This window comes from Streptomyces sp. NBC_00075, from assembly GCF_045041225.1.
GTDB classification, from domain to species: domain Bacteria; phylum Actinomycetota; class Actinomycetes; order Streptomycetales; family Streptomycetaceae; genus Streptomyces; species Streptomyces adonidis.
Window position 1 is genome coordinate 1,378,269 of the sequence record NZ_CP108243.1, and the last position, 115,343, is coordinate 1,493,611.

A 115,343-nucleotide genomic window follows, 5' to 3' on the forward strand; every position below is an offset into this window, starting at 1 on the left:
GTTCCGGCGGCCAACTCGGCGTTCGCGGCGGCACAGCGCGTCCTGGCGGAGGAAGACAGTACGGAGGAGGACCGGACGGAAGGGTGACCCTGCCGGTCGTAGTCCCAGCAGCATCTCGTACGTGTCCGCCTCCCGTGCCTACCGTGGAGGCATGTCCACTGTTCTGATCACCGGCGCCACCTCGGGGCTCGGCCGGTACGTAGCCTTCGAGCTGGTCCGTTCCGGGCACGCCGTGCTCGCCCACGGGCGCGACCCCGACCGCACCGAGCGGCTCGTCACAGAGCTGCGGACCGAGGGCGCGGCCGAGGGGTTCGTCGCGGACCTCGCCTCGCTGGCCGCCGTACGGAAGCTGGGCGCCGAGGTCTCGGCCGCGCACCCGAGTCTCGACGTGCTCGTCAACAACGCGGGCGTCGGGGCCGGTCCGCGCGGCTCGGGGCGTGAACTGAGCGCCGACGGGCACGAATTGCGGCTCGCGGTGAACTACCTCGCGCCGGTCGTCCTCACCCGCGCCCTGCTGCCTGCGCTGCGCGCGGGCGCGCCCTCACGGATCGTGAACGTCGGCTCGGCCGGTCAGGCGCCCCTCGATTTCACCGATCCCGAACTCACCCGCGGCTACAGCGGGACCACGGCGTACGTCCGCAGCAAGTTCGCGCTCGCCGCCCATACCTTCACCCTGGCCGAGGAGTTGGCGGCCTGGGACATCTCCGTCAACGTGCTGCACCCGGCCACCTACATGGACACCACGATGGTTCGCGAGGCCGGTGTCACCCCCTGGTCGAGCGTCGCCGACGGCGCTGCGGGGGTTCTCGCACTGGTGACCCGGGAGTCGGGCAGCGGACGCTACTTCGACGGCACGAGCCCGGCGCGGGCGCACGAGGAGACGTACGACGAGGACGTGCGGAGGCGCCTGGAGAAGGTCACGGAGCAGTTGCTCCGGGTGTGACCCACGTGCCAGGCGCCTCGTCGGTCAGCGCAGGCCCCGGCCCGTCTCCAGGACGTCCCGTGCCTGGGCCACCAGGCCGTCCGCGCCGCACGACTTGGCCAGGGTCAGGCCGCGTTGGATCTCGGCGACGGAGCGGGCGAGGATGCCGTACTCGACGCGGGCCGCCGCGTGTTCGTACTGGCAGGGTGACGCCTCCAGGTAGGCGACCGCCTGGGCGGCCAGCCGGACCGCGCGCTGGCCGGTCTCCAGGCTCGCCGCGCAGCGGAGGGCCTCGCCGATGGCGGTGTCCGTGCCGAAGCGTTCGGCGTGCCGGCGGGCGTCGGAGGCCAGGGTGGCGGCGCGGAGCGGGTCCTCCGTCGCCAGGGCCCGGGCGAGGTCGACGGCCCAGGTGGCGAGCACCGGGTTGTGGAAGCCGCGCACGGTCGCCGCCTTCTCCGCGGCCTCCAGTTCGTTGATGCCCTCCTTGGTGCGGCCGACGGCGAGGAGCAACCGGCCGCGTACGGCGCGGGGTTCGGGCAGCACGATGGTGGACGGGTAGGGCGGGGCGAAGCCGTACTGCTCGGCGATGGACCAGGCCTCCTGGACATGGCCGCGGGCGAGCAGCGTGTCGACGAGGTTGCAGGTCGCCGACCAGTACAGGGGCAGCCCGCGCCCGACGCGTTCGGCGAGGCGCAGGGACTCGCGCAGAGAGGTCTCGGCCTCTCTGAGCCGGCCCCGCCTGCGGTGCCCGAGACCGACGTAGGCATGGGCGAGGGAGAGGTGGCCGCCGCTCCAGCCCGCCGCCTCGTAGGCGCGCAGGGCCTCGTTGTAGAGGGCCTCGGCGCGGTCGAGACGGTCGGTGTAGGCGTACGAGCAGGCCAGCATCAGCAGCAGTTCGATGCCCCACTCGGGGTCGGTCCAGCCGAGTCCCGGGGCGAGGCGGCCGTTGACGAGGGCGCGGTCGCACACCTCCACGACCTCCTCGGCGTTCTCACCGTGGGCCATGGCGTCGAAGCCGCGCAGCATGAGCAGCGCGCGCTCGGAGTTGTCCCGGCCGGTGCAGGGGCGGGCCAGCTCGGCGAGACGCTCGGAGCGGCCCGGCGCGGGCGCGTCGCCCCCGTGGAGGCACTCCAGCATGAACTGCGCGCCCTGCAAGCGCATACGGGCGGGGCCGGGCTGGTGCCGGGCGGCCTCCTCCTCGACCGTGCGGACCGCTTCCTCCATCTGGTTGTTGTGCAGCAGGGCCTGGGAGAGGCGGACGATCGCGTCGACGCGGAGGGTGCCCTCCAGGCCGGGCAGCGCGAGCGCCGTCTGGAGGTGTCCGATGGTGGTGGCGGGCGAGGTGAGGAGGGTGACGCAGCCCAGTTCGTAGAGCACGTGCGCGTGGCTCTCGGGGCGGGGCGGTTCCAGCAGGGCGCGCTCCAGACAGCTGCGGGCCGCGTCCGGGGCGCCGACCGCCTGGTGCTCGCGGGCCGCCTCGCGGAGCTGGTCGACGAGTTCCTCGTCGTCGTCCGGATAGACGTGCAGCAGGTGACGGGAGGCCGCTGCGGCACCCTTGCCGGACTCCGTGACGACCTGGGCGGCGATCCCGTGCATGGCGGTGCGCATGCCGTCCGGGATGGAGTCGTACACGGCGGTGGCGATCAGCGGGTGGACGAACTCCAGCTCACTGTCGGTGACTTGACCCGCCGTCAGATCGGGTTCGGTGAGGATGCGTTCCGTGCAGAGGAGGTTGGCGCAGCGGTAGGCCTCGTTGGGACCCAGGGTGGCCAGCCGGGCCACGAGGTCCACCCTGATGCCCGAGCCGAGAATGGCCGCGGCCTGGGCGAAGCGGGTGGCCGCGAGCCCCAGGTCCTGGAGGCGGGCGACGAGGCCGCCGCCGCGCGCCGAGTTGTTGAGTTCGCGCAGGCTTCCGCAGGACGCCTCGACGGGGGCCAGTCCGGCGTCCTGGACCTTGGCGAGGAGTTCGACGGTCTCGTACGGGTTGCCCGCGGTGACCGCCCACACCTCGCGGCAGAACGGGCCGTCGGCGTGCGGGCCGAGGGTGGCGCGGGTGAGGCCCGCGGCGGCTGCCGGGGTCAGCGCGTCGAGCGCGGCGACGGGGCCCACCGCCGTTCTGGCGATCGCCTCCAGGTGGTCGGCGCGGTCGCCGGTGGCCTCGTCGGGCCTGCGGGCGACCACGACCAGGACGGACAGGTCGTCGAGCCGCTCGGCGAACGCGGCCAGCCAGCGCAGGGTCTCCTGGTCGGCCCAGTGGGCGTCGTCGATGAGCAGGACGAGCGGCCAGTCACGCTTGGCGAGCCGTCGTACGGCCGCGACCAGGCCGTCGCACACGCCCTGCGGGTCGGCCATGCGGTCGCCGGGTTCCGCGATGCCGAGGGCGGGGCCGGCGATGTCGTACCAGTCGCCCAGGTATTCGCGGGCCTCCTCCGGCATCAGCGAGAGGAGCGCGGGCTGTAGCAGCTGTCGTACGACGTTGAAGGGGACCGACTTGAGGGTCTCGCCGCCGCGCGCCGACCACACCGTGCAGTTGCGCCGCTCGGCGATGCGCCGGGTTTCGGCCATCAGCGCGGTCTTGCCGAGGCCCGCCTCTCCGGTGAGGAGCAGCAGGCTGCCCGAGGAGGCGGCGTCGGCGCACAGGGCGTCGATCGCCCGCTCGGCGGCGGCGAGTTGTGTGTCGCGCTCCCACAGGGCGGCAGAGCCGGCCGTCCCGGGCCGTTCCTCCGTCATCCCGCTACCTCCCCGGTATCGCCTGAACGACGTACAGAACTTGAGACTAGCCGTCCGACTGCCGAAGTGGAGGCGGGTCCGCGCAGGTGTTGCCGGGACGAGTGACAGGGAGTACGGCAGGGCGACGCGGCGGGCCCGCCACCAGGCGTCGTGAAAGTTATTGACAGTCAACAACCCCTGAAATGAAGCTAATTTTCCGTCGCGGCGGGCGCACATCCGCCCCTTGACGCGCCCCCTCGACCGCCCTGCCCGCGCCCCCGGAAAGGATCTCCATGAGCGCGCCCGCGCCCGCCCCCGACCTGCGGCCCCCTCGGCCGGAGCACTCCCGCAGAGCCCTCTTCGCGGGCTCGGTGGGGAACTTCATCGAGTGGTACGAGTTCGGCGTCTACGGCTACTTCGCGACGGTGATCGCGGCCCGCTTCTTCACCCCGGAGGGCGGCGGCGAGGCCGAGGCGCTGGTGAAGACGTATGCGTCCTTCGCGCTGGCGTTCTTCTTCCGGCCGGTGGGCGCGGCCGTGTTCGGCCGGCTCGGCGACCGGATCGGCCGGCGGCCGGTGCTGATCCTGGTGATCGCGCTGATGACGGGCGCCACAACCCTGATCGGCGTGCTGCCGACGTACGACACGGTCGGCGCCCTCGCCCCCTGGCTGCTGACGCTGCTCCGGGTGGTCCAAGGGCTGTCGGCGGGCGGGGAGTTCGGAGGCGCGGTCTCCGTGATGACCGAGTTCGCGCCACCGGGGCGGCGCGGGCTGTACGGGTCGTGGCAGTCGTTCACGGTGGCGCTGGGGCTGCTGGCCGGGGCGGGCGCGGCGGCCCTGCTCGCCACACTGCTCACCGAGGCCCAACTGGCCGACTGGGGCTGGCGGTTGCCGTTCCTGATGACGCTGCCGCTGGGGCTGGGCGCGCTGTGGCTGAGACTGCGGCTGGACGAGACGCCCGCCTTCGCACGGGCGCCGGCCGCGCAGAGCCCGCCGGCCCGCGAGGTGGCCCGAGCCGTCGCGATCGGCGCCGGGCGGATCATGGGCTGGGCGGCGGCCGGTTACACCTTCCTCGTCGTACTCCCCTCCTATCTCCAGAGCACCCTGCACGCGAGCTTCCAACAGGCGCTGCTCGCCACGGTGTCGGCCAATCTGGGGTTCGCGTCGACGATCGTCCCGGCCGGGTGGTTCAGCGACCGGGTGGGGCGGCGGCCGGTGATGCTGGCCGGGGCGGTGCTGGTGGTGGTCCTGGCGGTGCCGTTGCTCAACCTCCTTCAGGACGCGGGTACTTCGAACGCGGTGAAGGGGGTGGCGGTGTTCGGGGCGGGTGCGGTGGTCGGGCTGATGGCGGGTCCTGGCCCGGCGATGCTCGCCGAACTGTTCCCGACGAGCGCGCGCTGGACGGGCCTCGGCCTCGCCTACGCCCTCTCCAACGCGGTGTTCTCCGGGTGCGCGGGCCTGATCATCACGGAGACGGTGAAGCGGACGGGGAACGTGGACATCCCCGCGTACTACGCGGCGACGGTGTGCGCGGTGAGCGTGCTGGCGCTCGCCGCCTCCCCCAAGGCCGGTACAGGAAAGGCGGGTTGAGGGCATGCGGGTGATCGGTCTGATGTCCGGGACGTCGTACGACGCCATCGACGCGGCGGCGGCCGAGCTGACCCTCGTCGGCGACAGCCTCGTACTGCGCCCGTTGGGCATGGTGAGCGAGCCGTACGACGCCGAACTGCGGGAGGCGCTGGCGGCGGCGCTGCCCCCGGCCGCCGCCTCCCTGTCCGAGGTGTGCCGCCTCGACACCAGGATCGGCCAGGCCTTCGCGAGGGCGGCCGTCCGCGCGAAGGACGAACTGTGCGGCGGGGAGGCGGAGTTGATCGCCTCGCACGGTCAGACGGTCTACCATTGGGCAGACGCCGGACGGGCCCACGGCACCCTCCAACTCGGCCAACCGGCCTGGATCGCCGAGGCGACGGGACTGCCCGTGGTCGCCGACTTCCGCCCGCGCGACATCGCCGCCGGCGGCCAGGGCGCCCCGCTGGTCAGCCTGGTCGACCTGCTGTGGCTGCGCGGCCGACCGGGCACCCCCGTCGCCCTGAACCTCGGCGGCATCGCCAACCTCACCGCCCCGGACGGCACCGCCTTCGACACCGGCCCGGGCTGCGCGCTGATCGACGCGGCGACGAAGGGCTTCAGCGGCGGCAGGCTCACGTACGACGCCGAGGGCGCCCTGGCCGCCCGGGGCACAGTCCACGGCCCTCTGCTGCGACGCCTGTTGGACGAGCCGTACTACGCACTGCCCGCACCCCGCACCACCGGCAAGGAGCTGTTCCACCTCGGCTACCTCCAGGACGCCCTGGCCGGCCTGGGCACCCTGGCCGCCGAGGACGTGATCGCCACGCTGACGATGCTCACGGCCCGTACGGTCGCCGACGCCGTCCGCGCGGTGGGCGCGACAGAGGTGATCGCCTCGGGCGGCGGCACCCGCAACCCCGTACTGATGACGATGCTCGAAGCCCGCCTCCCAGGCCTGCCACTACGCACCTCCGACGACCTGGGCCTGCCATCCACCGCCAAGGAGGCCTACGCCTTCGCGATCCTCGGCTTCCTGACGGCCCACGGCCTGCCAGGCACCCACCCGAACAGCACCGGCGCCCACCACCCGAGCATCCTCGGCTCGATCACCCCGGGCCGAGAGGGTCTACGGCTGCCCCCGGCGGCGGAGAAGGCCCCGGTGCGACTGGTGGTGGAAGGCGCCTGACCGCCCGTCGAGCCGGGGCCGCACTCCACCACGATACAGACGCACGCTTTCGCGACCTTCGGACCCCTGACCACCCACGGCCTCGCCGCGCACCCGCCCGGACAGGACAGGCGCCAGGCGTCCTTAGGTTCGCGCACCCCCGGTCGGGAGGGACTGCGGCTGCCGCCGACAGCGGAACAGCACCGGTACGGCTGGTGGTCGGGAGGGCCTGCCCCCTCCCCGTCCCGGGACCTCCGCCCACCTTCGCGGCCTCACGGACACTCGCCCGGAAGGCAACGGCGCCCGGCACCGAGCATCCCCGGCTCACTCATGTCCAGCCGGGACGGGCTGCGACGGCTCAAGAGGCGCCTGCGCGGCCGCTGGTCGAGGGCGCCTGCCCCTCGTCGTCCCGGCATCTCAGCCCGCCTCTATGGCCTCGCGGGCGCCTGCCCGGAAAGCACCAGCGCCCGACACCCGAGCATCCCCGGCTCGCTCCCCCAGCCGTTGTCCCCCGGCGGCCAAAGGCCCCGCTGCGGTTACTGGTCGACGGCCCCTGGCCTCCCGTATCCCGCTATCTCGGCATCTCGGACCGCCTTTCTGCGTCTTTCCCCGAGGAAAGGGGACTCCTCTCATCCGGCTTTCACCCTTGCCTCATACGGTGGGGGCATGACGCAGGAGACTCCTCCCGGCTGGTATCCCGACCCCGGGCAGACAAGTGACGGCCCCGCCACCGAGCGCTGGTGGGACGGTAAGGCATGGACGGAACAGACCCGTCTCGACGGCTCGGCCCCCGCCTGGGGTCCGCCGGTGCTGGCCGCCGGCGGGTCGTATCCGGCGTATCCGGACCACTCACCGACGGACACCGGCACCCGGCGCGGGCTGCGCACCGGTATAGCCGTCGCGGTGGCGATAGCCGTCCTCGCCGGTATAGGCGGCGGTGTGTACGCGCTGACCAAGGATGACGGCAGCAGCGGCAGCAATGTGGGCTCGCAGGTGCCCGGCGGGCAGGGCGGCACCGGTGGACAGGGCGGGCCGGGTGGCCAGAGCGGGGGCGGTCAGGGCGGGCCCGGTGGTGGCACCGGCGGCGGCTCGGGCGGGCAGACGCCCGATCCGCAGCAGTCCGAGCCCTCGGAGAGCCCGAAGATCGACAGCGGGTCCGTGCCCGACTCGGTCAACGGGATCAGCATCCCGATCCCCGACGGCTGGTACGGCCAGTCGATCAGCGTGGGCGGGCAGGTGACCTCGGACAGCTCGTACAAGTGCCCGGGCGATACGACGAAGTCCTGCACGAAGGGCGGGGCGTACTCGGCGCCCGCGCTGGCGCTCGGCACCGCGGGCAGCACCGCCGAGGCGGTCGCCAAGGCCGACATCGCGGCCAACGCCGAGGAGTCGTACGGCGGTACGACCTACGGGAAGATCACCTCGCACGAGGTGCTGGCCTCCAAGGCGGTGACCGTGGCCGGGCAGAAGGGCTATCTGGTCCGCTGGAAGGCGATCACGAGCAAGGGCGCCGACGGGTTCGTCGAGTCGCTCGCCTTCCCCGCGCCTGCCAACCCGCAGCAGATCGTCGTCGTCCGCTTCGGTGTCGACGCCGACCAGAAGGAGTCGGTGATCGACGAGATAACCGCCGGCATCAAGGTCTCGTCGGGGGACGGCAGCGGGCAGAACGTGTGATCACGTGGATCGGCCGGGTGGGGCGCCTCTCCGCTCAAGAGGAACCCCACCCGGCCGGGGGGTGCGCGCCGCCCCCGTCCCCACGGGTCGGCGCGAACAGGTCACCGTCCGGTCATGCCACGGGCGGCGGCCTGCGTCTCAGGTGAGTCCGAGTGCGGGCAGCACCGCGGCCTCCACGAACCTCACGAGATACTCCGGGTCGGCGTACTGCCCCTCCAGGACCGGGCGGACCCGCAGGACGCCCATCATCTGCGCCGGTACGTACTCCAGCGCCGGATGGTCGGCGGCGATCTCGCCGCGCTCGATCCCGCGCCGGATCATCTCGCGGAACGCGCACAGCTCCGGCTCGACGAGCGCCTCGCGCAGCGCCTCCTGGAGCTCCGGGTCCTGCATGACGGCATGGCCGAGGGCCTGCATCAGCCGGGTGTCGTGGCCCGACCACTCGCCCGCCGCCCGCGCCGCCTCGCGCAGGTCCCCGGCGAGGGTCCCCGTGTCGACGTCGGCGAAGCGGGCGCGCCGGTTGGCGCGCAGCGCGGCGGCCACGAACTGCGGCTTCGTCTTCCACTGCCGGTAGAGCGTCGACTTGCTGCAACGTGCGCTGGCGGCGACACCCTCCATGGTCAGCGCCTCGTACCCGCACTCGCGGATCTGATGGAGCACGGCGTCGAAGTACTCCTGCTCACGCTCCGGCGTGATCTTGGAGCGGCGGGAGGCGACGACCGGTTCCGGTCCCTCCGCGGCCTGCGACGTCATGCCTGCGCTCCTCATTCCTGTCGCTTCTGTCGTTCGTGTCGGGCTGCTCTGTGGCTTATTCCCGATTCCAGTGTGGCGTAAGTCCATCGATACGCCAGTGTACCGGAACGGATTCGTTTCGGTACACTCTCGTATCGGTACACCAACGTATCGATGAGCGGAGCACCCGTACAGACGAGTTCACGCCCATAAACGCACTACCGAAGGGGTCGGGGGATGGAAGCCCGCACCGCGCCTGCCAAGGCGGAACCCGCCGGTATACGACGGCCGCCGCTCGTCCGTGAACTCCTGCTGGTCGCGGGCCTGTTCCTCGTCTACAAACTCGGCAGGCAACTGGCGACGGGACACACCGCCGAGGCCTTCCACAACGCGACCCGCGTCTGGGACTGGGAGCGTGCCCTCCACCTCCCCGGCGAGGGCGCCGTGCAGTCTGCGCTGCTGCACAGCGACACCGCCGTCCACGTCGCGAACACCTACTACGCGACCGTGCACTTTCCGGCCACCGCCGCCTTCCTGGTCTGGCTCTACCTGCGGCGCCCCACCCACTACGTCTGGGCCCGCCGGGTCCTCGCCGTGGTCACCGGGGCCGCCCTGGTCATCCACCTCGCCTTCCCGCTGGCCCCGCCCCGGTTGCTGGGCGCGGCCGGCCTCATCGACACCGGCCAGGTGTACGGGCCGACGGTCTACGGCGCCTCCCCCGAGGCCGACACCCTGTCCAACCAGTTCGCGGCCATGCCGTCGCTGCACTTCGGCTGGGCCCTGATGGTGGCGATCGGCCTGATCGTCGCGACCCGCTCCCGCTGGCGCTGGCTGTGGCTGCTGCATCCGCTGGTGACGCTGCTGGTCATCGTCGGTACGGCGAACCACTACTGGCTCGACGCGATCGTGGCGTCGGTCCTGCTGGGCATCGCCCTCGCGGTGGTCCACCTGCCGCACCGCACCGAGTCGACAGCCGGGCAGGGGCAGGGCAGCAGGCTCGCCCCGGCCGACGAGCCCGCCCTCGTGGGAGCGGGACTGGGAACGGGACTGGGGGCCGGCAGATGAACACCGCCACCCTCGTCGCCGTCGCCCTCTCCCTCCTGTCCGCCGTCGCCTACGCCGCCGCGGCCGTCGCCCAGGAACGGCTCGCCTCCCGCAACGCCGACGCGGGCATACGGCGGCTGCTGGCGACCGGCGCCTGGTGGGGCTCGGTGCTGCTCAACGCGTCGGGCGCGCTGCTGCACGTGGTCGCCCTCAAGTACGGTCCGCTCACGGTGGTGCAGCCGCTGGGCGCGCTCACCCTGGTCGCCGCGGTACCGCTGGGGGCGCGGGTCGCCGGGCGGCGGGTCAGCGCGGTGGAGTGGCGCGGCACCGCCCTGACGCTGCTCGGTCTTGCGGCGATCCTGGTCACGGCGTCCGGTCCGGCGCCCGACGACGTGCTGAGTCTGCCGGAGGCCCTCGCGGTCGCCGGTACGACGATGGTCCTGATCGGGGTGCTGGCCCGTCCCGGCGCCAAGCCCGGGCTGCGGCACGCGAGCGCGTCCGGCATGGCGTCCGGAGTGGCCTCGGCCCTCACCCAGACGGTCACGGTCGCGGCGACGGCCGGCTCGGGTGCGCTGCCCGGCTGGCAGGTGATCGGGGTGGCGCTGCTGGTCTCGGCGTTCGCGGCGGGCGGCCTGATCCTGTCCCAGACCGCCTACCGGGGCGGCCTCGGCGGCCCACTGGCCCTGGTGACCCTGGCCAACCCGGTCGCGGCGGCGGTCATCGGCCTGACACTGCTCGGCGAACGGCTCCAGGGCGGAGCGGCGGGGCTACTGCTGGCGTTGGCGGGCGCGGGGCTCGCGGGGTGGGGCGTGGTGACGCTGTCACGGTCGACACCGGACCCCGTGTCGCTGCCCGCCTCGATCCCGGCCGCGGATCAGGTCTCGGTCCTGGACGACGAGGAGCACCCGGTGGCGTCGGTTCTCGCGCTGGAGGCCCACCCGGCCCATCCGGCGCCGTACGAACCGTCGTTGATGCCCCGGCAACCATCGGAGCCTGGACACCTCACATCGCTGTGAACCGACCGGTTCCTGTGAACCGACCGATTCCTGTGAACTGACCGATTCCCGTTAACCGGCCTCGGAGCCTGAGCCCCTCACGGCTCTGTGAACCGACCGGTCCTTGTGAACACGCCGCGGAGCCGGGGCACCACACCCCTCTGTGAACCGGCCGACACCTGTGAACCGACCGGCCTCTGTGAACCAGCGGCCGCCATCAACACGCCCGTGAACAGAGACGTCGGTCGGCCCCTGTGAACCGACCGAACAGCCCCGCCAGCCGTGAACAGCCCCGTCAGCCCAGACCCCGTGAATCCTGCTTCAGCGCCGTGTCGACCGTCAGCGCCGTCGCCACCACCAGGCTCAGCAGGGGCTCCGGCAGCTGGTAGTGGATCTGTAGGACGTAGTTGTCCGAGGTCGTGAACATCGTCTTCGCCAGACCTTCCCAGGTCTTGGTGATCCGGGCGACCTCGTTCTCCGCGTGGTCGACGATCGCGAAGTTCCAGGCCCGCCAGTTCTCGGCCTTGATCGCGCCGACCTGCTGACCGCCCGCGTTGATCGCGAAGTTGATCTTCCCGATCATGTTCTGCTGGACGATCTCACCGACCGGCGAACCGTCCGGGCGCTGCACGATCACCCGGGACTTCAGGAACTTCCGAGGCCGCGTCAGCAGCAGCACGGGCTGCCCGTAGGCGTCCCGGATCTCCAGCTTGTGCGTCATGAACTGGTCGAGGCTGGAGACGAACCGCAGGATCTTCTTCAGCGCGCTCTGCCCGACCTGGACGACCGAGCCGAGGTCCCGACCCTGCTGGTCCATGACCTTGTACTCGTTGGTCAGCTCGATCAGCTTGGCCTTCTGGTTCACGACCAGCACCGGCTCGCTGAACAGCGTGCCGCCACCCGCCCCGCCCGCCGCGACCCCGGCCTGCTGCTGCACCTGCCGCTGGACCCGCGGGTCGGCACCGGCGGCCGGCTGCGCCGACCCGAACCCCTTCTGCGGCTGGCCCTGGGGCTGGCTCTGTGGCTGGCCGAATCCCTGCTGGGGCTGCTGAACCGGCACCGCCTGCGCCTGCTGGGCCTGGGGCTGCTGCGCCTGCTGCTGGTCGGCATTGGTGTGGTCGGTCCACTGAGATCCGTCCCAGTAGCGGAGCGTCTGAGGGGCTCCGTGGGGATCCGGGTACCAACCTGCAGGTATGTTCGATTGCGTGGTCACCGGGGCACACTACCGTGGCGTGGCTGGATGACAACCATGTCCCGGTCAAGGCACCCCGGCGCACTCACCGACCCCCTCAGCAGGCCGCTATCGCCGGATCGCTCACGCCCGCCCGGCCGTTCTCCACGTGCCCGGCGAACCGGCGCAGGAACGACGCGTCCGCGCCCGAGGTGACCGTCAGGTCGTACCAGCGCCTGCTGGCGCCCAGGTCCACCCGGTGCCGTACGGTCGCCCCGGCCCGCACCCTGATCTTCCGGGACTGTCCCCCGTACCCGTTGCCCACCGTCAACTCCACTGTGCCGGAGCCCTTGTTGGTGAGCGTCAGCTCGACGTCGTCGCCGGTGTGCCGTGCGGTCACCTCGGGTCCTGCGGTGCCCTTGCCCCGGCCCTTGAAGACCCGCAGGAAGCCGTTCGGGCCGTGCACCGTCAGGTCGTACACGTCCTTCGAGTAGGCCGAGTTCCAGGTGTCCGAGACGGTCTTGCCGGCCTCGGTGGTGTAGTGCCAGGGGCCGTCGGTGCGGTTGCCGGACGTCACCACGAAGGCGGCGCCCGCGTGGCTGCCGGAGGCGAAGGCGAGCGTGAACTTCCCGGCCGCCGGGTCGGCCGAACCGTCCACGTACGGGGCGTACTTGAGCGGGCGGGCCGGGCGGGTGCCGCGCTCCTGGCGGGGCATGCGCGGGTCGGCCGGCGGGGTGGGCTTGTAGTCGGGGTGGCGGTCCCGGTCCTGCGGCTCGTAGCCGTCGGTCTCCGGCAGCGGGACCGGGTGCGCGTCCTTGCGGGAGAAGTCGAAGGCGGCGGTGAGGTCGCCGCAGATGGCCCGGCGCCAGGGCGAGATGTTGGGCTCGCGCACCCCGAAGCGCTCCTCCATGAACCGGAGGATCGACGTGTGGTCGAGGGTCTCGGAACAGACGTAACCGCCCTTGCTCCAGGGCGAGACGACCAGCATCGGCACGCGCGGGCCGAGACCGTACGGGCCGGCGACCCGGCTCGCGTCGCCCTTGTAGAGGTCCAGCGTCACGTCCACCGTGGACTTGCCCTGCGCGGCGGACTTCGGCGGCAGCGGCGGTACGAGGTGGTCGAAGAAGCCGTCGTTCTCGTCGTACGTGATGAACAGCGCCGTCTTCGCCCAGACCTCGGGGTTGGAGGTGAGCGCGTCCAGCACCTGCGAGATGTACCAGGCGCCGTAGTTCGAGGGCCAGTTGGAGTGCTCGGAGAACGCCTCGGGGGCGGCGATCCAGGAGATCTGCGGGAGCGTGCCCGCCTTGACGTCGGCCTTCAGGCGGTCGAAGTAGCCGTCGCCGTTCTTCACGTCGGTGCCGGTGCGGGCCTTGTCGTACCAGGGGTCGCCCGCCTTGGCGCCCCGGTACTTGTTGAAGTAGAGGAGGGAGTTGTCGCCGTAGTTGCCGCGGTAGGCGTCCTGGATCCAGCCCCAGGAACCTGCCGCGTCCAGACCGTCGCCGATGTCCTGGTAGATCTTCCAGGAGATCCCGGCCCCCTCCAGCCGCTCGGGGTAGGTCGTCCAGTCGTATCCGACCTCGTCGTTGCCGAGGACCGGGCCGCCCCCCTTGCCGTCGTTGCCGGTGTGACCCGTCCACATGTAGTAGCGGTTGGGGTCGGTGGAGCCGATGAACGAGCAGTGGTAGGCGTCGCAGACCGTGAACTTGTCGGCGAGGGCGTAGTGGAAGGGGATGTCCTCGCGGGTCAGGTACGCCATGGTCGTGGCGCCCTTCGCGGGCACCCACTTGTCGTACTTGCCACCGTTGTAGGCGGCGTGCCCGTCGGGCCAGGAGTGCGGGAGGCCCTCCAGGAACTGCATGCCGAGGTCGTCGGCCTCCGGGTGGAAGGGCAGCAGGTCCTTGGTGCCGTCCGACTGGTGCCAGACCGACTTGCCGTTGTCCAGGGTGACCGGGTGCGGGTCACCGAAGCCCCGCACTCCGCGCAGCGCACCGAAGTAGTGGTCGAAAGACCGGTTCTCCTGCATCAGGACGACGATGTGCTCGACGTCCTCGATCGTGCCGGTGCGGTGGTGCGCGGGAAGGGCGGCGGCACGCTCGATGCTGCTGGAGAGCGCGGTGAACGCCGTGGTCGCGCCCGCGAGTTGGAGGAAGCGGCGCCGGTTGACTTCGGGCATGGGTGAAGGGCCTCTCGTCCTGATGACGGCGATGAGCGTTACGTGACGGAATGGGGGCGCCTGGAGTTTCCCAGGGTTACCGAACGGCACGGAAGGGTCTGGTGGCCTCGGTGTGAAGGTCGTCGGTACACGAGATGAGGGGCGGGCCAAGACCGGCCGACGACGCCTTCAAGCCGACCCCAAGAGACCCCTACGCTTCTCCGGCACCGCCGGTCCGCCACTCGGCGGGCAGGTTCGGCAGGACGAGACGGAAGACGCAGCCGTGGCCCGGTGCCGTGTCGAGTTCGAGGCGGCCGTCGTGCCCCTCGGCGATGGTGGCGGCGATGGCGAGTCCGAGCCCGCTGCCGCCGTGGACGCGGGAGCGGGAGGGATCGGCCCGGTAGAAGCGTTCGAAGACGTGCGCGGCGTCGTGCCGACCGAGCCCCGGGCCCGAGTCGGCGACTTCGACCACCGCCACGGAAGGCCCCCTCGGGCAGGGCGGCCGAGGCGCCGACGCGGCCCTGGCGGTCCGTGCCCACGCGGATGTGCACGGCGGTGCCGGGAGCAAGCGGGGAATTGACGAGGAGTCAGGTCGGTGTGTGCGCCGGGCGCACCGGGAACAGCTCCGGGCCTTTTGTTGGGACGTCCTGACATACCCGTTGACATCACCGTTGGACGGATCCATAGTACGTGCCACTAGAGCGCGCTACTAAAGCGCGCCAGTGGCACCGGCGGGCGGCCCCGCCGATGGCCGTTTCCCATCCTGACCAGCACAGCGAGGTGCACGGGACATGCGCAGAATCCAGCGAGCCACCGGCCTGACCGCCACCGTTCTGGCCGGCGTGCTGTTCGCCGCCGGCTGCTCAAGCGGCTCCGGCGGCAAGAAGTCCGAGGAGGGCGCGGACGCCGCCTCGGCCGGGAAGGCGACCACGCCCCGGATGACGGTCGCGATGGTCACCCACGCCGCCCCCGGCGACACCTTCTGGGACCTGATCCGCAAGGGCGCCGAGGCCGCCGCGGCCAAGGACAACATCAAGCTGATCTACTCCAGCGACCCCAGCGCCGGGAACCAGGCCAACCTGGTGCAGAACGCGATCGACCAGAAGGTCGACGGCATCGCGCTCACCGCGGCCAAGCCGGACGCCATGAAGGACGCGGTGGCCAAGGCCGTGGCGGCCGGCATCCCGGTCGTCGGCTTCAACTCCGGCCTGGACAACTGGAAGCAGCTCGGCATGCTCGAGTACTTCGGCCAGGACGAGAACATCGCCGGACAGGCCTTCGGTGAGCGGCTGAACCAGCTGGGCGCCAAGCACGCCCTGTGTGTCGTCCAGGAGCAGGGCCAGGTCGCCCTGGAGGCCCGCTGCGCCGGCCTGAAGAAGGGCTTCAGCGGCAAGACGGACAACCTCTACGTCAACGGTACGGACATGCCGTCCGTGAAGTCGACGATCACCGCGAAGCTCCGGCAGGACCCCTCGATCGACGAGGTGGTCACGCTCGGCGCCCCCATCGCGCTGACCGCCGTCCAGTCGCTGACCGACGCCGGGAGCAAGGCCAAGCTCGCGACCTTCGACCTCAACAAGGACCTGGTCAAGGCCGTCCAGGACGGGACCGTGCAGTTCGCCGTCGACCAGCAGCCCTACCTCCAGGGCTACTTGGCCGTCGACGCCCTGTGGCTCTACAAGACGAACGGCAACTTCAGCGGCGGCGGGACGGCACCGGTCCTCACCGGGCCCGCCTTCATCACCAAGGAGAACGCGGACTCCGTCGCCGCGTTCGCCGCGAAGGGCACGCGCTGACCGGCTCAGGCCACCCCTTCCGGGGGTGGCCCGCTGGAGCCCCGTACCACCAACTTCGGTTCCAGCACCGCCTCCTGGGGCGCCAGCTCAGGGTGCTCCAGCCGCCGGACGGCGAAGTCCACCGCGTGCTCAGCCATGAGTACCGCGTCCTGGCGGACGGTGGTCAGGCCGATCGGCATCAGGTGGGAGAGGTGGCTGTCGTCGTATCCGACGACGGACAGATCGCGCGGGACCTCGACGCCGCCCCGGGTGAGGGCCATCAACAGGCCCATCGCGCTGCGGTCGTTGCCCGCGAGGACGGCGGTGGGCAGCGGCTGCCCCTGGTCGCGTTCCGCGAGGAGCAACTGCCCGGTCTCGATGCCCGACCGCTCCGTGTGATCGCCGGGAATCACCCGGATCTCGGGCTCCAGTCCGTGCCTGCGCATGGCCGCCCGGTAGGCGCGCCTGCGGTCGGCCGACCCGGGGCCGCGTCCGCCGTCGATGTGTGTGATCCGGCGGTGCCCGAGTTCGACGAGATGGTCCATGGCCTGCCGTACGCCCTTGCCCTCGGCGCTGTGCACGAAGTCCAGGGGGGCGCCGGGAACGCGGCGGCTGACCGAGACGACGACCGTGCGCCGGCCCAGTGCGTCCAGGTAGGCGGCATCGGCGAAGGAGCCCAGCACGATGAGCGCCTCGCAGCGGTGGCTGAGCAGGGCTTCGACGGCCTTGGCCTCGCTGCGGCCCTGGGCGGCGGCGGAGAGCAGCACGTCGTAGCCGAGGTGTTCGGCGGCCGGGTAGATGCCCTCGATCAGGTCCGTGTGGAAGGCCTGGTGGACGGTGAACATCACGCCGAGGGTGCGGCTGCGGCCCCGGGCGAGGAGCCGGGCCGCGTTGTCGGGGCGGTAGCCGATCTCGTCCGCGATCCGGAGCACCCGTTCCCGGGTCTCCTCACTGGCTCCCGGCTGGTTGCGGAAGACGATCGAGACGAGCGCCCGGGAGACGCCCGCCTTCTCGGCGACGTCCGCCATCGTGGGCCGCTGCCTGCCCGATGCATCCACCTGTGAACCAACCCTCCGAAGCCATTGACATGACATTTGAACAGGGGTCATCGTACTCGCAGCAGTGAACTAGCGCGCGCTAGTAGAGCGCGGCAGAGCGATATGGGAACCCTGCGTGTCCCCGCGGAAAGGAACACCACTCATGACTGTGCGTGTAGGCGTCATCGGCGCCGGCTGGATAGGCAAGGAGCACATCCGGCGCCTCACCGACGCCGTCACCGGCGCGCGCGTCACCGCGGTCACCGACATCGACGCGGCCCGCGCCGAGGAGGCGGCGGCGCCGGCCGGGGCCCGGGTGCTGCCCGACGGGGCGGCCCTGATCGCGGCGGACGACGTGGACGCGGTCCTCGTGACGTCCTGGGGTCCGACCCATGCCGAGCACGTGCTGAACGCGGTGGCCGCCGGGAAGCCGGTGTTCTGCGAGAAGCCCCTCGCCACCACCGTCGAGGACTGTCTGCGGATCGTCGAGGCCGAGACGACACTCGGCCGCCGCCTGGTCCAGGTCGGGTTCATGCGCCGCTACGACGCCGGTTACCGGAAGCTGAAGCAGGTCATCGACTCGGGCCGGATCGGCGAGCCGCTGATCGTGCACTGCGCCCACCGCAACCCGACCGTTCCCGAGTCGTACACGTCGGCGATGGCCGCCCTGGACACGGCCGTGCACGAGGTCGACGTACTGCGCTGGCTGCTCGACGACGAGATCGTCTCCGCCCAGGTGGTCGTCCCGCGCGCCACCGGCAAGCGGTTCGACCATCTCAGGGACCCGCAGATCATGCTCTTCGAGACCGCCAAGGGCGTCCGGATCGATCTGGAGGTCTTCGTCAACTGCCAGTACGGCTACGACATCCAGTGCGAGGCGGTCGGCGAGGAGGGCGTCGTGCGACTGCCCGACCCCGCCTCCGTCGGGCTGCGCAGCGCGGGGCGCCACAGCACGGAGATCCTCACGGACTGGGTGCACCGTTTCGCGGACGCCTTCGACACCGAGTTCCGTGAGTGGATCGCCGGTGTCGCGGCGGGCGCGCAGCCCACCGGCCCGTCCGCCTGGGACGGCTACGCCGCCACCGTCATCACCAGCGCGACCGTCGAGGCCCTGGAGTCGGGCACCGTCGTCGCCACCGACCTCAAGCCCCGGCCCGCGCTCTACGGAGGTGCCGCGTGAAGATCGCCCTCGACCCGTACATGTTCCGCGCCCTGCCGATCGACGACATGGTGCGCACGGTCGCCGAACTCGGCTACGAGTACATCGAGTTGTCGCCGCGCGACGACTTCATGCCGTTCTTCCTGCACCCGCGCGCGGACGACGAGCGGATCGCCGAGCTGAAGAACTCCCTGCGCACGCACGGCGTGCGGCTGTCGTCCGTGCTGCCGCTGTACAAGTGGTCCTCACCGGACGAGACCGAGCGGCAGGCCGCCGTCCGCTACTGGAAGCGGATGATCGAGATCACCGCCGACCTCGAATGCCCCCTGATGAACTCGGAGTTCAACGGCCGCCCCGAACACGCCGCCGAGAGTGAGGCCGCGTTCTGGCGCTCGCTGGAGGAACTGCTGCCCCTGTTCGAGCGGGAGGGCATCGCGCTGAACCTGGAGGCGCACCCGGACGACTTCTGCGAGGAGAACACCCCGGCCGTCGACCTGGTCCGGGCCGTCAACAAGCCCTGGGTGAACTACCTCTACTGCGCCCCGCACTCCTTCCATCTCTCCGGCGCGTCGGAGGTCGGAGCGGACATCGCGGCGATGATGCGGTACGCGGGCGACAAGCTCCAGCACGTCCACATCGCCGACTCCTTCAACCACAAGGGCTCCTCGGGCCTGCGCTACATCCTCAACCCGCCCGGCACCACCGCCCGTATCCACCAGCACCTCGACATCGGCCAGGGCGAGGTCGACTGGAACGCCTTCTTCGGCACCCTGCGCGAGCTGGACTTCGACGGCGTCGCCACCGCCTGCGTCTTCGCCTGGGAGGAACGCGCCCACGAGTCCTCGGCGTTCATGCTCGACCGCATCCGCAAGGAGCTGGGGGCGTGAACTGCCGCCCCACCGGCGGGAGTCGACGGTGGGGCGGCCCATGCGTCAGGTGTTCACGGAGTACGAGTGCGCTCCGGTGCCGGCGAGCGCGCCGCCGTCGACGATCAGATACTCGTCGCGGATCGGCCGCCCGCCGAACCACGACTCCAGGATCTCGCGGGTGCCCGCCGCGTAACGGGCCTGCGCGGAGAGCGAGGAGCCGGAGATGTGCGGGGTCATGCCGTGGTGCGGCATCGTGCGCCACGGGTGGTCGGCGGGGGCGGGTTGCGGGTACCAGACGTCGCCCGCGTAGCCCGCCAACTGCCCGCTGCGCAGGGCGCGTTCGACGGCGTCACGATCCACGATCCTCGCGCGGGCCGTGTTGATGAGATAAGCCCCGCGCTTCATCGCGGCCAGCATCTTGTCGCCGAAGAGGCCCTCCGTCTCCGGGTGCAGAGGCGCGTTGATCGTGATCACGTCGCAGTGCGGTGCCATGTCGACGGCGCTCTCGTGCCAGACCAGCCCCAGTTCGCCCTCGATGTCCTCCGACAGCCGGTGCCGGTCCGTGTAGTGCAACTTGACGTCGAAGGGGGCGAGGCGGCGCAGTACGGCGAGTCCGATACGTCCGGCGGCGACCGTACCGACGTGCATGCCCTCGACGTCGTACGAACGGGCCACGCAGTCCGCGATGTTCCAGCCACCGTCGAGCACCACCTGGTGAGAGGGCAGGTAGTTGCGGACCAGGGAGAGCGTCATCATCACCACGTGTTCGGCGACGCTGATGCTGTTGCAGTACGTCACCTCCGCCACCGTCACACCGTGCGCGATGGCCGCGTCCAGGTCGACGTGGTCGGAGCCGATGCCGGCGGTGACGGCCAGTTTGAGGTTCCGGGCGGCGGCGATCCGCTCGGGGGTCAGATAGGCGGGCCAGAACGGCTGCGAGATGACGATGTCGGCGTCCGGCAGCTCCCGGTCGAAGACGGAACCGTCGCCGTCCTTGTCGGAGGTGACGACCAGGGTGTGGCCGCGCTCCTCCAGGAAGCGGCGCAGCCCGAGTTCGCCGGAGACGCTGCCGAGCAGCTGTCCCGGGGTGAAGTCGACGGCCTCGGGGGTGGGGGCCGTCTGGCCGCCGGGATAGTGGTCGATGCGCGGGAGGTCGTCACGGGCGTACGAGGTCGGGTATCCGTCGGTCGGGTCGTCGTACAGGACGCAGAGCACCTTGGCCATGTCACGGCTCCTCAACTCCGTTGCGGGAACGTGCTCTTCACGATCGTCGGAGTCGATTGCGCAGGTCAAAGCGAACGTCGCTATGTCGGGATAGCCGCCGCCTATCAACTCCCGCCGACTGCTCGTCAACTCCCGTCGCCCAAATAGCTGTTGAGGAGTGCGTCCAGGGCGTCCCGTACGCCCGCCTCCCGCGCCACCTTCACCAGCGCCTCGGCGAGCACGGACTGCGGCTCGTCCCGTACGACGACGAGCCCGACCCTCGGCCCGTGCGCGGGCCCTTCCAACGGGACCACCCGCATGCCCTCCGGTACGCCGAACATGTGCAGCCAGGCGTGCGAGATCACGCTCGACCAGCGGCCGCCCGGCAGATGCGCGTACAGCCCGGCGACGCTGTCGGACTCGATGGCGGGCGCGGCCGTGGCGCCGTCGGCGGCGAAGCACTCGTCGATGATGCGGCGGTTGCGCATACGGGAGTTGAGCAGACACAGCGGGAGGTCGGCGGCCTGCGCCCAGCGGGCCTCGGAGGTACCGGCGAGGGGGCCGTCGACCGGCGTGAGCAGCACGTACCGCTCCTCGTAGAGGGGAAACCGGCGTACGTGGCGGAGGCTGTCGTCGTCGAGGTACGTCATCGCCGCGTCCAGCTCGAACTCGGCGAGCCCGTGGGTGATCTCGGCGGACGACAGCGACTCCAGGCTCACCCGGGCCCGGGGATGCCGGTCGCAGAACGGGGTGGTGAGGAGGGAGGCGGCGGGCAGCGCGGTGGGCACGACACCGAGCCGCAGAGTCCCGGTGAGGCCGCCGCGCATCGCGGCCAACTCCTGCCGCAGGGCGTCCTGTTCGGCGAGGATGCGATGCGCCCAGGCGAGGACGACTTCGCCCTCGGGGGTCAGTCCCTCGTACCGTCTCCCCCGCCGGACGATCGGCACGTCCAGTTCGTGTTCGAGCCGCCGGATCGCGGCGGACAGGGACGGCTGGGACACGAAGCAGGCGGCAGCGGCTCGGGCGAAGTGCCGCTCCCGGGCGAGCGCGACGAGGTACTCCAGCTGACGGAGCAGCATGTGCCACCTTCCGGGCGGGTCACCAGGGCAGGGTCCGCGTGACCCGTCGTACAGCATCGGGTGTCGCGCCCAGGACGGGTAGTCGGCGAGGGGACCCGTCGGCACGTCGAACCGTCGGGCTCCCAAGGCGACACAGAGCCACGCGGACTCCGCCTGACCCGGGCCCCGCGCCCGCCCCGGCTAGCGTGAGGTTCGCAAAAGCACCGAAGACCGACATTCCCCACCCACTTCCCATGTGAGGCGTTCCGCCATGAGCCTGAGCATTCGCAACCAGATCCCCGGTACCGTCACGGCCGTCACCACCGGGGAGGTCATGGCCACCGTCAAGGTCCGTCTCGACGGCGGTCAGGACATCACCGCGGCGATCACCCGGGAGTCCGTCACGGAACTCGGCCTCGCCGAGGGCACCGCCGTGCGCGCGCTGGTCAAGTCCACGGAGGTCTCGCTGGCGACGGCCGCCGTCGAGGGCGTCTCCATCCGCAACCAGCTCCCCGGCACGGTCGCCGGCATCACCACGGGCGCGGCCATGACCTCCGTCAAGGTCGCCGTCACGGGCGGTGAACTCACGGCCGCGATCACCACGGACGCCGTGAAGGACCTGGCCCTGGCCACCGGTTCCCCGGTCGTCGCCCTGATCAAGTCGACGGAGATCTCCCTCGCGACCGGGTGAGCGGGCGGCCGGGTGGCCGAGTGAGCGGGTGGCCGGGCGCGGGCCCATCGGCCGCTCCCGACCGTCGCGGCGCACACTAACCGGAGACTACAGTCCGGTTGCTAGGCTGGGCGTATGGCGGCGACGGAGAGCGCGAAGGCGGGCGAGCGGGGGCTGCGGGCCGACGCTCTGCGGAACAGACAGCGGATCGTGGCCGCCGCTCGCCGGATCTTCGAGGAGCAGGGGCTCGACGCACCGCTGGACGAGGTCGCGGAGCGCGCCGGGGTGGGCGCCGGCACGCTGTACCGGCGGTTCCCCACGCGCGGGGAGCTGGTCGAGGCGGCCTTCGAGGACGAGTTGCGGAGCGTGGCGGCCATCACCGAGGAGGCCCTGCGCTGCGCGGACCCCTGGGTCGGGTTCAGCACCTATGTCGAGCGGCTGTGCGAGGCCATGGCGACCGATCGCGGCCTCAGCGACCTGTTCACCCTCCGGCTGCCCGACTCGGAGGTCGCGACGATCCTGTGCGACCGGCAGTCCGAAGCCCTGACCAGGCTCGTGCGTCAGGCCCAGGAGGCCGGAGCCCTTCGGGACGACTTCGTTCCGGAGGACGTTCTCCTGTTCCTCCTGGCCAATGCGGGGGTCGTGAAGGTGACCCGGTGCGCCGCCCCGCACGCGTGGCGACGCCTGGTCGCGTTCCTGCTGACGGCGTGCAGGGCGGACCGCACGGACCCACTGCCGGCCGCGCCGACACCGCTTCAGGCGGAGCGGGCCCTGCTCAGCCACGCGGAGACGAAGGGCCTGGGCTCGAACCGGCCGTGACGGCCGTTCCGGGGACCCGACGCACCCGATTCGATGTCTCGCGCATCACACCCATCGCTCTCGTCGCAGCGGGAATAAGCGGAGAGTTCAGTCCAGTTACCTGATCCAAGAGCATCCAAGTACAGGGTGTCGACGCGTCCACCGAGGTGACGTGTCCTCGGCCGATCAGGAGGCTGTCGGACGATGAGCTGCATCACCGCGTGTGCCCCGCGCCGCCGCGCACACCGCGAGGAACCCCGGGGCCGGCTCGCGCCGCCGAAGGTGATCACGCGCAGGGGCCTGCGGCGCGGGGCGGCGGGTGTGGCGGTGACGGGACTGGTGTACGGCGGCCTCCTCGCCGTGACGGCGGACGACAACCCCCTCTTCGGCGTCGACTGGGCGGGGTCCGCCGCCGAGAACGCCCGCCCGTTCGGGACCGCCGTGACAGCCGGCTGGACGACGGCCACTGAGGCCACGACGTTGGCCCTGGGCCGCGTCGAGACCTTCGCCGCCTGGCCCTTGATGGCACTGACCCTGTTCTGGCTGGCGTCCCGGAACCAGCCGGTCTATCTGCGCGGCGCCCTCGCGTTGTTCGTGTCGAACGCGGCCGGCCTGGCAGTCTTCGCCTCCGTCCAGGGCTTCCCGGCGGACGAGGCGGCCCTCGTCGGCGGCTACTTGGCGTTGCCAGGCGTGCTGGCGGGCGGGTACGTGCTGATGGCGCTGGCGGTCGTCGCCCTCACGGCGAGGTGCCGGGTGCGGGCCGCGGCGACGGCCGTGGCGCTGTTCGCGGTCACGGCGGCGGTCCTGTCCCCGGACCACCACGCCCTCGGCACGCTGTCGGCCGCGGTCGCGCCGCTGCTGGCGTGGTACGGCATCGCGGCTCTCGAGTCCCGCCGGGCAGCCGGGCGCCGAAGTGTCGATGCGATCCCGCCCGTCACCGTGCCGGAGGCCGGCGTGGTCGCCCTCCGGCCGCGTGCCGAGGCCGCCCCGGAGGAAGGGGCCGGCTCCGATCCCGTACCGCTGCCGAGGGCGGGCTGACGGCAGGTCACTTCGAGCGCCGACACTCACCACTGGACCAGGGCGAGGATCCCACCCGCGAGGGCGTCTGGTCTCTCTCGCACGCTCCCCCGCAGCTGCGCTCCAGCGGCAGCTGCGGGGGTGTTTCGTCATGTCTACGGGCAGGTCTCCTCGAACTTGACCGCGGTGAACTCGACGGGCTGTCCGGTCAACGGCGTGGCTGCGGAAGGGGTCTGCGTGCACACCTTCCAGTTCGACTCGACCAGCACCCAACGGCCGTCCGGAAGGGCGTCCTTCACGGTGATGGACGTACCGGAGTCGAGCACGGCCCGAGCCGCCTTCACCGACTTGCCCGCCAGGTCCGGCATCTTGCCACCTGCCGCGGCCAGCGGCTTCTCCTCCTTCGCGGGGCATGCCTCTTCCAGTTTCACCGCGCCGAAGTCCAGGTCCGTGTCCGTGGACCTGGAGACGCCGGCCTTCACGTTCTGGGTGCACACCTTCCAGTTCCGGTCGAATGCCTGCATCCGGTCGCGGCCGAGCGCGTCATGCGAGGCGAGCCCGTGGAAGCCGGCCTCCTGCGCCTTGTCCTGGGCGGACTGAAGGCCCATCCCGACGAAGTTGGGGACGGTCGCCGTCTTGTCCTCGTCGGCCGCGGGCTTGTCGTCGCCCGTCTGCTTCCCGGCTTCGTCCTTGGCCGGCTTCGCCACGGCGGTCTTCGTGACAGTGACGGTGGGCTGCGGCCCGGCCTCACTGCTGGCAGCGGCCTTCTCCTCGTCACCGCCGCCGGAAGAACCGATGCCGACGCCGAAGAAGAAGATGAGCAGCGCGGCCGGGACAGCGATCCGTTTCCGCGCCCACGCCGGTCTGCCCTCCGGCTCACCGGCCGCTGGTGGGGTGAACGGAGGCTGGACAGGCGGCTGTTGGTTGTACGACATGTGTCCCCCAATAGGTCAGTTGGCGCCAGATGACCGTAGGCGGCGAAATACCCCAGCAGGCCGCTTCAGGGGGTAAGGGATGCGACTGTGACGCAAGTGCGAATAGTGAACGACGGCTGGACGCCCGCCCGCGGCACCGCCGTCGCGGCGCGGCGTCGCCGATTCGCCTTCCCGATACACGCACACAACAACAGGGCACTTCGCCCCAGCGGACTCGCGCTGGCCGGGAGTTTCACCTCGACGTCCCTGCTGCTCACCGTCACCGGTGTGGTGGCGACCGTGGGCTTCGACGGGATCACCATGGCGACCAGCATGTTCCTGTCGCTGGGCCTGCTTCTTCTCCTCGCGCGGCCCATCCGGCTCAGCGGCGCCTGCACCCTGGGCGATCTCTTCGTACTGCGGGCGTCCGGCACCGCTCCCCGGATGGCCGCGGCGGTGGCCACGCTCCTCGTGACCGGGCCGTTCCTGATCGTGCAGCTGATGGCCGCGGGGAGTGTGACCGCCGCCCTGCTCGGCTTCACAGGTGTCGGAATCCAGAAGGTCTGCACGGTACTGATCGGCGGTCTGGTCGTCACCTGCGGTGTACTCAGCGGCGCCAAAGGGCTCACCTCGGTGCAGACACTGGCCACGACGGTGGTCGGCGCGGCGATGCTCGTGGTCTGCGTGTGCACGATCCGGGCCTTCCACGGAGACATCGACGCCCTCATCGGCGACGGCAGCACGACGCGCCTCGGCTTCGCGGGCGGCCAGCTCTCACTGGTCCTGGGCGGCGCCTGCATGCCCCATGTCCTCAACCGGGTCTACGCGATGAGGGACACCGCCACCGCACGGCGCTCCATCCGATACGCGACCGGTGTCGTCGCCTTCCTGTGCGCCGCCGTGGTCCTGCTGGGTTTCGGGGCCGCGGCACGGATCGGCGCCCGCGAGATCACCGGCGGGCAGGGGAACGGTGACGACGCGCTGATGCTCCTGGCTCGTGACCTGGCGGAGGGCAAATGGAGAACGGACTCGGCGGCCTGCTTTTCACCGCGGTCGCCTGCGCCCTGTTCCTGTGCGTTCTGGCGGTCGTCGGCGGCACCACGTCGGCGGCGGCCGGCGCACTCGCCCGCGACGCCTACCGGCACAGCGCACGACGCGAACAGCCGAGCCGCGCGGGCGAGTTGACCACGGCCCGGGTCGCCGTGGCGCTCTTCGGCACCGTGGGCATCGTGCTCGCGGTGACTGCCCAGGGGCACTCCGCCGGCTTCCTGGCCCAACTCGCCACGACCGTGGCCGCGTCGACCGTGGCACCGGCCCTGCTCTACACCTTCTACTGGAGCCGGTACAACAGGACCGGGCTGTTGTGGACGGTCTACGGCGGAGCGTCCCTGTCGGTCGGCCTGTACCTGTTCTCCTCCGCCGTGTCGGGCAGCCCGACGGCACTCGTCCCGGCGGCCGACTTCGCGTGGTTCGGCCAGAGCAACCCCGCCGCGATCTCCGTGCCCGCCGCCTTCCTGTTGGGATGGGCGGGCAGCGTGGTGGGACGCCGCCGTGCCGGGGGAACTCCGGCCGCGGGAGAGGATCCGCCTGACACCGACATGCTGCTCCTGACCGGCCGGCTGCCCGCATCTGTCACCTATCGCCGCCGGTGAGCGAGCGCCCGGACGGGAGGATCAGCGAGGTTCCTGGCCGGCACCGGCCGTGGGGAACACCAGGCGGAAAGTGCAGCCCCGCCCCGGTGCGGTGTCGAGTTCGAGCCGGCCTCCGTGGCCCTCGGCGATGACCGTGACGATGGCCAGGCCGAGTCCGCTGCCGCCGTGGTGGCGTGAGCGGGCGAGGTCGGCCCGGTAGAAGCGCTCGAAGACGCGCTCGGCGTCCACGGGGTCGAGGCCCGGTCCCTCGTCCGCCACTTCGATCACGCCGATCGGGAGGCCCGTCGGCAGGGGCGGCGAGGCCGCGGTGCGCCCGGGGCGGTCGGTGCCGCCGGTGCCGGGACCGGCCTCGGCGGTGCCGACCCGGACGTGGACGCGGGTGCCCGGCGGGGTGTGGATTCGGGCGTTGGAGAGCAGGTTCTCCAGGATCTGGCGCAGGCGATGCGGGTCGCCGACGGTCTCCGCGAGGTCGAGTTCCTCGGCCCCGGTCGGATCGGCCGCGGTGTGGAGCGGGCCGAGGTCGACGGGGTGGGTGGCGCTGTGCAGGGCGGCCGCGCTGACCGCGTCGGCCGCGAGGGACAGCAGGTCGACCGGCTCCCTCCGGTAGGAGGGCTCCTTGTCCAGCGTGGCGAGGAGCTGGAGGTCGTCCACGAGCAGACTCATGCGTTCCGCGTTCTGGGCGATGAACCGGTTGGCCTCGTCGCGTTCGTGGTCCGAGCGCCGCTCCGGACGCAGGGCGAGTTCGGCGTAGCCCTGAATGGCGGTGAGCGGGGTGCGCAGTTCGTGCCCGGCGTCGGCGACGAACCGGCGCAGCCGGGCCTCCGAGGTCTCCCGGGCCAGCAGTGCCCTCTGTAGGCGGTCGAGCATGGAGTTGAGGACCCGGCCCAGGCGTCCGATCTCGGTGCGCGGATCGGTGTCCGACAACCGCACATCGAGCCGGCCCGCGGTGATGTCCTGTGCGGTCCGTTCCATTCGGGTCAGGGGGAGCAGGCCCAGCCGGATCACCCAGCGGCCCAGGGCGAGCAGGGTGACGATCGTGACGGCGAGCAGCACGGCGTTCAGCCAGAGGATCTTCGAGGTGGCGCCGTCGACGGTGTCGAGCGGCAGGGTGACCACCGCGCTCATGCCGTCCGGGCCGGGGTTCAGCAGCACCCGCCAGCGGCCGTCGCCGCTGACGGCGGGCACGGTCTCGGGGTGCCCGTCCCGCAGCCCGAGGTTCTGCGCGTCATCGGCCAGCTGGGGTCCTGGCTTGGTCTCGGAGCCCAGGGAGACGTTCAGACGGCGCCCGGAGGAGTCGTAGAAGTAGACATGGAAGTCCGAGGGCAGTGCGTCCAGGCGTTCCCCCGGACCCGGGAGCGTGCCGTCGTGCGCGTCCTGGAAGGCGGGAGCCGGTGGATGGAACTCGACGAGCTGCGCGTCGACACGGTCCAGGAGCCAGGAGCGAAGCACCACGAAGCCGACGGCCTGGGAGGCCAGGACGGCCGCGGTGGCGAGCAGCGTGACGCCGAGGACGAGGCGCCGGCGCAGCGACTTGGGCGGCGGGGGCAGGAGCCGGGTCACTGGTCGTGGATTCCTCCGTGGTCGCGAGGCAGGCGCAGGCAGTAGCCGACGCCGCGCACGGTGTGGATCAACGGAGGGTCGAAAGAGTCGATCTTCTTGCGCAGGTATCTGATGTACGTCTCGATGATGCGGGCGTCACCGGCGAAGTCGTAGCTCCAGACATGATCGAGGATCTGGGCCTTGCTCACCACCTGGCCGGCGTTGGCCAGCAGGTAGGCCAAGAGCTTGAACTCCGTCGGTGACAGCGGAACGTACTGCTCCGCGCGGTGCACCTCGTGGGCGCCCTCGTCGAGTTCCAGGTCGGCGAAGCGCAGGACGCTCTGCGCCACCGGCACCTCGGCGGCCGGGGTCGTGCGACGCAGGATGGCCTCGATGCGCAGCAGCACCTCCTCGATGCTGAACGGCTTGGCCACGTAGTCGTCCCCGCCGACGCCCAGTCCGTTGAGGCGGTCGTCGAGACCGGTGCGAGCGGTCAGGAACAGGACGGGACAGTCGTTGCCTGCCGCCCGCAGCCTGCGGGTCACCTCGAATCCGTCCAGATCGGGCAGCATCACGTCGAGCAGCACCAGATGCGGCGCCAGGCGTTCGACCTCCAGAAGGGCCGACCGCCCGGTCTCGGCGCTGCTCACCTCGTATCCGGTCAGACGAAGCGTTGCCTCCAGCAGGGTGCGGATGCTGGGCTCGTCCTCGACCACGAGGAGCCGGTGTCGCGGCCTCACCACTGCGGGCTGCTCGATCATGACTTCTGCTGGTCCGTTCTGCCGTCTGACGGCCGTCGCTCTGACGTCGGTTACTCCGCGGCGCAGTCGTAGAGCACGTTGCTTCCCCCGAATCCCATCGCACCGCCGGCGTCTTCCTGCGACGACGTGCCCGAAGTGCCGCCGTACGCCGACGCCGGAACCTTCGTGCAGTTGTCGGCGATCCAGTCGGAGCGCTGCTCGGTGTATCCGCCGGACAGGGCCCGAAGTCCGCCGCCGTTCGTGTCGGATCCCAGGATGTATCGCAGTTCGCCGTTCTTGGTCCACTCTTCCAGCTGAGCCACCGACGGTGCGTTGTCGCTGTTCGTGAAACCGCCCATGCCGATGACGGTCTCGTCCGTGCCCAGGATGAAGACACTGGCCGCGGTGGCCCCGCCCTCGACGGCGAGCTTGATCCGGGCGTCGGGTGCGTGCTCGACGGCGTACTGAAGGATCTTGCGCTGTTCGGTGGTGAGTTCCGCGTTTCCGCCGAAGCCGCCACGCCCGCTCGGGGCCGTTCCCGAGTCCGTACTCGGGAACGAGGGCGTGTCGCTGTCGTCGGAGCCCGAACCTCCGGGAGCGCCGGGCATGCCGGTCGCTCCACCCGTGGGTATGCCTGAGGGCATCCCGGACGGCATGCCCGACGGAAGGTCACCACTGTTCGAACCCTGTCGAGGCATGCCGCCGCCTCCACCGAATCCGAAGGTCAGGGGACCGGCCGTCGGGTTGGTGCCCCCCATGCCGGTGGTGCCGGGCACGGTCACGGCCCAGGCTCCCGGGGCCAGCAGGACCGATACGACGGCGGCGCCCGCGGCTGCCGTGAGCAGCCGACCACGGCGGCGGGAGAGCAGCAGCAGGACGACCGCGGCGCAACCTGCCAGCAGCACCGGCCACATCAGCCAGCCGTTCCAGTCGGGCTCACGGCGGATGAGCACCACGGCCCAGACCACGCTCACCGCGACCGCGACCACGCCGACCGAGGGCGCCCAGCGCAGGCCTGCGCGGTGAGCACGGACGAGGGCGGCCATCAGTCCGCCGCACAAGGCGGCGATCGCCGGGGCGAGTTGCGTGGTGTAGTACGGGTGGAAGATGCCTTTCTGGGTCGAGAACACGGCTGCGCAGACCACCAGCCAGGTCCCCCACAACAGCCAGCCGGAGGCCGGCAGCACGGCGGAGTCGGGCAGCCTGCCGCGTCGGCGCAGGACGACGCCGACGACGGCGGCAGCCAGAGCCAGCGCGCAGACCGGCAGCAACCAGCTGATCTGACCGCCCACCTGCGCGTTGAACAACCGGCCGAGGCCGGACCGGCCGCCGAATCCGCCGGCGAGTCCGCCCATCGTCTGGGACGTTCCGTCGCTGGAGCCGAAGACCCGGCCCAGCCCGTTGTAGCCGATCACGAGATCCCAGGCCGAGCCGTCCTCGCTGCCGCCGATGTACGGGCGGTCACCCGGCCACAGGGCCACCATCGCGACCCACCACAAGGAAGACGCCGCCAGGATGGCTCCCGCGCCCAGCAGACGCCGCACTCGCGGTATCCAGGCGCCGCTTCCTCCCACGAGCCAGGCGACGGCGAACGCGGGGGCGACCATCCAGGCGGCGAGCATTTTGGTGAGGAACCCGCACCCGATCAGGAAGCCGCTCGCGCACAGCCACCAGGTCGTGGCCCGCCCCTCGGTCCGGAGCGCCCGGGTGAGCGCGTACGCCGCCGACACCAGCAGCAGGACCAGGAGCGTGTCCGGGTTGTTGTCCCGGTTGATGGCCACGGTGATGGGCGTCAGGGTGAGCACCAGCGCGGCAAGCAGAGCCGCCCCCTCCCCCGCCCAGCGGCGCACGGTGCGGTGCAGCACCAGCACCCCGGCGACGCCTTCGAGGACCTGCGGCAGGATCAGCGCCCAGCCGTGCATCCCGAAGATCTTGCTGCTGATCACCTGGGGCCACAACGCGGCCGGTGGTTTGTCCACCGTGATCACGCCCGCTGGATCGAAGGAGCCGAAGAGGAAGTTGGTCCAGCTCTGCCCCATCGACTTCACGGCCGCCGAGTAGTAGCTGTTGCCCCACCCCAGGGAGCCCAGGGCCCATCCGTACAGGACGGCCGCGAGCACGAGGACGGCTCCGAGGGCCGCGGGTGCCGCCCAGGCGGGCAGCGAGCGGACGGACGTGTCCGCAGGCCTCCTGTCGTCAGCCGATGCCGCAGGTACGGGCATGATGTGCGCGGAATTGCTCATGTCGGGTTTCGCTCTCATCAACGGGTACGACGACGGGGGCTTGCGAAGACGGCCAGCCGCAGCACGGCGAAGCGCACACCGGTGACGACGACGGAAGCCGCGGCGAGGACCAGGGTCTCCGCGGCCGGTGAGGCTCCGGGATCGAGCCGCTTGAACCACAGCACCGCCCCCGAGGTGACCAGATAGCCGAGGACGAACAGGGCCCCGGCGCCGAGGTGCGCACGTGCGGGCGGGGCGGTGGAGTGCCGGAAGGTGAGCCGGCGGTTCGCCTCGGTGTTGAGGACGGTGAGCGCCAGCAGCGACACGAGGTTGGCCGTCGCGGGTGACCACCAGGAGCGCAACAGCCAGTACAGCAGGGCCTGTCCGAGGGTGGAGACGATCCCGATCGCGACGAAGCAGCCGACCTCCCACGACAGCGCGCCGCGTCGCGTGGCGGGTGCGAGGACGGCGTCGGGGTGCTCGGCGGCCGGTTCGGGACGGGACGGTACCTCGACCCGGGCGGCGCCGGAGGCCTTGAGGCGCGCCATGCGCCACAGGCCCCGCAGGTCGTCCGTGGCGGTGCTCACCACGTCCACCCGGGTGTCGACGTCCTCGACCCAGTCGACCGGTACCTCGTGGACGCGCAGTCCGTTGTGCTCGGCGAGCAGCAGGAGTTCGGTGTCGAAGAACCACGCGTCGTCGCGGGTCACTTCGAGCAGGGGCCGCAGTACGTCCGTACGGGCCGCCTTGAATCCGCACTGGGCGTCGGTGAAACGGACCCCGTGGGTGAGCCGGATGATGCCGTTGTAGCAGCGGGAGACGAACTCGCGGCGTGGGCCGCGCACCGTGCGCGCGCCGGGAGCCAGCCGGGAGCCGATCGCGATGTCCGAGTGGCCGCTGGCCAGCGGGGCGACGAGCGGGAGCAGCCCGTCCAGCCCGGTGGACAGGTCCACGTCCATGTACGCCACGATGTCCGCGTCGCTGGCACCCCAGACGGTGCGCAGGGCGAGCCCGCGGCCCTTGCGGTCCAGGTGGACGACGCCGACGCCGGGCAGTTCGTCCGCGAGGCGGCGGGCGGTGGCGAGGGTCTGGTCGGTGCTGGCGTTGTCGGCGACGGTGATCCGCCACGGGAAAGGGAAGCCCGCGCTCAGGCGGGCGTGGAGCGTGCGCAGGCAGCCGGGCAGGGCCCGTTCCTCGTTGTGGACCGGCACGACGATGTCCACCGTCGCGTTACCGGCGTGCGGGAGCACAGAGCGCTCGGCGGGCTGGAACTCGGCCGGACGCTCCGTGCGGACGGCGGATGCGGTGAGGTGGGGGGTGGGAGTCATGGCTTCCTCAGGCATGAGGGGACGGCAGACTGCGGCTCACAGGCCCTGGTCCAGGGCCGCGACCTCACTGTCGCCGCGTCGCCTGTGGGGGTGGGGGGAGAATGCAGGGAACTGACGGGGAGTCAGATCAATGGCCGGAATCGTTCCCGCGGTTCACTGTGACCACGACCGCATCACGGCGTTCCGGAGTTCACCGAGACCTCTGATCGAGGCGACCACCTTCATTCCCGGACGGAGGCACATTCCGGGTTCGCGGCCGGTGCGCGAGGCGGCCGGCGTTCCGGTCGTGATCAGGTCTCCGGGCAGCAGGGCGACGACGGTGCTGACGTGGGCGATGACCGTGGCGACGTCGAATATCAGCTCCGAGGTGTTCGCCTTCTGTCTGACACGTCCGTCGACGAGGCCGCTCATCGTCAGGCCACGACCACCCATCGGTGCGTCCTCGATGGTGACGAGGGCGGGCCCCACAGCGGTGGCGACGGCTGGAGACGGCCCGGAGTCGAGGACAGCGCCCTCGCGACTTCGTACGGTGACGTCGTTGACCACGGTGTAGCCGGCGACGTGGCTCAGGGCGGTTTCGGCCGTGACCCCACGGGCCCGGCGCCCGATCACCAGGCCCAGCGCCACACCCCAGTCCACGTCCTGTTCCTCGGACGGCAGGCAGATGTCGTCGTGGGCCCCGACGACACGGCGGCCGTCCCGCACGCGGAACTCCGGAACGGCCGAAAGGGGCCGCCCCGTCTCCCGGGCACGGGCCGCGTAACCGGGATCGACGCTGACGACCTTGCCCGGCCGGACGATCAGTGGCGCGTACGAGACTTCGTCCAGTCTGTGACGCTCTCCGGTCTCGGCGGCGGCCCGTTCCCGCCAGCCGTCGCCGGACGCGATCAGCGCTCCGACGTCCCGGTACGGCAGCACCACGCAGTGCTTCTTCTGCAGACGCGCGGCGGCCGTGCGGTCTCGTCCCAGTCGTACGGTGCTGAGCTTCACCGGTGGAGCTCCTTCGGTGGGGAGAACGGACAAGGGTCTGCGTCAGGTACTGGCGGCCGGAATGGGCAGCGGTCGGTCCGCCTGTTCCCCGGGGTGCCGGGTGAACTCGGTGACGGTCCGGTACGGCAGGAGCAGGCGGAAGGTACAGCCCTCGCCCGGCCGGGTGTCGAGCTCCAGACGCCCGCCGTTGGCCTCCGCGGCGCCGGCGGCGATCGCCAGTCCCAGACCGGATCCCGCCACGGCCCGCGCGGCGGAGTCGGCGCGGTAGAAGCGCTCGAAGACCCGCCGCGCGTCCGGCGCGGCGAGGCCGGCCCCTTCGTCGGCCACCTCGACGGCACAGACACGGATGCCTGGGGCCAGCGGCGGGTTGACGCTCGTACGGCCCGGCACATCCGTGCCCCGACCGTGCGGGCGGACGCGGAAGGTGCCGACGCGCACCTGGATCCGTGTCCCGGGCGGGGTGTGGAGGCAGGCGTTGGTCAGAAGGTTCGACAGGACCTGCGCCAGCTGATGAGGATCACCGACGGCATCCACGACGTCCAGCGCGGCCTCGTCACCGGAGTCGTCCCGGCTGTCCGCGAGGGCACCGAGGCCGATACCGCGATCGGGATGGCGTACGGCGACGGCTGCGATGCTGTCGGCGGCCAGCGAGAGCAGGTCGACGGACTGCCATCGCGTCGCGGGCACGTCCCCCAGCCTTGCCAACTGGGACAGGCTCTCGACGAGGCGGCTCATGCGCTCGGCGTTCCGCACGATCAGCTGCTGCGCCTCCTGGCGTCGCTCCGGACTCATCCCCGGTTCCTGTTCGAGCAGTTCGGCGAAGCCCTGCATCGAGGTGAGCGGCGTGCGCAGTTCGTGGCCGGCATCCCCCAGGAAGTGGCGCAGCCGCTGTTCGGACGCCTCGGCCCGGTGCAGGGCGGCCCGCAACCGGTCGAGCATGGTGTTCAACGCGCGGCTGAGGTGACCGACCTCGGTGGCCACGTGCCGGTCCGGAACACTCAACTGCAGTTCACCGTCGGCGATGCGTCGGGCGGTGCGCTCGACACCAGCCAGCGGCCGCAGCCCCAGTCGCACGACAAGATTGCCGAAGAGGATGACGCCGGCCGCGACGGCCGCTCCCACAACGAGGCTGAACCACAGCATCCTGGAGGTCGCGTCGTCCACCCCTTTCAGAGGCAGCGCCACCACGACCCTGGTGCCGTCCGTGCCGGTTCGGGCGATCACTCGCCAGGTACTGCCGCCATCGGTCGCGGCGACCGTGGTGGGCCGGCCGTTCTCCAGGCCGAGGGCCGACTCCGCTCGCGGCAGCCGTGGCCCGGCACTGCCCCCGCTACCGTTCAGCGACGTGGCCAACCTGTGACCGCCGCTGTCGTAGAAATACACCCGGTAGTCCGAGGGGAGCGCGTCCTTCCCGGCGGGCTCCCCTGCTGCTGTCCGACCGTCGGCCGCGTCCTGGTAGAGCTGGGGCACTGGCTGGAAACGGGTGAGCCTGCCGTCGACCTGGTCGGTCAGCCACGTGTGGAGCAGGGCGAGCCCCGCGGCCTGGCAGAGCAGCACCGCCGAGGTGGCCAGCAGTGTGGCCCCGAGAACAAGCCGGGCCCGGAGCGAACGCGGCTCCAGTCGCCGCAGCCAGGGCCTCACAGCGCCGCCGCTCCCCGGCCGTGGTGTTCGGCCCGCAGACAGTAACCGACGCCGCGGATCGTCTGGATGAGCTGAGGTTCGAACCGGTCTATCTTGCGCCGCAGATTGCGTACGTAGGTGTCGACGATTCGGGCGTCGCCCGCGAAGTCGTAGTGCCAGACCTGGGACAGGATCTCCTTCTTGCCCACCACGCGCTCCGGCTGGGTCAGCAGACAGACCAACAGCCGGAACTCGGTGGGTGACAGCTGGATGGGCAGACCGGCCCGCCGCACATCGTGGGTCTGCTCGTCCAACTCCAGATCCGCGTACCGCAGCGGCACCCGCTTGGTCCCGCCGCCCGGTGGCATGTCGCTGCGGCGCAGGATGGCGCGGATACGCAGCAGCACCTCCTGTACGTGGAACGGCTTCGTGACGTAGTCGTCGCCACCGGAGCTGAGGCCGATGATGCGGTCCTCGACGTCGGTACGGGCCGTCAGGAACAACACCGGTGTGTAGACGCCCTCCGCTCGAAGGTGCCGGGTCACCGCGAAGCCGTCGATGTCGGGGAGACCTACGTCCAGCACGATCAGATCAGGCTGGCCACGGCCCGCTTCGAACATGGCCCTCTGGCCGGTGTCGGCGGTGCTCACCGCGTATCCGGCGGCTTGGAGGGCCGAGGTGAGCAGGGTGCGGATGCTGGGGTCGTCCTCGACGACGAGCACGGTGTGCCTGGGCAGTGCGGGCCCTGACGGCGTGACGGGCATGGAAGTTCCTTCGCTGGTACGGGGTTCGAGGTGCACCGAGATCCCGGACGGCGTCCCACGGGGGACGCCGTCCGGGCCCCTGAGATCAGCCCGTCACCTCCTTGTCCTTCGCCAGTGCCTCGGTGCGCTCGGTGACCGTCTTGCGGAGCTTCTCGACAGCGGAGTTCAGTTCCTCGCCGTCGGCGCCGGCCTGCCGGGCCTGTTCGGCGATGCCGTCCAGCGACTTCAGGGCGGCTCCGGAGCCGTAGAACTTCTCGTACAGCTCCTTGTACGCCTTCTTGTAGACGGAATCGAAGGCGTCCGAGTCCAGGAAGCGATCCTTCAGAGGGTGGCTCATCATGCCGCCGAACCCACCGGCTTGGCCTTGATCGCCCTGGCCGTTCTGGTCGCCGCCTGCCGCGCCGCCCGGCATGCCCGACGGCATCCCTTCCGGCATCCCTGAAGGCATGCCCGATGGCATTCCGTCGGGCATCCCGGACGGCACTCCCTCCGGCAGGTTCTCGGGCATCCCTGACGGCGCCCCGGAGGGCGTGTTCTGCTCGTCCTGCCCATTGGCGGTGCCTCCGCCCCCACCGAAGGCGCCGCCGATGCTTGTCTCATCGTCGGGCCCCGACGTCGCGTCGCCGGTGAAGGTGAGGTTGTAGTCCCAGCCCAGGACCGAGAACTTCTTGGTGTCCAGGTCGTAATAGAGCAGGTAGTTCTTGCCGGGGCCTGCCATGTCGTCGAAGTTCATCAACAGGTTCTGCGCGGCCAGGTACGTGGCCAGGGCCTCCACGTCCACGTACTGGTCGAGCTCCTCCTCGAACTCCTTGTCCGATGCCTGGTCGGCCCACTTGATGAGCTTCATGACCGGCTCCAGGTCCTGGCTGCCGACCTTGTTGAGCTGCTCGAAGGACGTTTCGTAGTCGCTCGGGTCGTCTCCGCGGTACTCGAAACTGCCGCCTGCCCGGGCCTTGTAGAGCACCCCGTTGCCGTCCCCGACGGACTCGGCGTACTCGGTGTCGGGGCTCTCGACCATCAGGCGGCTGGTGACCGGGCGGTTGTTGACCTTCACCGAGGTGAAGGCGTACCGCTCGTTCTTCTGACCCGTGGTGTCCGTCAGGCTCAGCGCGAGCGCCTCGTTCACCGGCACCTGGCCGTCGCTGCCGGGCCGCAGCGAGATCTCCCGCTCGCCCTGATAGGCACGGCCTTCGACATACTCGTCGATCTTGATGAGCCAGGGCAGTTCCTCCGGCTTCTTCTCGGAGAGGTTGTACTGCGTGATCCCGCCCATGCCCCCGGCCATACCGCCGGCTCCTCCGCCGTTGCCCCGCCCCCCGGCCCCGTCGCTCTGCGACGGGGCCGGGTCGCCCTGCGCGACGCCTTCGGGCATGTCCCGGCCGCCACCGGGCATGGTCCCGCTGTCGCCGCGCAGGGACATCAGGGTGGAGTTCCCTTTGAGACGGATCCCGACGTCCTCGAGATACACGCCGTCGACGGTGAGGTCGGCCTCGATGTACTCCTTGGTGCCGTCCTCCCGGAACTCCTTCATCATCTTGTCGAACTCGGTCTGGTCGTACTCGAGTTGGACGGAGTGGGACACGGACGTGTCGTACAGGCCGACTGTGCCCCGCACGTCGTCCGTGATGACGTCCGCCTCCACGCTGGAGGAGGAGGTGACGTACGGCGATATGCGGGCGTCGCCGAAGAAATAGACCATCATCGCCAGGCCGGCGCACAGGGCCGCGGCCGGCTTCCAGTGGTGTCGCAGACGTACGGGGACGCGATCCCGTAGTCGCCTCGGCCTGCGTACCGTCTCGCCGCTGGACATCACAGGTCGGTCGTGTCGTAACCGGTCAGCACGGTCACCCGCTGGCCGGAGGTGCGTTCCTGCAACGAGGTCACCAGGTCGCCGGGTTCGGTCCCCTTCTTCATGCGCACCGTGTAGAACACCTCGTTCAGCGCGCCGCCGCGGATTGTCTCGGTGCTCACCAGCTCGAACTCGCTGGTGTAGCGGATGAGGACGTCGCGGATGGCCGCCGAGTAGTCCTCGCCCGCCGGGACCTGGACCTTGACGACCTGACGCTGGACGTTGAGCGCGAACCAGTTGAACTTGAACATCACGACGATGACGACGCAGATCACCACGGCGCCGACTGCGGCCAGCGTGTAGAAGCGGGCGCCGCAGGCCATGCCGATCGCCATCGCCAGGAAGATGAAACCGACATCCCTGGTTTCCTTGACGGCGTTGCGGAACCGGACCACGGACAGTGCTCCGACCAGTGAGAACGCCCGGGCGAGGTTGGACCCGACGACCAGCATGATCAGCGCGACGATCATGCCGACGATGACGAGGGTCTGGACGTAGGACTGGCTGTAGGAGACGTTGCGGTGCGTGTACCTGTACACGTAACCGATCACCGTGCTCAGGATGAACGACAGCGCCATGGCCGCGACCACGTCGGCGACGCTGAACGTACCGCTGAGTTCCTGCAGATCGAAGTTCACTGTGCTCCTGCTTTCAAGGGCGCGTCATGCGCCGACCGCTGCTGGGGCAGCGACTGCTCGGTGGGGGTGGGCGACGGGTAGTCCGTCTCGTCGACATGGAAGACGGATCGGGGTGCCAGGCCGAACGCCTCGACGGACTGCACGTACTTGGAGACCCGGATGAGGTTGAGGTTCCGGCGAGCGGCGAGGTCCGTGATCCAGTGCGGGGTGCGCTCGTTGACCTTGATCTCCATCACCGACATGTGGGACGGGATGGTGAACCGGTTCTCGGGCGTGGCGATGCCGAAGTGGAAGTCCCGGTCCCGGCCGCGGATGCGCCGGTCGAAGGTCACCCGCAGTCCGGTGTCCGCGTCACGGCCGACCAGTGCCTCGCGCTGGTAGCCGGTGATCGCGGTGGGCTGTAGGTTCAGCCGTACGACCAGTTCGAGCACCTCGTGGATGAAGGCCCGCTCATTGGGCGAGTGCTCCACCAGCTGCCGGCCGTCGCACAGTTGCCGGGCGGTGCCGTAGGGGAGAGTGATACGGCGCTTCTGCGTGACCCGGTTGACCCGTTGCTTGATCTCCACACAGACCGGGGACTCGTCGGTGACGCCGTCCAGGTTCCCGTAGTGGCGGATTCGCAACTTGCGCCGGAACTTCAGGCCCTCGATCTTCTCCCAGTAGAACCGCAGCTGCGGGGTGTCGTAGTACAGGCTCCACACGCCGTAGCCGCCCACAGGGCTGTTCAGATCGCGGTCCATCCGTTCGGCCAGCTCGTCCCGGATCTCGGCCGCCTCCTCGACCGGCACGAGGTACTTCAGCTCGAACCGGTTGAACGCGTGGAGCCTGCTGGCCACGTGCAACGGCTGCTCCCCCGCCGGGTCCTGGTCCTCCTCCTGGCTCGGGGACTTCCGCCATGTGGTCACCGGTAGCACCACCATGCGCCTCCTTCGTCGTACGGCCCGGTCGGGCGACGCAGCACACGAAACCGGCGGGACGTGAGAAGCCGCTGAGAATTGCGGGGTAATTACAGGGGTATCTGAAGTGACCACCAGGTGAACTGCGCGCGTTGACAGAAGCACCGGTGCGGCCAATTGCCGCATTCAGCTGATCTCTGACCGTCGGGCTACGGGATCCGGACCGTCAGAGGGGTGCCCGCGAGCAGCCGCGACTCTCTCGGGCACCTACCTGGCGCGTGACTCGCATGACCGGGCGGACGTGTCAGCGGGGAGCGGGGGGGAATCCGACGATCGCTCATCTCGGCTCCCCTTCTTCATTTCCGCCTCAGCGGCGCTGCCTCACCGGCACTTGGAGTCACCGGATCCGTTCCGGGGCCATGGCCGTCGGCCAGCCTCTTCTCCGGGAGGAGGAAGGCCAGCACGAGGCCGAAGGCGAACAGCGGGGTCATGTAACGGAACACCGGGGTCAAGGCCTGTTGGTAGGCGAGGATCACGGCTTCCTGGATCTTGTCCGGCAGGGCGTGGACGAGGGCCGGGGTCAGCGAGTCGGTCGACCCCACGACCTTGGCGTCGGCGGCCGAGAGCCGACTGGTGAGCTGATCGGTGAGGCGGTGCGTGAACACAGCGCCGACCGCGGCGGTGCCCAAGGTGGCGCCGATCTCACGGAAGAAGTTGTTGGCGGAGGTGGCGGTGCCGACGTCACTCGGCGGGAAGGCGTTCTGCACGGCCAGGACGAGGTTCTGCATGATCAGGCCGACGCCCGCGCCCAAGAGGAACAGGTATCCGCAGACGACCGCGATCGAACTGCCGGTGTCCAGGGTGGACATCAGCCACACGGTGACGCCGACGACCGCGGTGCCGAGGATCGGGTAGATCTTGTAGCGGCCGGTCCGGCTGATCAGCTGTCCGGACGGGAGGGCCGTGGCGATGATGCCGACGACCATGGGGATGAGCAGCAGTCCGGACTCGGTCGCGCTCTTGCCGTACACCATCTGCAGGTAGGTCGGCATATAGCCGATGACCGCGAACATCCCGACGCCGATCACGACCATGCCGAGCAGCGTGGCGATGTCGAAGATCCGGCTCCGGAACAGGCGCAGCGGGATGATCGGTTCGGCCGCGCGGCTCTGGGAGAACAGGAACAGGGCCCAGGCGGCGACGGCGCCTGAGGCGAGGCCGAGGACCAGCGGGTCGGTCCAGGCGTAATCGGTGCCGCCCCAGTCGGCGACGAGCACGGTGCAGGTGACGGCGACTGCCATCAGCGTGATGCCGAGGTAGTCGATCGCGACCTTGACGCTCCGGCGGGGCAGGCGCAACGCGAACGCGGCGACTGCGAGGGCGAGCGCGCCCAGCGGCAGATTGATCCAGAAGGCCCAGCGCCAACCCACACCGTCGGTGAACCAGCCGCCGAGCAGCGGTCCGGCAACCGAGGAAAGGCCGAAGACGGCACCCATCGGCGCCATGTACTTGGCGCGCTGCCGCGGCGGCACCAGGTCGGCGATGATCGCCTGCGCGGTGATCATCAGGCCCCCGCCGCCGAGGCCCTGTACGGCACGGCCGATGATCAGCAGGGTCATGTCCTGCGCCATGCCCGCGGTCGCGGATCCGGCGACGAAGACGACGATGGCACCCAGGAAGAGCGTCTTGCGGCCCATCAGGTCACCGAGGCGACCGTAGACGGGCATGGCGATGGTGGCGGCCAGGATGTACGCGGTGGTCACCCAGGCCATGTGGTTCACGCCGTGCAACTCGCCGACGATGGTCGGCAGCGCGGTGCTGACGATGGTCTGGTCGAGCGAGGCCAGCAGCATCGCGGTCATCAGACCCGCGAATATCAGGCCGAAGTGTTGCGGAACCCCGGAGAAGCCCTGCTCCTCCGTCTCCGCCGGATTCAGTCCACTCATGAAGTTCCTCAACAACGAAGGGGGACAAGGTCGCACAGGGGACGGGGATCAGTCGGCCGAGAGGGTGCGCAGGAGTTCCATGACCCGCTCGACGTACGGGATCGGAGAGTCGTTCTCGGCGCTCTGCGGGACCTCGCGCGACCAGCGCTCCAGGCCGGTGCGCACCGCGGTCAGCGCGAGTGCTGCGATCAGGCTCGGCATCTCGTCCTCCGGCCGCTGCCCCATCCGCCGGGCGACCACGTCGGCGAGGGACCTCTGGAAGCCCTCGATACGGGCCAGCAGCGCGGCGTGGATGAGGGGATGCGTCTGCGCCAGCGCGAAGACGTCGTGCATCGTCGCGCGCTCGGGCGAGTTGTCGGCCATTTCCCGCAGGAGCAGCCGGGTCACGTCCGCGAGCACCTCCCTGGGTGACGCGGTGCCGGCCGCGACGAACTCCGCGGCCAGCGCCGGGGGCACCTCGGTCGGCCCCAGCAGCAGCGCCGCCTCCTTGTTCGGGAAGTAGTTGAAGAAGGTACGGGGCGAGACCCCGGACTCCGCACTGATCATGTCGACGGTGATCTTGTCGAAGCCGTGCTTCCGGGCCAGCCGCAGTGCGGCCCGGTGGATTTCCAGCCGCGTCTCGCGCCGCCGTCGGTCACGCAGACCTTCACCCTGGGGAGTCATGGACCAATTCTTGCATGCTCTGCAAACTTTGCGGACTATGCAAGATATGCCACTGATTCGATACCTGAGCCGCCGTCCGTACCTGGGTGACGAGCCGCCACCGGACGCGCCCCGCCGGCGGGCTTGAACCAAGGGACGATGCACGAATTCTCGTACGACGAAGGGGTGTCGCTGACGAAGGCGTGACTCTGGGGACGTCCGTCAGAAGCAGCCGCCCAGCGGATCGATCGCACCGCTGAGCTGCGGTACGTGATCGAAGTCGCCGCGCTTCTCGCGCCAGCCGCGCTGCTCCTCCGAATCGGCGACGGCCTCGACGAAGCCCCGAGCCTGCCGCGCCCCCGACCGCTGGTCGCGCACGAAGCCGCCGAAGCGGGCGACCGGGCTCCAGGCCGGGCTGATCTCCGGCAGCGGAGCGGCGATGTTCTCGTAGTCCCCGGCCGCGTACACGACCTTGCCGCCGGCCACCGCCAGCAGGGCCTCGATACGGTCGATGTCCTCGTCGGCCACGGCGAAGTAGTCGGCGGACAGCACGGCCAGGTCGCCGTACCTGCCCTGGCTGATGGTGCCCTTCACATCGGCCTCGCCGGTCAGTTCGGCGCCCGCCCTGGTGTACATCTCCAGCGCGGTGGCCCGGTCGACGCGGTTCTCGGCCGGGTACAGGAGGGTGCCGCCGATGGTGCGGCCGGTGACCAGCCAGGACAGCGACAGCCAGGGGTTGTGGCTGGAGACGCGGGTGGCGTCCGTGCCGGCGGCGACCAGCAGGCCCGTCTCGCGCATGGCGCGGATCGGAGGCGCGGTCGCGGCGCGCTCGGCGCCGTAGCGGTCGATGAACGCCTTGCCCTGGAACATCATGCGGTTCTGCACGGACACAGCGCCGCCGAGTGCCTTGATCCGCTCCAGGCTCTCCCGGCTGACGGTCTCGGCGTGGTCGAAGAGCCAGCGGGTGCCGGGCGGGAAGCCCCCGTCAGCGGCGATCTTCTCGAAGACGTCAAGGTCCTGACGGATCGTCTCGTCGTAGGTGGCATGAAGGCGGAAGCCCCAGCCGTTGTCGAGCAACAGCCGGGCCGCCGCCTCCAGCTCGTTCTTCGCACGTGCGGACAGCTCGGGGCGCGGTTCGGCGAAGTTCTCGAAGTCGGCCGGGGACCAGGCCAGGTTCTCGCCGGCGCCGTTGCAACGCAGCCACTCGTCGCCGTCGCCGGGGCTGACCATGCCGATCCAGCGGCGCAGGTCGTCCACTTCCTGCCCGGCGGTCTGCGGGAAGAGGTGGTAGGCGATACGGACCGTCAACTCACCGCGTTCCGCGAGCTCGGTGACGGCCGCGTAGTTGTCGGGGAAGTTCTGGAAGCCGCCGGCGGCGTCAATGGCGCTGGTGATGCCGAAGCGGTTCAGCTCGCGCAGAAAGTGGCGGGTGGAGCCCAGTTGGTCCTCGGAGCCGAGGATCGGACCCTTGGCGAGGATGGAGTAGAGCAGGCCGGCGGCGGGGGCGGCCAGTAGCACGCCCGTCGGATTGCCGACGAAGTCGCGGACGATCTCCCCGCCGGGCGGGTTCGGGGTGTCGCGGGTGAAGCCGACAGCCTCGACGGCGGCCCGGTTGAGGATCGCCGACTGGTACAGGTGCAGGACGAAGACGGGGGTGTCGGGGGCCGCGGCGTTCAGCTCGGCGACGGACGGCAGCCGCTTCTCGGCGAACTGCTCCCCCGTCCAGCCGCCGACCACGCGCACCCACTGGCCCTCGGGCGTGCGCTCGGCCTGCCCCCGCAGCATCCGCAGCGCGGTGCGCAGCGACCGTACGCCGTCCCAGCGCAGCTCCAGCAGGTAGTTCAGGCCACCACGGATGACGTGCAGGTGGGAGTCGTTGAGGCCGGGGATCACCCGCCGGCCGAGGGCATCCACGACACGGGTGTCGGGGCCTATGTGAGCAGCGACGGTCGCATCGTCACCGACGGCCGTGAAGACCCCGTCGGTGACGGCCACGGCGGACGCGTGCGGACGGGCCGGGTCCCCGGTGTGGATGCGGCCGTTGCGGACGACGAGCTGGGCGGGGTGCCGGACGCCCTCGCTCGGGCGTACGCCGCCCACGGGCATGGTGCTGCTGGACAAGAGGGGCTCCTTGGCACGGAAGCGGAGGATGGGTCGTCGCGCGACGCCTCGACGCCAGGTCTGCCACAATGAATCGGTCCAACACATGGTTTCTCTCGAATCAATCGGCGTAAGAGATCGGAGGCCGGGATGGACCTGCGCCACCTGAGGTACTTCCTCGCCGTCGCCGAGACGCGCAACTTCACGCAGGCCGCCGCGAACTGCTACGTCGCGCAATCGGCGCTGAGCCAGCAGATCGCCCGCCTGGAAAAGGACGTCGGAGCCCAGTTGTTCAGCCGCACCAGCCGCTCCGTCCGCCTGACGGCCGCCGGAGAACTCCTCGAACCCCTCGCCCGACGCATCTTCGCCGACGTCGACAACGCCCAGGCCGCCCTCGACGCCCTCTCCGGCCTGCGGCGCGGGCGGCTGCGCCTGGGGCTCGTCCAGACGCGTGCCTCCCTGGTCGACCTCGTCGAGGTGATGGCCGACTACCACGCCCGCCACCCCGGCGTCGACTTCCACGTGACCAACGCGCCCAGCTCCGAGATGGCCGCGGCGGTGCTGGCCGGGGATCTGGACATCGCCGTCGTCGGCCTCGCCCCGCGGCAGCTTCCCGACGGGCTCGACCACACCGTCCTGGCCGACGACCCGCTCATCCTGATCGTGCCGGCCGACCACGCCCTGGCGGGCCGCGAGGTGGCCGATCTCGCCGACCTCCCGGACAGCCACCAGCTCATCCAGTTCACCAAGGGCACCGGGCTGCGCCGCCAGGTCGAGTCCGCCTTCGCCCGCGCCGGAGTGGAGCCCGGCCAGCACTTCCAGGTCGGCCAGATCTACGACATGATCCGGCTGGCCGCCCGGGGCATCGGCGTGACGGTCGTCCCCCACTCGTCCGTCTTCGGCGCCGGGTCCCTGCTGGGCCCGAACCCCGACAACACCCTGCCGTACGGCGCCCACGCGCTCCGCCTGACGGACGAGGCGGCGGTGCACACTGTGTGCGCGGTGCACGACAGCAAGCGGCTGGCACCGGCGGCCGCGGCGTTCCTCGAAGTGATCGGACGGCACGCCGTGAAGGAGTGATCGGTATGGCCGATCGCTGAACCCGTATCCATATGTTGGACGGAACGCTCCTTCGGGCCGGAGGCTGGGGACCGGTCCCGGAAGCCACGCACTCCCGGGAACCGACCTACTCCCCTGCCTGCGATTCGGAGCACCGCCATGCCTGCCGCACTACGGGACGCCTGGGCCACCGTCGTCCCCGACATGAGGGGCCGCCACGGCCCGCTCCCTCCGCTCATGCTCACGCTGACCGTGGTGACCGGCCTTGTGGACGCGTTCAGCTACCTGGTCCTGGGCCATGTCTTCGTCGCCAACATGACCGGCAACGTCGTCTTCTCCGGTTTCGCGCTCGCCGGCGCGGTCGGCTTCTCTCTGGCCGCCTCGCTCGCGGCGCTCGCCGCGTTCGGCGTGGGCGCCCTGCTCGGCGGCCGCCTGGCCCACGGCGCCCGCGCCCACCGGGGCCGGGTGCTGCACCTGGCCCTGCTGCTGGAGACCGCTCTGGTACTGGTGTCGTACGTCATCGCCGAGGCTTCCGCCACCCCGTACGCGGGCACGGCCCGGTATGCCCTGATCGCGCTCCTCGGCCTCGCCATGGGCGTGCAGAACGCCGCCGCACGCGCGCTGGCCGTACCCGATCTGACCACGACCGTGCTGACGCTCACCATCACGGGGATCGCCGCCGACAGCCGCGCCGCCGGCGGGGCGGGAGGCAGGGCGGGCCGCCGCTCGCTCTCGGCGGCGGCCATGTTCACCGGCGGCCTCGTCGGAGCGGTAGTCGTCCTGCACGGCAGCCCGGCCCTGCCCCTGATGTTCGCCACGGTGCTCCTGGCAGGGGCCACGGTCACCGCGTTCACGCTGACCCGTTCCGACGCCGGCTGGACGCAACCGCTGTGACCGCGAACCCCGTCCAAGCGGGCCCAGGTCTCCGGAAGCAAGCGCAACAGTCCGCCTGGCGGCGCACCCTCCACTCCGCGCTCCTCGAACTGGCCCTGACTGCCCTCATGATGTTCGTCGTGGTCACCACGGTCCGCTGGCTGATGGGCACCCTCGACCCCGCCGGGGACGGCTGGTGGAACACCACCGAAGGCAGACTGCTCGCCCTCGCACCCGTCTCCGGCTACACCGTCACCGCCGTCATGCTCTCGCCCTGGGGCAGGGTGACGGGAGGTCACATCAACCCGGCCATCACCCTGGCCATGTGGCGCTACGGCCGCACGCCGGGCCGTGACGTCGCCGCCTTCATCGCCGGGCAGCTGGTCGGCTCGGTCCTCGGGGTCGCGGTCGGTCGACTGGTGTGGGGACCGATGACCGCCGCTCCGGCCGTGGACTACGCCGTCATCCGGTCGGCTCCGGGCTGGTCCTGGATCGCCGTCGCCGTCGTCGAGGCCACCACGATGTTCGTCATCGTCGCCGCCGCCGGAATCGGCATCTCCAGCCGCAGACTCCGCCCGTTCACCCCATGGGCTGTCGGCACCATGATCGGTATCCAGATCATCGCCTTCGGCACCCTCACCGGCGCAGGCGCCAACCCCGCCCGCGAGTTCGGCCCCGCCCTGTTCTCAGGCGACTTCTCGCTCCTGCCGACTTATCTGCTCGCCCCTCCCGCGGGAGCATTCGCCGCAACCGTCATGATCCGGCGGATCGACGCACGCCGTCGAAAGGCGTAACGGCCGCACGTTCCACTCGGGTCGAACACCGAGGCATATCCATCAACCCTCTGAGCAGGCCTTTTACAGCGACCCTTCTGCCAGGCGGAAGCGGTGTTGCGTCCCTGTGACGCCCTTCCGGACGATGTCGCCATCACACAGAGACGGGAGCCGCAACGATGCCGCACACCACCGCCTTCGCCAGGAACCAGTGGTACGTCGCCGCCTACAGCCACGAAGTGGGCCGGGAGTTGCTCGGACGGACGATTCTCGGCGAGCCGCTCGTCTTCTACCGCACCGAGGGCGAGGGAACGCCGATAGCCCTGCACGACCGCTGTGTGCACCGCAGGTACCCGCTCTCCGAGAGCGGACTCGACGGCGACCGGATCGTGTGCGGCTACCACGGCTTCACCTACGACACCACGGGTACGTGCGTCTACGTGCCGGGGCAGAAACGGGTGCCGCGCACCGCCCGCGTCGCCTCCTACCCGGTCGTCGAACAGGACTCGCTGATCTGGGTCTGGATCGGTGATGCGGCGCTCGCCGACCCGGGGACCATCCCGCGCGCCCGGCACCTCGACTCCCCCGGCTGGACCACCATCCAGGGCATGGAACCGATCGACGCCGACTACGGGCTTCTGGTCGACAACCTCCTCGACCTCTCCCACGAGACCTATCTGCACGGCGGCTACATCGGCACCCCCGAGGTCGCCGAGACCCCGATCACCACCGAGGTCGACGAGGGCGCCGGGATCGTCCGGGTCAGCCGGCACATGGCCGACGCCGAGTGCCCGCCGTTCTACGCCAAGTCGACCGGGATCGAGGGGCGGATCACGCGCTGGCAGGACATCGAGTACCACGCGCCGTGCCTGTATCTGCTGCACAGCCGGATCGCCCCGGTGGGTGTGGTGCCCGAGGCGGACGGCAGCGACCCGAACGGCTTCCACACCGAGATCACCTACGCGATCACGCCGTCGTCCGACGGCAAGGTGTACGACTTCTGGATGGTCTCGCGGGACTGGGCCACGGACGACGACGAGGTCACCGAGTTCCTGCGGAGCAACAACCACACGGTCGTCATGCAGGACGTCGTCGCGCTCAACCTCCTTCAGGAGACGCTCGGTTCGGAGCGCACCGGCTACCAGGAGCTGAGCATCAACATCGACACAGGTGGTCTCGCCGCCCGCCGTATCCTCGCCCGGCTGGTCGAGGAGGGCGACAAGCCGGTGGAGAAGGTCCTGTGAGCAGCCCCACGGGCGAGGTCTACCGCATCGACTGGCTGCCGGGCACGGACATCCTGCACGGCACCTGTCACTGCGGCCGTGAACACAGCTCGCAGGACCCCATCGAGATGTGGGAGTGGATGCTCTCCCACCCGCAAGGACACGAACCCCAGGGACATCAGCCGCAGGCCGACCAGCCGCAAGGAAGCAGCTCATGAGCGTGTACGAAGCCGAACTCGTCGTTGATCGGCGCGAGTTGGCCGCCGATGGCGTGCTCGCGCTCACTCTGCGGCATCCACTGGGTGAAGAACTCCCGCCGTGGGAGCCCGGCGCCCATGTCGACGTCGTGCTCGGGCCCGAGCTGGAGCGCCAGTACTCGCTGTGCGGCGACCCGGCCGACCGGTCGGCGTGGCGGATCGCGGTGCTGCGCGAGCCGGACGGGCGCGGTGGATCGGCGTATGTGCACGGGCAGTTGGGGCTCGGCGACAAGGTCCGGGTACGCGGGCCGCGCAACCACTTCGCGCTCAAGCCGGCGCCCCGCTACCGCTTCGTCGCGGGCGGCATCGGTATCACCCCGATCCTGCCGATGCTCGCCGCCGCCGAGGCCGCGGGCGCCGAGTGGACGCTGCTGTACGGCGGGCGCACCCGCAACTCCATGGCATTCACGGAGGAGTTGGGGCGGTACGGGGACAAGGTCACCTTCGCTCCGCAGGACGAGACCGGGCTGCTCGACCTCGACTCGGAGGTCGGGCGGCTGGCGGAGGGCACTCTCGTCTACTGCTGCGGTCCGGGGGCGCTCCTCGACGCGGTGGAGTCCGTCTGTCCCGGCGGTGCCCTGCACGTCGAACGGTTCACGCCCAAGGTCCAACAGGGCGGTGACGACAGCGAGTTCGAGGTCGTGTTGCAGCGCAGCGGTCGTACGCTGACCGTGCCCGTCGACGTGTCCGTCCTCGACACCGTGCGCGGGGCCGGGGTCGAGGTGCTCTACTCCTGCACCGAGGGGACCTGCGGCACCTGCGAGACGGACGTCCTCGAAGGCACCCCGGACCACCGGGACTCGGTGCTGTCGGACGAGGAGCGGGAGGCCGGCGAGACGATGCTCATCTGTGTGTCCCGGTGCCGTGGTCCGCGGCTCGTCCTCGACCTGTAGCCATCGCCAGGTCCGCCTCGATCCGGGCGACGGTCGCCAGGAGATGGGGCAGCAGGTCCCGGCGTACCGACTCCACGGAGTTGCGGCCGGCGTGGACGGGGATGTTCACGCCGGCCACCACCTCGCCGTCCCGGTCGCGCACCGGGGCGGCGACCGAGCGCAGTCCCTCCTCCAGTTCCTGGTCGACGACGGCGTACCCCTGTCGCCGTACGCGCTGAAGTTCCGTCCGCAGTACGGTCGTCGAGGTGATCGTCCGGTCTGTCAGAGGGCGCAGGTCGGCGCGGGCGAGGAGGGCGTCCAGCTCCTCCTCGGGCAGATGCGCGAGGATCACCCTTCCCACTGACGTGACGTGGGCCGGGAAGCGGGTGCCGACGGTGATGGCCGCGGTCATGATGCGGCGGACGGGGACGCGGGCCACATACACGATGTCGTCGCCGTCCAGGACGCACAGCGAGGACGACTCCCTTACCTGCGCGACGAGTTGCTCCAGATGCGGCTCGGCGATCTGCGGCAGGGTGAAGGCGGCGAGGTACGCGTAGCCGAGCTCCAGCACGCGCGGGGTGAGCCGGAAGAGCCGGCCGTCGCTGTGGACGTAGCCGAGGTCGGCGAGGGTGAGCAGGAAACGGCGGGCGGCGGCGCGGGTCAGTTCGCAGGCGCGGGCGACCTCGCTGAGCGTCAGCGCCGGGTGTTCGGCGTCGAAGGCGCGGATGACGGCCAGGCCGCGTTCGAAGGAGCGGACGAAGTGCGGGGCGCGGGCGGCAGCGGTCATCGTAGCCTCCAGGGGGACGTACGAGTGTGCGCTGTGCGCACGCTATGAGTGCGTGCCGTGTACGTCAACAACCAGGTACGGCACGGGCATTGACCCTGGCTGGCGTGGGGCTCTACGTTCCCGCTGAGACGTTCCGAGACGTTCTCCCTGAGCACGCCCGTGCTCTCCGCGCACAACTCGCCACCATCTGGCACAACCTGTCGGAGCACCAGGATCGGTCCCACAGGAGGAGTCATGCGTCGTCTGTTCACCGGCCTCACGGCCGCCACGCTCCTGGTCACCGCGACGGCCTGTGGTTCGTCGGACGGTTCCGGCTCGTCGGGCGGCACCACGTCGTCCGGCGGCATCACCACGGTCAAGGTCGGCATCATCCCCATCGTCGACGTGGCACCCCTCTACCTCGGTCAGCAGAAGGGCTTCTTCAGCGAGCGCGGGCTCAAGCTGTCCCTCACCCTCGCGCAGGGCGGCGCGGCGATCGTGCCGGGTGTCGTCAGCGGCCAGTTCCAGTTCGGCTTCAGCAACGTGACGTCGTTGATGATCGCCCAGTCCAACGACGTGCCGGTCAAGGCCGTCGTCAACGGCATCGCGTCAACTGGTGTGGCGGGCAAGGACTTCAGCGCGATCACCGTGAAGAAGGACAGCCCGATCAAGTCGGCGAAGGACCTGGAGGGCAAGAAGGTCGCCGTCAACACCCTCAAGAACATCAACGAGACGTCGGTCCGAGAGTCGGTGCGCAAGGCGGGCGGCGACCCGGACAAGGTGAAGTTCGTCGAGCTGGCCTTCGACCAGATGCCCGCCGCCCTCGACAGCGGCCAGATCGACGCCGCCCAGGTCGTCGAGCCGGCCCTGGCGACCGTCAAGAGCCAGGGCGGTGTGGAGATCGGCTGGCCGCTCGTGGACGTCGCGCCGAACTGCACCGTCGCGATGTACTTCACCTCGACCCAGTACGCCCAGCAGAACCCGGAGTTGGTGAAGAAGTTCCAGGAGGCCACCGCCGAGTCCCTCGCCTACGCCGACGCCCATCCGGACGAGGCCCGGCAGATCGTCACGACGTACACCAAGATCCCGGCGGACGTCCTGGCGAAGGTGACCCTGCCGAAGTGGCCGGCCGAGGCGAACCGTGCCTCGATCGAGGCGCTGATGAAGCTCGGCGAGGAGGACGGGCTCTTCAAGAAGACCCCCGACCTGGACAAGCTGCTGCCGTGAGAGGGACGAACGCCGTCCTCGGCGCGACCGGGCTCGCGGTCTTCCTCGCCCTGGGCGAGGCGGTACCGCGGCTCGGTCTCGTCAAGGAGGCGTACTTCCCGCCCGTCGCCCGGATCGCCGGCGCCCTCGGCGACGAGCTGTCCGACGACACCTTCTGGACGGCGCTCGGTGACACGCTCACCGGCTGGGCGCTGGGGCTGGCGATCGCGGTGAGCGCCGGTATCGCCGTCGGGGTGCTCGTGTCGGTCGTGCCGTATCTGCGCGAGGCCACGGCGTCGACGATCGAGTTCCTGCGCCCGATCCCGTCGGTCGCGCTGATCCCGCTCGCCGTCCTCCTCTACGGCAGCGAACTGCGCTCGGTCCTCCTCCTGGTCGTCTACGCCTCCTTCTGGCAGGTGCTGGTCCAAGTCCTGTACGGCATCCAGGACTTGGACCCGGTCGCGGACGAGACGGCCCGCTCGTACGGTCTGGGCAGCTGGGCGCGCATCCGGTACGTGCTGTGGCCGACCGCGCTGCCGTACGTCATGACCGGCGTACGGCTGGCCGCGGCCGTCGCGCTGATCCTCACGGTGACCGCCGAACTGGTCATCGGGGCACCGGGGTTGGGCGCGCGCATCGCCATCGCGCAGAACTCGCAGGCGGTGCCCGAGATGTACGCGCTCATCGTGGTGACCGGCCTGCTCGGCCTGGTCATCAACGTGGGCGCACGTACGGTGGAACGGCGGGCGCTGGCCTGGCACCAGTCGGTGCGCGGGGAGGTGGCGGTGTGACCCGGTTCCTGCTCCGGCTGGTCTTCGTGCTCGCCCTGCCCCTCGTCCTGCTCGGGCTCTGGTGGCTCGCCTCCGACGACAGCACCAACCCTTTCTGGCCACCCCTGCGGACGATCCTCACGGCCTTCCCCGACGTCTGGACCCCCGAGCGGCTGCGCGCCGACGTGCTGCCCAGCATCCTGCGGCTGGCCGCCGGGTACGCGGTGGCGGCCGTCGTCGGGGTGGCCCTCGGCACGGTCATCGGCTCCTACCGGCGGGTGCGGGCCCTGTGCGAACCGGTGCTGGAGTTCCTGCGGGCGATCCCGGCGCCCGTCCTGATCCCCGTCATCATGCTGTTCGCGGGCATCGACGACACGATGAAGATCACCGTGATCGCGAGCGGCTGCGTCTGGCCGATCCTCCTCAACACCGTCGAGGGCGTGCGCGCGGTCGACCCGGTGATGGCCGAAACGGCACGTTCGTACGGGATCACGGGAGCAGCCCGGCTGCGGAACGTGGTGCTGCGCTCGGCGAGCCCGCAGATCTTCGCGGGGCTGCGCCAGGCGCTGTCCATCGCCATCATCCTCATGGTCATCAGCGAGATGTTCGCCGCCAGCAACGGCCTCGGTTTCACCATCGTGCAGTTCCAACGCGGCTTCGCCATACCGGACATGTGGACCGGGATCCTCGTCCTGGGCCTGCTCGGCTTCGTCCTCTCCGTCGTCTTCCAGCTGGTCGAGCGGCGCGTGCTCGGCTGGTACCACGGTCTGCGCGCCTCGGCCCGGCGGTCGCAGTGAGCCTCTCGAACGTGAAAGGGCGGTCCATGGGCGCGCTTCTCGATGTATCCGGGCTGAACAAGGTCTACGAGGGGTCCGGGCGCCGGGTCGAGGCGGTGCGGGACCTCACCTTCGGCATCGAGGCGGGCGAACTCGTGTGCCTGGTCGGCCCGTCGGGGTGCGGCAAGACGACGCTGCTGAAGTGCGTCGGCGGGCTCATGACGCCGACGGCGGGCCAAGTGACGCTCGCGGGGCGGCCGGTGAGCGGTCCGCCGCCCGGGATGGCGTTCGTCTTCCAGGAGTACGGCCGCAGCCTCTTCCCCTGGATGCGCGTCGGCGACAACGTCGAACTCCCGCTGAAGCAGAAGGGTTTGTCCAAGTCCCGGCGCCGCGAACTGGTCGCGGACGCGCTGCGTTCGGTCGGGCTCGCGGACGCCGCCGGGGCGTATCCGTGGCAGCTGTCCGGCGGTATGCAGCAGCGGGTCGCGATCGCCCGCGCGCTCGCCTACGAGCCCGAAGTCCTGCTGATGGACGAGCCGTTCGCGGCGGTCGACGCCCAGACCCGCGCCGACCTCGAAGACCTCGTACGGGGGCTGTGGCGGCAGCGCGGGATCACGATCCTGTTCGTCACCCACGACATCGACGAGGCCGTGTATCTGGGCCAGCGGGTGCTCGTCCTGTCCGCGTCCCCGACCGTCGTCAGGGAGCAGCTGACGATCGATCTCCCGGACGAACGCGACCAGTTGCACACCCGGGTCGCTCCACGCTTCGCCGAACTGCGCACGCATGTGTACGAGCAGATCCAGACGGCCAAACGCGGAAACCCGGCCCCCGGCCCGACGGACAGGATCGAGGACGTCACGGACAGGGCGGTGGACAAGAACTGATCCGGGAATGGTGTCGGGGCCGGCAGGGCGGCGGCCCCGGTGCCGTCGGCGACCTGAACGCCGACGGTTCCGGGGCCAGGTCCCCGTGTCACGCCTCCGGGGCCGGCACCACACTCAGGTGGCTCGCCGAGCGCCGCGGGCGGCGTGGTCCTCGCGGGGCGTCCGCCGGGCGCCGCGTCTCGCGGAGCACCAGCGTCAGCCTCGTGTAGCCCATGTCCTCAAGGGACTTGGAGGTCTCGCCCACGACCCGGCACTCGGTGGCGCCCCAGCGCGGGTCGGGGTGCAGCAGCGGTCGTACGGCGGCGTCGTGCTGGACGGCCCCGGCGCCGACCGCCCGGATCCAGTGCGGCAGGCCCTGCCGGTAGGCGGCCTCCATGATCGGGTCCTGGGCGATGTCCCGGCGGATGGCCTGGAGGCCGCGGTCCTGGCTGTGCCGCTCCACGGCGGCGGCGAAGTGCGCGAGCATCGGCAGGCACCAGCTCGACTCGTGCTCGCCGAGGACCGTGCCCGCGTCCGGGTGGAAGAGGACGAAACGGAGGAAGTTGTCGCCGGGCATGGCAGTGGGATGCGGGCCGACGGCGCGGAAAAGTGTCTCGAACGCGGTGTTGGAGAGGACCACGTCCCACCGGTGGTCGAGGACGACGGACGGAAAGGGCACGGCCTCCACGAGCTTGGCGTAGTCCCGCAGATACGCCTGGGCCTCGGGACTCTCGGGGACCGGCCGCGGCGCCGGCCGCTGCCCTCCTGCCTGAAATGCCATCGGGAGGTCACCCCTCTTGCCTATGCGGCCTTCACGCGGCGCCCTGATCCTGCTGCCCCGGCACGAGCCGTGTCAACTATCGTGGCATTTCATGCCTGTTGACGGCTGAATCTGGCCACAGATGTGGCGAGAGCTGGATGTGAGTTCGAACAACCCGCTACTCTCTCCGGGCAGTTCGCGGCAACAGCGATGCCGGACGAAGACGAAGACGGACCAAGACGTGGGAGACCTGTCGGTGACGGATGGCTACGAGGTTCCGGGCGCCACGGCGACGGTTCTGCTGTCCGCCGTAGTGGCCCGTGTCACCGCACTCGCGGACCGGCTCGGCGTACCGCACGCCGAGGTCTTCAGGACGGCACAGCTCTCCACCGCCTCCGGTGTGCCCGAGAGCGTCGTCAAGGCGCTGCTCAGCGGCCAGAGCGCCGGCGAACCCGATCTCCAGGCCCGTTTCCTGCAACGGCTGGGCCTGCTGCGCCGCACCCGGCTCAAGCCGAACGGCCGTAAGTACACCCAGCAGGAGATCGCGGACGGTGCCGGTATGTCGCGCCAGCAGGCGGGCGCCCTCATCAACGGCGACCGGCGCCCCACGATGGAGCACTGCGACGCCATCCAGCGCTTCTTCAGGGTGCACGCCGGATTCCTCACCGCGGAGGACCCCGAGGCGCTCGCGGGCGCCCTCCAGCGCACCGAGCAGGAGCTACTCCAGCAGCTCGCCGACCGTGAGCGCGAGGCGGCGGCGGCCGCCTTCGACCCGCTGGAGCGGCTGTTGCAGGACCACGGAGTCCGCGGAATCGCCTGGCGGGCCGCGCAGCTGCCCTCCGACCAGCATCGCGACAAGGTCGCCGAGTGGCTGGACATGCTTCTGGAGAGCGTCAAGCGGCCGGAGTCGTGATCCGAGGGATGACTGTGAACATCGGCAAGGAAATGCGCCGCCTGTGCGGCGAGTTGGTCACCGAGCTGAAGCTCCCGGTACCGGCGGAGCCCGCCGACCTCTATGCCGCGCTGTGCGATGCCATGAGCAGGCGCCGCGGCCGTCCCGTCCTGTTCCGCGCGGCGCCCTTCCCGCCCGGCACGGCCAGCGGGCTGTGGCTCGACATGGCCGACCAGGACCTCATCGTGGTCGAGGAACGCACCGCGCCCGACCACCAGTTGGTGATCCTGGGCCATGAGCTGTGGCACATGCAGTCCGGGCACTGCGGCCATCATGTCGACGGCGCCGCGGTCGCCGCCCGGCTGCTCAGCGACACCGCGGACCTCCAGGCCACGGTCCGCAAGGTGGCCGCCCGTACCCGGTTCGACCTCGCGGACGAGCAGGACGCCGAGAGCTTCGGCCTGCTGCTGGCCAGCAAGTGCCGTACGTGGCTGGCCGGTTCGGCGCTGCGCAAGCCGGTTCAGCGGGATCAGCTCGCGGGCCGGATCGAGGCCTCTCTCGGCTATCGCGGGCCGCAGAGCTGAGGCGGCGCCCGCCGTGAACGACTCCAGCTACTACGTGCCGTCCGCCGCGATGGTGATCGTCCTCCTCCTCAAGGGCCGGACGGTACTGCGCGCCTGGCGGGACCCGCTCCAGCGGTCGGTGTACGCGCTGCTCCTCCTCTCCGTCCTGGTGTTCCTCTTCGCGGCCCCGCCGACGATCTCCTGGGTCAACCGCGTCACCGGCGTCCCGAACATCTCGGCACCGCTCGTGTACTGCCTGCTGAGCGCCTTCAGCGCCTCCTGCCTGGTGCTGATCATCAACTGGCGCGGCGGCCCGCCCGAGTCCACCCGCCGCGCCTCACGCCGCTGGATCGCCGGGTACGCGGTGGTGATCGTGGCGACGGCGGCCCTGTTCGCCCTGGGCGACGCGCCCGAGCAACGCCTGCGCGACTTCGACACGCACTACGCGAACACGCCGTACATCCGCGAAATGATCGTCCTCTACCTCGTGGCACTGACGGTCGCGAACATAGCGATGAACATGATGTGCTGGCCGTGGGCGCTCCAGGTGCACGGCTGGCTGCGGGTCGGCCTGCTGGTCATCGTGGCCGGCTTCTTCTGCAACATCGCCTTCGCGGCGGCCAAGATGACGGCCGTGATCGCCCGCTGGAACGGCGAGAACCTCGACTATCTGAGCACGTACGTGGCCCCCGCGATGGCCGCCGCCGCAGAGGTCGTCACCGCGGCCGGCTTCTGCATCCCCCTGGCCTTCCAGCGCGTCGGCGACGTCTGGAGCACCTGGTCGACGTACCGCCGCCTGAGCCCCCTGTGGCGAGAACTGGCCCCCCTCTCGGACCACGGCGACCGCGGGGTCCGCATCGCCTGGTGGTCCCCGGCCGAACTCCAGGTAACCCGACGCGAGTCGGACATCCACGACGGCATGCTCAGCCTGTACCCGTACTTCGACCCCACGGTCCGAAGCAGGGCCTACGAGGCCGCGGTCGCCGCCGGCTCGTCCCCCGAGGGCGCCAGGGCGGAGGCGGACGCGGCGATGGTGACGGCGGCGATACAGGCCAGAGCAGCGGACCCGGAGGGCAGGGTGATCAACGCGGCGGCGGCGGAGAACGGCACGTCAGCACCGCCCGAAGGCCCCCGAGACCTGCTGGCCATGTCACACGCGTTGCGCAAATCACCGGTGGTAGCGGCGGTACGAGAAGGAACAGTGGCTCTGCACTAGGGGCCGCGGTGGGTCTTCAGGGGCGCGGGGCTGTGTCAATTTGCGGCTCCGCCGCGTGGGCGCGACCAGCCACGACGGCGCCGCACCCGAAAAACTACGTCGCACTACGCTCACTCACCTCCCGCAACTCCTCCACCCCCACCCCGTCCCCCACAGGCCGCCCATCCACCAACAACTCCCGCCAGTGCTCCCGACTCCAGTCAGCCGGCGCACTCCCCCCGGTGAACTCCTCCACCAGCTCCACAAACCTCACCGGATCACTGTGGAACGGAAAATGCCCCGCCCCCTCAAAGATCTCCAGCCGACTACCGGGCATGGCCTCGTGCGCCCCGTAAGCGTGCCGCACCGGCACCACACTGTCCCGGTCCCCCCACAGCAACATCGTCGGCATGCCCTCGGTGAGATAACACCGATCGAGCATGGTCACGACCTGCCCCCGCCAGTCCACCACCGCCCGCAGCGTACGAATGAAGGCGTTGCGCGAGGTCTCGTCGGGCAGCGCGTCAACGAGCGTGAGCAACTCAGGCGCGTCCTGCCCCAGATCCGTGTCCAGCAGCTTCATCAACCGCACAACCAGCCCCACTTGCAACCGCATCCCCGGCAACCGCAGCGCGGACAAGGCGAGATGGGCACCGGGCAGTGACACGGCCCGCAGAACCGGGTTCACCTCACGCCCCACACCCCCCGCACTCACGAGGATGAGCCGCTCGGTGCGCTCGGGAAACTGATAGGCGAACTGCATGGCCACCCCGCCCCCGAGCGAGTGTCCGACGAGCGTCGCGGACTCGATGCCGAGGGTGGTGAGCAGATCGCGCACGCCGTTGGCGTAGGCGGCCACCGAGTAGTCGGCGCGCGGTTTGTCGGACGCGCCGTGGCCGAGCAGGTCGGGGGCGATCACGGTGTGGCTGCGGGCGAGGTCGGGGATCAGCTCGGCCCAGGTCGCCGAGGAGTCGCCGATGCCGTGGATCAGGACGAGCGCGGGACCCGAGCCCGCCATGCGGAAGGCCCGACGGTACCCGTGCACGACGCGGTACCGCAGTTCCAGTTCGTCGTCGCCCACCGAACGCAGCCGTACGGCGCGTGCCGGTCCGTGACGCGGGACGTCCGTCACACCGCCCACCTCCCCGTGTTCCTGTGCGCTGACGCGCCGACCCCTTGCTGAAAACCCTTTCCCCTCAGCGTAGAACCCCATTCTCACGAGGCGTTTCGAGGAGGTTTCGCCTCCGCTAAGCGAGCGAACCGACGCGTACGGGAACCGGATTGTCAGTGGCGGGCGGCAAGCTGGGAGGTGCAGGAATGACGCCGACACGGGGAGAGCCGACCGATGCCGACCGCCGTACTGACCGACCGTGAGCGCACCGCCGTACAGGCCTACTTGAGGCTGCTGCACACCGTGCGCGCAGCCTTCGACGTGCCACCGGGGAGCCGCCGACCACCCGTCGTGCCGCCGGCCGTTCTCGCCGAGGCGGAGGCGGCGCTGGCGGCGGCGGGCCTGTCGGGCAACGAGGAGCGGTTCTTCGAGCTGCTCAGGCAGGCTGGTGCGGCACGCTGACCGCCGTGCCCAGCAGCCCGCGCCGCACGGTCCAGCGGCCGTCGAAGTACCCGAGTTCGTGGCCGTCGACAACCGGTCCCGGCACCAGCAGCCGGGCCCGGAAGGTGCCGTACGGGTGCGCGCCGGGGACGGCCGTGAACGCGATGTCGGCCTCGCTGAAGTCCAGCCACTTGCCGGTGAGGGGGAACCACGCCTTGTAGACCGACTCCTTGGCGCTGAACAGCAGCCGGTCCCAGTGCACGGGGATTCCGTGCGCGCCGGGGCCGCCCTCCGCGAGCACCCGCAGGTGTTCCCGTTCCGTGGACAGGGCCACGGAGTCGAGGACGCCCTCGGGCAGCGGCTGGTGGGGTTCGGCGTCGATGCCGATCGAGGCAAGGTCGGTGGCGCGGACCAGTGCGGCGGCGCAGTAGCCCTCGCAGTGGGTCATGCTGCCGACCAGCCCGGCCGGCCACTGCGGGGCGCCCCGCTCGCCGGGCAGCACGGGCTGCGGCGGCACGCCGAGCTTCTCCATGGCCCGGCGGGCACACGCGCGGACGAGGGTGAACTCGCGCACGCGCTTGGGCACCGCCCGGGTCACGAGCGCCTGCTCCTCCGGATACAGTGTCGCGCCCCCAAGACCACCGGCCCCAAGACCGCCGGTCCCTAGGCCACCGCCCTCAAGACCGCCGACGCCCAGCCCACCGGCCCCTGGGCCACCAGCGCCCAGCCCACCGATCTCGGGCCCACCGGCCCCGTCCCCACCGCCGACGGTCTCGTCACCGTGCGTTTCCACGGCCACCACCGTGGCCGGAAGCAGCTCCTCGATCACCGGATCCGACCTCCATCGGCAGTATGCGGCGCAGCCTTCCCGGGTCTCCGGGGCGCTTCTGCCACTCGCGGGGGTAGCCCACCGACACTTCTTCGAAGCGGACGCCCTCGTGCCAGGTGGTCCGAGGGATGTGCAGATGACCGTAGACCATGGTCGCGACGCGGAATCGGCGGTGCCAGTCGGCGGTCAGCGTGGTGCCGCACCACATGGCGAACTCGGGGTGCCACAGCACGTCCGTCGGATGCCGGTCCAGCGGATAGTGGTTGACGAGCACCGTCGGCAGGTCCTCGGGCAGCTCCGCGAGCCGCCGCTCGGTCTCGGCGACCCGGGCCCGGCACCAGGCCTCGCGGGTCGGATAGGGGTCTGGGTGCAGGAGGTACTCGTCGGTGCAGACGATGCCGGTGCTCTCCGCGTACGCGAGGCCCTCCGCCTTGGTCGTGCAGCCCTGCGGCAGGAAGGAGTAGTCGTAGAGGAGGAAGAGCGGCGCGACGGCCACGGGGCCGCCGGGGCCCTCCCACACGGGGTACGGGTCCTCGGGCGACACCACGCCCAGCTCGCGGCAGAGGGCGACCAGGTGTTCGTAGCGGGCGACGCCGCGCAGGGTGACCGGGTCCTTGGGGTGGGTCCACAGCTCGTGGTTTCCGGGTGCCCAGATGACCTTCCGGAACCGGCCGACGAGGGTTTCGAGGACCCAGCGGATGTCGGCCACGCTCTCCGACACGTCGCCGGCGACAAGAAGCCAGTCGTCGTCCGAGTGAGGGTGCATCCGTTCGACCAGGGCGCGGTTCTCCGGGTAGCCGATGTGCAGATCGCTGATCGCCAGCAGCTGTCCGGCACCGCCGGTCGTCGTCTCCACCCCAGCCCCTTCCGCATCCGAACTCCGCCCCCGCGGGCGCGCGTTCGGACCCACAAGAACACATCCCCGGCGGCCGGACAAGTAGGGCTCCCCGCGCTCGGGAAGCCCCCTCCACGAAGATCCACGAGCGGCGGTGAAGATCACTACCGGGGCCACTGCCGGTGCACAAGGCAACACACGGTGTACTGCTGTCAATTCCGTAACACGCACGTAGCAGTATCAAGGTCTGCGGAGCCTTATGATCGCCTCAACACTTCCGCCACAAATCCGGTTCGCACCCGGCGGCTTGTCGTGTTCCCAACTCTCCCCTGGCCGGGCTCGGCCTTGCTCCGCCGTGCCCGTGATCCTTGAAAGGTGGCCCCTGCATGGTCTCTCGCGTACGCGTCTGGCTCAACCGCACGTACGCGGAGAACGTGTTCTTCATTGAACAGCTGCGGAGAAATCCCAGCGACCGCGCGGTCGAGATCCACGCCACCCACGGGGACGCCGACTCCCCCGTCCTGGCCGCCGCCGACACCGCCGCGATGGAGCCCGAGGGCCTGTCCCCCGCCGCGTACGTCGAGTACGCGCTCGACCAGTGCGACCGCCGCGAGATCGACGTGTTCGTGCCGCGGCTGCACCAGGACGCGATCGTCGAGCACCGCGCGGACTTCGAGGCCGTCGGCACCAAGCTGCTCGCGCCGACGCCCGAGGCGGTGGCCGTCTTCCAGGACAAGGCGACCGCGTACCAGGCCGTCGAAGCGGTCGGGGTGCCGGTGCCGCCGTGGTGGCGGGTGCGCAACGCGGACGAACTCCTTGTCGCGGTCGAGCAGTTGGAGGCCGACGGCCACAAGGCGTGCTTCAAGCCTGCGGCGGGCGCGGGCGGTGTGGGCTTCCGGGTGATCACCCGCGCCCCCTTCTCGATGGCGCACCTGAACGGGTTCCCCAGCCCCTACGTCCAGTTGGACATGGTCCTCGACGTGCTGCGGAACTCCGAGGAGGGCGTCGACTGGCTGGTGATGCCCCGTCTGGAGCAGCCCGAGGTGTCCGTCGACTGCCTCACGGGCCCCGACTCGCGCATCCGGATGGCGATCGGCCGCACCAAGAACGGCAGGCGGCGCGGCTTCACCCTCGACGAGGCCTGGCTGGAGCCCGCGCGGCTCATCGCCGAGGGCTTCGGACTGCACCACCTGAGCAACATCCAGTTCCGGATGTACGGGGACCGCCCCGTACTGATGGACGTCAACACGCGCCCGGCCGGCGGACTGCACCAGCTCCAGCTGTGCGGTATCAACGCCCCTTGGGCGGCAGTGCAGTTGGCACTCGGCGAGGACCCGGGCGATCTGGTGCCGCCGTTCCTCGGCCAGGACTACGCCGTGGTCTCCGCACCGCGCCCGGTGCGCGCGGCATCGGTACCGGCCCACGCGGACGAGGTCCCGGCGCCCACGCTGTCCGCCGTACCGGCACCGGTGACCGTCGAGGAGCCGGTCGCCGAGGCGACGGCCGAGGCATCGGCGGGAGCGCCGGCGGCGGCCACCGCGTAAATCCCCGCCCTCACCGGGCACACCCACATCGGTCTGGACCAATCGGCGCTCAGTCTCTTGACAGCCCGACTGGTCCAGACCAACTCTGTTTGCGCACCCCTTTGCATACCTGTGCACTCCCGAACACCCCCATGACTTCAGGGAGATCGCTGTGCGCTTCGTCAACCTCACGCATCCCGGAAGATCACTCCGGCACCGTCTGCTCGCCCTGGCCGGCTCCGCCGCCCTGGCCCTGGCCGGGGCGATCGCCCTGCCAGGTACGGCCCAGGCGGCCAACGTCCTCACCAACCCCGGCTTCGAGTCGGGTGCCCTCTCCCCCTGGTCGTGCACCGGCAACCTCGGCTCCGTGGTCTCCTCCCCCGTGCACGGCGGCACCAAGTCCCTTGCGGGGGCGGCCAGTTCGAGCGACAACGCCAAGTGCGCCCAGACCGTCACGGTCCGCCCGAACACCGCCTACGTCCTCAGCGCGTGGGTGCGCGGCTCGTACGTCTACCTCGGCGTGGACGGCGGCCCCTCGACCTGGACGACGTCCTCGTCGGCGTACGCGCAGCTGTCGGTCTCCTTCACCACGGGGGCCGCGCAGACCACCGCCACGGTCTACACCCACGGCTGGTACGGCCAGGGCACCTACTACGCCGACGACATCAGCCTGGACGGCCCGGGCGGCAGCTCGGACACCCAGGCCCCGACCGCGCCCGGCACCCTCCGCTCCACGGCCAAGACCTCCTCGACGGTCTCCCTGGCCTGGAACGCCGCGTCGGACAACGTCGGCGTCACGGCGTACGACGTCTACCGCGGCGCGAGCCAGGTGCTGAGCGTCTCCGGCACGTCGGCCACGGTGAGCGGACTCGCGCCGAGCACCGCGTACTCCTTCACGGTGAAGGCGAGGGACGCGGCGGGGAACGTCTCGGCGGCCTCCAACGCCGTGAGCGTCACGACGGACGCGGGCAGCGGCGGCGGAACCGGGTTCAAGCAGGCGGCGCCCTATCTCTACCTCGGCTGGGGCGACCCGCCGAGCGCGACCTCGGTGATGAGCGCGACGGGCGTCAAGTGGTTCACGATGGCGTTCGTCCTGTCCTCCGGCGGCTGCAACCCCGCCTGGGACGGCACCCGCCCGCTGACCGGCGGCAACGACCAGACCGTCATCAACTCCGTCCGCGCGGCGGGCGGTGACATCGTCCCGTCGATCGGCGGCTGGAGCGGCAACAAGCTCGGCCCGAACTGCTCGACACCGGAGGCACTCGCGGGCGCCTACCAGAAGGTGATCGACGCGTACGGGCTGAAGGCGATCGACGTCGACATCGAGAACTCGGACGAATTCGAGAACGAGGTGGTGCAGGACCGCGTCCTGGGCGCCCTGAAGATCGTCAAGGCGAACAACCCGGGCCTGCGCACGATCCTGACCTTCGGTACGTCGACCACCGGCCCGACCTACTGGGGCAACCGCCTCATCGAGCGGGCGTCGGCCCTCGGCGCCGACATCGACGTGTTCACGATCATGCCGTTCGACTTCGGCGGCGGCGCCGACATGTACGCCAGCACCGTGAACGCCACCGAGGGACTGAAGACGAAACTGAGGTCGACCTTCGGCTGGGACGACGCCACGGCGTACGCCCACATCGGCATCTCCGGCATGAACGGCCTGTCCGACCAGCAGGAGCTGACCAGCCCGACGACCTGGACCCAGATCCGCGACTGGTCCAACTCCCACCACATCGCCCGCCTCGCCTACTGGTCGGTCAACCGCGACCGCCCGTGCCCCGGCGGCGGAGTGGTCAGCAACTGCTCGGGCATCAGCCAGACCACCTGGCAGTTCACGTCGATCACGGCCGGTTTCACGGGCTGAGCGATCTACGGGAAAAGAGTCCGTACGAGGCCCCCGCATCGGGAAGAATCGTCCGCGCGGTCGCGCGGCCCGATGTGGGGGCTGCCCGTGTGTTCGGGGGGACGGTCATGGGGGACACAGAAACGGTTCGGCACATCGGCGGCATCCGCACCCGTACCCTGCTCGCTCTCGGACTGCTCCTCGTCGCGGCCGTCGGCGTCCTCAGCGCCTGCGACACAGACACCTCTCCGTACGGGGACCAGGCCGCGTTCCAGGCCGACCTGGCGAGCGACCGCGGCCAGCTCTTCGACGGGCGCCTCGACTACCGTTCCCAGCTCGCGACGTCGGTGGGCGAACCCCGCACCTTCCGGATCACCCTGACCGGTCTGAGCGCCGAAGCCGCGAGCCGGAGCAACCTGGAGGGGACGCTCATCGAGACCCGCTCGTTCCCGGTGGGCGGGGTGGAGGGAGCCACTCTGACCTCCGCACACCCCGATGTGCGGGTCGCGCTCCTCACCGACGCCAGGGCGAGACAGGTCATCGCCCGGCCGGGGGACGGCGTCGAGTGGCGGTGGAGCGTCTCCTCGAACGAACCGGGCGACTACGAACTCCTCCTCACCGTCACCACCTACCAGGGCGACTCCGACCGTGCCCTCGCCGCCCTGACCCCACCCATCACCGTGCACCTCCACGTCACCGAGACCTGGTCGTACCGCGTCAGCTCCATGGTGAGCACGATCCTCGCCTGGGGCGGCGCCGCGGTGGCCCTGACCGCCCTACTGGCCTTCCGCACCCCGATCGTCACCTTCGTCCGCACCCGCAGAATCGCCTGGCAGGAACGGCACCGGGACAACTACCGCGACGGTTACCGCTGACACGAAGACGGGCGGGCCGCAAAGAACACGGCCCGCCCGACCCCGCGCCCCTAGGGGCGCGGGGCTGTATCGATCTGCGGCTCCGCCGCGGGGCGCGACCAGCCCCCACCGGCCCGCAGCAAAAAACGAACCCTCAGCCGCGCGTCAACCGCAACGTCTGCACCTCGAACGGCCGCAGCGTCACCGCCACTGAGTCACCCTCCACCGCGGCCTCCGACAATGGACGCTCCAACAGGTCGGTGATCTTGGCGCCCGCAAGGGGGAAGCCCGTGCACAGCACACCCTCCGCCCGACCACCCCGCGACTCATAGAGCCGCACGACGACATCACCGGACGCATCGTCGGCAAGCTTCACCGCCTCGATGGTCACACCGTCGCCGTCCGCCCACACCACCGGCTCCGACGCCCCCGCCGCGTCCGCGACCCGCAGCGGCAGGTTCAGCGAGTAGCCCTCGGCGACCGCGTCCTCGATGCTCGCGCCGGGCAGCAGCGAGTACGTGAAGCGGTGCTTGCCCTGGTCGGCCCCGGGGTCGGGGATGCGCGGGGCGCGCACCAGCGACAGACGGACCGTGGTCGTCGTACCGCCGTCCTCGCGGACCGTGCGGGAGACGTCGTGGCCGTACGTCGAGTCGTTGAGGACCGCGACGCCGTAGCCGGGCTCGGCGAGGTGCACCCAGCGGTGGCCGGAGACCTCGAACCGGGCCGACTCCCAGCTGGTGTTGGTGTGCGTGGGCCGCTGGACGTGGCCGAACTGGATCTCCGCCGACGAGTGCGCCGCCCGGATGTCCACCGGGAAGGCCGCCTTGAGGATCTTCTCGGCCTCGTGCCAGTCGATCTCCGTCTCGAAGTCGATCCGGGGGCTGCCGGCCCGCACGGTGATCGTCTGGACGATCTTCGAGTCCTTGCCGAAGGCGCGCTCCACGCGGATGGCGCCGAGGAGCGGGTCCTCGTCGACGACCGTGACGGCCGACGCGTCCAGCAGGTCCGTGTAGCGATTCTTGTAGTGCTTGTCGATGTCCCAGGCGTCCCAGTAGTTCGGGAGGTCGGTGTGCAGGCGGAGCAAGTTGCCCTTGTCGGCCAGGACTTCGCGGTTGGCCCGCAGGTCGCGGACCGACGACAAGGTGCCGTCCTCGGCCAACTCCACCCGTACCAGGCCGTTGTCAAGGATCCGGCCGCCCGTGACCGTCACCGGCTGCGGGGGCTCCGCGACGGCCAGCGGGGCGCTGCCGCTCGCCGGGACCTCCACGTACATGGGGACACCCGTCGAGGTGCGGACCACCTCGGCCCGGTCGTACGGGCTGGTGTTGAACGCACGGGACTCGCCACCGCCGAGCGCGGCCACCGCCTCGGCGGTCAGCGCCTCCAACTCCTCGGCCACGCGGGCGTATTCGGCCTCCGCCTCGCGGTGCACCCAGGCGATGGACGAGCCCGGCAGGATGTCGTGGAACTGGTGCAGCAGGACCGTCTTCCAGAGGCGGTCCAGGTGCTCGTACGGGTACGCGTATCCCGGCGCGTGCAGCGCGGCCGTCGTCGCCCACAACTCGGCCTCGCGCAGCTTGTGTTCGCTGCGCCGGTTGCCCTGCTTGGTGCGCGCCTGGGAGGTGTACGTGGCCCGGTGCAGCTCCAGGTACAGCTCACCGACCCACACCGGGGCGTCGGGGTACTCCTCGCGGGCCTTGGCGAAGAAGTCGTCGGGGTGCTCGACCTCGACCGTCGCGGAACCCTCCAGGTCGGCGAGCCTGCGCGCCCGTTCCATGATCTCGCGGGTGGGGCCGCCACCGCCGTCGCCCCAGCCGAAGGGGGCCAGCGAGCGGTTCGCGACGCCCTTCTCCTGGTAGTTGCGCGTCGCGCGGGCCATCTCCTCGCCGCTGAAACGGGCGTTGTAGGTGTCGACCGGCGGGAAGTGCGTGAAGATGCGGGTGCCGTCGATGCCCTCCCACCAGAAGGTGTGGTGGGGGAACTTGTTGGTCTGGTTCCAGGAGATCTTCTGGGTGAGGAACCAGTCGTTGCCGGCGAGCTTGGCGAGCTGCGGGTAGGCCGCGGTGTAGCCGAAGGAGTCCGGCAGCCACACGCCCTTGGTCTCGACGCCGAAGTGCTCGATGAAGAACCGCTTGCCGTGGATCAGCTGGCGGGCCATCGCCTCGCCGCCGGGCAGGTTTCCGTCGGCCTCGACCCACATGCCGCCGACCGGCGCCCACTGGCCCTTCTTCACGGACTCCTGGATGCGCGCCCACACCTTGGGGTAGTTGTCGCGCACCCACTCGTACTGCTGGGCCTGCGAGCAGGCGAAGATGAAGTCCTCGTACTCGTCGGCCAGCGAGGTCACGTTGGAGAAGGTGCGGGACGTCTTGCGCTTGGTCTCGCGGATCGGCCACAGCCACGCCGAGTCGATGTGCGCGTGCCCGACACCCGAGATCTTGTGGGCGCTGGCGTTGGCGGGCTTGGCCAGGGTGGGTGCCAGGGCCGCTCGTACCGCCGCCGCCGAACCGGCCACGTCGTCCAGGTCGAGCAGGTCGAGCGCGCGGTCCAGGGCGTGGGTGATCTCGTGGCGGCGCGGGTCGTGCTCGCCCAGCTCCAGCATCAGCTCGCGCAGCACCTGGATGTCGAGGTCGAGGTGGAAGACCTCCTCGTCCAGGATCGCGAGGTCGGCGCGCTGGAAAGTGTAGATCGGCTTGTCGCCCGCGGTGAGGATGTCACCCATGGGGGTGATCTTGGAGAAGTTGTCCGCCAGGATGTCCGGGTTCGAGGCCGCCTCGACCAGGTAGTCGATCTCCTCGCCGCCGACGGCGGGGTTGGCGATCGGCACGTACTGGTTGAGCGGGTTGACCGCCTTCAGCGGGGTGCCGTCGGTGAGGTGGACGAGGGCCTCGGCCTGGTTGCCCGGCCAGTCGCCGATGAAGCCGAGGTCGATGACCGCCTCGACGCGCCGCCCGGCCCACTCGGCGGGCACCTGTCCGCGCATCCGGAACCAGGTCGTGCCCCAGGGCGGGCCCCACGGGGTGTCCATCGCGAAGGGCGCGTAGGTAGCGGCCGACGCCTCCTCGAAGGAGACCGGCTCGCCCGGCGCCTGCCAGGCCTCGACCGTGAAGGGCACCGTGGCCGCGTAGATCGCCGCCTTGATCCGCTGGTCGTGGAGGCGCTGGACGCGCTCCTCGATCCGCTGGCGTTCGTCGTGCATGAGAAGTCTCCAGATACGAGCGGGGGAAAGCGCTTACTTAAGGTACGCCAAGCCAGGGTGGACGGCGGTGTATCCGTCGACCAGCCTGCGGGCCACGTTCACGGAGTCGACGAGCGGGTGCAGCGCGAACGCCTTGACCGCCGTCGCACGGGAGCCGGACTCGGCGGCGGCGAGCACCTCGCGTTCGACCGCCTTGACCGAGCAGACCAGGCCTGAGGCGTGGTCGGGCAGCGGGTCGACCGTGACGGGGTGGGCGCCGTTGGCGTCGACCAGGCAGGGCACCTCGATGACGGCCTCGGCGTCGAGCACCGAGAGCGTCTTCCGGTTGCGGACGTTGAGGATCAGGGTGGTGCGCTCGTCGCGGGCGATGGCCCGCATCAGGGCGAGGGCGACCTTCTCGTAGCCCCCGGACAGGTCGTCGGCGTCGCGTTCGCCGGCGCCCGCCGTCTCCCTCGCCTCGGCCATGTAGGTCGCCTCGCGCTCGGCGCGGGTGCGGTCCCAGGCGGTGAGGGCGGCGGCGTCGGGCCGCTTCATCTCGTCGTAGAAGCCGGCCTGCTGGTCGCGCAGGAAGGCGCCGCGGGTCTGCTCGGCCTCGCTGTAGGCGCGTACGGCCTCACGGTTGAAGTAGTAGTAGTGCAGATACTCGTTCGGGACGGCGCCCAGGGACTGGAGCCACTCGGTGCCGAAGAGCTTGCCCTCCTCGAAGGAGCCGAGGAGGTCGGGGTCGGCGAGCAGGCGCGGGAGTTCGTCGCGGCCGTTGATCCTGAGGCCGCGCACCCAGCCGAGGTGGTTGAGGCCGACGTAGTCGATCCACGCCTCGCCGGGGTTGGCGCCGAGCACGCGGGCGATCCGGCGGCCGAGGCCCACCGGGGAGTCGCAGATGCCGATGACGCGGTCGCCGAGGTGGCGGGACATGGCCTCGGTGACCAGTCCTGCCGGGTTGGTGAAGTTGATGACCCAGGCGTCGGGGGCGAGCCGGGCGACGCGCCGCGCGATGTCCTCGGCGACCGGGACCGTGCGCAGGCCGTAGGCGATTCCTCCGGCGCCGACCGTCTCCTGGCCGAGGACGCCCTGGTCGAGGGCCACCTTCTCGTCGTTCGCCCGGCCCTCCAGGCCGCCGACGCGGATCGCGGAGAAGACGAAGTCGGCGCCGGTGAGCGCCTCGTCGAGGTCGGTCGTGGCGCTCACCTCGGGGGCGTCGGGCACCCCCGCCGCCTGCTCGGCCAGGACGCGGGTGACCGCCGAGAGGCGGCCCGCGTCCAGGTCGTGCAGGGTGACATGGGTCACCCGGCCCTCGGCATGGTCGCCCAGGAGCGCCCCGTACACGAGCGGCACGCGGAAACCGCCGCCGCCCAGAATCGTCAACTTCACGGTTGCACCTTTCCTGCCGTGATGACCTGCACCCCGGCCTCCTGCAAAGAGGACTGCGTCGCCGGGTCCACCGGCGCGTTCGTCACCACCATGTCCAGTTCGTCCGGGCCGCAGACCTTCGCCATGCCCGTGCCCGGGAACTTGGCCCGGTCGGCGAGCAGCACGACCCGGTCGGCGGCCTTGATCATGGCGCGCTTGACCGGTACCTCGACGACTGTGGTGTCCATCACCTGGCCGCCGGGGCGGACGCCGCTGGTGCCGAGGAAGAGCCAGTCGGCGTGCAGCTGGCGCAGGTTGTCCTCGGTGAGGAAGCCGACCAGGGAGCGGTACTCGCGCCGGACCATGCCGCCGAGGAGCACCAGTTCGATGCCCTCGTCGTCGACCAGCTCCTCGAAGACCACCAGGTTGCTGGTGATCACCGTGAGCCGGCGGCCGTGCAACTGGCGGGCCAGCCGGTAGGCGGTGGTGCCGATGTCGAGCAGCACGGACTCGCCGTCCGTGACGAGCGACGCGGCCTTGGCGGCTATCGCGTCCTTCTCCGCGACGCGCACCTCGGCGACCTCGGCGAAGGGCTGGTCGCCCTCCTCCACCACGGCGCCGCCGTGGACACGGGTGAGCAGGCCCTCCTCCTCCAGTCTGACCAGGTCACGCCGGATGGTGGCGGGGCTCACGCCCAGTTGCTCGGAGAGATCGGTCACGGCCGCGGGGCCGCCCGAGCGCAGGGCCCGCAGGATGAGTTGATGTCGTCGTTCTGCCAGCACGCGCTGAACAGTACTCGTCATCTTCAATCATTTCTATGCTCAGTTCTGCTCGACTCTTGCCAAATCTTCCGAAGGCGCGCACGATTCCGGTCATCAAACTCATCAGACTGACGAGTTTTGACGAGAGGATGCGCGCGTGGACGACGAACGGCCCGATGTGCTGCTGACCGGGCTGCTCTTCTTCGACCTCGTCCTGACCGGCCTGGGCAAGCCCCCGACGCCCGGCGAGGAGATCTGGACGTCGGGGATGGGCACCAGCCCCGGCGGGATCGCGAACCTCGCGGTGGCAGCCTCACGCTACGGTCTGAAGACCTCGCTGGCCACGGTCTTCGGCGACGACGCCTACGGAGCCCACTGCCGTGCCGTCCTCGCGGACCAGGAGGGCGTCGACCTCTCGCTCTCGCGCACCGCGGACGACTGGCACACCCCCGTCACCGTCTCGCTCGCCTACGACGGCGACCGCGCCCTGATCACCCACGGGCAGCCGCCGCCGTACTCCCAGGACGCCCTGCTGGGCGACCCGCCCGAGGCGCGCACCGCGCTCGTGCACATCGAGGCCGAGCCCCACCGCTGGCTGGCCAAGGCGGCGGCGAACGGCACGCAGATCTACGCGGACGTCGGCTGGGACCCGACCCAGCAGTGGTCCTCCGACCTGCTCGACCAGCTCGCCCTGTGCCACGCCTTCCTCCCCAACGAGACCGAGGCGATGGCGTACACCCGTACCGACACCGCGGTGGCCGCCCTGGGCACGCTCAGCGAGCTGGTCCCGGTGGCCGTCGTCACACGCGGCGGGGACGGCGCGGTCGCCGTCGACCAGACGACCGGCGAGTACGCGGACGTCCCGGCGTTGCCCGTGGACGTCGTGGACTCGACGGGCGCCGGTGACGTGTTCGGCGCCAGTTTCGTCGCGGCCTCGCTCGGCGGCTGGCCGCTGGAGGAACGGCTGCGGTTCGCCGTACTGGCCGCCTCCCTGTCGGTGCGGCATCACGGCGGCGCGCTGGCCGCGCCCGGCTGGTACCACGTCCACCGCTGGTGGCACACGCTCGACGACCCCGAACTGCGGCGCGCCTACGGCTTCCTGGCCGACCGGCTGCCGGCCGATCCGGGCCCGCCGGTGCGGTTCGCACCCGTCACACCCTGACCATTCCTTTCCTTCCCCCCTTACGCACATACGCACATACGCACATACGCACCGAACAGATCCGAAAGGCGGTGGGAGCTGTGCAGCTCTCACGAAGAGGCCTACTGCGCGCGGGCCTGGCCGGCACGGCCGCCACCGCGCTCGGCGGCCTGGCGAGCGGCTGCGCCGTTCCGACCGGCTCCACCGGGCGCAACATGGTCCTGTGGTACTGGAGCGGCGGTCTGAGCGACACCGTCGTCAAGAACGCCAAGGCCCGCTACGACAGCTCGGTCGACCTCCGGGCGATCCAGATCGGCGGCCAGTACCGCTCGAAGCTCATCACCACGATCACCGGCCAGGCCCATGTCCCCGACATCGCGGGGCTCAAGGGCGAGGACATGGCGGCCTATCTGCCGAACGCGGACCAGTTCATCGATCTGCGGACGCTGGGCGCGGAGAAGTACAAGAGCCAGTACCTGCCGTGGAAGTGGGACCAGGGCATCGCCGACGACGGCACGATGGTCGGTTTCCCGATCGACTGCGGGCCGGTCGCGCACTTCTACCAGTACGAGGTGTTCCGCAAGGCGGGTCTGCCGTACGAGCCCGCCGACGTGTCGAAGGAGCTGAGCACCTGGGAGGCGTTCTTCGCCGCGGGCGAGCAGCTCAAGAAGCGCATCCCGGGCACCCAGTTGCTCACGGACGTCAACTCCGTCTTCGAGAACGTCGTACAGCAGGGCTCGAAGCGGTACGTCGACAAGGACCGTCACTTCATCGGTGACGAGCAGCATGTGCGCGACGCCTGGGCGCTGGCCGTCGAGGCCAAGCAGCGCGGGATCGTCTCGGACCTGGTGAACGGCACCCCGGACCAGCTGTCGGCCGTACAGGACGGCAAGCTGCCCAGCCAACTGGGCGCCTCCTGGGCGACGTTCGACCTCAAGAACGGTGTGCCGAAGACCAAGGGCAGGTGGCGGATCGCCGACATGCCGGTGCGGCCCGCGAACAACGGCGGCTCGTTCCTGTCGATCACCAAGGCGTGCCGGGAGCCCGAGCAGGCCTTCCAGATCATCACCTGGATCCTCAACGCGGCCAACCAGGCCCAGGGTTACGTCGACGCGGGCCTCTTCCCCTCTACACCCGCCTCCTACGACCTGAAGCAACTCCGGGAGGCCGACCCCTTCTTCGGCGGCCAGGTCACCACGGACGTCTTCGGGCCCGCCGCGCAGAAGATCGTGGTCGCCTACAACAGCCCGTACGACATCGCGCTCGGCACCCCCATCAAGGACGAGATCAAGAACGTCGGCGTCCTCGGCAAGGACCCCAAGAAAGCCTGGAGTGACGCCATGAGCAAGTGCCGTCGCATCGCGAAGCACCTGGGGGTGAGCTACTGATGGCGGTCATCGAGCAGTCCCCTCCTGCTGTGGCACAGCGGCCCTCGCCGGCCGGGCCGAAGAAGGGGTGGCGCAAGTACTGGCACCTCTACGCCGCGATCTCGCCCTTCTATCTGATCTTCCTCGGCTTCGGCCTGTTCCCGGTGGGCTTCTCGCTCTATCTGTCGTTCCACCGCTGGGACGGCCTCGGTTCGATGGAGTGGGCCGGGCTCTCGCAGTACCAGTACCTGCTGACCGACAGCGACTTCTGGAACTCGATCGGCAACACGATCATCATCTGGGCACTGGCCACCTTCCCGATGATCCTGCTGGCGATGGTTCTGGCCGTGATGCTCAACTCCGCGGTCCGGTTCAAGAGCTGGTACCGCGTCGCGTACTTCCTGCCGAACGTCACCTCGGTCGTCGCCATCGCGATCGTCTTCGGCTCGATCTTCTCCACCAACAACGGCGTGGTGAACGCCGTCCTTCAGGGCGTCGGGATCGACCAGATCGCCTGGCTGAACACCCCGTGGGGCATCAAGGTCACCATCGCCGCCCTGATGACCTGGCAGTGGACCGGCTACAACGCGATCATCTTCCTGGCCGGGCTCCAGACCATCCCGAGCGAGCTGTACGAGGCGGCGCGCGTGGACGGCGCCAACCCCTTCCAGACCTTCTTCCGGATCACGCTGCCACTGCTGCGGCCCACGCTGCTGTTCGTGCTCGTCGTCTCGACGGTCACGGGGCTCCAGAGCTTCTCCGAACCACAGGTGCTGCTCCAGACCTCGTCCAACGACTCGACGTTCGCGGGCGGTCCGGGCCACTCGGGACAGACGATGGTCCTCTACTTCTTCCAGCAGACCTTCGACAACAACGACTTCGGGTACGGAGCCGCGGTGGCGTGGGGCATCTTCCTCGTCGTCGTCCTCTTCTCGATCATCAACTGGCGCCTCGTGCAGCGCCGGGGCGACTAGGAAGGGCCCGCAAAATGGCATCCATCAAGGGGTCCCGCCGCAGAGGGCTCGCGCTGCACCTACCGCTGATCATCGGCACGCTGATCTCGGCCTTCCCGTTCTACTGGGCCGTGATCATGTCGACGCACAGTTCGTCGGAGATCTTCTCGTACCCGCCGAAGCTGCTGCCGGGCACGCACTTCCTGGAGAACGTCCGCAATCTGTTCGACGCCATCGACTTCTTCGGGTCGATGTGGAACTCGCTGCTCGTGGCGACGGCGGTGACCTTCCTGGTCCTGCTCTTCGACTCGCTCGCGGCGTTCGTCTTCGCCAAGTTCGAATTCCCGGGCAAGAACGCGCTGTTCGGGCTGCTCATGGTGATCTTCATGGTCCCGGCGCAGCTGTCGGTCATCCCGCAGTTCGTCGTCATGGCGAAGATCGGCTGGATCGGCTCGATGACCGCGCTGATCGTGCCGGCCGCGGCCAACGCCTTCGGCATCTTCTGGATGCGCCAGTACATGAAGACGGCCATCCACGACGAGCTGCTCGACGCGTCCAAGCTCGACGGCGCCAACTTCCTGCGCCAGTACTGGCATGTGGCGCTGCCGGTGGTCCGACCCGGCCTCGCCTTCCTCGGCATCTTCACCTTCATGGGCCAGTGGAACGACTTCGCCTGGCCCCTGATCGCCCTCACCAACCCGGACAACGTGACCCTCCAGGTCGCGCTGTCCCAGCTCAACGGCACCCACGGCACCACCGACTACGGCATCGTGATGACCGGCGCCCTGCTCGCGCTCATCCCGCTGCTGATCGTGTTCGCGATCGGCGCCAAGCAGATCATCGGCGACCTCGCGAAGGGAGCGGTCCGCGGATGACGAACGATCCGCTGCTGGCCCTGCGCCCCTGGGAGTCACCCGAGGTGACTTCCTGGGGGCGCCTGCCCATGAACGCCGTGGACCGGCGTTCCGGCGCCCTCTCCCTCGACGGCGACTGGCGCTTCCAGCTCCTCCCGACACCGACGACACCGGTCGGCGACGACTGGTCCACGGCCCGGGTCCCCGGCGCCTGGACCCTCCAGGACACCGACGACCTGCCCTGGTACACCAACGTCCAGATGCCGTGGGGCGACTTCCCGCCCGCGTCGCCGGACGCCAACCCGACGGGCGTGTACGAGCGTGAGTTCGACGTTCCGGCCGAGTGGGCTGGCCGGCGGATCGTGCTCCAGGTGGGCGCCGCCGAGAGCGTGCTGCTCGTGCACGTCGACGGGCGGCCGGTCGGGATCTCCAAGGACTCCCATCTGGCGGCCGAGTTCGACCTCTCCGACGTCGTCTGGCCGGGCCGCTCGGCAACCGTACGGCTGACGGTCGTCAAGTGGTCCGACGCCACCCACATCGAGGACCAGGACCAGTGGTGGCACGGCGGCATCACCCGCTCGGTGCTGCTGTACGCGACCGACCCGCTGCACCTCGCGGACATCACCGTACGGGCCCCGGCCTCCGGTGAGCTGCGGGTGGACTGCCGGGTGCGGGACGCGGGCGGCGCGCTGCCCGGAGGCTGGTACGTGAGCGGCGAGATCGACGGTCAACTGCTCACGCAGGACGCCGAGTTCGACCGCTTCAACGCCGAGGACGACCGGGTCTCCGACTTCCTCGGCGAGCCCCGGATGTGCGCCCGGGTGCCCGACGTACGCACCTGGACCGCCGAGACGCCCGAGCTGTACGGCCTGACCGTCCGGCTGCACCGCGCCGACGGAACGGTCGCCGACACCTCGTACCGGCGGATCGGTTTCCGGGACGTCGAGATCGTCGGGCGGGACCTGCTGGTCAACGGCGAGCGGATCTACATCCGGGGCGTCAACCGGCACGACTTCCACCCACTCACGGGGCGGACGGTGTCGTACGACGACATGCGCGCCGATCTCGTGCTGCTGAAGCGGTTCGGGTTCAACGCGATCCGTACCGCGCACTACCCGAACGACCCGACGCTGTACGACCTCGCGGACGAACTCGGTTTCTACGTGGTCGACGAGGCGGACATCGAGTCGCACGACCACGCGCACGAGATCGCGGACGACCCGCGCTATCTGAACGCCTTCGTGGACCGCGTCTCGCGGATGGTGCTGCGGGACAAGAACCACCCGTCGATCATCATCTGGTCACTCGGGAACGAGTCCGACTACGGCGCCAACCACGACGCGGCGGCGGGCTGGCTGCGCCGCCACGACCCGACCCGGCCCCTCCAGTACGAGGGCGCGGCCAAGACGGGCTGGGCCGACCCCGCCGTCGCCTCCGACATCGCCTGTCCGATGTACGCGCCGCTGGAGGACTGTGTCGCGCACGCCCTGTCCGGTGAGCAGACCAAGCCGCTCATCCAGTGCGAGTACTCGCACGCCATGGGCAACAGCAACGGCACGCTCGCCGACCACTGGGCCGCCATCGAGTCAACGCCGGGACTTCAGGGCGGGTTCATCTGGGAGTTCTGGGACCACGGCATTCTCCAGTGCGTGAACAGCGGCAGACCACTCGGACGCACGGGCGCCGGGCTCTATGACAACGGTGTCGCCGCCCCCGGCCTGCGCTGGGCGTACGGCGGCGACTTCGGCGAGACGATCCACGACGGCGCCTTCATCGCCGACGGGGTCGTCTTCCCCGACCGCACGCCCAAGCCGGTCATGTACGAGCACCGGGAGATCGCGGCTCCGGTGCGCCTGGAGGCTTTCCGGCACGAGGGGCTTGTGCTCTCCAACCACCAGTCCTTCCGGGGCCTGGACTGGCTCGCGGCCACCTGGGAACTGACCCTCGCGGACGGCCGTACGCTGACCGCGCCCGCCGAACTCCCGGACCTGCGACCGGGCGAGACGGCGGCCGTGCCGCTGCCCTTCGAGCTTCCTTCCGACGGCGGCGAGGCCTGGCTGACCCTGCGGGTGACGACGGCCGACGACGAGCCGTGGGCCCCGCGCGGCACCGAGATCTGCGTGCCCCAGCTGCTGCTGCGAGCCGCACCGGAGGCACCGGAGCGGGCGGTCGCGGGACCGCCCGTCAAGGTCGACGGCGACGGACTGCTGGTCCACCCGCTGCTGACGTCGGCGCCCACACTGTCCCTGTGGCGGGCCCCGACCGACAACGACGAGCTGGGCGGCATGGCGGCCCGCTGGCAGGACTGGGGCCTCGACTCCCTCGTACGCAAGGCCGTGGACGTACGGCACGACGGCGGTCGGGTGACCGTGCTCGCCGAGTACGCCGGGACCGCGGGCGTCATCCGCCACGAGCAGGTGTTCACTCCGGTCCAGGGCGGTATCCGCGTCGAGGAGCGGGCCGAACTGCCGGACGCGTACGCCGATGTGGCGCGGGTCGGTTCCGTGTTCGAGACGGTGTCCGGGCTCGACCTGCTGGAGTGGTACGGGCAGGGCCCCTGGGAGTCCTACCCGGACCGCGCCGCCGGAGCGCCCGTCGGGCATCACTCGGCGCCCGTGGACTCCCTGTTCACCCCTTATCTGCGGCCGCAGGAGAGCGGCGGACGGCACGGTGTACGACAGTTCAGGCTGTCGGCGCCGGACGCCACCGGTCTCTCGGTCGTGCTGGACCGGCCGCGCCAGGTCTCCGTGACCCGGTTCCGCGCCCAGGATCTGGCCGCCGCCACCCACCACGACCAGCTGAAGCCCCGGCCCGGCTGTGTGGTGCACATCGACGCGGCACACCGGGGGCTCGGCACGGCGTCGTGCGGCCCCGACACCTTCCCCTCCTACCTCGTACAGCCGGGCACCCACAGGTGGGCCTGGACTCTTCGCATGCTCTGACCCCCCACACCACTCCCCTCGACTCACGGAACCACTTACGGAGTTAGTTGTGTGCACCTCGCACGAGTCCGGGCACGAGCCTGCCCTCGAAGCGCCCCAGGCGGGCGCCGGCCGGCGTAGTTTCCTGCGGGCGACCGCGCTGATCGGGGCGGCGGCGACCACGTCCGTCGCCCTGCCGACGGCCGCCGAGGCCGTGACGGAGAAGGCGGCATCCGCATCCTCGTCGTCGTGGCGACCCGACACGGAGAGCCGTCGGTTCACTCTCGCCGTGATGCCCGACACCCAGTACCTCTTCGACGGGCCGAGCATCAACCCCGCGCCGATCGAAGCCTCGTTGCGCTACCTCCTGGAGCACGGCAGGGACGAGAACATCGTCTTCCTCACACATCTGGGCGACATCACGGAGAACGGCGCACAGGCCGAAGTCACCGCCGCCGGCAAGGCGTTCGAGCTGCTCGACCGGCGCGGCGTGGGGTACAGCGTCCTCGCGGGCAACCACGACGTCCGCTCGTCCACCACCGACCAGCGCGGGGCGACCCCCTACCTGGACGTCTTCGGACCGGAGCGCTTCCGCGGCAGGCGGACCTTCGGCGGTGCCTCGGCCGACGGATACAACACCTTCCACATCTTCAAGGCGGCCGACCGCGAGTGGCTCGTCCTCGCCCTGGACTGGCGGCTGTCGGACAAGGGCTACGCCTGGGCCGAGAGCGTCCTCGCCCAGCATCCGACCCTGCCGGTCGTCCTCACCACGCACGAACTCGTCTACGAGGACGACACGCTCTCCGCGTACGGGCAGCAGCTGTGGGACAAGCTGGTCAAGAACCACGACCAGATCTTCCTCACCCTCAACGGGCACTACTGGCCCGCCGCCCGCGCCACCCGCAAGAACGCGGCCGGGAACGACGTCCATCTGCATCTGACGAACTATCAGAACCGTTACTACGGCGGCGCTGCGATGATCCGCCTCTACCACTTCGACCTGGACCGGAACACCATCGACGTCGAGACGGTCTCGCCGTGGATCCTGGGCCGGGCCGCCAAGGGGCTCAACGAGCTGGAGCGCGAGGAGATGGAGCTGTCCGGCGACGCGGACCGCTTCTCCGTGGACATCGACTTCGAGCAGCGGTTCGCGGGATTCGCGCCGGTCGCTCCGCGCCCGGCGCGGCCGGTGGCGAAGATGCTGGTCCCCGGGACGGTCGCGTACTGGCGCTTCGACGGACAGCAGGACGGCGCGGCCGTGACCGGCACGGTCCGTGACCAGTCGGGCCGTGGCAACGACCTGACCCTCGTCACGGTCGGCGCCTCCTCACTCACCTGGTCCTCCGACCACCACCCGGACCAGCCGGGCCACGGCAGCCTGGAGTTCCAGGGCTACAAGTCCCCGCTGCGGGGCACCTATCTGCGCACGGCCGACGACGCACCCCTCAACTCGGCCACGTTCAAGGCCGGTTACACCATCGAGGCGTTCTACCGCCTGCCCGCCGACTGGGACCCCGCGCATCACGCCTGGGGCGGGCTCGTCAGCCGTACCGGCACGGGCGGGGCCGCGGGCAAGACCGCGGACGACCCGGACGAGCCGCTGGCCACGCTGTCGCTCTCGGACGGGCCCGGTCCGCAGTGGGCGGTCCGGCCGCTCAACCAGGAGGGCATCGCGACCAACTGGGGCGACGAGACCGCGCGCGAGGTGTGGTGGCACGTGGCCGTGGTCAACGACGGCCGGCACACCACGATGTACGTCCAGGGCTGCCCCGTGGCCCGCAATCCGCACGCCACCGCGATCGGGCTCACCTCGGTCGGGCTGCCGTGGCTGCTCGGCGGCTACACGTACGCGGGCGAGATCGACCAGATCCTGCACGGCCGCCTCGGTGACGTACGGATCGTCGAACGGGCGCTGCCCGTCAGCTCGTTCATGAACCACTGACCCGACCTGTCATCCCCTCCCACCGATCCGCTGATCCCAAGGGACTCTCACGACCATGACAGAGCAGCAGCTGCCTGCCTGGGCCGACCCCGCCGTCTCTCCCGCCGGTCTTGACGCCCAGGGCGTCTCCCGGCGTCAACTCCTGCACCGGGCGGGCCTGTTCGGCGCCGCCTTCGCCGCCGGGTCGCTGGCGACGCCCGCCGCCGCCTCGTCCTCCGGCCCACGCCGGCTCGGGGGCAGCGATCCGCGTCTCGCCTATCTCGTCGGCGACCATCACATCCACACCGTGTACAGCCACGACGCCAAGTACACGTTCTCCCAACTGGCCGCCGCCGGTGAGAAGTTCGGCCTCGACTGGATGGTGTTCACCGAGCACTCCAACTTCGGGCACGCCCAGTACGGGGCGCCGCTGGAGCACGCCGAGATCCTCAAGGCGCGGAAGGAGAACCCGCGTCAGCTGATCTTCCAGGGCCTGGAGTGGTACATCCCGGGCGCCGAGCACTGCACGGTCTTCTCCCCGCCCGGCAAGAACGAGGTCGACCTGCTCACCAAGTTCGAGAGCGCCTACGACGGCAAGCTCCTCGGCTACACCGAGGGCTCGGCGGGCGCCACGGACACCGCCCGCAACGAGGCGCACGCCGTCAAGGCGATCAAGTGGCTGGCCGAGCAGCGCCGTACCGGATACGTCGACGACGTGCTGGTCCTCGCCAACCACCCGATGCGCCTGGGCATCGACTCCCCGCACGAGATGCGCAACTGGCGAGACGCAGGGCGGGAGGGCGGGAAAGAAGGAGACCCCGGGATCATGATCGGCATGGAGGGCGCGCCCGGGGCCCAGGGCGCTGCCATCCCCGGCTGGCGCGGGGCGACCTCGATCCGCGGCGAGTACGAGAACAAGCCCTCGGCGCAGTCCTGGGCGGGCTATCCGGCGGACGGGTATCTGACGTACGGCGGTTTCGACTGGGCGACCGCGACGGTCGGCGGTCTGTGGGACTCGATGCTGGCCGAAGGCAGCCTGTTCTCGATCACCACGAACTCCGACGCGCACCGGATCGTCTTCGACACCTGGAAGAACGGCGACTGGCCGGCCGGGCAGAACTTCGACAACACCGGCAAGCTGCCCGACCCGGTGAACACCGACGCCCCGCAGCCCGGCAGCGACTTCTGGCCCGGCCAGTTCAGCCGCACCCACGTCGGCGTCACGGGCTACGGCTACCGCGCGGTGATGCAGGGCATGCGCGCGGGCCGGGTCTGGCTGGACCACGGCCACCTGCTGGACGGGCTCGACGTCCGGCTGACCCGGGACTGCGAGTCCGGCCGGGGCGTCACGCTGGGCGGCCGACTCAGGGTCCGCAGGGGCGAGAAGCTCACGCTCAACATCACCGTGACCTCCGCCTCCCGGCTCAACCCCCAGGGAATCCTGCCCGAGTTGGCACACGTGGACGTCATCCGGGGCGCGGTGCGCGGCCCGGTGACCGACCGGGACACCTGGAAGGCGCCGGACACCAAGGTCGTCAAGTCGAAGGACGTGACGGGCCGCACGGGGACGTACACCCTGCGCGTGCCGATCACCGCCGGCGACGAGTCGTTCTACGTCCGGCTGCGCGGCAGCGACGGCAACCGGCACGGCGCCGGTTACCTCGGTGCCTCGGTCGACCCGCACGGCCCGATCCCGCACGAGCCCGGAAACGGTGACCCGTGGGCCGATACGTGGTTCTATTCCAACCCGGTGTTCGTCGACGTCGTAGGCGGCTGATCTGATGAAGCGTCAACTCCTGTCCCTGGTAACGTTATTAGGCCTTTCGGGGGCGTTCGCGCGCGGTGGACGGACAGCCGGTCACAGGCCATGTGACCAGCCTGTTCGCGCTCCCCCAGCGCAGCAGTTGCACGGGGACGGCGTACGAGGCGGAGGGCGTCGACTACGACGTGAACAGCGGCACCCTGCGCGCCGAGGTGGTCCAGCCCGGCATCTGCGCACTGGCGACCACCGTCTACTCGTACCAGCAGGTCACGGGCTGACGTACTGATCGCCGGGGCGTACCGTTGACCGCGTGACCACCGAAGAGTCGCTGCGGCCGCAGTCCCTGATGCTGACGTTCCTGGGCGACCAGGTGCTCGGGCGTGACGTCTGTGTCTACTCGGGCAGCGTCATCGACGTGTTCGCGCGGGCGGGCGTCGGCGAACAGGCGACCCGCTCGACGCTGACCCGGATGGTGAGCCGCGGTCTGCTGCGCCGACAGCGCGAGGGCCGCCGGATGTACTTCGGACTGACCGGGCGTTCGGCGGACGTGCTGGGCGACGGCGAGCGGCGCATCTGGCACACGGGTGCGGTCAACCGGCAGTGGGACGGCACCTGGACGCTGCTCGGCTTCTCCCTCCCGGAGTCCTGGCAGCGCCAACGCCACGATCTGCGCTCGCAGTTGACGTGGAGCGGCTTCGGCCCGCTGTTCAACGGGCTGTGGATCGCGCCGGGCGAGGTCGATGTCGCCGCCCTGGTGGCCGAACTCGGCCTGTCCGCCCATGTGAAGGTGTTCCGGGCGCACGCGGACTCGGGCATGGACATCGGCGCGATGATCGAGGAGACCTGGGAACTGTCCGAACTGGCCGCGCGCTACGAGGCGTTCGTACGGCGGTGGCAGCCCTGGGAGGCGGAACTGCCGGCGGCGGACGACGCCCTCTCCCTGCGCCTGGTCCTCCAGGCCGAGTGGCTGGGGATCATCCGCCGCGATCCGCGCCTCCCGGTGAAGCACCTCCCGGACGGCTGGCCGGCGGAACCGGCCGAGAAGACGTTCCGGACGGTGTACGAACGACTCACACCGCTCGCCCAGGACGCCTCGGAACGCCTTCTCGACCTGGTGCCCGTACGCGGGGATGCGGACAGCGACTCGGATCAGGCGTAGAAGCGGGACAGGCTCTGAAGCACCGCCGCCGGCTTCGGGGCGCCCTCGATCTCGATGGTGCCGTCGACGGTGATCTGCACCCCGCCCGGCACGTCCTCGACGTCGGCCAGCCTGCCGACCAGGCGGATCTTCGAGCCGACCTTCACGGGCGAGGGGAAACGCACCTTGTTGAGGCCGTAGTTGACCTTCGTGGTGACGCCCTGGACGTCCAGCAGTTCGGTGAAGAGCGGGATGAAGAGGGAGAGGGTGAGGTAGCCGTGCGCGATCGGGGCGCCGAACGGGCCCTCGGCGGCCTTGTCCGGGTCGACGTGGATCCACTGGTGGTCGCCGGTGGCGTCGGCGAAGGTGTTGATGCGTTCCTGTGTGACCTCGATCCACTCGCTCGTGCCGAGGTCGCTGCCGGCGAGCTTCTTGAGTTCGTCGATGCCGTTGACGGTGATGCTCATGTTGTGTTCCTTGACTGGGAGTTGGGCTGAGAGAGTGTCTTGTCCGCGGGCCGGTGGGGGCTGGTCGCGCCCGCGCGGCGGAGCCGCAGATTGGATACTGCCCCGCGCCCCTTACGGGGCACCCGCGCCGTAGGCCTTGCGCACACGGGACTTGAGGAGCTTTCCGGAAGCCGTGCGGGGGAGTTCGTCCGCGAGGACGACCGACTTCGGGATCTTGTACTTGGCGAGCCGGCCGGACAGCGAGGCCAGTACCTCGTCGGCGTCCAGGGCCGCGCCCTCGCGGAGCACGACGACCGCGCGCGGCACCTCGCCCCACTTCTCGTCGGCGACGCCGATGACCGCGCACTCGACGATGTCGGGGTGGGCCAGGAGCAGATCCTCGATCTCAGCGGGGTAGATGTTCTCCCCGCCAGAGATGATCATGTCCTTGATGCGGTCGACGATGAAGACGTATCCGTCCTCGTCGATCCGGGCGGCGTCCCCGCTGCGGAACCAGCCGTCCGTGAAGGTGGCGGCCGTCTCCTCGGGCAGCCCCCAGTAGCCCGGCATGACATGCGGGCCCCGGACCACGATCTCGCCGGGCTCGCCGACCTCCGCGAGGGTGAGGTCCGGCCGTACCACCCGCACGTCGCTGAAGAAGTGCGGTACGCCCGCCGACCCGGCCTTGCTGACGGCGTGCTCGGCGTCCAGGAACAGGGTCCCGGGCGAGGCCTCGGTCATGCCGTAGCCCTGGAGGAAGGTGAGCCCGCGCTCCTGGAACCTGGCGATGAGCGGGGTCGGTACCGGTGAGCCGCCGCAGGACAGCATGCGCAGCGAGGACAGGTCGGCGTCGGCCCAGCGCGGATGTCTCGCCACTTGGTCGAACATCGTCGGCACCCCGAACATGAAGGTGATCCGGTGCCGTTCGATCAGGTCGAAGGTGTCCTCCGGCACGAAGGACTCGACCAGGACGCACAGTCCGCCCTTGAGCAGCACGGGCAGGGTGAGCATGTTCAGCCCGGCCGTGTGGAACAACGGGGCGGAGACCAGGGCGCGTTCGTCGGTGATGACGTCCTGGTCGACGAGGACGTTGACGGCGTTCCAGGTCAGGTTGCCGTGTGTGAGCATGGCGCCCTTGGGCCGGCCCGTCGTGCCCGAGGTGTACATGATGATGCAGGTGTCGTCGGCGGTGACGGGCGCGTCGATCGGCTCGACGGAGGCACCGGCGAGCGCCGCCTCGTACTCGGCGCCGACCTCGACATACGTACGCACGTCCGTGTTGCCCGGCAGTCCGGCGACGAGACCGGCGTGCGAGGGGCCGTAGACGAGGGCCTTGGCGCCGGAGTCGGCGAGCTGGTAGGCGATCTCCGGGCCGGCGAGGCGGGTGTTGAGCGGTACGAAGACCGCGCCGAGCGTGCCCGCCGCGAACAGTGTCTCCAGGTAGGAGGGGTGGTTCGGGCCCAGATAGGCGATCCGGTCACCGCGGCGCACACCCCGCTCGCGCAGGGCGTGTGCGAGGCGGGTGGTGCGCTCGTACAGCTGTGCGTAGCTGAGCGTGGTGTCGCCGTGGATCAGGGCGGTGCGTTGGGGGGTCTTGCGGGCCCGGCGGGCGGGCCAAGACCCCAGTCCCTCGTTGCGCATCGTTGCGCCCCTCTACGAGTTACGGGTTACGAGATACGGATCACTGACTCATGGCTTCGTCAGGCCGAGCAGGCGGGCCGCGTTCTCCTTGAGGATCTTCGGCCTGACCTCGTCCTTGATCGGGAGCTTCTCGAAGTCGGCGAGCCAGCGGTCCGGGGTGAGCACGGGGTAGTCCGAGCCGAAGAGGACCTTGTCCTTGAGCAGGGTGTTGGCGTACTGCACCAGCTGCGGCGGGAAGTACTTCGGCGACCAGCCGGAGAGGTCGATGTGCACGCCCGGCTTGTGCGTGGCGACGGCGAGCGCCTCGTCCTGCCAGGGGAAGGAGGGGTGCGCCAGGATGATCTTCATCTCGGGGAAGTCCGCGGACACGTCGTCCACGTGCAGCGGGTTGCTGTACTTCAGGCGGATTCCGCCGCCGCCGGGGACTCCGGCCCCGATGCCCGTCTGGCCGGTGTGGAAGAGGGCGATCGTGCCGGTCTCCTCGATCACCTCGTACAGCTCGTACGCGACCGAGCGGTCGTTGGGGAAGAAGCCCTGGATGCTGGGGTGGAACTTGAAGCCCCTGACCCCGTACTCCTCGACCAGACGGCGGGCCTGCTTCACGCCCGCCCGGCCCCGGAACGGGTCGATGGAGGCGAAGGGGATCAGCACGTCCGGGTTGGCGGCGGCGGCCTCGGCGACCTCCTCGTTCGGGACGGGCTCGGTGCCGGTCGCGGACTCGGCGTCGACCGTGAAGATGACGGCGGCCATCTTCCGCTCGCGGTAGTACGCGGCGGTCTCCTCCAGGGTCGGCTTCCGCTTGCCCTCGACCTTGAAGTAGGCCGACGAGGCGTCGTGGAGGTCGTCGTCCAGGGACGAGGTGCCCTTGGAGGAGATCTCGGCGTGGGTGTGGACGTCGATCGCGACGAGTTCCTCGACGTTGAGGTTCGCCATGGTTACGCCTCCGGGAACTTGGGGGCGGGGATGCCCACCGACTGGAGTTCGGCGCCGACCGAGGTGGGCCAGGCGTCGGCCAGGGACTCCGGGGTCCAGCCGCCGTCGGCGTACGCGGTCTTGATCTCCTGCGGATGCGACCAGAGTGCCACCTTGTCGCCGCCGATGCCGATGGCCTGGCCGGTGATGCCCCGGGCGGCCTCGGAGGCGAGGAACGGGACGAGGGCCGCGCAGTCCTCGGGGGTGCCGAAGCCCTCGCCCTTGCGCAGGAAGGCCGGGAACGGCTCGCCGTTCTTCAGTGCCTCGACGTACGGCGCGAAGGCGGGGATCGTCTCGGTCATGGCGGTGGCGGCCACCGGCACGATCGCGTTGACGGTGATGTTCGCCCGGCCCAGCTCCATCGACCAGGTGCGGGCGAAGGCTGCGATGCCCGCCTTGGCGGCGGCGTAGTTCGTCTGCCCGAAGTTGCCGCGCTGGCCGGCCGGGGAGCCGACCAGGATCAGCGTGCCGCCCTCGCCCTGCTCGCGCATCCGTACGGCGGCGGCGCGGGCGCAGGTGAAGGTGCCCTTGAGGTGGGTGGTGATCACCGCGTCGAAGTCGTCGTCGGACATCTTCCACAGCACCTTGTCGCGCAGGATGCCCGCGTTGGTGACCAGGATGTCGAGGCGCCCGAACTCCTCGACCGCGCGGTTCACGAGCCGCTCGGCGGCCTCGGTCGTACCGACCGGAACCACCTCGGCGACGGCGGTGCCGCCCGCCGCGGTGATGGACTTCACGGCCTGCTCGGCCACGCTCTCGTCGATGTCGTTGACGACCACGGAGGCGCCTGCGGCGGCGAGAGCGTGCGCGTAGGCGAGGCCGAGGCCACGGCCACTGCCGGTGACGACGGCGACCTTGCCGGTCAGATCGATGCTGGGCACGAGGTGTCCCTTCACATGGGGTGCGGCTTCACAAGGGGTGCGGCTTCGAGATCGAAGTTAGGAGCAATAATTGTTGACGTCAATAGTTGTTGATGACATACGGGTGCGTCATGCTGGAATCTGCGCAGGACAGACCGACCCAGGGAGCCCGCCATCACACGCCAGGACGTCACGAACCCGAACCCGATCGACGCGGACGAGCCGTGGATGCGCGGGCTGCACGCCGACACGGGCTATCTGCTGTACCGCCTGGGGCTGCGCTCGGGGCAGTTGTTCAACACGTTCCTCCAGGAGTCGGGGCTGCGGCTGCGCCACTACGCGGTGCTGCGCTTCCTCGCCGGTTCCGAGGGCGCGCTCCAGCGCGAGCTGAGCGCGCGGCTCGGCTACGACCCGTCCGCGATCGTCGGCCTGGTCGACGACCTGGAGAAGCAGGGCTTCGCCGAGCGCCGCCCCTCCCCCGACGACCGCCGCAGCCGGATCGTCGTCCTGACCGAGGACGGCCGCGCCTTCCTCCGGGACACCGACGAGGCCGGCCAGCGCGTGACCAACGACCTGCTGGGCCCGCTCGACCAGGCCGAACGCGACTCCCTGCACACCCTGCTCCAGCGGATCGCGGAGGACGGACTCGGCTGACGCGGGTGATGCGGGGCAATCAATGTTGTGCAAGTTATTGACTGCCGCATGACTGTTGCCTAACTTCACCGTGGCACCGGTACGGTCTCCCCACCGGTGACGTCCCCCACGGCATCGGCATCAGGGAGCTTCCCGTGCAGCCATCCCGCTCGTCCCCCGGCTCCGCCCCCCAACTTCAGCCGGACACAAGGGAGTTGCGCCGCGTAGCGCTCTCCGGCCTGCTCGGCACGACCGTCGAGTTCTACGACTTCCTCGTGTACGGCACGGTCGCCGCGCTCGTCTTCGGCGAACTGTTCTTCCCCCAGGCCGACCCCGCCGTCGGCACGATCGCCGCGTTCGGCACCTTCGCCGCCGGTTATGTCGCCCGGCCGCTCGGCGGCATCGTCTTCGGCCACTTCGGCGACCGGCTCGGCCGCAAGTCGATGATGCTGCTGACGATGACCCTGATGGGCTGCGGCAGCTTCCTCATCGGACTGCTGCCGACGTACGACGCGATCGGCGTCTGGGCCCCGGTCCTGCTGGTCGCCCTCCGCGTCGTCCAGGGGCTCGCGATCGGCGGCGAGTGGGGCGGCGCGACCCTCATGGTCGTCGAGCACGCCGAACGGACCCAGGGTTCCCGGCGCGGCCTGTGGTCCAGTTTCACCCAGCTCGGCGCCCCGCTCGGCTCCGTGCTCTCCGCCGGAGTGGTCACCCTCGTCGCCACGCTCCCCGACGACCAGTTCCGCTCCTGGGGCTGGCGCGTACCGTTCCTGCTCAGCTTCGTGCTGCTGGGCGTCGGCATGTTCGTCCGGCTGCGGGTCGCGGAGAGCCCGCTGTTCGCCGAGGGCAGGCGGGAGCGGTCCGCCACCCCTCCGATCCTCGAGGTGCTGCGCCGCCCGAAGCCGGTCCTGCTCGCCTGCTGCGTCGGCATCGGCGCCTTCACCGCCCAGTCGCTGCTGACCGGCTTCATGATCTCCTACGCCACCGGCAACGGGTACAGCCGGCCGCAGGTCCTCACGGCCGTGACCATCGCCTCCTGCGTGGCGCTGGTCGTCCTGCCCACCGCCGCCGCGCTCACCGACCGCGTCGGCCGCCGCCCGGTGGTCCTCGCCGGTGCCGTCGCGTCGGCCGTGCTCGCCTTCCCCGTCCTCGCGCTGGTCGACTCCGGCTCGCCCGGCCTGCTGATCCTCGCGCTGGTCCTCGGTCACGGCATCGCGCAGTCCACGATGTACGGGCCGCTGGGCGCCCTGTTCTCCGAGATGTTCGGCACCGAGGTCCGCTACACGGGCGCCTCGCTCGGCTATCAGGCGGCGACGCTGGTCGGCGCCGGGTTCTCACCGCTGGTCGCGAGCAGCCTGCTCGCCTCGAACGGCGGCGGCAGTACGCCCGTCTCGCTGCTGCTGTGCGGCGGCGCGGCGATCACCGCGGTCACCGTCTGGCGGATGCGCGAGACCAACACCGACACGCTCGACTCCCCCGCCCTCCCCCAGGAAACCCCCACTCCCGAAGGGATCCGCCCGTGAACTCCCGTGTGCTCGTCCTCCTCGCCGCGGCCTTACTCGCCACGCCTCTGGTCTCCGCGCAGGCAGCCACGACGACCGCCGCCGAGCGAGTGGAGGGCCAACTGCCTTCCGGTGCCGCCTACTTGATGGAGATGCCGGCCGACTGGAACGGGACGGTGCTCCTGTTCAGCCATGGCTACCGCCCCGCCGGATCCCCCAACCCGGCCCAGAACACGCCAAGTTCGGACGTACGGCAGGAACTGCTCGACTCCGGGTACGCGCTCATCGGGTCCTCGTACGCGACGACCGGGTGGGCCGTCACCGACGCCGTGCCGGACCAGCTGGCCACGCTCGACCTGTTCACGGCACGCTTCGGCGAGGCCCGGCGAACACTTGCCTGGGGCCAGTCGTACGGCGGCTTCGTGACGACGACCCTGGCCGAACGGCACGCCGACCGCTTCGACGGCTCGTTGTCGATCTGCGGTCTGGTGCAGGGCGGCGTCGCCAACTGGAACAGCACGCTCGACCCGGTCTTCGCCCTGCGTACGCTCCTCGCCCCCGACTCGGGCATCCAGCTCACCGGATTCGCCGACCAGGCCGCCGCCCAGTCGGCCGCCGGGGCGCTCGCCACGAAGGTGACCGCAGCCCAGCAGACGCAGGAGGGCCGGGCCCGGATCGCGCTCGCCGCCGCCCTGCACAACATCCCCGGCTACAACGACGCCTCGCAGCCCGTCCCCGGCCCCACGGACTGGGCCGGCCAGCAGGCCAACCAGTACGCGGCGGTCTCCGGCCTGATCCGGCTGCCCGCGTTCAGCTGGCGCCAGGAGGCGGAATCCCGGGCCGGCGGCAACCCGTCCTGGAACACGGGCGTCGACTACACCCTGATGCTGCACCGGTCCTCGGTATACAAGGAGGTGACCGAGCTGTACAAGGAGGCGGGACTCTCGTTGCGCGACGACCTGAAGACGCTGAACAAGGCCCCCCGGATCACCGCGGACGCCGAGGCGACGGCATGGATGAGCCGTACCAGCGCGTTCACGGGCCGCCTCACCGATCCCCAGCTCAACATCCACACCACCGGCGACGCGCTGATCCCCGTCCAGGCGGAGAGCGCCTACCGGCGGGCGGCGACCGCGGGCGGCTCGGGCACGCTGCTGAGCCAGGCCTACGTCGACGGCCCCGGCCACTGCACGTTCACCACCGGCGAGACCGTCGCCGCCGTACACGCCCTGGAGGACCGCTTGGACACGGGCCACTGGGACACGTCGGCGACCGCCCTCAACTCCCGTGCGGAGCAGGCGGATCCGGCGACGGAGGGGCGTTACGTGACGTACCGCCCGACGGAGTACCCACGCCCGTACGACGTGGCCCGCACCCACCCCTCCACGCCCCCGGGAGCTGCCCGCCCATGACCACCCGCTCCGCGCCCGACCGGCTGCTGTCCGTGCTCAGCGCCTTCGACCACGAGCACCCCGCGCTGTCCCTCACGGACATCAGCCGGCGGGCCGGGCTGACCCTCACCACCACCCACCGCCTCGTGGGCGCCCTCACCGACTGGGGCGCCCTGGAGCGGGACGAGGCCGGCGTCTACCACGTCGGCCTCCGTCTGTGGGAGGTAGCGGCACTCGCCCCACGCGGCCTGGCCCTGCGCCAGATCGCCCTCCCCTATCTGGAGGACCTGTACGAAGCGACGCACGAGAACGTGCAGTTGGCGGTACGGGACGGCGGCGAGGTCGTCTACATCGAGTGGCTGTCGGGCCGTTCGGCGGTCGGCGTCCACATCCGGGTAGGTGCCCGCTGGCCCCTGCACGCCACGGGCGTCGGCCTCGTCCTCCTCGCCCACAGCGACGCCGACTTCCAACAGACCTACTGCGAAGGCCCGTTGACTGCCTTCACCCCCCACACGATCACCGACCCGACCAAACTCCGCCGAGTCCTGGCCGAGGTCCGCCGCACGGGCGTGGCGATAAGCAGCCGCCAGGTGACGGACGACGCCCTGTCGGTGGCGGCCCCGGTACGCGGACAGACCGGCGGGGTGGTGGCAGCGGTATCGATCGTGGTCCCCCAATCAGACGCCCAGGTACCGGTCTTGGTCCCGGCGGTAAGACTGGCGGCAAGAGGCATCTCCCGAGCCCTGGGCTGGCGCCCTTGAGGGAGGGGGCGAAGCTCCCCTCCCTCAAGGGTCGCGGGGAACTGCGCGACCAGCCCCCATCGAACCCGCACCCGAAATCCCCCACACCGGCGAGGACACACCCACAAACCCCCAGCGATACTGACCCGGCCCCTTGCCCCGAAGGAGCCGACATGCCTCCACTCACCTGGCCCTCATCAGCCCTGGCCCGCCTACGCACAGCGAACCCCTACGCCGTCGACTCCGCCCTGGCAGCCCTCGTCCTCTTCGCCGCTTCCCTCCAGTGGATGTTCCCTGACGAAGGGGACGACCAACTGACCTGGCAGGGCTGGCTCCTCGCCGCAGCCACCGCACTCCCCCTGGTATGGCGCCGCCGAGCCCCCTTCGCGTGCGCCTGCGCGGTCTCGGTGGCCACCCCGGCGATGGCCGTCTACCACGCGCCGCCGCCCGACGTGGAGTACGCCGGCCTCGTGGTCCTGTTCACCATGGCCTCCCAGGCCCCGCCCTGGCAGCGCCGCTCCATGCTCGTGGGCTGGGTGACCGGCGGCATCCTGGTCATGCAGCACAAGGAGAACGCTCTTCCCTTCGAGTACGCCTTCCATCTGACCAGCCTGGGCTGCGCGTACGGCCTCGGCGTGCTGACCCGCGTACAACGCGCCTACACCGCCGCCGTGGAGGACCGTGCCCGCCGGCTGGAGCGGGAGAGAGCCGCCGACACGGCTCGCGCCCTGGCCCAGGAGCGGGCCCGCATCGCCCGCGACATGCACGACATCCTCGCCCACGCGGTGAGCCTGATGGTCGTACAGGCGGAGGCCGGACCCGTCGTCGTACGCAGCGATCCGGAACGCGCGGAGGCGGCCTTCGACGCGATCGCAGGGGCCGGCCGGGACGCGATGCGGCAACTGCGGCTGATCCTCGGGGTGTTGAAGGAGGATGAAGACGAGGACAGGAAGAGAACCCGGAACGGGACCGGACGCCACCTCCCACAACCCGGCATCGCATCCCTGCCCACCCTCATCCAACAAGTACGGGACTCCACCGCTCTACGCACCGAACTGCTCACGACAGGCACCCCCCGCCCCCTCCCCCCGGACACGGAGGTGGCCGCCTACCGCGTGGTCCAGGAAGCCCTGACCAACACGGTGAAACACGCGTACGCTGCGAGCGCGCGGGTCGAACTCGACTGGGGGGAAGACGAGTTGAAGCTGACGGTGACGGACGACGGGCGGGGCCCGGAGCAGGACGCGCACGGGGGCGGCCACGGTCTGATCGGCATCCGGGAGCGGGCCGCCGCCTGCGGGGGCAGCGCGACCGCGGGCCCCGGCCCGGGTGGCGGCTTCCGCGTCGTCGTCCGCCTGCCGACCGCCGCGGACCGGCAGACGGCCCCCGGGTGATGCGATGAGCATCCGGGTGGTGGTCGCCGACGACCAGGAACTCGTCCGCAGCGGCTTCAGCATGATCCTGGAGGCGCAGCAGGACATCGAGGTGGTCGCGGAGGCCGGGGACGGTGCCGAGGCCGTCGCAGCGGTCGTCCGCCACACCCCCGACGTCGTCCTCCTGGACATCCGGATGCCCGGCATGGACGGCCTGGAGGCGGCACGCCGGGTGTGCGCACAGTCCACCTGCAAGGTGGTCATGCTGACCACCTTCGACCTGGACGAGTACGTCTACGAGGCCCTGTACGCGGGCGCCAGCGGCTTCCTCCTCAAGGACGTCCGCCGCGACGACCTGGTCCACGCGGTACGAGTGGTGGCGGCCGGCGACTCCCTCCTGGCCCCCACGGTGACCCGCCGCCTGGTCGCGGACATCGTCCGCAGCCGCCGCGAGAAGGCCACCGCCGAGCCGACTCCACAGCGCCTGGAGATCCTCACCGGGCGCGAGGAGGAGACCCTGCGGCTCCTGGCGCGCGGCCTGTCCAACGCGGAGATCGCGACGACCCTGTTCGTGAGCGAACACACCGTCAAGACGCATGTGAGCAACGTGCTGAGCAAACTGGGACTCAGGGACCGGGTGCAGGCGGTGATCTGCGCGTACGAGACGGGGTTGGTGGCGCCGGGCTCCCCCTAGGGAGTGAGACGGACCCCCACCTCGCTCCTGCGGGCGAGCCCTCGAAACCCCTCCCCCCGGCGATCCCCCCATCCCCCGCCCGGCAGCAGCCTGTTCGGTGACACCAAGTCCACCGATCCCGTGGGAGGGACCGTGCTCGCCACCGTCACCCGGGCGACAACTCGCCGCCCGCTCACCGTCATTGCCGTCTGGGTGCTCTTTCTGCTGCTGGGGTTCGGTCTCGGGACCGGTGTCTTCGGCAAGCTGTCCGACGATGTTCCGGACGTTCCGGGGACCGAGTCCGAGGTGGCCGCCGCCTATCTCGACGGGGTGTCCCCGACCGGGGAGACCCTCACCGGTGTCGTCGCCGGACTCGCCGTGTCCGATCCTGGGCTGCGGGCCCAAGTCGAGCGGGCCGTCGCCGAGTTGCGGGCCGTCGACGGTGTCGCCACCGTGCCCGATCCGTATGTCACCGAGGGGCTCGTCGCCGAGGACGGACGGGCCGTGATCATCCCCGTCACGTTGAAGAGCGGGCTCGACGACGATGCCGAGGACTCCGTCATCGACTCGGCCGTCGATCGGATCGAAGCGATCGACGCGCCCGAAGTACATGTCAGCGGCGGGCCGTTGCTCGGGAAGCAGTTGGGCGGGCAGGCCCAAGAAGACGTCAAGAAGGCCGAGTTGATCTCCCTGCCGGTCGTGCTCGTGCTCCTGTTCCTCATCTTCGGCGGGCTGCGGGCCGCCGGGCTGCCCCTGCTCGTCGCCGTCAGTGGCATCGCGGGCGCGTTTCTCGCGCTGTTCCTCTTCAGCCAGGTCACCGACATCTCCGTGCACGCCATCCAGGTGACGACCATGCTGGGGCTCGGACTCGCCGTCGACTACGCCCTGTTGATGGTGGTCCGGTTCAAGGAGGAGCGCCGGCACACCGACGACGTCGTCGAGGCCGTGCACCGAACCGTCACCCGCGCCGGACGGACCGTGCTGTTCTCCGGACTCACCGTCGCCGTGTGTCTGACCGGGCTGCTGGTCTTCCCGAGCACCTTCCTGCGCAGCATGGGGCTGGCCGTGGCCGCCGTGGTCGTCGTCGACATGCTGGCCGCGCTCACCCTGCTGCCCGCCCTGTTGACGCGGTTCGGCGCGAAGATCGCCCCGGCCAAGGTGCGGGCCGACGGTGAGGAGGGCAAGGTGTTCGCCCGGCTCGCCACCTTCGCCGCGCGCCGTCCGGTCGCCGTGCTCGTGGCGGTCGTACCCGTGCTGCTCGTCCTCGCGCTGCCCGTGACCGGCATGAAGATCAACCTCGGGGACGCTACCCAGCTGCCGACCAGCAGCGAGGCGCGCCAGTTGCAGGACACCGTACGGACGCACTTCCCGCCCGGTGTCGGGGTCACGCCCATCACCGTCGTCGTGAAGCCCGGCGCCGACCCGGCGACCGCCGACCGGATCAGCGCCCTCTCGCCGACCACCCGGGCCCGTACGCTGCCCGGTGGGACGACCGTGCTGGAACTCCAGCCGGGCGGCAGCGTCGACGGGAAGGCCGCAACCGATCTCGTCCAGCGGATCAGGGACGTACGCGGTCCCGAGCCCGTGCAAGTCACCGGTCCAGCAGCCCAGTTGGTCGACTTCCGGGAGATGCTCGGCGACCGGGGGCCCTGGGCCGCCGTCACCGTCCTGATCGGGATCTTCGCGCTGCTGTTCGCCTTCACCGGGTCGGTGCTGATCCCGCTGCGGACCATCGCCACGACCCTGCTCAGCCTCGGCGCCGCGCTCGGCGTGGTGGTCTGGGTGTTCCAGGACGGGCATCTGGCCGGGCTCCTCGGCTCCGAGGAACTGGGCTCGCTCAGCCTGACCGCGCCGCCGCTGATCATCGCCATCGCCTTCGGGCTGGCCATGGACTACGAACTGTTCATCCTGGCCCGGATGCGCGAGGCCCGCGCCCGGAGCGGTGACGACCGTGAGGCCGTGGTGACCGGGCTGCGCCGCTCCGGCCGCGTCGTCACCTGCGCCGCGCTGCTGCTCGCCGTCGTCTTCGGCGCCTTCATGACGGGCGGCTTCGCGCCCATCCTTCAGATCGGGCTCGGGCTGACGCTGGCCGTGCTGATCGACGCGACGATCGTACGGATGCTCCTGGTGCCGGCGACCATGGCGCTCCTGGGACGCCGGGCCTGGTGGGCGCCGCCGCCGCTGCGCCGCGTGCACGACCGGTTCGGACTGCACGAGGAGGCGCCGGCCCCGGAGCGGGTGACGGCCGACGCCTGAGCCCCCGGGGTGCGGGGCGGTCCCTCGCCAGGGGCCGCCCCCTTGGCGCGCTCTGGCGTCCTTACCTGAATCTCAGACGGCGAGCCCCCGTTTCAAAGAACAAACCCATACAGAAAGCGCACCATGCACGCGCAGCATCGATCACTCCTGGTCGTTTCAGAAAGGCGTGCCGTGGGCGTTCCGCACATATCGAACCCGTCCGAGCCGAGCGGGCAGGGGCCTGCCAACTGGTCCCGACGCGGGATCCTCGCCGTCCTCGGTGCCGTACCGGCCGCCGCCGTGCTCACCGGTTGCAGCAGCTCCGCCGACGCCTCGGCGGCGACCAAGGCGAGCGCGAGCGCCTCCGCGAAGGCCGCCAGGAAGGCCGTCGTCACCGTCACCCCGGCCGACGGCACCCAGCACGCCGACTTCGCCGCCCCCGTCGAGGTCACCGTCACCGACGGCACCCTCGCCTCCGTCACGGTCACCGGCGGCGACGGCAGCGTGCTGGCCGGGGCCCTCGACGCGGCCCGTACGAAGTGGACGTCCACCGGGAACCCGTACTCCGGGACGACGTACAAGGTGTCGGCGCAGGTCACCGACGCCGCCACGCACACCGCGACCTTCACCACCGCCTCGCCCTCCGCGACCTTCGTCGGGTACTTCACGCCGGAGGCCGACTCCACCTCCGGTGTCGGCATGCCGGTGTCGATCAACTTCACGGAGGCGGTCACCGACCGGGCCGCCGTCCAGAAGGCGATCACCGTGACCGCCGAACCGGCCGTCGAGGTGGTCGGGCACTGGTTCAGCGACACCCGGCTCGACTTCCGGCCGGAGACCTACTGGGCCGCCGGTACGAAGATCACGCTCGGGCTGCGGCTCAAGGACGTCGAGGGCGCGGACGGGGTCTACGGCACCCAGTCCAAGGACGTCACCTTCCACATCGGCCGCGAGCAGATCAGCACGGTCGACCTGGCCGCGAAGACCATGACCGTCCAGCGGGGCGGCGCGACCACGGCGACCTATCCCGTCTCCGGCGGTGACGCCGAGCACACCACGTGGTCCGGGATCATGGTGATCAGCGAGCGGTTCAAGCAGACGCGGATGGAGTCGTCGACGGTCGGGCTCGGCGACGAGTACGACATCTCCGACGTCCCGCACGCCCAGCGCCTGACCACCTCCGGCACCTTCGTGCACGGCAACTACTGGGCCTCGACCTCGGTGTTCGGCAGCACCAACACCAGCCACGGCTGCGTCGGCCTGCACGACACGAAGGGGGCGAACGACACCTCGGTGCCGGGCTACAAGTTCTACGACAGTTCCATGCTCGGGGATGTGGTGATCGTCAAGAACTCGGGCGAGGTGACGGTGGACCCGGCGAACGGCCTCAACGGCTGGAACCTGTCCTGGGCGGACTGGAAGGCGGGCAGCGCGGTTTAGCACGTATGCGGTGTTCATGACGTGAACTTCCGTACCCGGAAAGGACTTTCCCTGCTTTAAGTCTTGACGGCCCCGGTACCGGAGAGCACATTGGGCCCACTTTGAGAGCGCTCTCAAGCGTTCTCAAGGACACCCGCGCTCACTTCTCCGTACCCGAGAGGCACCCCCATGAGTGAAACCTCCGGCATACCCAGACGGCGACGGGCTCTCGTCGCCGTCCTGAGCACCCTCGGTCTGGCCGCCGCCGTGGCGACGGCGGCCACCCTCCCCGCCGACGCCTCCGCGCCCACACCCCCCACCGGCTGGACGCAGGTCTTCGTCGACGACTTCAACGGCACCGCCGGGACCGGCGTCTCCACCACCAACTGGCAGTACGCGACCGGGACTTCGTATCCCGGCGGGCCCGCCAACTGGGGCACAGGCGAGATCGAGACGATGACGAACAGCACCAACAACGTCTCGCTCGACGGCAGCGGAAACCTCCGGATCACCCCGATCCGCGACTCCGCCGGCAACTGGACCTCGGGCCGCATCGAGACCAACCGCACCGACTTCCAGCCCCCGGCGGGCGGCAAGTTGCGCGTCGAGGCCCGCCTCCAGGTACCGAACGTCACCGGCGCTTCCGCGCTCGGCTACTGGCCCGCGTTCTGGATGCTGGGTGCGCCCTACCGGGGCAACTACCAGAACTGGCCGAGCGTCGGCGAGCTGGACATCATGGAGAACACCCAGGGCCTCAACACCATTTGGGGCACCATGCACTGCGGGACGAGCCCGGGCGGCCCCTGCAACGAGACGACCGGCCTCGGCGGTACGACCACCTGCTCCGGCACGACCTGTCAGGCCGGCTTCCACACGTACAGCATGGAGTGGGACCGCTCGGTGAGCCCGGAGGCGATCCGCTTCTACGTCGACGGCACGAACTACCACACGGTGACCGCGAATCAGGTCGACGCGACGACCTGGTCGAACGCCACGAACCACGGCTTCTTCATCATCCTGAACGTGGCGATGGGCGGCGCCTTCCCGGCCGCGTTCGGCGGCGGCCCGGACGCCAACACGGTCTCCGGACGCCCGATGGTCGTCGACTACGTCCAGGTGCTCCAGTCGACCACCGGCGGCGGTACGACCACTCCCCCGCCCACCGGCTCCCGGGACGCGTACAGCGCGATCCAGGCCGAGTCGTACAACAGCCAGTCGGGCACCCTCACGGAGACCACCACCGACACCGGCGGCGGCCAGAACATCGGCTCGCTCGCCAACGGCGACTGGGCGCTCTACCAGGGCGTCAACTTCGGCTCCACGGCGGCCACCCAGTTCGTCGGCAGAGTCGCGAGCGGTGCGGGCTCGGGCGTGAGCGGGCTGGTCGAGGTGCGGCTCGACAGCCGTACGAACACCCCGATCGGCAGCTTCTCGATCGGCAACACGGGCGGCTGGCAGAGCTGGCGGACGGTACCGGCGAACATCAGCTCCGTCACCGGCACGCATGACGTCTATCTGACCTTCACCAGCGGCCAGGCGCAGGACTTCGTGAACGTGAACTGGTTCAACTTCGGTCACTGATACGACTGTTGCATTGCCGGAGGGGCGGGCCACCAGGTCCGCCCCTCCTCCCTTGTTCGCTCAGCGCAGTTCCGTGCGGAACGCCACCGGCGTGGTCCCCGTGTGGAGTTGGAAGAACTTGGAGAAGTTCGCCGCGTCGGGAAAGCCGACGGCCACGCCCACCCGCCCGATCGGCAGGGAGGTATGGGCCAGCAGCCGCTTCGCCTCCAGGACCACGCGCTTGTCGATGAACCCCTTGGGCGTCTCACCGGTCGCGGCGCGCACCGCGCGGACAAGGGTGCGCCGGGAGTAACCGAGCGCGTCGGCATACGCGCTGACGCTGTGATTGGTCGCGAATCCCTTCTCGACCGCGTCCCTGAACAGGGTGAACGTGGTGTCCGTCCGGCCGCGCGCCGCCTCCGCCGAACTCGTCGCGAGATGGGAGAGGCGCAGCAGGAACGCCGTGAGGGAGTGGCGCAGCACCGAGGTGTGCACACCTATCGGGAGGGTCGCCGTGTCCTCGTACTCGCGGCCCAGTTGCGCCAGGGCCGCCTGGAGACCCGCGAGTCGGGGAGCGTCCGGGCGGAGCAGCGGGGGCAGGTCGTAGCGGTAGAGGCCGGTCGCCTCGACCGTGGCGCGGGGCAGGAAGCCGGGTTGCATGGTGAGGACGGTGCCGTGGTACCCGCTGGTGCGGGAGAAGCGGTGGACCTGACCGGGGCGGATCCACAGCAGGTCGCCCGCCGCCACCTCGTACTCGGCGAAGTCGATCATGTGGGTGACCGGGCCCTCGTCGAACAGCATCACGATGTGGAAGTCGATGCGATGGACGCGCTCCAGCGGGGCGTCGTCCTCGTGCCAGGTGCGGTCGGGTGACATCGGGCCGACCTGCATGCCCACGCCCAGGACGCTCAGCCCGACCGGGAAGGGAAACGTCCTGATGCCGTCGCCGTCCCGGAGAGTGTCCTGGCCGGCGCCTTGGGTTGTTCTGTCCGCCATGTCCTTCTCTTGCCGACTCGGCCCCGCTGTCCGTGTCCCACTTTCACCAAAGGGTGACACACAGGCACCTGGCCCCGTAAAAGTCAGACTTTTAAATTTGAACACGCCCGAGCACTTCGTAGCGGTTCGCACCGCCCTATCGAGGATTTCTTGAAGATGAGTACGCAGACATCCGACAGCCTCCAGTGGACCGATCTCGACCGACGTGCCGTCGACACGGCCCGTGTACTCGCAGCTGACGCCGTGCAGAAGGTCGGCAACGGGCACCCCGGCACGGCGATGAGCCTGGCCCCCGCCGCGTACACGATCTTTCAGAAGGTGATGCGACACGACCCCGCGGATCCCGAGTGGACGGGCCGCGACCGCTTCGTCCTCTCCCCGGGGCACACCTCGCTGACCCTCTACACCCAGCTGTTCCTGTCCGGGTACGAGCTGGAGCTGGACGACCTCAAGGCCTTCCGGACGCACGGTTCGAAGACCCCGGGTCATCCCGAGTACGGCCACACGGCCGGCGTCGAGACCACCACCGGGCCCCTCGGCCAGGGCGTCGCCAACGCGGTCGGCATGGCGATGGCCGCCCGTTACGAGCGCGGCCTCTTCGACCCCGAGGCACCGGAGGGCGAGTCTCCGTTCGACCACACCATTTGGGCGATCGTCTCGGACGGCGACCTGGAGGAGGGCATCTCCGCCGAGGCCTCCTCGCTCGCCGGCCACCAGAAGCTCGGCAACCTCGTCTTCGTCTACGACGACAACCACATCTCCATCGAGGGCGACACGGCGACGGCGTTCTCCGAGGACGTGCTCAAGCGGTACGAGGCGTACGGCTGGCACGTCCAGCGGATCGAGCCCGAACTCGGCGGCGACATCGACGTGAGCGCGCTGTACACGGCGCTCAAGGAGGCGCAGGCCGAGACCGCGCGCCCCTCGATCATCGCGATGCGCACGATCATCGCCTGGCCCGCCCCGAACGCCCAGAACACCGAGGCCTCCCACGGCTCGGCCCTCGGCGCCGAGGAGATCGCGGCCACGAAGCGTCTGCTGGGTTTCGACCCGTCGCTCTCCTTCGAGGTCGCCGACGAAGTCCTCGCCCACGCCCGCCAGGCCCTCGACCGGGGCGCCGAGGCGCACGCGGCCTGGGACAAGCGGCTCGCCGAGTGGCGCGGCACCAACCCCGAGCGGGCGCAGCTGTTCGACCGGGTCGTCGCAGGTCAGCTGCCCGAGGGCTGGGAGGACGCGCTGCCGGTGTTCGAGGAGGGCACGTCCGTCGCGACCCGCGCGGCCTCCGGCAAGGTGCTCCAGGCCCTCGGCCCGGTCCTGCCCGAGCTGTGGGGCGGCTCGGCCGACCTGGCCGGCTCCAACAACACGACGATCGACAAGACGTCCTCCTTCCTCCCGGCGGGCAACCCGCTGCCGGAGGCGGACCCTTACGGCCGTACCGTCCACTTCGGTATCCGTGAGCACTCGATGGCCGCCGAGATGAACGGCATCGCCCTGCACGGCAACACCCGTATCTACGGCGGCACCTTCCTGGTCTTCTCCGACTACATGCGCAATGCCGTACGGCTGTCGGCGCTGATGCAGCTGCCCGTCACCTACGTCTGGACGCACGACTCCATCGGGCTCGGTGAGGACGGCCCGACCCACCAGCCGGTCGAACACCTGGCCTCCCTGCGCGCGATCCCGGGCCTGAACATCGTCCGCCCGGCCGACGCCAACGAGACGTCCGTCGCCTGGGCCGAGATCCTCAGGCGGCACGCCACCCACCCGGCCCCGCACGGCCTCGCCCTCACCCGTCAGGGTGTACCGACGTACGCCAGGAACGAGGACGCCGCGAAGGGCGGCTACGTCCTCCGCGAGGCCTCCACCGGAACCCCGGACGTCGTCCTGATCGCCACCGGCTCCGAGGTCCAACTCGCCGTCGCCGCCCGCGAAGCGCTGGAAGCCGAGGGTGTGGGTACCCGCGTGGTGTCGATGCCGTCCGTGGAGTGGTTCGAGGAGCAGCCGCGCGAGTACCGGGAGAGTGTCCTGCCGCCGTCCGTGAAGGCACGCGTGGCGGTCGAGGCCGGGATCGGTCTCACCTGGTACCGGTACGTCGGTGACAACGGACGCATCGTCTCCCTCGAACACTTCGGCGCCTCCGCCGACGCCAAGACCCTGTTCGCCGAGTTCGGCTTCACCCCCGAGAACGTGGCCCAGGCCGCGCGGGAATCACTCGCCGCCGCCCGCGGTTGATCCGTTCGCCAGAAGGAAGATGATCATAGTGACCACCGAAACGACCACCACCGCGGGAACACTCAAGCGCCTCTCCGACGAGGGCGTCTCGATCTGGCTGGACGACCTGTCCCGGGGGCGCATCACGTCCGGCAACCTCGCCGGCCTCATCGACACCCACCACGTCGTCGGCGTGACCACCAACCCGTCGATCTTCCAGGCCGCCATCGGCTCCGGCGAGGGGTACGAGGAGCAGCTCGCCGACCTGGCCGCGCGCAGGGTCACGGTCGACGAGGCCGTACGGATGATGACGACCGCCGATGTCCGCGCCGCCGCCGACATCCTGCGCCCGGTGTACGACGCCACGGCCGGCCGGGACGGCCGGGTCTCGATCGAGGTCGACCCGCGGCTCGCCCATGAGACGGCGGCGACGATCGCCGAGGCCAAGCAGCTGGCCTGGCTGGTCGACCGCCCCAACGTGATGATCAAGATCCCGGCGACGAAGGCCGGTCTCCCGGCGATCACCGAGGTCATCGGCCTCGGGATCAGCGTCAACGTCACGCTGATCTTCTCCCTGGAGCGCTACAACGAGGTCATGGCCGCCTATCTGGCCGGTCTGGAGAAGGCGCAGGCCAAGGGCCTCGACCTGGCGGACATCCACTCCGTCGCCTCCTTCTTCGTCTCCCGTGTCGACTCCGAGATCGACAAGCGCCTGACGGCCCTCGGCACTGCCGATGCCCTCGCCCTCAAGGGCAAGGCGGCGCTGGCCAACGCGCGGCTCGCGTACGAGGCGTACGAGGATGTCTTCGAGGGTGACCGCTGGACCGCCCTGGGCGGCGCCCGCGCCAACAAGCAGCGTCCGCTGTGGGCCTCGACCGGCGTCAAGGACCCCGCGTACAAGGACACCCTGTACGTCGACGAGCTGGTCGCGCCCGGCACCGTCAACACCATGCCGGAGGCCACCCTCAATGCCACCGCCGACCACGGTGACATCCACGGCGACGCGGTGAGCGGCGGCTACGCCCAGGCCCGTGCCGATCTCGCGGCCGTCGAGGGTCTCGGGATCTCGTACGACGAGGTCGTGAAGCAGCTGGAGGACGAGGGCGTCGCGAAGTTCGCGGTCGCCTGGAACGACCTGCTCGACGCCGTGACGAAGTCGCTGAACAGCAAGGGAGTTGACGGGGAATGACCGAGGCACCGACTCTGCCGGCCGCCGACATCGAGGCGACCGCCGGCATCGAAGCAGTTGTCGAGGCAGCCGCCGACTGGGAGAACCCGCTGCGCGACCGCGGCGACCGCCGGCTCCCCAAGATCGCGGGGCCGTCCGGGCTGGTCATCTTCGGGGTGACCGGTGACCTGTCCCGCAAGAAGCTGATGCCGGCCGTGTACGACCTCGCCAACCGTGGTCTGCTGCCGCCGGGCTTCTCGCTCGTCGGGTTCGCCCGCCGGGACTGGGAGGACGAGGACTTCGCGCAGATCGTCCACGACTCGGTGCGCGAGCACTCCCGTACGGAGTTCCGCGAGGAGGTCTGGCAGCAGCTCGCCGAGGGCATGCGGTTCATTCCCGGCGACTTCGACGACGACCAGGCGTTCAAGCAGCTGCGCTCGGCGGTCGAGGAACTGGACGCGTCCCGGGGCACGAGCGGCAACTACGCGTTCTATCTCTCCGTACCGCCGAAGTTCTTCCCCAAGGTCGTCCAGCAGCTGAAGAAGCACGGGCTGGCGAAGGCGCCGGAGGGTTCCTGGCGGCGCGCGGTCATCGAGAAGCCGTTCGGGCACAACCTGAAGAGCGCCCGCGCGCTGAACAAGGTGCTGCACGACGTGTTCGACCCGGAGCAGGTCTTCCGGATCGACCACTACCTCGGCAAGGAGACCGTCCAGAACATCCTGGCGCTCCGCTTCGCCAACCAGATGTACGAGCCCATCTGGAACCGGTCGTACGTCGACCACGTACAGATCACGATGGCCGAGGACATCGGCATCGGCGGCCGGGCCGGGTACTACGACGGCATCGGGTCGGCCCGTGACGTCATCCAGAACCACCTGCTCCAGCTCATGGCCCTCACCGCCATGGAGGAGCCGCTCGCCTTCGACGTCGACTCGCTGCTGACCGAGAAGCTCAAGGTCCTGAAGTCGGTGAAGCTGCCCGAACACCTGGGCGAGCACACCGTGCGCGGGCAGTACGCGGGCGGCTGGCAGGGCGGTGAGCAGGTGCTCGGCTATCTCGAAGAGGACGGCATCAACCCGAAGTCCAGCACCGACACCTACGCGGCCGTCAAGCTGGAGGTCGACAACCGCCGCTGGGCGGGCGTCCCGTTCTATCTGCGGACCGGCAAGCGGCTCGGCCGCCGGGTCACGGAGATCGCGGTCGTCTTCCAGCGCGCCCCGCACTCCCCGTTCGACTCGACGGCCACCGAGGAACTCGGCGCGAACGCGATCGTCATCCGCGTCCAGCCCGACGAGGGCATGACCGTGCGCTTCGGTTCCAAGGTCCCGGGTACGTCGATGGAGATCCGGGACGTCACGATGGACTTCGCCTACGGCGAGTCCTTCACGGAGTCCAGCCCGGAGGCGTACGAACGGCTCATCCTGGACGTCCTGCTCGGCGACGCCAATTTGTTCCCCCGTCACCAGGAAGTGGAAGAGTCCTGGAAGATCCTCGACCCGATCGAGGAGTACTGGGGCACGCACGGCAGGCCCGCGCAGTACGCCTCGGGCAGTTGGGGCCCGCAGGAAGCCGACGAGATGCTCGCACGAGACGGACGGAGCTGGCGCAGGCCATGAAAATCGACCTCACCGACACCACGGCAAGCAAGATCAACAAAGCACTGGTGAAGGGGCGACGCGCCATCGGCACCCCTGCCGTGGGCATGGTCCTGACGATGGTGATCGTCACGGACGAGGAGAACGCCTACGACTCGATCAAGGCGGCCGAGGAAGCCTCGCACGAGCACCCCTCGCGCACCCTGGTCGTCATCAAGCGGCACGCCCGCAGCCCGCGCGACCGCACCAACTCCCACCTCGACGCCGAGGTACGGGTGGGCGCGGACGCCGGCACCGGCGAGACGGTCATCCTGCGGACGTACGGCGAGGTGTCCGACCACGCCGACTCGGTCGTCCTGCCGCTGCTGCTGCCGGACGCGCCGGTCGTCGTCTGGTGGCCGGTGGACGCCCCCGAGGTGCCCGCCAAGGACCCGCTGGGCGCCCTGGCCCAGCGCCGGATCACCGACATGTACGCGGTCGAGAAGCCGCTGATCGCGCTGGAGGCCCGGGTGCGGTCGTACGCGCCCGGCGACACCGACCTGGCGTGGACGCGCCTCACCCCGTGGCGCTCGATGCTCGCGGCAGCCCTCGACCAGGCCCGTACGAAGATCATCTCGGCGGCCGTCGAGAGCGAGGCCGAGAACCCGAGCGCCGAACTGCTGGCCCGCTGGCTCGGCGCCCGCCTGAAGGTCAAGGTGGACCGGGTCGTCACCCCGGGCCCGGTCGTCACGGCCGTCCGCCTCGGCACCGACAAGGGCGAGATCGTCATCGACCGGCCCGAGGGCCCGCTCGCGACGCTCACCCTGCCCGGCCAGCCCTCCCGCACCCTCGCGCTGAAGGTGCGCCCCACCTCCGAACTGATCGCCGAGGAACTGCGCCGCCTCGACGCCGACGAGATGTACGCCGTCGCGCTGCGGGGCAACGGCACCAAGGAGACCCCCAGCCATGTCTGACTCCTCTGACTCCCCCAGGCTCACCCGGCGCCCCGAGTGGACCGCGCTGGAGGACCACCGCTCCGACGCGCTCCCCCAGCCGCAGCTGCGTGAGCTGTTCGCCGCCGATCCCGGGCGCGCGGAGCGGTACGTCGTGCGGGTCGGCGATCTGCACATCGACTACTCCAAGCACCTGGTCACGGACGAGACCCTCGCCCTCCTCCAGGAACTCGCCGCCGCCACCGATGTGTTCGGGCTGCGGGACGCCATGTTCCGGGGCGAGCGGATCAACATCACCGAGGACCGCGCGGTGCTGCACACCGCGCTGCGGGCACCGCGCGACGCGGTCGTCGAGGTCGACGGGGAGAACGTCGTACCGGCCGTGCACGCGGTCCTGGACAAGATGGCGTCCTTCGCGGACCGGGTGCGCTCCGGCGAGTGGACCGGGCACACCGGCAAGCGGATCAAGAACGTCGTCAACATCGGCATCGGCGGCTCGGACCTCGGTCCCGCGATGGCGTACGAGGCTCTGCGGGCCTTCACCGCACGGGAGTTGACGTTCCGGTTCGTGTCGAACGTCGACGGCGCAGACCTGCACGAGGCCGTGCGGGACCTGGACCCGGCGGAGACGCTCTTCATCATCGCCTCGAAGACGTTCACGACGATCGAGACGATCACCAACGCCACCTCGGCCCGCTCCTGGCTCCTCGCGGGTCTCGGCGGCGAGGAGAAGGCGGTCGCCAAGCACTTCGTGGCGCTGTCGACGAACGCCGACAAGGTCGGCGACTTCGGGATCGACACGGCGAACATGTTCGAGTTCTGGGACTGGGTCGGCGGACGGTACTCGTACGACTCGGCGATCGGCCTGTCGCTGATGATCGCCATCGGCCCGGACCGCTTCCGCGAGATGCTGGACGGGTTCGCGCTGGTCGACGACCACTTCCGGACGGCCCCGGCGGAGGCCAACGCGCCTTTGCTGCTGGGCCTGTTGGGGATCTGGTACGGGAACTTCCTCGGCGCCCAGTCGCACGCCGTACTGCCGTACTCGCACTACCTCTCCAAGTTCACGGCCTACTTGCAGCAGTTGGACATGGAGTCCAACGGCAAGTCGGTCGACCGTGACGGGCTGCCGGTGGAGTGGGAGACCGGACCGGTGGTCTGGGGCACGCCCGGCACCAACGGGCAGCACGCCTACTACCAGTTGATCCACCAGGGGACGAAGCTGATCCCCGCCGACTTCATCGGCTTCGCCGAACCGGTCGCCGAGCTGGGCGACGAACTCAAGGCGCAGCACGACCTGTTGATGGCCAACTTCTTCGCCCAGACACAGGCGCTGGCCTTCGGCAAGACACCGGAGGAGGTTCGGGCCGAAGGGGTCCCGGAGGAACTGGTCGCCCACAAGACGTTCCAGGGCAACCACCCGACGACGACCGTGTTGGCGCGCGAGCTGACTCCGTCCGTGCTCGGCCAGTTGATCGCCCTCTACGAGCACAAGGTGTTCGTCCAGGGCGCCGTCTGGAACATCGACTCCTTCGACCAGTGGGGCGTCGAGCTGGGCAAGGTCCTCGCCAAGCGGATCGAACCCGCGCTCACCGCCGGGGCCGATGTTCCCGGCCTCGACTCCTCCACCGCCGCCCTCGTGGCCACGTACCGCACTCTTCGTCACGCTCAGGAAGTGAACTGACATGCAGCTTGGTCTGATCGGTCTCGGCAAGATGGGCGGCAACATGCGCGAGCGCATCCGCCGTGCCGGCCACACCGTCATCGGCTACGACCGCAACCCCGAGGTCTCCGACGTGGCGAGCCTCGCCGAACTGGTCGAGAAGCTCGAAGCGCCGCGCGTGGTCTGGGTGATGGTCCCGGCGGGTGCCGCCACCCAGTCCGTCGTCGACGAGCTGGGCGAGCTGCTGGAGTCCGGCGACACGGTCGTCGACGGCGGCAACTCCCGCTGGACGGACGACGAGAAGCACGCCGAAGAGCTGGGCACCAAGGGCATCGGCTTCGTCGACGCCGGTGTCTCCGGCGGTGTGTGGGGCCTCCAGAACGGCTACGCCCTGATGGTCGGCGGCGACAAGGGGCACGTCGAGCGGCTCCACCCGATCTTCGAGGCGCTGAAGCCGGAGGGCCCGTACGGCTATGTCCACGCGGGCAAGGTGGGCGCCGGGCACTTCTCGAAGATGGTCCACAACGGCATCGAGTACGCCATGATGCAGGCCTACGCCGAGGGCTGGGAACTCCTTGAGAAGGTCGACTCCGTCACCGATGTGCGCGAGGTCTTCCGGTCCTGGCAGGACGGGACGGTCATCCGGTCCTGGCTGCTCGACCTCGCGGTCAACGCCCTTGACGAGGACGAGCACCTGGAGCGGCTGCGCGGGTTCGCGCAGGACTCCGGCGAGGGCCGGTGGACGGTCGAGGCGGCCGTCGACAACTCGGTGCCGCTGCCCGCGATCACGGCCTCGCTCTTCGCCCGGTTCGCGTCCCGGCAGGACGACTCCCCGCAGATGAAGATGATCGCGGCGCTGCGCAACCAGTTCGGCGGTCACGCCGTCGAGTCCAAGGAGTAGAAAGCCGTGGGTGACCTTCTCCTGGTCCGCCACGGCGAGACGGAGTGGAGCGCGTCGGGCCGGCACACCAGCTGGACCGACCTGCCCCTCACCCCGCACGGCGAGGAACAGGCCAAGTCCCTCGCTCCGCTCCTCGCCGGACGGATCTTCGCGCGCGTCCTGACCAGCCCGCTCCGCCGCGCGGTCCGCACCGCCGAACTCGCGGGCCTGTCCGGGGCGTTGACCGACCCCGACATGCACGAGTGGGACTACGGCGGGTACGAGGGTGTGACGACCGCCGAGATCCATCGCACCCGGCCCGACTGGTACCTGTTCACGGACGGCGTCACGCCGGGCCCGGACGGGCACCCGGGCGAGTCGCCCGACGAGGTGGGCCGGCGCGCGGACCGCGTCCTGACCCACCTCAAGGACGCACTCGAAGAGGGTGACGTGGTCCTGGTGGCCCACGGGCACTTCCTGCGCGTGCTGACAGCCCGTTACCTCGGGCTGCCGGCCGCCGACGGAAGGCTGTTCCAGCTCGCCACGGCCACGGTCAGCAGGCTCTCCACGGAGCACGACCGTCCGGTGGTCGCGGAGTGGAACTCCCGCCAGGGATCGGCTGGTTGAGCCGAACGTTCGGATCGGCGGGCTGAAGTGGCGATCGGGCCCGGGGCGTTGTCCCCGGGCCCGATTGACATGTGTGTCGGGGGCGCGTCAGAGTCGCCCCGGTGGAGATCAACGAGCTGACTGCGGCCGAAGCACAGGTGTGGCAGGCCTTCCGCACGGGTGAGCCCGTGGACTTCCGTGAGGCGGGCGGCGACAACGCGGCCGACGGCGCCGACTGGGGACCGGAGCGGACCGTACGCGCCCCGGTGCTGCGGACCCTGCTGCTCAGCACCCCGCAGGAGGACGGCGAGATCCCCAGACTCAGGCTCTCGGGCGCCCGCATCACCGGGCATCTGAACCTGATGTACGCGATCGTGGACCACCCGCTGCATCTGCGGTACTGCCACTTCGACGAGTCGCCCGACCTCTACGGCACCCGGCTGCGTCAGCTGAATCTGCGTGGCTCGGTGCTCCCTGCGGTCAACCTCGCCAGTACGCGCATCGACGGTCCGCTGCGCATGACCAACTGCCGGGTGCGGGGACCGGTGCGACTGGCCGGTGCGGAGATAGCGGGCGCGCTCTTCATGGACGGCGCCGAAGTCACCACATCCGACACCTCCGTGGCGGTGCTCCAGCTCCATCAGGCGGTGCTCGGCGACGGGTTCGCGGCGCCGGGACTGCGGGTGCGGGGCGAGGTGCTCCTCGACGGTGCCACGGTGGGCGGGTCGATCAATCTGGAGGGCGCCGAGCTGAGCAATCCCGGCGGCCACGCCCTGCGCGCACAGTCCCTCGAAGTGCGGGCCGACGTCCGGGCGCGGAGACTGCGCGCCGAGGGCGGGATCGACCTGCGCGGCGCCCGCATTCCGGGGCGGCTCGACCTCATGTGGTCACGGTTGTCGAACCCCGACGGCATGGCCCTGCGGGCCAGCAGTTCCACCATCGGCGAGTTGTGGCTGTTCCGCAGCGAGCCGCTCGACGGCACCCTCCATCTCCGCCGCGCCCGCATCGACGTCCTGGGCTTCGAACCGGAGGTCGTACCGGGCGAGGCGCTCTTCAACAACCTCAGCTACACGGCATTTACCCCGTACGAGCCCGCAGAGCGTCGGATCCCCCTACTGGAACGCGACGGCGACGGCTATATCTCCCACTCCTACGAACAGTTGACCGCCGCCTACCGGCATATCGGCGACGAGGCGTCGGCCCGCAAGGTCCAGCTCGCCACGCTGCGTCGCCACCGGACCACCCTGCCCTGGCTCGGCCGGGTGTGGGGCCACCTCCAGGACCTCACCGTCGGCTACGGCTTCCGCCCGCTGCGCGCCGCCGTCTGGCTGCTGTCCCTGCTGGCGGCCGGCTCGATCGCGTACGCGGCACACCATCCGCGCCCGCTCAAGGCGTCCGAGGCCCCGGAGTTCAACCCCGTCTTCTTCACTCTGGACCTGCTCCTCCCGGTGATCTCCTTCGGCCAAGAGGGGGCCTTCGCGCCCGCGGGCGGGTACCAGTACCTGTCGTACGTCCTCATCCTGACCGGCTGGATCCTGGCGACGACGGTCATCGCCGGTGTGAGCAGGAGTGTCACCCGGCAATAGCGGTGCGGGACAACTCCCTTTACCGGACCGGGCGTTGTGCGTGCTGAGCGGCGAGCCGCACGGGTGCGTTCTGGGCGCCGTAGCCCTGGTAGCCGCCGTCGCGCTGGACCAGTTCGAAGAAGACGCGGCCCACGGTCCGGGTGTAGCAGTGCCTGAACTCGCCCTGTGCGTCGCGGTCGTAGAGGATGCCGAGTTCGCGGTAGGTCGCCAACTCGCCCTCGGGAAACTCGTATCGGGCCGCGAGGTCGTCGTAGTAGTTCGCGGGCATCGGGAGCAGTCGGCCCCCTGCCGCCCGGAAGCGCCCGGCGGCGGCGACCACGTCGTCGGTGGCCAGCGCGATGTGCTGGGCGCGGGTCTCGGCCTCGGTGGGTGCGGGGCCGACGGCGAGCGCGATCCGTACGCTGCCACCGGAGTTGGTGACGGCCCGGCTGCGGAAGAGGCCGTACGGGTCGGCGACGTCGACGCTCTCCCGGCCGTTCAGGCCGAGGACGCTGCTGTGGAAGAGGGCGGCCTCGTCGAAGTGGTGCCAGGGCTGGGTGAGGGCGAGATGGTCGATGCGGCCGACGCCGGGCTCGGCTGTCTCCAGGGTCTCGAAGTCGGTGCGCCAGTCGGGGAGTTCGGGGCGGTCCGTGGCGCAGAAGAAGAGTTCCGTGCCGTCGGGGGCGGCCACCGCGTCGAGCGGGGCGTCCTCGGGGGCGCGGCGGCGGGGCAGGACCGGGGCGAGGAGAGCCTCTGCCCTGCGGGCGGCGCCTGCGGGGTCCGGTGACTCCAGGCCGACGGCGGCGAGCCCGGTGCCGTCACGGCGGGCGGACGGTCCGGTGTTGACGAGGATGCGGGCCTCCCCGCGCTCCCAGAGGTCGACGGGCTTGCTGCGATGGCGTGCCGTACGGGTGAGGCCGAGCGCGCCGAGGACCGCCGAGACGGGCTCCGCGTCCGGGGTGACGAGTTCGGCGAAGGCGATGCCGGTGGGGACGACGGGCTCGGGCAGCGGGGCGAGGCCGATGCTCTCCTGGAGGACGAGGAGGGAGCGCCGGGCGTCCACGGCGGTCGGTCCGGCCTCGGCCTGCCGGAAAACGTCGTTGAAGACTTCGAGGGAGAGCGGTCCGTCGTATCCGGCCCTGATGACGTGCTGGAGGAGGCCCGCGACGTCGAAGCCGCCCTGCCCCGGGAAACAGCGGTAGTGGCGGCTCCACTGGAGCACGTCCATGGCCAGCAGGGGTGCGTCGGCCAGTTGGAGGAAGAAGATCTTCTCTCCGGGGATGTCCTCGATGCCCTTCGGGTCCGAGCCCCGGGAGAGGATGTGGAAGCTGTCGAGACAGGTGCCGAGCGCGGGATGGCCGGCCGTCTCGACGATGCTCCAGGCGTGGTCGTACGTACTGACGTGCCGTCCCCACGCAAGCGCCTCGTAGGCGACGCGGACGCCGAACTCCTGCGCCAGGTCGGCCAGTCGGCTCAGCTGGGCGGCGGCGAGGGCGTCGTCGTCGAGGGCGAGCGGGGAGACGCTGGAGCAGACGAGCACGGTGTCGGTGCCGAGCCGCCGCATCAGCTCGAACTTGTGCCGGGCGCGACGCAGATTCCGGGCGAACTCGTCCTCGGGCACGGCCTCGATGTCACGCATCGGCTGATAGAGATCGATGGTGAGACCGAGATCGGCGCAGCGCGCCCGGATCTCCTCGGGCGAGAGCGGGCTGGCGAGCAGATCGTTCTCGAAGATCTCAACCCCGTCGAACCCGGCCCGCGAGGCGGCGGTGAGCTTCTCGGTCAGAGAGCCACTGAGCGACACGGTGGCGATGGATGTACGCATGGGCCCACTCCTTGAAGATGCCTGTACTACAGCGCCCCTTCAGGGGCGCGGGGAACTGCGCGACCAGCCACAACCAACCCGCAGCCGCCACACCACCTAGCCCACCGAGCTCTCCGCAGCCCCAGCCAACTCCGCGATATCAGCCAACATCCGCCCGCCATCAGGCTCACGCCCAGTAAAGAGACGGAACGCATCCGCAGCCTGAAACACAGCCATCCCACCCCCGTCCAAAGCGGCGCAGCCAACCGCGCGTGCCGTACGCAACAGCTCCGTCTCCAACGGCCGATAGACCACCTCGGCCACCCAAAGACCCGCATGGAGCAGCTCGGCCGGGAAAGGCAACCCGGGGTGGGCGGCCATCCCGGTGGGCGTCGCGTGGACGATGCCGTCGGCCCGGCCGATGAGCGCCGCCAGCCGGTCAGGGGTCGCGGCGGTCGCCCGCCCCGCACCGAAGTGCCGGTTCAGGGAAGCCGCAAGATCAGCCGCCCGGTCGGGCAACGCGTCCACGACGGTCACCTCCCCCGCGCCGAGCGTGAGCGTGGCGTGCGCGACGGCCGCGCCCGCCCCGCCCGCACCGAGCTGCACAACCCGCTCCAGCGGAGCGTCGGGCAGCCCACGCGCAAAGGACGCGGCGAACCCGGTCACGTCCGTGTTGTGGCCGATCGCGCGGCCGTCCTCGAAGACCACGGTGTTGACGGCGCCGAGCGCCTCGGCCTGCGCGTCGAGCCCGTCGAGGTGTTCGATGACGAGCTGCTTGCAGGGGTGCGTGATGTTCAGCCCGTCGAATCCGAGGTCCCGTGCGGCCCGTACGAGATCGCCGACCGCCTGCGCCGGAACGCCCAGCGTGTCGATGTCGATGAGCCGGTACAGATAGCGCAGCCCCTGCCGGTCGGCCTCCCGCTCGTGCAGCGCGGGGCTCAGTGACGGACCGATGCCGGAGCCGATGAGCCCGACGAGAAACGAGTCCTTGGCCACGACCGACCTCCACTAATGTACGAACTAGTACGTTAGCTATATCAGCATCACCGGGCCACGGGGAAGCCCCTCGGTGTGCTTCTAGAATTCACGGCACTGGCCCCTCGCCCGAAGGAACCCGATGACCAGCGTCGAAGAACCGGCACACAACGGCGGGCGCATCCGCGACGCCGTCCGCACCAAGGCCGAGATTCTCGACGTGGCCACCAAGGAGTTCGCCCGGGCCGGTCTGGCGGGGGCCCGGGTGGACGAGATCGCCGCCCTCACCCGCACCACCAAGCGGATGATCTACTACTACTTCGGCGGCAAGGAGCAGCTGTTCACGGCCGTCCTGGAGCGCGCGTACACGGTGATCCGGCAGGCCGAGCAGGACCTCGACGTCGAGCATCTGGACCCGGTCGCGGCCATCCGGCGCCTGGCGGAGCTGACCTTCGACCACCACGAGGCGCACCCCGACTTCATCCGCCTGGTGAGCATCGAGAACATCCACGAGGCCCAGCACATCGCCGGCTCGGAGCAGCTCGGGCGGATCGGCTCGCCGGCACTGGAGGTGATCCACCGGATCCTGGAGTCGGGCCGCAAGTCGGGCCTGTTCACGGCCGACGTGGACGCCGTGGACCTGCACGCCATGATCAGCTCCTTCTGCTTCTTCCGGGTGGCCAACCGGCACACCTTCGGCGCGCTGTTCGGCCGCGACCTGACGGCCCCTGACCAGCGGGAGCACTACCGGACGATGCTCGGCGACATGGTCATCGCCTATCTGACGGCGGACCGTACGGCCTGAGGACCGGCGGAAAGATCCTTCGGCACGACCTCTTGACACCCGGGAAACGTGAGCGCAACATCCGTAGCCAACCGCTACTAACTATCCAGTGGGTTAATTAGCCGGGCAGCGGCAGCTCCCGGCACGGCCGTCCCATCACCCCCCGGGATCCGGCACTTCTCCCCTCCGCTCACTCCGCCTACGTTGGAGTTCCCTCGAAGGAGCACGCCGTGTCCGTCCCCGCAGCACCCCTCGACGCCCCACCGGGCGGCCAGCCAAGGAAAGCCGCCACGGCCGCCTGGATCGGCAGCGCCCTGGAGTACTACGACTTCTTCATCTACGGCAGTGCGGCTGCCCTGATCTTCCCGAAGATCTTCTTCGACGACTCGGACCCGGCCACCGCGACGCTGCTGTCGCTCGGCACCTTCGGTGTCGCGTACGCCGCCCGCCCGGTCGGCGCGCTCTTCCTCGGCCACTTCGGCGACCGTCTCGGCCGCAAGAAGATCATGGTCTTCACGCTGATCCTGATGGGCGTCTCGACGTTCCTCATCGGCTGTCTCCCCACCCGCGACCAGGTCGGCACCCTCGCCCCGGTCCTGCTCGTGCTCTGCCGTGTCCTCCAGGGCATCTCGGCCGCCGGCGAGCAGGCCAGCGCGAACTCCATGACCCTCGAACACGCGCCACCGGGCCGGCGCGGCTTCTTCACCAGCTTCACCCTGAGCGGCACACAGGGCGGTCAGCTCCTGGCCACCCTCGTCTTCATCCCGATCGCGGCCATGCCGGAGGACCAGCTGCTGGCCTGGGGCTGGCGCATCCCGTTCTGGCTGAGCATCGCGGTGGCCGTCGTCGGCTATGTCATCCGCCGCAAGCTGGAGGAGACCCCGGCCTTCGCCCAGCAGGCCGCCTCCGAGGGTGTCGTGAAGCTGCCGCTGCTGATCCTGCTGCGCGAGCACTGGGCGGACGTCCTGCGGGTGATCGCGGGTGCGCTGGTCGCCTCGGTCTCGACGATCTTCACGGTGTGGGCGCTGGCGTACGCGACCAGCGACGCGGTGGGCATGGACCGCTCGTCCATGCTGTGGGTGGCCGCGCTCGCCAACCTGGTCGCGCTGGCCGCGATCCCGCTGTGGGCGACGCTGTCCGACCGCATCGGCCGCCGCCCGGTGTTCCTGGCCGGCGCCGCGGGCAGCGGGGTCATGATGTTCGTCTACCTGTGGGCGATCTCCACGGGCTCGTACCCGCTGATCCTGGTCCTCGGCATCATCACCTTCGGTGTGGTCTACAGCGCCGCGAACGGCATCTGGCCCTCCTTCTACGGCGAGATGTTCTCGACCCGGGTTCGTCTGTCGGGCATGGCGATCGGCACGCAGATCGGCTTCGCCGTCGCCGGTTTCGCGGTCACCTTCGCCGCGGAGATCGCCGGCCCTGACGGGGACGACTGGTTCTCCGTCGCGCTGTTCACGGCGGCGCTGTGCATCCCGCCGGTGCTGGCCGCGATCACGGCGCGCGAGACGCACCGGGTGCCGACGGAGCGGCTCGGTGAGCGTGGCGCCGAGAACGTCGCGGAGCGCGCGACGGTCTCCGCCTGATCCTCTCCCCCCAAGTCCCCGAACAGCCCTGGGCTGTCCGGGGACTTGGTCATTTCCATCCAGAGTGCCCCACTTGACACCTGCTTGATACCCGTCGCATGGTTGACAGTTGACGTTTCACGCAACAACATCGGCCAAAACGAGCACAAAAGAACAGAGCCTCCGCGCGTACCGGCCGATTTCAGGGGCGGCCGGTGCGCGCGGTTCCGCGGTTGACTTATCGTTGCCCGATCACAGGCGCGAGAGGCGGGCGGGCGAGGGAGTGTCGGGGGCCGGGTGGATACGGGTGCCGGTCGGGGACGACTCGGCACGCTGGGCCACGCGGGGCCGGAGCCTCAAGGTCCTGCTCGTCGTCCACAACGTGACCTCGGCGACCCGACTCCTCGACATAATGCCGCTCTTCGACGACGACTTCAGGGTCCAACTGCTCGTGACCTGCACGGAGTCGTCGGCGTTCAGGTCGGGGGTCGATGAGTTGCTGGCGGGGACGGGGGTGCCAGTGCTGCCGTGGGAGCAGGCGGTCGAGACTCCGGTCTCGTTGGCTGTCTCGGCGAGCTTCGGCGGTCAACTCTCGGACATTATCGGACACTTGACTATATTGTCCCACGGAATCGGATACACTAAGAGGCTGACGACACCCAACACCCAACACCCAACGGCGGGCGGCGGGAGTTCGGAAGTCGGCGGGCCGGTTTTCGGGATGTCGCCCGAGTGGTTGCTCGACGAGCACGGCGTTCCCGTCGCGGACGCGCTCGTCCTCTCACATCCGGAGCAGTACGCGCGACTGCGCGCCGCCTGCCCCGAGGCGGCGCCCACTGCGGTGCTCGCCGGGGACCCCTGCTGGGACCGCATCCTCGCGGCGCGCCCGTACCGCGAGCGCTATCGCCGGGCCCTCGGTGTCAGGACGGGCCAACGACTGGTACTCCTCAACTCCACCTGGAACCCCGAGTCGTTGTTCGGCGACGGTGGCGGGGACGACGTCCTTCCGTCGCTCCTCCCCCGGCTGGCCTCGGAGTTCCCGGCCGACGAGTACCGGTTCGCGGCCGTGCTGCACCCCAACATCTGGCACGGCCACGGCCCCGGGCAGATCCGCGCGTGGCTCGACCGCGCACAGCGCGCCGGGCTCGCACTGATCGACCCCCTGCACGGCTGGCGCCAAGCACTGATCGCGGCCGACGCGGTGATCGGCGACCACGGCTCGGTCACCTACTACGCGGCGGCCCTGGGCACCCCCGTTCTGCTGGGCGCCGCTCCCCTCGTCGGCCTCGCGCCCGACGCCCCCGTCCACGACTTCGTGCGCGACGCCCCACGTCTCGACCCGGCACTCCCGTTGCGCATCCAGCTGGAGCGGGTGGTCCGCGACCACCGGCCCCGCCCCGAACCCGCCGAGTTCATCAGCTCCGTACCCGGCGAGTCGGCCACCCGGCTGCGCCGCCTCTTCTACGACGCCCTCGGCATCCCCGAACCGGACGAACCCGCCCTGCTCGAACCGCTCCCCCTGCCACCGTACGAACCCCCTTCGCACACCGTGCCGTTGCTCGTACTCACCCGCTTGCTGGGCGCCTGCGAGATCGAGGTCACCCGGTACGCCGGACCGCACCCGCCCGCCGACAGCACCGGCGAGCTGCACACGGCCGCACATGAGGACACGCGCGAGACCCACCAACTCGCCCTGGCGGACGTGGTGTTCCGGTACGGCGAACCGGACGACGCCCGCTTCGGCTCACCGGAACAGTGGACGACGGAGGCGTTGTCCCTGCACCCGCAGTGCGCGATGACCGCCTACGTCAGCGCCCCCGGCGACTGCACGGTCCGCACCCGCGACGGCGAACTCCTGTCCCTGCACGCCGAGTCGGGTGCGGACGCCGACCCGTCCTCCTACGCCTCGGCCCTGTACGCATGGCTGGCCGCAGGC

At 70.2% G+C, this 115,343-nt stretch carries 97 protein-coding genes and 1 pseudogene (2 of these 98 cut by a window edge); 61 read left to right on the forward strand and 37 right to left on the reverse strand.

Annotated features, from left to right (window positions below; all coding sequences use genetic code 11):
* On the forward strand, positions 1–87 hold the end of the coding sequence (pcaD, locus tag OG787_RS06050; protein WP_369031855.1) for a 3-oxoadipate enol-lactonase. 1,056 nt of this gene lie to the left of the window's left edge; only the last 87 of its 1,143 coding nucleotides appear in the window; its start codon lies beyond the left edge, outside the window; its stop codon occupies positions 85–87.
* A gap of 64 nt (positions 88–151) precedes the next feature.
* Positions 152–943 (forward strand): SDR family NAD(P)-dependent oxidoreductase, encoded by a 792-nt coding sequence (locus OG787_RS06055; protein WP_405534497.1) that lies wholly within the window; start codon positions 152–154, stop codon positions 941–943.
* A gap of 24 nt (positions 944–967) precedes the next feature.
* Here OG787_RS06055 and OG787_RS06060 read toward each other — a convergent pair whose 3' ends face one another.
* Positions 968–3,652, reverse strand: coding sequence for an AAA family ATPase (locus OG787_RS06060; RefSeq protein WP_369031853.1), 2,685 nt, complete (start codon positions 3,650–3,652; stop codon positions 968–970).
* Between the two features lie 272 nt (positions 3,653–3,924).
* Between OG787_RS06060 and OG787_RS06065 the strand changes: the two genes are divergently transcribed.
* The 3 genes from OG787_RS06065 (at position 3,925) to OG787_RS06075 (ending at position 8,038) form a co-directional block, all read left to right on the forward strand.
* Positions 3,925–5,220, forward strand: a complete 1,296-nt coding sequence (locus OG787_RS06065) for an MFS transporter (RefSeq protein ID WP_369031852.1) — start codon at positions 3,925–3,927, stop codon at positions 5,218–5,220.
* Between the two features lie 4 nt (positions 5,221–5,224).
* Complete coding sequence (locus tag OG787_RS06070; RefSeq protein WP_405534498.1) at positions 5,225–6,385, forward strand: anhydro-N-acetylmuramic acid kinase; 1,161 nt, start codon at positions 5,225–5,227, stop codon at positions 6,383–6,385.
* Between the two features lie 645 nt (positions 6,386–7,030).
* Positions 7,031–8,038 (forward strand): DUF2510 domain-containing protein, encoded by a 1,008-nt coding sequence (locus OG787_RS06075; protein ID WP_369031850.1) that lies wholly within the window; start codon positions 7,031–7,033, stop codon positions 8,036–8,038.
* Positions 8,039–8,176: 138 nt separating this feature from the next.
* On the opposite strand, the gene OG787_RS06080 is transcribed toward OG787_RS06075, so the two are convergent.
* Positions 8,177–8,791 carry a TetR/AcrR family transcriptional regulator C-terminal ligand-binding domain-containing protein gene (locus tag OG787_RS06080; RefSeq protein ID WP_369031849.1) on the reverse strand — a complete coding sequence of 205 codons (615 nt, stop codon included), beginning with the start codon at positions 8,789–8,791 and terminating at the stop codon, positions 8,177–8,179.
* 216 nt (positions 8,792–9,007) lie between these two features.
* Between OG787_RS06080 and OG787_RS06085 the strand changes: the two genes are divergently transcribed.
* Together OG787_RS06085 and OG787_RS06090 are read left to right on the forward strand one after the other, a co-directional pair.
* The gene (locus tag OG787_RS06085) at positions 9,008–9,835 is read left to right on the forward strand and encodes a phosphatase PAP2 family protein (protein WP_405534499.1); all 828 of its coding nucleotides are present in this window, start codon (positions 9,008–9,010) and stop codon (positions 9,833–9,835) included.
* A complete protein-coding gene (locus tag OG787_RS06090; protein ID WP_369031847.1) occupies positions 9,832–10,830 on the forward strand; it encodes a hypothetical protein in 999 nt (332 codons plus the stop codon). Before OG787_RS06085 ends, OG787_RS06090 begins: the two co-directional genes overlap by 4 nt.
* 274 nt (positions 10,831–11,104) lie before the next feature.
* Here OG787_RS06090 and OG787_RS06095 read toward each other — a convergent pair whose 3' ends face one another.
* From OG787_RS06095 to OG787_RS06105, 3 genes are all read right to left on the reverse strand, one after another.
* On the reverse strand, positions 11,105–12,022 hold the full coding sequence (locus OG787_RS06095; protein WP_369031846.1) for a phospholipid scramblase-related protein: 918 nt from the start codon (positions 12,020–12,022) through the stop codon (positions 11,105–11,107).
* A gap of 76 nt (positions 12,023–12,098) precedes the next feature.
* The gene (locus tag OG787_RS06100) at positions 12,099–14,153 is read right to left on the reverse strand and encodes a phosphocholine-specific phospholipase C (RefSeq protein WP_405534500.1); all 2,055 of its coding nucleotides are present in this window, start codon (positions 14,151–14,153) and stop codon (positions 12,099–12,101) included.
* Positions 14,154–14,343: 190 nt separating this feature from the next.
* A complete protein-coding gene (locus OG787_RS06105; RefSeq protein ID WP_405534501.1) occupies positions 14,344–14,610 on the reverse strand; it encodes an ATP-binding protein in 267 nt (88 codons plus the stop codon).
* Between the two features lie 313 nt (positions 14,611–14,923).
* Here OG787_RS06105 and OG787_RS06110 point away from each other — a divergent pair, with 313 nt between their 5' ends.
* Positions 14,924–15,928: a substrate-binding domain-containing protein gene (locus tag OG787_RS06110; RefSeq protein WP_405534502.1), complete on the forward strand. Its 1,005-nt coding sequence runs from the start codon at positions 14,924–14,926 to the stop codon at positions 15,926–15,928.
* Between the two features lie 5 nt (positions 15,929–15,933).
* Here OG787_RS06110 and OG787_RS06115 read toward each other — a convergent pair whose 3' ends face one another.
* On the reverse strand, positions 15,934–16,935 hold the full coding sequence (locus tag OG787_RS06115) for a LacI family DNA-binding transcriptional regulator (RefSeq protein ID WP_369031843.1): 1,002 nt from the start codon (positions 16,933–16,935) through the stop codon (positions 15,934–15,936).
* A gap of 172 nt (positions 16,936–17,107) precedes the next feature.
* Between OG787_RS06115 and OG787_RS06120 the strand changes: the two genes are divergently transcribed.
* Together OG787_RS06120 and OG787_RS06125 are read left to right on the forward strand one after the other, a co-directional pair.
* Entirely contained in the window at positions 17,108–18,124 is a 1,017-nt protein-coding gene (locus OG787_RS06120; protein ID WP_405534503.1) for a Gfo/Idh/MocA family oxidoreductase, read from the forward strand.
* Entirely contained in the window at positions 18,121–18,990 is an 870-nt protein-coding gene (locus OG787_RS06125; protein WP_405534504.1) for a sugar phosphate isomerase/epimerase family protein, read from the forward strand. Before OG787_RS06120 ends, OG787_RS06125 begins: the two co-directional genes overlap by 4 nt.
* 45 nt (positions 18,991–19,035) lie before the next feature.
* On the opposite strand, the gene OG787_RS06130 is transcribed toward OG787_RS06125, so the two are convergent.
* Together OG787_RS06130 and OG787_RS06135 are read right to left on the reverse strand one after the other, a co-directional pair.
* Positions 19,036–20,196: an NAD-dependent formate dehydrogenase gene (locus OG787_RS06130; RefSeq protein WP_405534505.1), complete on the reverse strand. Its 1,161-nt coding sequence runs from the start codon at positions 20,194–20,196 to the stop codon at positions 19,036–19,038.
* Positions 20,197–20,321: 125 nt separating this feature from the next.
* Positions 20,322–21,254, reverse strand: a complete 933-nt coding sequence (locus OG787_RS06135) for a LysR substrate-binding domain-containing protein (RefSeq protein ID WP_405534506.1) — start codon at positions 21,252–21,254, stop codon at positions 20,322–20,324.
* Positions 21,255–21,504: 250 nt separating this feature from the next.
* Between OG787_RS06135 and OG787_RS06140 the strand changes: the two genes are divergently transcribed.
* The 3 genes from OG787_RS06140 to OG787_RS06150 all read left to right on the forward strand — a co-directional run bounded on the left by OG787_RS06140 (position 21,505) and on the right by OG787_RS06150 (position 23,739).
* Positions 21,505–21,924: a molybdopterin-binding protein gene (locus OG787_RS06140; RefSeq protein WP_369031838.1), complete on the forward strand. Its 420-nt coding sequence runs from the start codon at positions 21,505–21,507 to the stop codon at positions 21,922–21,924.
* A 114-nt stretch (positions 21,925–22,038) separates the two neighbouring features.
* Positions 22,039–22,722, forward strand: coding sequence for a TetR/AcrR family transcriptional regulator (locus OG787_RS06145; protein ID WP_369031837.1), 684 nt, complete (start codon positions 22,039–22,041; stop codon positions 22,720–22,722).
* 183 nt (positions 22,723–22,905) lie between these two features.
* Entirely contained in the window at positions 22,906–23,739 is an 834-nt protein-coding gene (locus OG787_RS06150; RefSeq protein ID WP_405534507.1) for a hypothetical protein, read from the forward strand.
* A gap of 134 nt (positions 23,740–23,873) precedes the next feature.
* Here OG787_RS06150 and OG787_RS06155 read toward each other — a convergent pair whose 3' ends face one another.
* Positions 23,874–24,653: a hypothetical protein gene (locus tag OG787_RS06155; RefSeq protein WP_405534508.1), complete on the reverse strand. Its 780-nt coding sequence runs from the start codon at positions 24,651–24,653 to the stop codon at positions 23,874–23,876.
* Positions 24,654–24,749: 96 nt separating this feature from the next.
* On the opposite strand from OG787_RS06155, the gene OG787_RS06160 reads away from it, so the two are divergent.
* Together OG787_RS06160 and OG787_RS06165 are read left to right on the forward strand one after the other, a co-directional pair.
* On the forward strand, positions 24,750–25,817 hold the full coding sequence (locus OG787_RS06160; RefSeq protein WP_405534509.1) for a sodium:solute symporter family transporter: 1,068 nt from the start codon (positions 24,750–24,752) through the stop codon (positions 25,815–25,817).
* The gene (locus OG787_RS06165; RefSeq protein ID WP_405540430.1) at positions 25,712–26,284 is read left to right on the forward strand and encodes a sodium:solute symporter family transporter; all 573 of its coding nucleotides are present in this window, start codon (positions 25,712–25,714) and stop codon (positions 26,282–26,284) included. The genes OG787_RS06160 and OG787_RS06165 overlap by 106 nt, the downstream gene beginning before the upstream one ends.
* A gap of 21 nt (positions 26,285–26,305) precedes the next feature.
* Here the strand turns inward: OG787_RS06165 and OG787_RS06170 are convergent, their stop codons facing one another.
* From OG787_RS06170 to OG787_RS06230, 13 genes are all read right to left on the reverse strand, one after another.
* Positions 26,306–27,844, reverse strand: coding sequence for a sensor histidine kinase (locus OG787_RS06170; RefSeq protein WP_369031833.1), 1,539 nt, complete (start codon positions 27,842–27,844; stop codon positions 26,306–26,308).
* Complete coding sequence (locus tag OG787_RS06175) at positions 27,841–28,584, reverse strand: response regulator transcription factor (RefSeq protein ID WP_369031832.1); 744 nt, start codon at positions 28,582–28,584, stop codon at positions 27,841–27,843. The genes OG787_RS06170 and OG787_RS06175 overlap by 4 nt, the downstream gene beginning before the upstream one ends.
* A 50-nt stretch (positions 28,585–28,634) precedes the next feature.
* The gene (locus OG787_RS06180) at positions 28,635–30,806 is read right to left on the reverse strand and encodes a glycosyltransferase family 39 protein (RefSeq protein WP_405534510.1); all 2,172 of its coding nucleotides are present in this window, start codon (positions 30,804–30,806) and stop codon (positions 28,635–28,637) included.
* A gap of 17 nt (positions 30,807–30,823) precedes the next feature.
* Positions 30,824–32,113 (reverse strand): glycosyltransferase, encoded by a 1,290-nt coding sequence (locus tag OG787_RS06185; protein WP_369031830.1) that lies wholly within the window; start codon positions 32,111–32,113, stop codon positions 30,824–30,826.
* A 153-nt stretch (positions 32,114–32,266) separates the two neighbouring features.
* A complete protein-coding gene (locus OG787_RS06190; RefSeq protein WP_369031829.1) occupies positions 32,267–33,103 on the reverse strand; it encodes a fumarylacetoacetate hydrolase family protein in 837 nt (278 codons plus the stop codon).
* Between the two features lie 42 nt (positions 33,104–33,145).
* Positions 33,146–34,744, reverse strand: a complete 1,599-nt coding sequence (locus tag OG787_RS06195; protein WP_405534511.1) for a sensor histidine kinase — start codon at positions 34,742–34,744, stop codon at positions 33,146–33,148.
* The gene (locus tag OG787_RS06200; RefSeq protein ID WP_369031827.1) at positions 34,741–35,487 is read right to left on the reverse strand and encodes a response regulator transcription factor; all 747 of its coding nucleotides are present in this window, start codon (positions 35,485–35,487) and stop codon (positions 34,741–34,743) included. Before OG787_RS06200 ends, OG787_RS06195 begins: the two co-directional genes overlap by 4 nt.
* Positions 35,488–35,572: 85 nt before the next feature.
* On the reverse strand, positions 35,573–37,297 hold the full coding sequence (locus OG787_RS06205) for a CotH kinase family protein (RefSeq protein WP_369031826.1): 1,725 nt from the start codon (positions 37,295–37,297) through the stop codon (positions 35,573–35,575).
* The gene (locus tag OG787_RS06210) at positions 37,297–37,974 is read right to left on the reverse strand and encodes a DUF4956 domain-containing protein (RefSeq protein WP_369031825.1); all 678 of its coding nucleotides are present in this window, start codon (positions 37,972–37,974) and stop codon (positions 37,297–37,299) included. The genes OG787_RS06205 and OG787_RS06210 overlap by 1 nt, the downstream gene beginning before the upstream one ends.
* Positions 37,971–38,810, reverse strand: a complete 840-nt coding sequence (locus OG787_RS06215) for a polyphosphate polymerase domain-containing protein (protein WP_405540431.1) — start codon at positions 38,808–38,810, stop codon at positions 37,971–37,973. Before OG787_RS06215 ends, OG787_RS06210 begins: the two co-directional genes overlap by 4 nt.
* Positions 38,811–39,226: 416 nt before the next feature.
* Positions 39,227–40,816, reverse strand: a complete 1,590-nt coding sequence (locus OG787_RS06220) for an MDR family MFS transporter (protein ID WP_369031824.1) — start codon at positions 40,814–40,816, stop codon at positions 39,227–39,229.
* A 48-nt stretch (positions 40,817–40,864) separates the two neighbouring features.
* Positions 40,865–41,479: a TetR family transcriptional regulator gene (locus tag OG787_RS06225; RefSeq protein WP_369031823.1), complete on the reverse strand. Its 615-nt coding sequence runs from the start codon at positions 41,477–41,479 to the stop codon at positions 40,865–40,867.
* Positions 41,480–41,680: 201 nt separating this feature from the next.
* Positions 41,681–43,564, reverse strand: a complete 1,884-nt coding sequence (locus OG787_RS06230) for an amidohydrolase (RefSeq protein ID WP_405540432.1) — start codon at positions 43,562–43,564, stop codon at positions 41,681–41,683.
* Positions 43,565–43,708: 144 nt separating this feature from the next.
* Here OG787_RS06230 and OG787_RS06235 point away from each other — a divergent pair, with 144 nt between their 5' ends.
* The 6 genes from OG787_RS06235 (at position 43,709) to OG787_RS06260 (ending at position 48,636) form a co-directional block, all read left to right on the forward strand.
* On the forward strand, positions 43,709–44,638 hold the full coding sequence (locus tag OG787_RS06235) for a LysR family transcriptional regulator (protein ID WP_405534512.1): 930 nt from the start codon (positions 43,709–43,711) through the stop codon (positions 44,636–44,638).
* A gap of 138 nt (positions 44,639–44,776) precedes the next feature.
* Positions 44,777–45,511, forward strand: coding sequence for a YoaK family protein (locus OG787_RS06240; protein WP_405534513.1), 735 nt, complete (start codon positions 44,777–44,779; stop codon positions 45,509–45,511).
* Entirely contained in the window at positions 45,508–46,284 is a 777-nt protein-coding gene (locus OG787_RS06245) for an MIP/aquaporin family protein (RefSeq protein ID WP_405534514.1), read from the forward strand. Before OG787_RS06240 ends, OG787_RS06245 begins: the two co-directional genes overlap by 4 nt.
* A 158-nt stretch (positions 46,285–46,442) precedes the next feature.
* A complete protein-coding gene (locus OG787_RS06250) occupies positions 46,443–47,507 on the forward strand; it encodes a Rieske 2Fe-2S domain-containing protein (RefSeq protein ID WP_369031819.1) in 1,065 nt (354 codons plus the stop codon).
* The gene (locus OG787_RS06255; protein WP_369031818.1) at positions 47,504–47,704 is read left to right on the forward strand and encodes a hypothetical protein; all 201 of its coding nucleotides are present in this window, start codon (positions 47,504–47,506) and stop codon (positions 47,702–47,704) included. The genes OG787_RS06250 and OG787_RS06255 overlap by 4 nt, the downstream gene beginning before the upstream one ends.
* On the forward strand, positions 47,701–48,636 hold the full coding sequence (locus OG787_RS06260) for a 2Fe-2S iron-sulfur cluster-binding protein (protein ID WP_369031817.1): 936 nt from the start codon (positions 47,701–47,703) through the stop codon (positions 48,634–48,636). Before OG787_RS06255 ends, OG787_RS06260 begins: the two co-directional genes overlap by 4 nt.
* On the opposite strand, the gene OG787_RS06265 is transcribed toward OG787_RS06260, so the two are convergent.
* On the reverse strand, positions 48,587–49,405 hold the full coding sequence (locus tag OG787_RS06265) for an IclR family transcriptional regulator C-terminal domain-containing protein (protein ID WP_405534515.1): 819 nt from the start codon (positions 49,403–49,405) through the stop codon (positions 48,587–48,589). The two genes, OG787_RS06260 and OG787_RS06265, sit on opposite strands and share 50 nt — an antisense overlap.
* Positions 49,406–49,639: 234 nt before the next feature.
* On the opposite strand from OG787_RS06265, the gene OG787_RS06270 reads away from it, so the two are divergent.
* Genes OG787_RS06270 through OG787_RS06285 form a run of 4 tightly spaced genes read left to right on the forward strand, consistent with a single transcriptional unit; the run spans position 49,640 to position 53,023 of the window.
* Positions 49,640–50,611 carry an ABC transporter substrate-binding protein gene (locus OG787_RS06270; RefSeq protein WP_405534516.1) on the forward strand — a complete coding sequence of 324 codons (972 nt, stop codon included), beginning with the start codon at positions 49,640–49,642 and terminating at the stop codon, positions 50,609–50,611.
* On the forward strand, positions 50,608–51,381 hold the full coding sequence (locus OG787_RS06275) for an ABC transporter permease (RefSeq protein WP_405534517.1): 774 nt from the start codon (positions 50,608–50,610) through the stop codon (positions 51,379–51,381). Before OG787_RS06270 ends, OG787_RS06275 begins: the two co-directional genes overlap by 4 nt.
* Positions 51,378–52,157: an ABC transporter permease gene (locus tag OG787_RS06280; RefSeq protein WP_369031813.1), complete on the forward strand. Its 780-nt coding sequence runs from the start codon at positions 51,378–51,380 to the stop codon at positions 52,155–52,157. Before OG787_RS06275 ends, OG787_RS06280 begins: the two co-directional genes overlap by 4 nt.
* Before the next feature lie 26 nt (positions 52,158–52,183).
* Complete coding sequence (locus OG787_RS06285; RefSeq protein ID WP_405534518.1) at positions 52,184–53,023, forward strand: ABC transporter ATP-binding protein; 840 nt, start codon at positions 52,184–52,186, stop codon at positions 53,021–53,023.
* An 88-nt stretch (positions 53,024–53,111) separates the two neighbouring features.
* On the opposite strand, the gene OG787_RS06290 is transcribed toward OG787_RS06285, so the two are convergent.
* Complete coding sequence (locus OG787_RS06290) at positions 53,112–53,783, reverse strand: hypothetical protein (protein WP_405534519.1); 672 nt, start codon at positions 53,781–53,783, stop codon at positions 53,112–53,114.
* Between the two features lie 235 nt (positions 53,784–54,018).
* On the opposite strand from OG787_RS06290, the gene OG787_RS06295 reads away from it, so the two are divergent.
* From OG787_RS06295 to OG787_RS06305, 3 genes are read left to right on the forward strand one after another with little or no spacing between them, the layout of a single operon-like run.
* The gene (locus OG787_RS06295) at positions 54,019–54,675 is read left to right on the forward strand and encodes a helix-turn-helix domain-containing protein (RefSeq protein WP_369031810.1); all 657 of its coding nucleotides are present in this window, start codon (positions 54,019–54,021) and stop codon (positions 54,673–54,675) included.
* Positions 54,676–54,707: 32 nt separating this feature from the next.
* Entirely contained in the window at positions 54,708–55,238 is a 531-nt protein-coding gene (locus OG787_RS06300; protein WP_369031861.1) for a toxin-antitoxin system, toxin component, read from the forward strand.
* Between the two features lie 13 nt (positions 55,239–55,251).
* Positions 55,252–56,433 (forward strand): MAB_1171c family putative transporter, encoded by a 1,182-nt coding sequence (locus OG787_RS06305; protein ID WP_405534520.1) that lies wholly within the window; start codon positions 55,252–55,254, stop codon positions 56,431–56,433.
* Between the two features lie 94 nt (positions 56,434–56,527).
* Here OG787_RS06305 and OG787_RS06310 read toward each other — a convergent pair whose 3' ends face one another.
* The gene (locus tag OG787_RS06310; protein ID WP_369031808.1) at positions 56,528–57,544 is read right to left on the reverse strand and encodes an alpha/beta fold hydrolase; all 1,017 of its coding nucleotides are present in this window, start codon (positions 57,542–57,544) and stop codon (positions 56,528–56,530) included.
* Positions 57,545–57,757: 213 nt separating this feature from the next.
* On the opposite strand from OG787_RS06310, the gene OG787_RS06315 reads away from it, so the two are divergent.
* Positions 57,758–57,985 (forward strand): hypothetical protein, encoded by a 228-nt coding sequence (locus OG787_RS06315; protein WP_369031807.1) that lies wholly within the window; start codon positions 57,758–57,760, stop codon positions 57,983–57,985.
* On the opposite strand, the gene OG787_RS06320 is transcribed toward OG787_RS06315, so the two are convergent.
* Positions 57,960–58,793: a 4'-phosphopantetheinyl transferase gene (locus OG787_RS06320; protein ID WP_369031806.1), complete on the reverse strand. Its 834-nt coding sequence runs from the start codon at positions 58,791–58,793 to the stop codon at positions 57,960–57,962. The two genes, OG787_RS06315 and OG787_RS06320, sit on opposite strands and share 26 nt — an antisense overlap.
* Positions 58,741–59,649 (reverse strand): metallophosphoesterase, encoded by a 909-nt coding sequence (locus tag OG787_RS06325; protein ID WP_369031805.1) that lies wholly within the window; start codon positions 59,647–59,649, stop codon positions 58,741–58,743. The genes OG787_RS06320 and OG787_RS06325 overlap by 53 nt, the downstream gene beginning before the upstream one ends.
* 365 nt (positions 59,650–60,014) lie before the next feature.
* Between OG787_RS06325 and OG787_RS06330 the strand changes: the two genes are divergently transcribed.
* The 3 genes from OG787_RS06330 to OG787_RS06340 all read left to right on the forward strand — a co-directional run bounded on the left by OG787_RS06330 (position 60,015) and on the right by OG787_RS06340 (position 63,872).
* A complete protein-coding gene (locus OG787_RS06330; protein ID WP_405534521.1) occupies positions 60,015–61,172 on the forward strand; it encodes an ATP-grasp domain-containing protein in 1,158 nt (385 codons plus the stop codon).
* Positions 61,173–61,323: 151 nt separating this feature from the next.
* Positions 61,324–63,018 (forward strand): carbohydrate binding domain-containing protein, encoded by a 1,695-nt coding sequence (locus OG787_RS06335; protein WP_405534522.1) that lies wholly within the window; start codon positions 61,324–61,326, stop codon positions 63,016–63,018.
* 107 nt (positions 63,019–63,125) lie between these two features.
* A complete protein-coding gene (locus OG787_RS06340; protein WP_405534523.1) occupies positions 63,126–63,872 on the forward strand; it encodes a hypothetical protein in 747 nt (248 codons plus the stop codon).
* 133 nt (positions 63,873–64,005) lie between these two features.
* Here the strand turns inward: OG787_RS06340 and OG787_RS06345 are convergent, their stop codons facing one another.
* The 3 genes from OG787_RS06345 to OG787_RS06355 are packed head-to-tail and all read right to left on the reverse strand — an operon-like array spanning position 64,006 to position 69,182.
* Positions 64,006–67,050, reverse strand: coding sequence for an alpha-mannosidase (locus tag OG787_RS06345; RefSeq protein ID WP_405534524.1), 3,045 nt, complete (start codon positions 67,048–67,050; stop codon positions 64,006–64,008).
* A 33-nt stretch (positions 67,051–67,083) separates the two neighbouring features.
* Complete coding sequence (locus tag OG787_RS06350; RefSeq protein WP_405534525.1) at positions 67,084–68,421, reverse strand: 6-phospho-beta-glucosidase; 1,338 nt, start codon at positions 68,419–68,421, stop codon at positions 67,084–67,086.
* The gene (locus OG787_RS06355; protein WP_369031799.1) at positions 68,418–69,182 is read right to left on the reverse strand and encodes a DeoR/GlpR family DNA-binding transcription regulator; all 765 of its coding nucleotides are present in this window, start codon (positions 69,180–69,182) and stop codon (positions 68,418–68,420) included. Before OG787_RS06355 ends, OG787_RS06350 begins: the two co-directional genes overlap by 4 nt.
* A gap of 136 nt (positions 69,183–69,318) precedes the next feature.
* Here OG787_RS06355 and OG787_RS06360 point away from each other — a divergent pair, with 136 nt between their 5' ends.
* The 9 genes and pseudogenes from OG787_RS06360 to OG787_RS06400 all read left to right on the forward strand — a co-directional run bounded on the left by OG787_RS06360 (position 69,319) and on the right by OG787_RS06400 (position 81,239).
* Complete coding sequence (locus OG787_RS06360; protein ID WP_369031798.1) at positions 69,319–70,323, forward strand: carbohydrate kinase family protein; 1,005 nt, start codon at positions 69,319–69,321, stop codon at positions 70,321–70,323.
* An 80-nt stretch (positions 70,324–70,403) separates the two neighbouring features.
* Positions 70,404–71,690, forward strand: a complete 1,287-nt coding sequence (locus OG787_RS06365) for an ABC transporter substrate-binding protein (protein ID WP_369031797.1) — start codon at positions 70,404–70,406, stop codon at positions 71,688–71,690.
* The gene (locus OG787_RS06370) at positions 71,690–72,643 is read left to right on the forward strand and encodes a carbohydrate ABC transporter permease (protein ID WP_369031796.1); all 954 of its coding nucleotides are present in this window, start codon (positions 71,690–71,692) and stop codon (positions 72,641–72,643) included. Before OG787_RS06365 ends, OG787_RS06370 begins: the two co-directional genes overlap by 1 nt.
* 14 nt (positions 72,644–72,657) lie before the next feature.
* Complete coding sequence (locus tag OG787_RS06375) at positions 72,658–73,497, forward strand: carbohydrate ABC transporter permease (RefSeq protein WP_369031795.1); 840 nt, start codon at positions 72,658–72,660, stop codon at positions 73,495–73,497.
* Positions 73,494–76,418 carry a glycoside hydrolase family 2 TIM barrel-domain containing protein gene (locus OG787_RS06380; RefSeq protein WP_405534526.1) on the forward strand — a complete coding sequence of 975 codons (2,925 nt, stop codon included), beginning with the start codon at positions 73,494–73,496 and terminating at the stop codon, positions 76,416–76,418. The genes OG787_RS06375 and OG787_RS06380 overlap by 4 nt, the downstream gene beginning before the upstream one ends.
* A gap of 49 nt (positions 76,419–76,467) precedes the next feature.
* On the forward strand, positions 76,468–78,339 hold the full coding sequence (locus OG787_RS06385) for a LamG-like jellyroll fold domain-containing protein (RefSeq protein ID WP_405534527.1): 1,872 nt from the start codon (positions 76,468–76,470) through the stop codon (positions 78,337–78,339).
* A 55-nt stretch (positions 78,340–78,394) separates the two neighbouring features.
* Positions 78,395–80,095 carry a PHP domain-containing protein gene (locus OG787_RS06390; RefSeq protein WP_405534528.1) on the forward strand — a complete coding sequence of 567 codons (1,701 nt, stop codon included), beginning with the start codon at positions 78,395–78,397 and terminating at the stop codon, positions 80,093–80,095.
* Between the two features lie 65 nt (positions 80,096–80,160).
* A pseudogene (locus OG787_RS06395) lies at positions 80,161–80,358 on the forward strand (hypothetical protein); the annotation flags it as partial.
* A gap of 32 nt (positions 80,359–80,390) precedes the next feature.
* Positions 80,391–81,239, forward strand: coding sequence for a PaaX family transcriptional regulator C-terminal domain-containing protein (locus OG787_RS06400; RefSeq protein ID WP_369031790.1), 849 nt, complete (start codon positions 80,391–80,393; stop codon positions 81,237–81,239).
* On the opposite strand, the gene OG787_RS06405 is transcribed toward OG787_RS06400, so the two are convergent.
* The 4 genes from OG787_RS06405 to OG787_RS06420 form a co-directional block, all read right to left on the reverse strand.
* The gene (locus OG787_RS06405) at positions 81,230–81,685 is read right to left on the reverse strand and encodes a MaoC family dehydratase (protein WP_405534529.1); all 456 of its coding nucleotides are present in this window, start codon (positions 81,683–81,685) and stop codon (positions 81,230–81,232) included. The genes OG787_RS06400 and OG787_RS06405 overlap by 10 nt on opposite strands.
* Before the next feature lie 111 nt (positions 81,686–81,796).
* A complete protein-coding gene (menE, locus tag OG787_RS06410; protein ID WP_405534530.1) occupies positions 81,797–83,305 on the reverse strand; it encodes an o-succinylbenzoate--CoA ligase in 1,509 nt (502 codons plus the stop codon).
* Positions 83,306–83,353: 48 nt separating this feature from the next.
* Entirely contained in the window at positions 83,354–84,238 is an 885-nt protein-coding gene (locus OG787_RS06415) for an amidohydrolase family protein (protein WP_235473674.1), read from the reverse strand.
* A 2-nt stretch (positions 84,239–84,240) separates the two neighbouring features.
* Positions 84,241–85,158 (reverse strand): SDR family NAD(P)-dependent oxidoreductase, encoded by a 918-nt coding sequence (locus OG787_RS06420; protein WP_369031788.1) that lies wholly within the window; start codon positions 85,156–85,158, stop codon positions 84,241–84,243.
* Positions 85,159–85,365: 207 nt separating this feature from the next.
* Between OG787_RS06420 and OG787_RS06425 the strand changes: the two genes are divergently transcribed.
* The 9 genes from OG787_RS06425 to OG787_RS06465 all read left to right on the forward strand — a co-directional run bounded on the left by OG787_RS06425 (position 85,366) and on the right by OG787_RS06465 (position 96,684).
* Positions 85,366–85,791 carry a MarR family winged helix-turn-helix transcriptional regulator gene (locus OG787_RS06425; protein WP_369031787.1) on the forward strand — a complete coding sequence of 142 codons (426 nt, stop codon included), beginning with the start codon at positions 85,366–85,368 and terminating at the stop codon, positions 85,789–85,791.
* Positions 85,792–85,985: 194 nt separating this feature from the next.
* On the forward strand, positions 85,986–87,293 hold the full coding sequence (locus OG787_RS06430; RefSeq protein WP_405540433.1) for an MFS transporter: 1,308 nt from the start codon (positions 85,986–85,988) through the stop codon (positions 87,291–87,293).
* Entirely contained in the window at positions 87,290–88,684 is a 1,395-nt protein-coding gene (locus tag OG787_RS06435; RefSeq protein WP_405534531.1) for a prolyl oligopeptidase family serine peptidase, read from the forward strand. The genes OG787_RS06430 and OG787_RS06435 overlap by 4 nt, the downstream gene beginning before the upstream one ends.
* Complete coding sequence (locus OG787_RS06440; RefSeq protein WP_405534532.1) at positions 88,681–89,424, forward strand: IclR family transcriptional regulator; 744 nt, start codon at positions 88,681–88,683, stop codon at positions 89,422–89,424. Before OG787_RS06435 ends, OG787_RS06440 begins: the two co-directional genes overlap by 4 nt.
* A gap of 152 nt (positions 89,425–89,576) precedes the next feature.
* Positions 89,577–90,797, forward strand: a complete 1,221-nt coding sequence (locus OG787_RS06445; protein WP_369031784.1) for a sensor histidine kinase — start codon at positions 89,577–89,579, stop codon at positions 90,795–90,797.
* A gap of 4 nt (positions 90,798–90,801) precedes the next feature.
* Entirely contained in the window at positions 90,802–91,470 is a 669-nt protein-coding gene (locus OG787_RS06450) for a response regulator (protein WP_369031783.1), read from the forward strand.
* A 132-nt stretch (positions 91,471–91,602) separates the two neighbouring features.
* Entirely contained in the window at positions 91,603–93,705 is a 2,103-nt protein-coding gene (locus tag OG787_RS06455; protein ID WP_405534533.1) for an MMPL family transporter, read from the forward strand.
* Positions 93,706–93,876: 171 nt separating this feature from the next.
* Complete coding sequence (locus OG787_RS06460; RefSeq protein WP_405534534.1) at positions 93,877–95,124, forward strand: Ig-like domain-containing protein; 1,248 nt, start codon at positions 93,877–93,879, stop codon at positions 95,122–95,124.
* A 168-nt stretch (positions 95,125–95,292) separates the two neighbouring features.
* Positions 95,293–96,684: a glycoside hydrolase family 16 protein gene (locus tag OG787_RS06465; RefSeq protein WP_405534535.1), complete on the forward strand. Its 1,392-nt coding sequence runs from the start codon at positions 95,293–95,295 to the stop codon at positions 96,682–96,684.
* A 60-nt stretch (positions 96,685–96,744) separates the two neighbouring features.
* Here OG787_RS06465 and OG787_RS06470 read toward each other — a convergent pair whose 3' ends face one another.
* Positions 96,745–97,659: a helix-turn-helix domain-containing protein gene (locus tag OG787_RS06470; RefSeq protein WP_369031779.1), complete on the reverse strand. Its 915-nt coding sequence runs from the start codon at positions 97,657–97,659 to the stop codon at positions 96,745–96,747.
* Positions 97,660–97,815: 156 nt separating this feature from the next.
* On the opposite strand from OG787_RS06470, the gene tkt reads away from it, so the two are divergent.
* The 8 genes from tkt (at position 97,816) to OG787_RS06510 (ending at position 108,300) form a co-directional block, all read left to right on the forward strand.
* A complete protein-coding gene (gene tkt, locus OG787_RS06475; RefSeq protein WP_369031778.1) occupies positions 97,816–99,891 on the forward strand; it encodes a transketolase in 2,076 nt (691 codons plus the stop codon).
* Between the two features lie 19 nt (positions 99,892–99,910).
* A complete protein-coding gene (gene tal, locus OG787_RS06480; protein WP_405534536.1) occupies positions 99,911–101,059 on the forward strand; it encodes a transaldolase in 1,149 nt (382 codons plus the stop codon).
* Positions 101,056–102,654 carry a glucose-6-phosphate dehydrogenase gene (zwf, locus tag OG787_RS06485; protein WP_405534537.1) on the forward strand — a complete coding sequence of 533 codons (1,599 nt, stop codon included), beginning with the start codon at positions 101,056–101,058 and terminating at the stop codon, positions 102,652–102,654. The genes tal and zwf overlap by 4 nt, the downstream gene beginning before the upstream one ends.
* Positions 102,651–103,586 (forward strand): glucose-6-phosphate dehydrogenase assembly protein OpcA, encoded by a 936-nt coding sequence (gene opcA, locus OG787_RS06490; protein WP_369031775.1) that lies wholly within the window; start codon positions 102,651–102,653, stop codon positions 103,584–103,586. The genes zwf and opcA overlap by 4 nt, the downstream gene beginning before the upstream one ends.
* The gene (gene pgi, locus OG787_RS06495; protein ID WP_369031774.1) at positions 103,579–105,249 is read left to right on the forward strand and encodes a glucose-6-phosphate isomerase; all 1,671 of its coding nucleotides are present in this window, start codon (positions 103,579–103,581) and stop codon (positions 105,247–105,249) included. Before opcA ends, pgi begins: the two co-directional genes overlap by 8 nt.
* A gap of 1 nt (position 105,250) precedes the next feature.
* Entirely contained in the window at positions 105,251–106,129 is an 879-nt protein-coding gene (gene gnd / locus OG787_RS06500) for a phosphogluconate dehydrogenase (NAD(+)-dependent, decarboxylating) (protein WP_369031773.1), read from the forward strand.
* 6 nt (positions 106,130–106,135) lie between these two features.
* Complete coding sequence (locus OG787_RS06505) at positions 106,136–106,735, forward strand: histidine phosphatase family protein (protein ID WP_369031772.1); 600 nt, start codon at positions 106,136–106,138, stop codon at positions 106,733–106,735.
* Between the two features lie 101 nt (positions 106,736–106,836).
* Positions 106,837–108,300, forward strand: coding sequence for a membrane-associated oxidoreductase (locus tag OG787_RS06510; protein WP_405534538.1), 1,464 nt, complete (start codon positions 106,837–106,839; stop codon positions 108,298–108,300).
* 19 nt (positions 108,301–108,319) lie between these two features.
* Here the strand turns inward: OG787_RS06510 and OG787_RS06515 are convergent, their stop codons facing one another.
* Positions 108,320–110,104 (reverse strand): bifunctional sugar phosphate isomerase/epimerase/4-hydroxyphenylpyruvate dioxygenase family protein, encoded by a 1,785-nt coding sequence (locus OG787_RS06515; RefSeq protein WP_405534539.1) that lies wholly within the window; start codon positions 110,102–110,104, stop codon positions 108,320–108,322.
* 96 nt (positions 110,105–110,200) lie between these two features.
* Complete coding sequence (locus tag OG787_RS06520) at positions 110,201–111,079, reverse strand: shikimate dehydrogenase (protein WP_369031769.1); 879 nt, start codon at positions 111,077–111,079, stop codon at positions 110,201–110,203.
* A 121-nt stretch (positions 111,080–111,200) separates the two neighbouring features.
* On the opposite strand from OG787_RS06520, the gene OG787_RS06525 reads away from it, so the two are divergent.
* The 3 genes from OG787_RS06525 to OG787_RS06535 form a co-directional block, all read left to right on the forward strand.
* Positions 111,201–111,863: a TetR/AcrR family transcriptional regulator gene (locus OG787_RS06525; RefSeq protein ID WP_369031768.1), complete on the forward strand. Its 663-nt coding sequence runs from the start codon at positions 111,201–111,203 to the stop codon at positions 111,861–111,863.
* Between the two features lie 209 nt (positions 111,864–112,072).
* The gene (locus OG787_RS06530; RefSeq protein WP_405534540.1) at positions 112,073–113,428 is read left to right on the forward strand and encodes an MFS transporter; all 1,356 of its coding nucleotides are present in this window, start codon (positions 112,073–112,075) and stop codon (positions 113,426–113,428) included.
* Positions 113,429–113,714: 286 nt separating this feature from the next.
* A protein-coding gene (locus OG787_RS06535) for a hypothetical protein (protein ID WP_405534541.1) crosses the window boundary here: on the forward strand, positions 113,715–115,343 show its 5' portion. 84 nt of this gene lie beyond the right edge of the window; only the first 1,629 of its 1,713 coding nucleotides appear in the window; its start codon is at positions 113,715–113,717; its stop codon lies beyond the right edge, outside the window.

Bases quoted from the DNA above. Each gene is read 5' to 3' on its own strand.
- OG787_RS06055 (WP_405534497.1), top strand. From the start codon at position 152: ATGTCCACTGTTCTGATCACCGGCGCCACCTCGGGGCTCGGCCGGTAC.
- OG787_RS06060 (WP_369031853.1), bottom strand. From the start codon at position 3,652: ATGACGGAGGAACGGCCCGGGACGGCCGGCTCTGCCGCCCTGTGGGAG.
- OG787_RS06065 (WP_369031852.1), top strand. From the start codon at position 3,925: ATGAGCGCGCCCGCGCCCGCCCCCGACCTGCGGCCCCCTCGGCCGGAG.
- OG787_RS06070 (WP_405534498.1), top strand. From the start codon at position 5,225: ATGCGGGTGATCGGTCTGATGTCCGGGACGTCGTACGACGCCATCGAC.
- OG787_RS06075 (WP_369031850.1), top strand. From the start codon at position 7,031: ATGACGCAGGAGACTCCTCCCGGCTGGTATCCCGACCCCGGGCAGACA.
- OG787_RS06080 (WP_369031849.1), bottom strand. From the start codon at position 8,791: ATGACGTCGCAGGCCGCGGAGGGACCGGAACCGGTCGTCGCCTCCCGC.
- OG787_RS06085 (WP_405534499.1), top strand. From the start codon at position 9,008: ATGGAAGCCCGCACCGCGCCTGCCAAGGCGGAACCCGCCGGTATACGA.
- OG787_RS06090 (WP_369031847.1), top strand. From the start codon at position 9,832: ATGAACACCGCCACCCTCGTCGCCGTCGCCCTCTCCCTCCTGTCCGCC.
- OG787_RS06100 (WP_405534500.1), bottom strand. From the start codon at position 14,153: ATGCCCGAAGTCAACCGGCGCCGCTTCCTCCAACTCGCGGGCGCGACC.
- OG787_RS06110 (WP_405534502.1), top strand. From the start codon at position 14,924: ATGCGCAGAATCCAGCGAGCCACCGGCCTGACCGCCACCGTTCTGGCC.
- OG787_RS06115 (WP_369031843.1), bottom strand. From the start codon at position 16,935: ATGGCGGACGTCGCCGAGAAGGCGGGCGTCTCCCGGGCGCTCGTCTCG.
- OG787_RS06120 (WP_405534503.1), top strand. From the start codon at position 17,108: ATGACTGTGCGTGTAGGCGTCATCGGCGCCGGCTGGATAGGCAAGGAG.
- OG787_RS06130 (WP_405534505.1), bottom strand. From the start codon at position 20,196: ATGGCCAAGGTGCTCTGCGTCCTGTACGACGACCCGACCGACGGATAC.
- OG787_RS06135 (WP_405534506.1), bottom strand. From the start codon at position 21,254: ATGCTGCTCCGTCAGCTGGAGTACCTCGTCGCGCTCGCCCGGGAGCGG.
- OG787_RS06140 (WP_369031838.1), top strand. From the start codon at position 21,505: ATGAGCCTGAGCATTCGCAACCAGATCCCCGGTACCGTCACGGCCGTC.
- OG787_RS06145 (WP_369031837.1), top strand. From the start codon at position 22,039: ATGGCGGCGACGGAGAGCGCGAAGGCGGGCGAGCGGGGGCTGCGGGCC.
- OG787_RS06150 (WP_405534507.1), top strand. From the start codon at position 22,906: ATGAGCTGCATCACCGCGTGTGCCCCGCGCCGCCGCGCACACCGCGAG.
- OG787_RS06155 (WP_405534508.1), bottom strand. From the start codon at position 24,653: ATGTCGTACAACCAACAGCCGCCTGTCCAGCCTCCGTTCACCCCACCA.
- OG787_RS06175 (WP_369031832.1), bottom strand. From the start codon at position 28,584: ATGATCGAGCAGCCCGCAGTGGTGAGGCCGCGACACCGGCTCCTCGTG.
- OG787_RS06180 (WP_405534510.1), bottom strand. From the start codon at position 30,806: ATGAGCAATTCCGCGCACATCATGCCCGTACCTGCGGCATCGGCTGAC.
- OG787_RS06185 (WP_369031830.1), bottom strand. From the start codon at position 32,113: ATGACTCCCACCCCCCACCTCACCGCATCCGCCGTCCGCACGGAGCGT.
- OG787_RS06200 (WP_369031827.1), bottom strand. From the start codon at position 35,487: ATGCCCGTCACGCCGTCAGGGCCCGCACTGCCCAGGCACACCGTGCTC.
- OG787_RS06205 (WP_369031826.1), bottom strand. From the start codon at position 37,297: ATGTCCAGCGGCGAGACGGTACGCAGGCCGAGGCGACTACGGGATCGC.
- OG787_RS06220 (WP_369031824.1), bottom strand. From the start codon at position 40,816: ATGAGTGGACTGAATCCGGCGGAGACGGAGGAGCAGGGCTTCTCCGGG.
- OG787_RS06225 (WP_369031823.1), bottom strand. From the start codon at position 41,479: ATGACTCCCCAGGGTGAAGGTCTGCGTGACCGACGGCGGCGCGAGACG.
- OG787_RS06230 (WP_405540432.1), bottom strand. From the start codon at position 43,564: ATGCCCGTGGGCGGCGTACGCCCGAGCGAGGGCGTCCGGCACCCCGCC.
- OG787_RS06235 (WP_405534512.1), top strand. From the start codon at position 43,709: ATGGACCTGCGCCACCTGAGGTACTTCCTCGCCGTCGCCGAGACGCGC.
- OG787_RS06240 (WP_405534513.1), top strand. From the start codon at position 44,777: ATGCCTGCCGCACTACGGGACGCCTGGGCCACCGTCGTCCCCGACATG.
- OG787_RS06250 (WP_369031819.1), top strand. From the start codon at position 46,443: ATGCCGCACACCACCGCCTTCGCCAGGAACCAGTGGTACGTCGCCGCC.
- OG787_RS06260 (WP_369031817.1), top strand. From the start codon at position 47,701: ATGAGCGTGTACGAAGCCGAACTCGTCGTTGATCGGCGCGAGTTGGCC.
- OG787_RS06265 (WP_405534515.1), bottom strand. From the start codon at position 49,405: ATGACCGCTGCCGCCCGCGCCCCGCACTTCGTCCGCTCCTTCGAACGC.
- OG787_RS06270 (WP_405534516.1), top strand. From the start codon at position 49,640: ATGCGTCGTCTGTTCACCGGCCTCACGGCCGCCACGCTCCTGGTCACC.
- OG787_RS06285 (WP_405534518.1), top strand. From the start codon at position 52,184: ATGGGCGCGCTTCTCGATGTATCCGGGCTGAACAAGGTCTACGAGGGG.
- OG787_RS06290 (WP_405534519.1), bottom strand. From the start codon at position 53,783: ATGGCATTTCAGGCAGGAGGGCAGCGGCCGGCGCCGCGGCCGGTCCCC.
- OG787_RS06300 (WP_369031861.1), top strand. From the start codon at position 54,708: ATGCGCCGCCTGTGCGGCGAGTTGGTCACCGAGCTGAAGCTCCCGGTA.
- OG787_RS06315 (WP_369031807.1), top strand. From the start codon at position 57,758: ATGCCGACCGCCGTACTGACCGACCGTGAGCGCACCGCCGTACAGGCC.
- OG787_RS06330 (WP_405534521.1), top strand. From the start codon at position 60,015: ATGGTCTCTCGCGTACGCGTCTGGCTCAACCGCACGTACGCGGAGAAC.
- OG787_RS06340 (WP_405534523.1), top strand. From the start codon at position 63,126: ATGGGGGACACAGAAACGGTTCGGCACATCGGCGGCATCCGCACCCGT.
- OG787_RS06345 (WP_405534524.1), bottom strand. From the start codon at position 67,050: ATGCACGACGAACGCCAGCGGATCGAGGAGCGCGTCCAGCGCCTCCAC.
- OG787_RS06370 (WP_369031796.1), top strand. From the start codon at position 71,690: ATGGCGGTCATCGAGCAGTCCCCTCCTGCTGTGGCACAGCGGCCCTCG.
- OG787_RS06375 (WP_369031795.1), top strand. From the start codon at position 72,658: ATGGCATCCATCAAGGGGTCCCGCCGCAGAGGGCTCGCGCTGCACCTA.
- OG787_RS06380 (WP_405534526.1), top strand. From the start codon at position 73,494: ATGACGAACGATCCGCTGCTGGCCCTGCGCCCCTGGGAGTCACCCGAG.
- OG787_RS06390 (WP_405534528.1), top strand. From the start codon at position 78,395: ATGACAGAGCAGCAGCTGCCTGCCTGGGCCGACCCCGCCGTCTCTCCC.
- OG787_RS06405 (WP_405534529.1), bottom strand. From the start codon at position 81,685: ATGAGCATCACCGTCAACGGCATCGACGAACTCAAGAAGCTCGCCGGC.
- menE (WP_405534530.1), bottom strand. From the start codon at position 83,305: ATGCGCAACGAGGGACTGGGGTCTTGGCCCGCCCGCCGGGCCCGCAAG.
- OG787_RS06415 (WP_235473674.1), bottom strand. From the start codon at position 84,238: ATGGCGAACCTCAACGTCGAGGAACTCGTCGCGATCGACGTCCACACC.
- OG787_RS06425 (WP_369031787.1), top strand. From the start codon at position 85,366: ATGCGCGGGCTGCACGCCGACACGGGCTATCTGCTGTACCGCCTGGGG.
- OG787_RS06440 (WP_405534532.1), top strand. From the start codon at position 88,681: ATGACCACCCGCTCCGCGCCCGACCGGCTGCTGTCCGTGCTCAGCGCC.
- OG787_RS06445 (WP_369031784.1), top strand. From the start codon at position 89,577: ATGCCTCCACTCACCTGGCCCTCATCAGCCCTGGCCCGCCTACGCACA.
- OG787_RS06450 (WP_369031783.1), top strand. From the start codon at position 90,802: ATGAGCATCCGGGTGGTGGTCGCCGACGACCAGGAACTCGTCCGCAGC.
- OG787_RS06465 (WP_405534535.1), top strand. From the start codon at position 95,293: ATGAGTGAAACCTCCGGCATACCCAGACGGCGACGGGCTCTCGTCGCC.
- OG787_RS06470 (WP_369031779.1), bottom strand. From the start codon at position 97,659: ATGGCGGACAGAACAACCCAAGGCGCCGGCCAGGACACTCTCCGGGAC.
- tkt (WP_369031778.1), top strand. From the start codon at position 97,816: ATGAGTACGCAGACATCCGACAGCCTCCAGTGGACCGATCTCGACCGA.
- tal (WP_405534536.1), top strand. From the start codon at position 99,911: ATGATCATAGTGACCACCGAAACGACCACCACCGCGGGAACACTCAAG.
- zwf (WP_405534537.1), top strand. From the start codon at position 101,056: ATGACCGAGGCACCGACTCTGCCGGCCGCCGACATCGAGGCGACCGCC.
- opcA (WP_369031775.1), top strand. From the start codon at position 102,651: ATGAAAATCGACCTCACCGACACCACGGCAAGCAAGATCAACAAAGCA.
- pgi (WP_369031774.1), top strand. From the start codon at position 103,579: ATGTCTGACTCCTCTGACTCCCCCAGGCTCACCCGGCGCCCCGAGTGG.
- gnd (WP_369031773.1), top strand. From the start codon at position 105,251: ATGCAGCTTGGTCTGATCGGTCTCGGCAAGATGGGCGGCAACATGCGC.
- OG787_RS06515 (WP_405534539.1), bottom strand. From the start codon at position 110,104: ATGCGTACATCCATCGCCACCGTGTCGCTCAGTGGCTCTCTGACCGAG.
- OG787_RS06525 (WP_369031768.1), top strand. From the start codon at position 111,201: ATGACCAGCGTCGAAGAACCGGCACACAACGGCGGGCGCATCCGCGAC.